We start from the raw sequence: 111,933 nt of genomic DNA, 5'->3' as shown, positions 1-111,933 counted from the left end.
GCGGCACTTCGAAAGCTGCTCGAAGGATGCCGTAGAACCCGGCGGCCGCTTCGATGCAGCCATAGGCGCCGCACCGGCACAATCCCGCCGATGGCGCATGCAGCATGTGCCCGAAGTTTGGCGCCGTCACGTCGATCTCGCCGAACCTGCCCTTGCGGGCAACACCGAGGCCGATGCTGTGGCCGAGCGAGATGGCGGCAAGCGATCGGAAACCGGCCTCTGGCGCGCGTTCCGCTTCCGCAGCCAGCGCCTGCGCCACCAGCAAGGTCTCATTGTTGAGCATCACCTTCGCCCGCCATTCCGGGGCAAGCAGTGCGGCAAAGTCGAGTTGTTCGCTGCCGAAGACCGGCGACCAGAGCAGACGCGCCGCGTCGTTGTCGACATCAACCAGACCCTTGCTGCTGATGGAGACGGCAAGCACACGGTCACGCGTCAGGCGCGAACGCTGCAGCAAGCGCTCCAGCGCATCGACGAAGATCTGCGCGAAGGCGGATGTGCCGCGCTGGTCGTGATTGCGGCTCTCTTCGAAACGGTCGAGCAGCGTGCCGCCGTAATCGGTCAGCGAATATTGCACCACATCGGAAGAGATGCGCACGACGATGACATAGCCGCAGTCACGGCGCGGCGTGAACAGCACACGTGGACGCCCACGCCCGCCCTGCACCTGCTGTTCCGCCTTGGCGATGACGCCTGCCCGCTCGAGCTCGGCCGTGATCGCCGAAACGGTCGCAGACGCAAGCCCGGTCGCAGCAGAAATCTCCGTATGGGAAAGATTGCGGGCACGCCTGAGCGCGGCAAGAACCAGGGCGCTGTTTTGCTGACGCACGAGCTCAGTGCTGGACTTGGTCAGCATCATACGTCCTTGCCGGTGGCGGGTCCTTCGAACACATGCCCTCCCAAAGCATCTGCCGTGCGGCGAAGCAAGGCGCTGACGGCCTTGTCGATAGCCTTGCCAATCTCTGCCACTGATTTTCTCGACTGTCGAGAAATAATCCACAGGCCATTTCGCGAGCCAGGCAATCGCAATCGCGCTGTTCGGCGTCGACAGGAGAGGTCTTGCCGCAAGTTGCATTGCACGGTCGCCGGGCAAAACCCACCGAGCCAACGGACAAGCCACCCGGAACCTTCCCGGAGATCGCCCCGGGCGTTGGTTGAAATGACACGACAATCCTTTTCCGACTGGCCGCGGGACCACACATTCCCTTGTGACGCTGCGGTTGTGCGCACTGCGCGTCGGTGCATCCAGGCGTCGAATGCAACCGGGTTGCCCGTGTTGACAGGTCCGGGATTCTCTGACATTCATTTTCTCGACTGTCGAGAAAATAAAGCCGAACGATGTTACGGTGGCATTTCGACAGCGTTGCAAGGCTGGTCGAGGATGGTGCGGGAGGTTCGCACGCTCAGCCGGCCGCCACTCGGGAGGATGAAATGAAAACCGTTTTGAAGCTGATGGCAGGGGCTGCCATCATCGCGTCGATGCATTCCGCCGCGATCGCCAAGGACCTGGTGGTCGGCGTTTCCTGGTCCAACTTCCAGGAAGAGCGTTGGAAAACCGACGAAGCCGCCATCAAGGCAGCGCTTGAGGCATCCGGCGACAAGTACATTTCCGCCGACGCACAGTCTTCCGCTGCCAAGCAGCTGACCGACGTCGAGTCGCTGATCGCCCAGGGCGCCAACGCTCTGATCGTGCTGGCGCAGGACAGCGACGCCATCGGGCCGGCCATTGAAAAGGCTGCCGCAGAAGGCATTCCGGTTGTCGGTTACGACCGCCTGATCGAAAACCCGGCCGCCTTCTACATCACCTTCGACAACAAGGAAGTGGGCCGCATGCAGGCTCGCGAAGTGTTCAAGGTCAAGCCGGAAGGCAACTATGTCTTCATCAAGGGCTCGTCTGCCGACCCGAACGCCGACTTCCTGTTCTCCGGACAGATGGAAGTGCTGAAGGAAGCCGTCGACGCCGGCAAGATCAAGAATGTCGGTGAAGCCTATACCGACGGCTGGAAGCCGGAAAATGCCCAGAAGAACATGGAGCAGTTCCTGACCGCCAACGACAACAAGGTCGATGCGGTCGTCGCTTCCAACGACGGCACCGCCGGCGGCGCGATCGCAGCCCTCGACGCACAGGGCCTCGCCGGTTCCGTTCCTGTCTCCGGCCAGGACGCCGACAAGGCCGCTCTCAACCGCGTAGCCCTCGGCACCCAGACCGTTTCGGTCTGGAAGGACAGCCGAGAACTCGGCAAGCGTGCAGCTGAGATCGCAGCCGAACTCGCAAGCGGCAAGAAGATGGAAGAAATCGCCGGTGTGACCGCCTTCAACGGCGGCCCGAAGGGCGTCGCCATGCAGTCGGTCTTCCTCGCACCGCTGCCGATCACCAAGGAGAACCTCAACGTCGTCATCGACGCCGGCTGGATCTCCAAGGACGAAGCCTGCCAGGGCGTCAAGGGCGACGTGGCTGCGTGCAAGTAAGCCGCCCGGACAGGGTTGAGCTCTGACCTCCTGACAAGCGCCGCAACGCACCCCGTTGCGGCGCTTGCGCAAGGTGCGGCCGGGGCGGACAATGCGGCAAGACCTTCGGGCGCGCATTGACGAACGAGAGAAGCGCTCGACAGCTGTCTTCATCATCAGACTTGTCGCGTCCCATCCGGCCGTTTCGTGCCGGCAGACGCGATGACATCAACGAAAGAGTGGGGGGAAGGCACGTCCATGGCCGACATCACACAGGGCAATCAGACACAAAGAACCCAGGCCAACCGGGCCCGCAATGCGGACGAAAACCCGGTGAAGCGCTTTTTCCGCGCCACCGAGATCGACACCCGCCTGCTCGGCATGGTCGGCGCGCTGGCCATCATCTGGCTCGGCTTCGAGATCATGACCGGCGGGCTATTTCTGACGCCGCGAAACCTTTGGAACCTGACGGTTCAGACCTCGTCCGTCGCCGTGATGGCGACCGGCATGGTGCTGATCATCGTCACCCGCAACATCGATCTGTCCGTCGGCTCCGTGCTCGGCTTCTGCGGCATGATCATGGCGGTCATGCAGGTGAAAGTCCTGCCGCAATATCTCGGGCTCGAGCATCCGGCCATCTGGATCATCACGCTCGCCTGTGGCATCGCCGTCGGTGCTGCGATCGGCGCGCTCCAGGGTTCGATCATCGCCTTCCTCAACGTGCCGGCCTTCATCGTCACGCTCGGCGGCCTTCTCGTCTGGCGCGGCGCCACATGGTTCGTCACCAGCGGCCAGACGGTCGCGCCGATGAACTCCACCTTCCGCCTGATGGGCGGCGGCACCGAGGGATCGATCGGCGCGACAGCCAGCTGGATCGTCGGCATCATCGCCTGTATCGCCATCGTCGGGGCAATCCTTAACTCACGCAAACAACGCAAGCGCTTCGGCTTTCCGCTGCGCCCGGTCTGGGCTGAATACTTCCTCGGCATCCTCGGCTGCATCCTGGTGATGGGTGCCGTGGCGATCGCCAACAACTATTACTGGCCGGTCAACATCGCCCGCAAATATGCTGACGCCAACGGCATCGCCTGGCCGGATGGCGGTCTCCTGATCTCGCATGGCATCGCCATCCCGGTTCTGGTTGCCATCGCGGTCGGCATCGTCATGACCTTCATCGCCACCCGCCTGCGCTTCGGCCGTTACGTCTTTGCACTCGGCGGAAACCCTGAGGCAGCCGAACTTGCCGGCATCAAGACCCGCTGGGTCACCGTCAAGATCTTCATGCTGATGGGCGTGCTTTGCGCCATCGCCGCCGCGATCTCGACCGCCCGCCTCAACGCCGCGACCAATGCGCAAGGCGAACTCGACGAGCTCTACACGATCGCAGCCGCTGTTATCGGCGGCACGTCGCTTGCCGGCGGTGTCGGCACGATCGCCGGCGCGATGATCGGCGCCCTCGTCATGCAATCGCTGCAGTCGGGCATGGTGCTGCTCGGGATCGACAGTCCGTTCCAGCGCATCGTCGTCGGCGTGGTTCTTGTCGTCGCCGTCTGGCTCGACACCATCTACCGCGCCCGTGCCAAGTAAGAAGGGGTCCGACCAATGAAAGACCAACGCACTCCGCTCGTGGAAATGAAGAACATTTCCATCTCCTTCGGCGGCATCCATGCGGTCGACAACGCCTCCGTCGACCTCTATCCCGGCGAGGTGGTGGCACTTCTCGGCCACAACGGCGCCGGCAAGTCGACGCTGATCAAGATCCTGTCAGGCGCCTACAAGCGCGATGGCGGCGAGATCCTGATCAATGGCGAAGCCGCCGACATCAGCAATCCGCGCGACGCCAAGAAATATGGCATCGAGACGATCTACCAGACGCTTGCCGTCGCCGACAACGTCGACGCGGCCGCCAACCTCTATCTCGGCCGCGAGCTCAGAACGCCCTGGGGCACGCTCGACGACGTTGCGATGGAGGCCAAGGCCCGCGAAGTCATGGGGCGCCTCAACCCCAACTTCCAGCGCTTCAAGGAGCCGGTGAAGGCGCTCTCGGGCGGCCAGCGGCAATCGGTGGCGATCGCCCGCGCCATCCTGTTCGACGCCCGCATCCTGATCATGGACGAGCCGACGGCAGCCCTCGGGCCCCAGGAAACCGCCCAGGTCGGCGAACTGATCAAGCAGCTGAAGCGCGAAGGCATCGGCATCTTCCTGATCAGCCACGACATCCACGACGTCTTCGACCTTGCCGACCGCGTGTCAGTGATGAAGAACGGCCAGGTCGTCGGCCAGGCCCGCACCGAGGATGTGACCAAGGACGAGGTGCTCGGCATGATCATCATGGGCAAGGTCCCGCCCAAGGCGATCCCCGGCCCCGGCGCCATGCAGACCGCCTGACAGAAGATACCGAATGGCCCGGCAATTGCCGGGCCATTCATTTTGAAGCCTAAGTGCTCCGCCTCGGAGTAGGGAAGTACCGCGTGAGGACGCGAAGGCAAGCCGTGGCAAGGCCCTGCCTGCCTCCCGGGCTAGCGACACGCCCCTCGCCCGCGCAGCACGTCGATACATGTCGCAAGGCGACGCTCGCCCCTCCTCTCGCCACCTGTCGAGACGTGTTCAACGGCCCGTTCGACCCGTTGCCCTGGCAGCAATTTGCAGTCCTTCGCAAATTCCCGTGCGAACTCCGTCATTTCACCATTGAAGCGGCGCGCAAGCTAAGCTATGAACCGCTCACAGCCCGCTTCGGCGGCCTCGCTGCAAACGGATGCACCCGTAGCTCAGCTGGATAGAGTGTTGGATTCCGATTCCAAAGGTCACAGGTTCGAATCCTGTCGGGTGCGCCATTTTACTCAAAAAATCAATACCTTAGGTCAAGGGCACAGTTGAGGGCGTTGGACTTTGCCAAGCTTCCCGCCCGTCCGTGCCGCTGGGCACGTCCGGGAACCCGACCACCTGCCCTGCACGACCGGCGAACCATGTGGGTCTATATCTTCGGCGCGATCTGCCCGAAAAAGAGCAATGGTTATGGTAGCGCCGTGCAGGAAATTGCCGTTCACGTCGATAGAGAGCACGCAGCAGAGGTGGGGCCCTCCGCGGCACCCCTCCCTACAAAGAGGATGGAAATCCGCCCCGCACGTAATTCTTATTTGATCGCAACACTGTTCGACCCGGCAACGACGAGGATACAGCCTTCGACTTGTGGAAAGACTTGGGCGGCCACCGTGAAAAGTTCGGGTGGGAAATAGACTGGCAATCCACACAATACCGATAATCGTGATTGCCGGATCGCCTTGCTTTTGTTCACGCAATGTTTGAAATATGCCGTATACAACCGTAGCAGAGCACAGTGGCGCGCGTTTCGCGTTGCCACCGTGATGAAGAAGCAAGACAAGGTCCAATCATTTTACCGGGGGAATATCGTGGGCGGCTTTTCGATATGGCATTGGCTGATCGTCTTGATCGTTTTTGTTGTGGCAATCTTCTTAATCGTCAAGTCACGTCCGCCCGGTCCTAATCGGTTCGGTGAGATGCCCTCGTCAATGAGTTTCGGCGAGGCCATTTTGAGCTTCTTCAAGAACTACGCAAGGTTTTCAGGAAGAGCGAGCCGTTCCGAATTCTGGTATTCAATGCTCTTCGTAGTCGCCGTACTGGTGACATTAAACATCGGAGACCCAAGCGAACTTTTGGGCGCTTTGTTCTTTTGTGCGGTTTTCCTTCCCACCATCGCAGTGAGCGCACGCCGCCTCCATGACACTAACCGAAGCGGGAGACTTCAGATTCTTTCGTTGCTCGGCCCAATCGGAACTATCGCGGTTATTGTCTGGTACTGCACGAAGGCAAGCGACCAGAGCCCCGTCTTTACTCATGCCGCGTCCACGCATCCGCCATCGTCGCAGTCAGTCTAAGTGTTGGAAAGGCTTGCAAAGCTAAGCGATAGCGGCGCGATTGTTGGCGAGGAATACGACGCGGAGAAACGCAAACTTCTGCGGACGTAAGTGGACCTTCAGCGCACGCAGCCTCCTTCTCCTACTCGAAGTCTCGGAGGAATTTGGTTTGCTGACCGTCGAGATTGGAAGGTATGAGCATTATCCGGGACGCAAATTGAGCGATCAGGTGCCGCCTACGGTCGATCTTGTGCTTCCTTAAAAAGAGCTGGACCGCGCGCAAATTTGCTATGCCGATTATCAGCTTTTGCGTTGGCGACCGCCGTGAATTATGAACAAATTCAATGGTGACAAGGGCTTATCGAAGTATTGTCGGGTGCGCCATCTTTCACAAGTCCTTATTGGACATTGGCTTGCAGTTAGTTTTCGAGACATAGGCAGCTTTTGGCCCGAACGGGTTTTCGAGCGGTTCTGGCATGCACGTCTCGTCATTCGAATATCCCAGATCATAGTGCATGAAGGTCACGAGCCAGATGCGTTCGTCTGCTTGTTTGTTTCCGACGACCTGTCCCGCAAAGCCCTTGGCCGAGCTTCACCTTCTGGCGCTTAAAGCACATGCGGCCGCACGTGATGACGGTGCCGTCGTTGTCGTGAAACGGGTCGTCGAAGCCGGGTAAACCTCAGCGGTTACCGTGCTTTGACCTGTCCTTGCCGACTGATAATGTGGCGTCAGGCAACCCAAGCGTTCGAGCGGACAATTGCACTCGCGACCGTATTTCGCCGCAGCGCATTGGAAATGACGCCCGCCTGGGAAATGGAGCTCCACCCTCCTCGAGTTACACACAGCTCGGCATTGCAAGGAGACACCATGAGAAACCTCGTAGCTGCGGCGGCCGCAACGTCCGCGCTCCTGATCACCAGCCCGACATTTGCCGCCGACACGGTTCCCGTCCCCACGCTCGCCTGGAACGCTTGCCCGGCAGCCAAGCAAGGTGCCGCGAGCACCGACAGCTTCCAGTGCGCCACGGCCGAAGTGCCGATGGACTACGCGGATCCGTCTTTGGGCCGCTTCAACCTAGCGCTGATCAAGGCTCCGGCGCGCGATGCGGGACAGCGGCTCGGCACGCTGTTCTGGAATCCTGGCGGCCCCAGCGACGCGGGAACAGAGTACCTCCCGGCAGCAATCCGTGGCTTTCCTGAGAAGGTGCGTGACCGCTTCGATATCATCAGCTGGGACCCGCGTGGCATGGGCGGACGCACGACACCGGTTGTCCAATGCTTTGACAGTGCCGATGACGAAGCGGCATTCTTCGCCCGGGCCACGCAAGACGGTTTCCCGGTGACGGCGAAGCAACTCGCCAAAGACGCAGCCTGGCGCACCGCGTTCAACGAGGCTTGCGTCAAACGCAACGGCGAACTCCTCGCCCACGTTTCCACGGCGGACAATGCCCGCGACCTCGATCTCTTGCGCCAAGCCGTCGGCGAGGAGACGATGAACTATTACGGCACGTCCTATGGCACCTTCCTCGGCGCAACGTACATTAACATGTACCCCGACCGGGTGCGCGCCGCCGTCCTTGACGGCGCTGTGGCAGTGCCGGCATGGGCCGGCAACGCCGGCGAAAACCTTGCGCTCAGCACCTTCATCCGGCTCGGCTCCGACTTCGGTGCAGCCTCAACCATCGAGGCATTCATGAGCCAGTGCGGGGCGGTCGATGCTTCGGGCTGCGCCTTCTCGGCCGGATCTCCCGTGGCGACAAGGAAGAAATGGTCGGATCTGCTCCAGCGCGCGCAGAAGGGCTTCGCACTCGAAGGCGACACGATCGACGCCCCAAGCATCCTCGCCTACGTCGGCAGCTCGATCTACGTCGTCGAGCCGCTACCGGGCTTTGGCCGCTTTCCCGGTTGGGCGGCGGTAGCGGAGTTCCTGCAGCAGGCGTGGGTGGCGAGCGAAGGCAGCGGGCAACAGGTCGCCGATGGCGGTTCGGGCGATGCCGGTTCGCCGGCTGCCGCTGCCACACCGGCGAAACCGGCAGCAGCCACGTATGTCACCAGCGCCGGACGCCAGCTTTCAGTGATCTGCGGCGAAAGCCCCAACCCCACGACCGAAGACGCCGCCGTTCAACAGGCACTGGCGAGTTATCAGCGTGCTGGCATCTCCGCATGGCCGTTTGTGGCGTACTGCGTCGGCTGGACTGCCAGGGCGAAGGCGACCTATCTCGGCCCATGGAACAAGGCGACCGCGCCGGTGCTCGTTATCGGCAACACCAGCGACCCCGCGACCGCCTTACCCAGTTCGGTTCGCATGGCACAGGCTCTCGGGAACGCGCGACTGCTGATCGTGAACGGTTTCGGGCACACCGTGCTCATCAATCCAAGCACCTGTGCGCAGGACCACATCGCGGCCTATTTTATCGACGGCGAGATGCCGCCGACGGGCGCAACATGCACCCAGGACAAGCCCCCGTTTCCTGGCGATTAAGCAGCACCAAAAAACACGACGCGCAAAAGTGTAAAGCGCGCAAGCGAATCTGAAAGATCGCGACGCGCTTTCGTTCTGCACCGCGTGACGCCCGACTACCCCTGTGCAGCCATACGCGCATACCGCCCCGGCGCCTCCCCCACATGGCGGCTGAAGGCCGTGCTGAACGCGCTCGCCGAGGCGTAACCAACCCGCTCGGCGACATCGGAGATTTCGGCGTTGTAGTTGCACAGCAGATCCTTGGCCATCGCCATGCGCCAGCCGAGCAGATATTCCATCGGCGCGACGCCGACATTGCGGGTGAAGCGCTCGAAGAACGCCGAGCGGGAGAGACTGGCCAGCTTCGCCAGCTCGGCCACCGTCCATGATCGCCCCGGAGCGCCGTGCATCGCCCTTATCGCTTCCGCCAGCCGTTGATCGGCAAGCCCGCGCAGCAATCCCGGCGAGGCGTCCGGCCGCTGGGTCAGGCGCAACGCCTCGACGAGCAGCACTTCGACAAGGCGGGCAAGCACCAGATCGCGCCCGGCGCGCTGCTCGCCCGCCTCCTCCGTCAACAGCCGGACCAGGAGCGAAAGCCGTTCGACGCCGCGCACATGCACCTGCGCCGGCAGCAGCGACACCAGCAACCCGGCATCCTCAGTCGCAAAGACAAAGTAGCCGCCGAGCAGCCGCACGCTTGGCGGAGCGTCGGGGTCGCCGTGGCGAACTTCGTCGCCCTGGTCCGGCGCTGCCTTCGGATCGATGTATGTCGGCGTCACGGGCTCGAAGCCCGACAGGGTGAAGCCGGGTGTCGTCGGCAAGAGGACGAAATCACCGGCCTCAAGCACCAGCGGGCCCTGGCCGTCGACGGCGAGACGGCAACCACCTTCGAGAACGGTACAGAAGCCGGGATGACCGAAGTCCGAATAGCGCACACCCCAGCGGCCGGCACCGCTGATGCCTTTCGTAAACACCGCGCGTGGCCTGAGCAGTGTGATGATTTCAGAAAGCGGGTCGATCATTTCTGGACTATTACAAATCAAATCAGGACTTTCAATTATATAACGTCCTGAAATCACCCGGTATGATCCAGCCATCAAAACCAACCAGGGAAACATCATGAAAACCGTATTGATCACCGGCTGCTCGTCCGGCTATGGCCTCGAAACCGCACGCCTCTACCACGCCAAGGGCTGGACCGTGATTGCCACCATGCGCTCGCCGCGCGAGGATATTCTGCCGTGCTCGGAGCGTTTGCGTGTCGTGCAACTGGACGTGACCGATCCCGACAGTATTGCGGCGGCACTCGAGGCGAGCGGCCCGATCGATGCGCTGGTCAACAATGCCGGCATCGGCGTGGTCGGCGCCTTCGAGGCGACGCCGATGGCGCATATACGCAAAATCTTCGAGACCAACACGTTTGGCGTCATGGCTATGACGCAGGCGGTGATCCCGCAGTTTCGCGCCAGGAAATCCGGCGTCGTGGTCAACGTCACGTCCAGCGTGACGCTTGCCGCCATGCCGCTGGCCGCTGCCTATACCGCCAGTAAGACGGCGATCGAGGGGTTTACCGGATCGCTGGCCCACGAGCTTGCCGCCTTCGGCGTGCGCGCCAAGCTGGTCGAGCCCGGCTATGCGCCGAGCACGCAGTTTTCGCACAATACCGGCGTCAACATCGCGGACCTGATCCCGGAGACCTATGCGGCGTTTGCGCAGCCGATCTTCGCCGCCTTTGCAAACCCGGCCCTTATTACCAAGGAAAGCGATGTGGCGGACGCGGTCTGGCGCGCGGCCAATGACGCGTCGCAACAGCTGCATTTCCCGGCAGGGGCCGACGCCGTGGCGTTAGCCCGCGCAAGCTGACAATCCCTGTCGGCCCCGCGTCGCCCGCAAGCAACCGTCAGCCGAGCGGCAGGCCCGCAGCGTGCACCCTGTCGATGAGCGCTTCCGTGATCGTCCGGTCGCGGAAGAACTCCTGGGTGCGGATATATCCGGCCGAAAGCTTCGGATCGAGCGCCTGGATCTGCGCCACCAGCTGGCGCGCCCGATCCGTATCGCCGCGCGCCATCCGCGCGGCGATACGATAAATCAGCGTCCGCCGCGTCTGGTAAGGCAGTGCCCGCGCCACGGCGAAAAGCTCGTCGTGGCGGCCCAGCATATAGAGCGAGGCGACCCGCTCCTCGACGATCCAGACCGGCAGGAACGGATCCAGCGCCTCGGCCCGGTCGAGCAGTTCCAGTGCTCGCTCGGCTTCGTTCGCGTAGGTGTAGAAAGCTGCGCATCGCCCGGCGATATAGGCATCATTGGGCGCAAGCTCGATCGCCCGCTCGTGATGGTGCCGTGAGGCGACGAAATCCCCCTCCATGCATTTGATCGCGCCCATGATGCGGTGGGAGTCCGGGTCGGTGGGGTCGAGATCAAGCGCGTGGGCGACCTGCCGCTCGCCGGCAAAAAGGTCGAAATCCGGCAGGTTGCTCCAGGCGCAGACATGCATGGCGACCGGCCGGCCGAAGGACGGATCCGCATCCATCGAGCGCTCGAACCAGCGCATGGCTTCGCCGATGTGGCTGTCGGCGACGCCGATCAAGCGATGATGGTCGAGACCAAGCAGATAGTATTCGTAGGCAGACATGTTCTCCGGCCGCTTCAGCCGCGCAGCCACCAGCTCCGCCTGCTCGATCCGCCCGGCCACCGTTGCGGCGATCCGGGCCGTCACCTCGTCGATGACGGCAAGCAGTTCCTCGAACGGCCGCTCGATCCGGTCCGACCAGACGAGATGGCCATGGGCGGTCTCCGACAGCGACACATTGAGGCGGACGAGGCCACCGAGCTTGCGCACCGAGCCCGAAACGACGTAGCGCACCCCGAGCGCCCTGCCGACTTCGACGGGATCGCGGGTGGACAGTGCCACCGAGGCCGAGCGCGAGCTGACGAACAGGCTCTTCAGCCGGCCGAGTTCCAGGGTGAGGTCGTCGGTCAGACCTTCCGTGAGGAAAGACTGATCGTCCTGGTTGGCCGCGAAGGCGACGAAGGGCGTAACGATGACCGAATTCGGCCGCATCGACGCAGGCGGTGCCTCGCGCGTCGGCGCCGAGAGAAACCGGTGCCGGTCGATGTTCGTGCCCACCCGGTAGACGCGGATAGGATCGGCGACACCCTTGAAGCGCCGCTCGCCGACCTCCTCGAAGCCGCAGGGCGAGGCCCGGCGCACCTGCTGATACAGCGCTTCGGACACCTCGATCTCGCCGGCGCCCGCACTCGATTGCAGCCGTGCGGCAAGATTGACACCATTGCCCCTCAGATCATCGCCGACTGCGAAAACATCGGCCAGATGCAATCCGAAACGCATGTGGTTCGGCGTCGCATCCGGGATCGCCGCAAGCGAGCTGCGCGCCTCCATGGCTGCGCGAAGTGCGTTGACCGGACTGCCAAACTCCGCAAGGACGGCATCGCCGGCGGTGTTGAACACCCGCCCGTCGTGACGCACCACCGTGTCGCCGACAGCCCGCAGACAGGCGGAGACGCGCTCCACGGTCTCTTCCTCATGGGATTCCATCGCCGCTGTCGACCCGACGAAATCCGCCACCATGATCGCTACCAGCTTGCGCTGCATCTCCATCGCCTCGCCGGCACAAAGGGCCGCCAGCGTGACAGGATAGCACAACATAACGGGTCAGACAGCAATCGCTATTTTAGCGATAACTTCAACAACAGCAGGACCACCGCGCTGCGCGTCGCCATCCGGGCAACGCATGAGGGCCGGCTTGCAGGCCGACCTCATCATTTCGGCTTTTTCGCCGATAACATCCCGGGTCAATGTTGCGAGAAGGCTGGCGGAGCTGCAGCCAAGTGGTTTATTCAACCGTTGTTTTCATATACAGCCTGCGACGTGTGGAGTGTGCAGATTTGACGGTCGAGATTCTAGCAACAGAAACGGCGCCGTTCCGCGTGGCTCTAATTCGCTGGCACAAGTTTATAGCTAACCATGGGGCAAGTTCGTATGGCTGAGAAATCTAAGGTCGCCCTCGTCACAGGCGTCACGGGACAGGATGGCGCCTACCTTGCACAACTCCTGCTGGACAAGGGTTACATCGTACACGGCATCAAGCGGCGGTCTTCTTCTTTCAATACCGCCAGGATCGACAATATCTACCAGGATCCTCACGAGAAGAATGCGCGCTTCTTCCTGCATTACGGCGACATGACGGATGCCACGAACCTCATTCGGATCATGCAGGAAACTCAGCCGGACGAAATCTACAACCTCGCCGCACAAAGCCACGTTCAGGTCTCGTTCGAAACGCCGGAATATACGGCCAATTCCGACGCTCTCGGCACGTTGCGGCTGCTGGAAGCCATTCGCATCCTGGGGCTGACAGACAAGGCACGGTTCTACCAGGCATCGACATCCGAACTCTATGGCCTGGTCCAGGAAGTCCCTCAGCGCGAAACCACACCGTTCTATCCGCGAAGCCCCTACGCCGCGGCAAAGCTCTACGCTTACTGGATCGTCGTAAACTATCGCGAAGCATATGGAATGCACGCTTCGAACGGGATTCTCTTCAACCACGAGAGCCCGCTGCGCGGCGAGACCTTCGTTACGAGGAAGATTACCCGCGCCGCCGCGGCCATCAAGCTCGGCAAACAGGACAAACTCTACCTCGGCAATCTCGACGCCAAGCGAGACTGGGGCCATGCGCGCGAATATGTTCGCGGAATGTGGCTTATGCTGCAGCAGGACAAGGCCGACGACTACGTGCTCGCCACCGGGAAAACCACCGAAGTGCGGACGTTCGTCGAATGGGCTTTCGCCGATGTGGGCATCACCCTGCGCTGGCAGGGCCACGGTGTGGAGGAAACGGGGATCGATGATGCGACCGGCCGGGTGCTCGTCGAGGTCGATCCACGCTATTTCCGGCCGACCGAGGTCGACCTGCTGATCGGCGATCCGACCAAGGCCCTGGAGAAACTGGGCTGGTCGCATGAGATCGGCGTCAGGGATCTCGTCAGGGAGATGGTCGAACACGACCTGCGCGAAATGGAAAGCCAGTAACCCTGCCGTGCCGGTGCACGAACAAAGCGAGGTACGAGAGTGACGAAAATCCTGCTAACAGGTGGAGGCGGTATGGTTGGGCGCAACCTCGTATCGCTGTGTCGCAATGTCGGTATCGACATTGTCGCCCCTGGCCGAAGCGAGCTTGACCTGCTGGACTTCAACCAAACGCAGAATGTCCTCAAGCAATTGAGCCCTGATCTGGTGATCCATGCCGCAGGCGTCGTCGGCGGCATTCAGGCCAACATCAAAAACCCGGTGCGGTTCCTCTCCGACAATTGGGCTATGGGAAACAACATCGTCCTTGCGGCCCGATCGGCCGGCGTGGCGCGGTTGCTCAACCTGGGCAGCTCCTGCATGTACCCTCGAAACAGCGAGGATCCGTTGCGAGAGGACCAGGTTCTGAGCGGGACGCTCGAGCCGACGAATGAAGGATATGCTCTGGCCAAATGCGCCGTTGCGCGCTTGTGCGAATACGTGACGAGAGAGACCCCGCAATTCGACTACAAGACGATCATACCGTGCAATTTGTACGGCCCGTTCGACAAATTCGACCCGGGCGTTTCGCATCTCATACCCGCGATCATTCACAAGCTGCATGTCGCCAAACTGCGCGGCGAGACATCAGTCGAGATTTGGGGGGATGGGTCGGCAAGGCGCGAATTCATGTTCGCCGGAGATCTCGCGGATGCGATCGTCTTCGCCATCGCCAACTTCGCCTCCATGCCGAGCCTGCTCAATATCGGCCTGGGCGACGATTTTACCGTGAACGAATACTACCAGGTTGCCGCTGATGTTATCGGCTATGACGGCAGCTTTGCGCATGACATTTCAAAGCCGGTCGGAATGAAGCGCAAGCTGCTGGACGTAACGAAACAGACGATGCTGGGGTGGGCGCCACGCACGACGCTTCGCGACGGTATCCGCGAAACCTACGAATACTATCTTTCACTGGAAGCCTGATATGCCTTATCCATTAGCCAATTCCACCTGGGATGAAGAAGAATACGAAGCCCTCCAGACGGTGATCAAGTCTGGCATGTTTACAATGGGCGAGAAGGTTTCGCAGTTCGAGCGCGCCTTTGCAGACCATGTCGGCAGCAAGTATTGCGTCATGGTCAATTCCGGTTCCTCCGCCAACCTCCTGATGATCGCCGCGCTGCGGTATCGCTCCGCGTCGCCTCTGCTGCCGGGAGCGGAAGTCATCGTTCCTGCAGTCTCATGGAGCACGACCTACTACCCGCTTCATCAGTATGGGCTGAAGCTCCGTTTTGTGGACATCGACGCACAGACACTGAACTTCGACCTCGAACAGCTGTCGCAGGCGATAACGCCGGATACAAAAGCGATCATGGCCGTGAACCTGCTCGGCAATCCCAATGATTTTGCCCGCATAAAGGCGATTATCGGCGATCGCGACATCGCTCTCATCGAGGACAATTGCGAGTCGATGGGCGCCTTGTATGAAGGTAAGCAGGCCGGCACGTTCGGATTGATGGGGTCTTTCAGTTCCTTCTTCAGCCATCACATATCCACCATGGAAGGTGGGCTTGTCGTGACCGACGACGAGGAATTGTTCCATGTCATGTTGTCCTTGCGCGCTCACGGCTGGACAAGGAACCTGCCGAAAGTAAACCGGGTGACGACCGACAAAAGCGATGACCCGTTTACGGAGTCGTTCCGCTTCGTGCTTCCCGGCTACAATCTGCGCCCCCTGGAAATGAGCGGCGCGCTGGGATTGACCCAACTTCGCAAGCTGCCCAAGATCGTCGAAGAGCGCCGGAAAAACGCCGAGAAATTCCTTGAGCTGATGCGCGACTATCCGTTCTTGCGGGTCCAGCGCGAAATTGGCCAAAGCAGCTGGTTTGGCTTCAGCCTGATTGTCGAACCTGACTCCGGCGTGACGCGTGAAAACATGCTTCACTTGCTCACCGAAGCACAGGTCGATGTCCGGCCGATCGTCGCGGGCAACTTTGCCAAGAACGAAGTTCTGAAATGGTTCGACTATTCCGTTGCCGGCGACCTGAGCAACGCTGATACGGCCGACAAACACGGCTTCTTCATCGGCAACCATCACTACCCGCTTGAACAGGAATTCGAACTGCTGCGCTCGGTGTTCGGCAAGACGAATTGGAAGTAATGTGACGGCGGCCCGTTGACGCGACGGGCCCGAATTCGAGTGGTGCCGGCAGCAAACTGCCTGCCGCGCGCCAACGCCTAGATGCAAGGGTTTCTTTCTTGATTAAAGCCGGGTTCGTTTCAAACATTCCGACATGGCACTGGATCAGGCAATTTCCTCAGCCTGCTCCCGTGTGGGGTGATGTACTGTTCCAATTCGACGGCGACCTCGAATCCTGTGATGTCGTATTCGTATTCGACGGGATCCCCGAAGAACTATCCGGCAGGCTGAACCCGCGACTGGCCGTGTTCGTGGCTTCCGAGCCAGCAAACGTAAAATCCTACCTGTCCGGCTTTCTGTCGCAATTCGGCAGTGTGCTGACGACAGACAGAGCCACCAGGCATCCACAGACGGCTTTCGGTCAGGTCGGCCTGCCTTGGCATGTCGGCGCATGGAGCAACAGCGGTGCGCTCCTGGACAAGCCACTTGGATTTGCCGATTTCGAGACCTTCAACCCTCCCAAGACGAAGCTGGTGTCCGTCGTCGCTTCGAACAAGGCCTTCACACCGGAACACCGGGAACGGCTGGATTTCGTAAGGAAGCTGAAGGATTATTTTGGCGCCGAGGTCGATGTCTTCGGTCGGAACATCAATGGGTTTGGCGACAAGACCGAAGTCTTGTCCGATTATCGCTATCACATTGCGCTGGAGAACTGCAGCTACGCCGATTATTGGACGGAAAAGCTGGCAGATCCGTTCCTAACGCTCACTTATCCAATCTATCACGGCTGCCCCAATATCGAGCAGTACTTCTCTCCCGGCGCCCTCACCCAGATCGATATCTACGATTTCGACAGCGCAATTCGCTCGATCAAGGCGGTAATCGAGTCCGATCTCGCAGAAACCGCGCAGCCGGCACTCGTGGCCGCCCGACGACGTGTCCTTTACGACCACAACCTCTTTGCCATCCTGGCAAAAATGGCTCGCCAGCTGAAAGACGAAGGCAAAAGCAGGCCACCGTCAGCTGCAGGGATACGCTGGGAAAAAGACTTCGATCCAAACCGCGGCCGACTGTCGAAGCGGATCCGCCAAAAAACGCGGAAGCTTGTCAGGTGGGTAACCGGAGGCTAGGCGCATCCGCTTTCGGCATCAGGGGCTGACATCTGGGCACCACAGCTGCCCGAGCCAATGTTGGCCCGGAAACAAATTGATTACATCTGCCGATGTGCATTCGCAGGGCGGGCAATCGTCTTGTTATCTCAAGCTCCAGTTTTCCCAGACGAACACATAGCACCAATCGCACTTGTGCGTGGTTTCCAGCATCTTGATTATTCTTGCCCTCAAAGGCTTCGCATCCTTGATGAAGGTGTGAAACTGAACTTGAATATTGCCTATGTTGCCAACAAACCCTTCCTCGATAATATGAGGAAGAAGATCGTATTCGCCGCCCTCGATATTGATCTTGATCAGGTCGATCTTCTTGACATCGAGTTCACGGACGACGTCGGAGAAACGGCGAACGCGCACGACTGTGCCCTGTCCGTTCGTGTTATCCGGTTTCACGGATGAGCCGTCAGCGTCATCGGAAAGAATGAACGAGCCGTCGACATCGCTCAACCCGAAGTTGAAGCAGCGAATTTTCTCGTTGCCTTGAAATCTGTTCACGCAGATCTCGTAGAAGTCCTTGCTGGGCTCAAAGATGTAGACGTAGCACCCATACAGGCCGGAAATTTTCTCCGCGAAATCGCCCTTGTAGCCGCCGACGTCGAAGACCACGGAATCGGGATTGAGATCGTACTGTAGGCGAAGCGTCTCATCGCCCTTGTCTTTGAACCATCGGCGCACTTCTCTTGGGAAGACGTCGCCCAGCACCCATACTCGATAGAGGGCCCCTATCTTGCGAGAGATTTTTGCGTACTTCCGAGCAAAGAAATTTTGCCGTTTCCCTGATTGGTCATTTGCAGTCGACATAGCGTAATTCGGAGCCTCTTACATATCGAGGAAGAACAACAGGCGTTCCCATCGGTTTTATTCTGCATGCTAAACAGGATTTTTCAGAGCTAATCTCCGAAAAAATCGGAGCCCGCGGCAGCTCTTAACAGATAGTTCTCCGCCCCGAACGATCTGGCTCCCTGTCAAGCGCCGCTCACGGCTTCTCGGATTGCGGCATCCACAGACGCTGCCACGTGGCAGGCAGGATATCGCTTGCATCGTGATCCTTCGAGCGAAACCACTGTGCTGGCGCAATCACGTGCTTTTCCACGTTCGGATTGAGCCACGCCCCCCACCAGCTGAATGTGCTGTTGGCGATAATGTGCGCGCGGCAAGCTGCCATCAGGTGCATGTCCTCGCCGTCCTGACCATCCGCCTGAGGCTCCACGAAGATCATCGACGGCCAGGACGGCAGGTTGGCGCGGGCCCAGGCCGGATCATCGGAGAACACAAAGAAAGACGGGTTGTCGAAGCGCGCAGCCATCTGGCGCATTGCCTCGGCATACCACTCCGGTTCGCATGTCCCGTGGATGGAGTTGGCCGAGGGATTGCTGACATAGTCACCGCGGCGAACATGGACGGAGACGGGCGCGTCGGCAGCGCGCACCTGCTGCAAGACCTTTTGTCTTGCAGCGCTGAAGGGGGCCCTGAGTCCGAACTCCTTGCGGATGACATCTGCCACAGAGGCAAAGTACTTCTCGGTCTGCCAGTAGCCCTGGAGGTGCACCGGGCCACGCAATTCGAGGATCGCTGCGTCAAACGTGTTGGCTCGCTCCTTGGCGATGAGACAGGGCGACGTCTTGGGCAGAAGCCGCGACTTCACCTTGTTGAAAAGCCCCCTGCCCGGCTTCGCCGGCACTTCGTCCGGGCGAGCGCTCTCCGCTTGAATTGCAAACTGCTCCAACCCGAAAGCCCAGGTCTTGTAGCGTTGCATTTCCGTCAGATCCAGCTTGAGCGTTTGTCCGCTAGCAGACGCGAGCGACCGGCCGGCCGCATACTGAAACATCTGGTTGCCGAGACCACCAAGGATACGCGTGATTATCAAGAGATTACCTTCGATTGTTGGGTTGCTTCAACAGGCTCTGACCCGTCACGCCTCGTCCGGCTCTTTCCATCGCCCCACATAAGGCAGATTGCTCAGGAAGCGACCGATATCGTCACGCGCGCGGTAGATCGCCCGCAGTCGCCGGAAGCGCCGCGACTTCTTTGCACGCTGGCCTCCCTGCCAGATCTCCGATTGCTCGGGCGTTTCCGCCGCGTGCGTGACAGGCAACGGCGAGATCCCATAGGAACCGACCCCGTGGGTCCAGAACCGATCCAGGTGGCAATCGACCGGCTCGAACCAAATCGCGGCCGTGGCCAAAAGCTTGGATGCGGCCTGTGGCGACACCGCATAGCACGACGTCCCGTGCGGTCCACGCTCGAAGCGGACAATGCGCATCGCGTCGTTCAGGCGCTCGCATGTCGCCCATTGGCGCCGCTTGTGCCCGGAAAACCGCAAGAGCCCGTAGCGCTCGATCTTGCGGGCGGCGAAGTGATAGGCTTCCGCAAAATTGTCGTTGAGAACGACATCATCTTCGAAGATGAGAAGCGGCTTGTTCTCTCGCACGCAGCGCTCCCAAAGAAGATAGTGGCTGGCGAAGCACCCAAGTTCACCTGCATTGAGAATGAACCCTCTGCGAACTTCAGCAAGATGCTCGTCAAAATGGTCAAATGACGAATGCCGCCCCTTGCGCCCGTCGACCGCATCGAAAAAGCTGTAGGGCAATCCGAGCGGTTCAAGCAGGCGCACCATGTCCTCACGTCGCTCGACGGAACGTTCCAGATTAACCACGACAATCTCGAGCGCAGTATCCTTCACTTTATCGATCACCCCTGTGTCACTTGATCATCACATTTCGCAAGGTTTCTGGGCCAACTGGAGCGAACTTGTCAATCCGCCACCGCTGCCCGGTATCGCCATATTGGTGTTGTCGGCGTCAAGACGCGTTGAATGCACGGCGCCCGTCCGATGATCCAGTCTCAGGTCGATACGAAGGCAGGTAGACCGTTGCGAAGAATTGCCGTGGCGGTCTTGCGTCGGAAAATATCGCATGGAAGTCTAAGGCTGCGCAATTGCGCAAGATCGTGGCTTGGTCTAAGCGAAGACCTTCATTGGCAGCGATACTGTGGCCGTTTGGCACGCCCTACCAGCGCCTTTTAACCTCCCGCGCACGCCGCCCGGGAGCGACCGCGCGAAAGGCAGGCAGCAAGCCGCCGCATCGATCAGGAAGTGCAATGCCTCAAATTGACCTTTGCATCGTTGCCACCCGGCGGCCCGAACTGCTTGCGCAAACCCTTGCGAGTTTTCGCGAGAAGGTGCTTTGCCAGCTTGATATGGGATCGACCTATCTCAATCTCGATCCGGCCTTCGGCACGCCAGACGACCATGCGGCCTGCATTCAGGTCATGCGTGGGCACTTTCCCGATGCGGTGATTTTCGAGCCGGAGCAGCCCGGCTTTTGCGCCGCCGTCGCAAGAACATGGGCGGCAAGCAAATCGGACTATGTCTTCCACCTGGAAGACGACTGGATTTCGCTTAGGGACATGGGCAAGGAACTCTTCGAGCCCTTTGACGATCCGTCCGTCATGCAGGTATCGTTTCACACCGCCGACCAGAACTGGGACATCGCACGCAAGGGCCACGTCCATCAGCGCAACGAGTATGCGCGGCTGCTCGGCATCAAGATCCCGCTGTTTCGCACCTTCCCGAAGTTCACCACCTCGCCGTCAATCCTGCGCGGCAACTTCGCGCGCCATTGCGCCAGCCTGATGGATCTCAGCCGCGATCCTGAAAAGCAGTTTTATTCCGGGGTCAACCCGGCCATGGAAGCCTACGTCGCAAGCTATCGCAACTACATCTTCTCGCCGGAGGCAAAGCCGGTCATTCGCGACATGGGACGGGAATGGCGCGATCAGCGCAACATTCGCAAGGTGATCACCAACTCCACCTCGACCTGGGAAAACGGCAGCTGAACCCGGAGCATCCCGCTTTCGACGGAAGTGCCGAAGGCAGACAAGATGCTCAGAACCGGATTTCCGGAGCGCCGGCGGTCGGCGTTGCCCGCGTTTCTTGCGACACAGGCGTATTGATCAGCCGTCACCCCACTTCGGCGCGACGGCTGATTTTTCAAAGTCAGGCAGCAACACCCTTGCGCTGAAAGCCCTTGCTCGCGACCATCAGATTGCGCGTATACTCTTCGCCGATGCGCCCTGCGACGAGATCAGCCGACGACAGCCGCTCGACCACACGGCCATTCTGCATCACCGCCAGGCGGTCGCACATGTGGGTGACGACCCCGAGGTCATGGCTGACCATGATGAAGGTGAGCTTGCGGTCTCGCCGCACCTGTTCGAGCAGGTTCAGCACCTCCGCCTGCACCGACGCGTCGAGCGCCGAGGTCGGCTCGTCGAGCAACAGGATTGATGGCTCGAGGATCAGCGCCCGGGCAATGGCGATACGCTGACGCTGGCCGCCGGAAAGCTGGTGCGGATAACGGAAACGGAAACCCGAGCCGAGGCCGACTTCGTCGAGCGCCTTCAGGATGCGGCGCTCGCCATCGGCGACGCCGTGAATGGCGAGAGGTTCGAGCAGTTGCCGATCGATCGTCTGGCGTGGATGCAACGAACCGTAAGGGTCCTGAAACACCATCTGCACATCGCGATAGAACGCCTTGTCGCGGCGGTTCCCGACGAGCACCCGATCATGCACCCGGATCTTGCCTGACGTCACCGGCGCAAGGCCGGCGATCGCGCGAAGCAGGGTCGACTTTCCGGAGCCGGACTCGCCGACGAGCCCGAAGGATTCGCCGGGCGCGACATCGATGCTGACATCATCCAGTGCCTTGAACTCGTCATAGGTCACGACGAGATTTTCGGCGGATACGGTGGCGGTCGTCATAGGGCCCACTCCGGTTTGCGATCGAGAACGGGCAGCGGGTGGCGATCGGAGCCGATCGCCGGCATGCAGTTCAACAGGCCCTGGGTATAGGGATGTTTGGCGTTTGCTAGATCGGACGCGGCAAGCTCCTCTACGATCTTGCCGGCATACATGACGATGACGCGGTCGCAGAACGACGACACCAGCCTGAGGTCGTGCGAGACGAAAATCAGGCCCATGCCGCGGTCGGACACCAGCTTGTCGAGGATACCAAGCACTTCGAGCTGGACGGTCACGTCGAGCGCGGAGGTCGGCTCGTCGGCAATCAGCAGCTCAGGGCCGGCCACCAGCATCATCGCGATCATCGCGCGCTGTCCCATGCCGCCTGAAACTTCGTGCGGATAGAGATCGAAGACGCGGCCGGGATCGCGGATTTGCACCGCCTCCAGCATGTCGAGCGCCCGCTCGCGCGCTTCCGCACGGCCGACCTTCTCGTGTCGCGTCAATGTCTCGACGATCTGCCGCCCGATGCTCATCACCGGGTTCAGCGAGTACTTCGGGTCCTGCAGGATCATGGCGATCCGCTTGCCTCTGAGATCCCGCCGCACCTTCGGCGCGGCCGAAAGCAGGTCGATGCCCTCAAAGGAAAGCGTCTTGGCCGTTACCCGCGCATGCGCGGGCGTCAGTCCCATGATCGCGCGGCCGGTCTGCGACTTGCCGGAGCCACTTTCGCCAACAATGCCGAGCCGCTCGCGCCCGAGCGTGAAGGAGACCCCACGCACGGCTTCGACCACCCCGGTGCGGGTCGGAAACGAGACCTTCAGGTCGTCGACAGTCAGGAGCGGGCTCATTGTCCGCTCTCCCGCGGGTCGAGGGCGTCGCGCAGGCCGTCGCCGAGCAGGTTGAAGCCGAGGCTGACGATCAGGATCGCAACGCCGGGCATGGTGGCAACCCACCACTGGTCGAGGATGAAGCGGCGACCGGATGCGATCATCGCGCCCCATTCCGGGAGTGGCGGCTGCGCGCCGAGGCCGAGGAAGCCTAGGCCCGCGGCGGTCAGGATGATGCCGGCCATATCGAGCGTGACGCGCACGATCAGGGACGACATGCACATCGGCATCACATGGCGGAAGACGATGCGCGTCGGCGACGCGCCCATCAGCTGCACGGCGGCGATATAGTCGGAGTTGCGAACCGTCAGCGTTTCGGCGCGCGCGATGCGCGCATAGGGCGGCCAGGAGGTAATCGCGATCGCGATGACGGCATTCTCGATGCCGGGGCCAAGTGCGGCCACGAAAGCGAGAGCCAGCACCAGCTTCGGAAAGGCGAGGAAGATATCGGTGATGCGCATCAGCACGGCATCGACCCAGCCGCCGGCATAGCCCGCGACCGCGCCGACGATCAGGCCGACCGGGGCGGCGATAATTGCGACGAGCAGCACGACGGCGAGCGTCAGACGCGAGCCGTGGATCAGCCGGGAGAGAATGTCACGACCGAGATCGTCCGTGCCGAGCAGGTAGCCGGGGGTCCCGGGCGGCAGCAGGCGGGCGTTGGCGAGATCGCCGATATAGGGCGAGTGCGGCGCCAGCACGTTGGCAAAGGCAGCGATGAACACCAGCGCCAGCAGGATCAAGAGGCCGAGAACGGCCAGCTTGTTGGCGGAAAAGCGCTGCCAGGTCATGTAGGCACGGCCGAGGCGCGCCTGGGTGCGCGATTGCGGCCGATCGGACAACAGCCATTCGCGGCGCGTCATCGGGCGGGTTTCTGTGACGGTGCTCATCGCTGGCGCGTCCTTGGGTCAAGCGTCCGATAGAGAAGATCGGACAGGAGATTGATGCCGATGAAGACCGAACCGATGACGATGGTGCCACCGAGAACGGCATTCATGTCGGCATTCTGCAGCGAATTGGTGATGTAGAGACCAAGGCCCGGCCAGGCGAAGACGGTTTCAGTCAGGACCGACCCCTCGAGCAGACCGGCATAGGAAAGCGCAATCACGGTCACGAGCGGCACGGCGGCATTGCGCAGCGCGTGGCCCCAGATGATCCGGGTTTCCGAAAGCCCCTTGGCGCGGGCGGCAACGATGTATTCCTGCTGCAGTTCGTTCAGCATGAAGCTGCGCGTCATGCGGCTGATATACGCAAGCGAGAAATAACCGAGCAGCGATGCCGGCAGGATGATGTGGCGGAAAACATCCCACAGCACGTCCCACTGCCGTTGCCAGAGCGCGTCGAACAGGTAGAAGCCGGTGATCGGCGTGAAGGTGTATTCGAAGACGATGTCGATGCGGCCGGGATAGGCGACCCACTTCAGCCGGGCGTAGAACACCAGCAGCGACAGGAGCGCCAGCCAGAAGATCGGCACGGAATAGCCGACAAGCCCGATGACGCGCACGATCTGGTCGGCAATGCTGCCGCGCTTGACGGCGGCGAGAACACCGAGCGGCACACCGAAGATGGCGCCGATCAGCGTGCCGAGCGTCGCAAGCTCCATGGTCGCCGGAAAAACGCGGCGGATGTCGGTCATCACGGGATTGGTCGTCAGCACCGAGATGCCGAAGTCACCGGTCAGCGCCTGGCGGACATAGATGAAGAACTGTTGATAGAGGGGCAGGTTCAGCCCCATCGCCTCGCGCGTCCTTTCGACGACATGCGTCGGCGCCCGGTCGCCGAGGACGGCGAGCACCGGGTCGATCGGGATCACCCGGCCGATGAAGAAGGTCACGGCCAGAAGGCCGAGATAGGTGGTGACGACGATCACCAGGAACCGCAAAACGGCGCCCACGATCTTCGCTGGACGGGCGCGTCGGCGCCCGCCCATCCGTTCTGTTCCGCTCATGCTCAAGGGAACTATCCTTTCGGGTTATTCCTTCGAGATGCCAGCAACGAAGTTGGTGTCGAAGCTCGGGCCGAGCTTCAGGCCCTTGACGTTGCCGCGGTAGCCGGCGACTTCGGTCTGCTGGAAGATGATCACGAACGGGCTTTCGCCGAGAACGGTCTTCTGCAGTTCCTTGTAGGTTTCCGCACGCTTGGCGCTGTCACGCTCGAGCAGGGCAGCCTTGGTCTTCTTCGTCAGTTCCGGAACGTCCCAGGCATTGCGCCAGGCAAGCGTCTTGTTCTTGCCTTCGTCGGAGTTGTCGGGGTTGGCGGTGAAGGTTTCGGCATTCGAGTTCGGGTCGAAATAGTCCATGCCCCACTGACCGATATACATGTCGTGGTTACGGGCACGGTACTTCGTCAGCGTCTGCTTGCCGTCGCCGGGGATGATTTCCAGCTTCACGCCGGCCTGGCCGAGCGTCTGCTGGAAGGATTCGGCAATGCCGGTGACCGGCTGGCCGTTGCGTACGTCCATGGTGACGGTGAAGCCGTCGGCAAGGCCGGCCTTGGCCAGCAGTTCCTTCGCCTTGGCGACGTCGAACTTGTAGGGGTTCTCGTCAAGCGCACCCAGAACGCCCTTCGGCAGGAAGCTCTGGTGGATTTCGCCGATGCCCTTGATGAGGGTCGAGCCGATTGCATCGTAGTCGACCAGGTACTTGAACGCTTCGCGCACCTCAGGCTTGGCAAGGTTGGCGTTCTTCTGGTTGAGGCTGATGTAGTAGACGGTGCCCTTCGGCGCATTGGTCGTGGCAAGGTCGCCATTCTTCGCAACGGCGTCGAAATCGCCCGGCTCCAGGTTGCGCGCGACGTCGATGTCGCCGGCTTCCAGCGCCAGGCGCTGGCCCGAGCTTTCCTTCATGTGGCGATAGATGACGCGGGCAAGCTTTGCCTGTTCGCCATAGTAGTTTTCGTTGCGCTCGAGAACGATGACTTCGTTGGCGCGCCATTCGCGCAGCTTGAACGGGCCCGAGCCGGCATAGCCGGTCTTCAGCCATTCATTGCCGAAGTCGTTGTCGTACTTGTACTCGTCGCTCGGCGTGACAGGCTTGACGTTTTCAAGCACCAGCTTCTTGTCGAGCACGGCGCCGACGGTTGCCGTCAGGCAGTTCAAGACGAAGCTCGGTGCGTAGGGTTGGTCGACGGTAAAGACGAAGGTCGTGTCGTCGGTGGCCTTGGCCTTTTCCGTCACGTTGTCGCCGGTGAGGCCGAACTGGGTGAGGATGAAGGCGGGGCTCTTGTCGAGCTTGACGGCGCGCTCGAACGACCAGGCGACATCGGCAGCCGTCACCGGATTGCCGGAGGCAAACTTCAGGCCGGGCTTCAGCTTGAACGTATAGGTCAGGCCATCGTCAGACACGGTCCAGCTGTCGGCCAGATCACCGACAACCTTGGTGGTGTCGTTGATGTCGAGGCGAACCAGCATGCTGTAGGTGTTGCCGGTGATTTCGGCCGCGGTCAGCTCGAAGGCTTCGCCCGGATCCATGGAGATGACGTCGTCGATTGCAAAGGCTTCGACCAGCGTGTCCTTTGGCGTTTCGGCAAAGGCCGGTGCGGTCGCGGCCATCACCATGGCGAGCGCCGCCGAAGCGGTCAGAAGACGAAGACGTCCATTGAGCTTGTGCATCATTTTTTGCAGTTCCCTCGTTTGCACCCCTTTCGGGGCTCTTCTTCATGGGTTCAGGCGGCCTCGTGCCAAGCCTGCCCCAGAACTCTCAGCCAGTTCTCCCGGCATATCTTTGCCAGTTCGGCGTCACCATATCCGGCGGTCTTGAGCGCCGCAACGAGCTTCTGGCCGCCCGCCGCATCGCCGATATCTTCCGGTATCGTCGCGCCGTCGAAGTCGGAACCGAGCCCGACGCAGTCGATCCCCATCCGCTCGACCATGTAGTCGATGTGGCGAACCATGTCGGAAAGCGGTGTCGCGGCGTTTTCCTGCGCGTCGGCGCGCAGCATCGTGGTTGCGTAGTTGAGACCGACGAGGCCCTTGCTTTCACTGACGGCATCGAGCTGCCTGTCGGTGAGGTTGCGCGCAACCGCCGTCAGCGCATGGGCATTCGAGTGGCTGACGACCAGCGGCTGGTCGCTCGCCTTGGCGACGTCCCAGAACCCTTTTTCGGTGATATGGGCGAGATCGATGAGGATGCCCAGGCGGTTGCACGCCTTCACCAGCTCAAAACCGGCCTCGGTCAGGCCCGGCGCGGTATCGGGCGACATCGGGAAAGCGAAGGGCACGCCGTGGGCAAAGGCGTTGTGGCGGCTCCAGACCGGTCCGAGCGAACGCAGGCCGGCGGCATAGAACGTTTCGAGCGACGACAGATCGGCACCGATCGCCTCGCAGCCTTCCATGTGCAGCACGGATGCAAAGGTGCCCTGCCCGGCCGCATCGCGGATTTCGGCGGTCGAACGGCAAAGCTTCCAGGCGCCGGCCCGATCGAGACGGACAGCGATATCGGCCATCTCGATGGCGACGCCCAGCGACGGCAGATGCTCGAGCGGCGCGGAGAGCGGTGTGGCATAGTGGCCATTCGCGTCCGGACCCGCCAGCACCAGATCGCCCGAGGGAACGTAGATCGCGCACAGACCGCCGATCAGGCCGCCTGTTTTCGCACGCGGCGCATCGATATGTCCCTTGTCGGTACCGCCGACGAACTCGCCAACCGGGTCGCTTCCCTTGCGCGCGTTCTGCCATAGCCGCAGAAGCACGTCATTATGGCCATCGAAAACCGCCTGCATTCCGGATTTCCTTATGTTTTCAGGGAGATCGGATGAGGCATACAATGCCGCACCGAAGGAGGAAAGATCGGATGCTATTGAAACGCCGATCCCTTTTCAATTGATATTGAGGGGTTTTACCCAACGCCCGCTGTCGCGAAATGTTGCATGTTTGCCGCACGTGCACCATCAGAGAGGGCGCGAACAGGCCGAAAAGCTATGCCGAGGGCAGAAATTCTGCCATTTCTAGGGCATGAGACTGGCCGGATCCGGGGTTATGGATCGGCGCGCCGCATGATGCGGTATTGGGGGTTTTGTTGCTGCGTTTGTTTTCTTGGGCTGGCCGACCGGGCCAAGTGGGCCGCGTCGCCACCGTTCTGCTCCTGGCGTCCGTTCTGGCAGCCTGTGCCAGCCGACCGGTCGGCGTGCTCGTTCCATCGGGAACGGCCGGCGGCGCCTCGGAAGTCGATCTGCTGGTCGCCACCACCCGCGCGCCCTCGACCGAGCCCGGCGTGCTTTTCAGCGGCGAGCGCTCAGATGAACTGTCGCTTACCGAAATTGTCGTCTCGATCCCGCCCGAAAAGAGCCGCACGGTTGGTCAGGTTCAGTGGCCGAAGAAACTGCCGGCCAATCCCGAACGCGAGTTTTCGACCGTCAGTGTGACGCCGCTGAAGGGTAAGGACGACGCGCAGTCCTGGCTGAAGGGCAATCTGCCGAAAAGCCGGCGCGTGCTGATCTTCGTCCACGGCTTCAACAACCGTTATGAGGACGCGGTCTATCGCTACGCCCAGATCGTCCACGATTCGGGAACGGATGTCGCGCCGGTGATCTTCACCTGGCCGTCGCGCGCAAGCGTCTTCGACTACAACTACGACAAGGAAAGCACCAACTATTCGCGCGACGCGCTCGAAGACCTGCTGCACCGCGCGGCGCGCGACCCGAAGGTCGGCGAAATCACCGTCATGGCCCACTCGATGGGATCGTGGGTCACGGTCGAGGCGCTCCGACAAATGGCGATCCGTGATGGCCGCATCGCGCCGAAGATCACCGACGTCATCCTCGCCTCGCCGGATCTCGACGTCGACGTGTTCGGCAAGCAGATCCAGGCGATGGGCAAGGCACGGCCGAAGTTCACGCTGTTCGTGTCGCGCGACGACCGTGCGCTCAACCTCTCCCGCCGGATTTCCGGCAATATCGACCGTCTCGGACAAATCGACCCGACGGTCGAGCCCTATCGCACCCAGCTGGAAACCGCTGGCATCACCGTTCTCGACCTGACGGCGCTGAAAGGCGGCGACAAGTTGAACCACGGCAAATTCGCCGAAAGCCCTGAAGTCGTGCAACTGCTCGGCAACCGATTGATCGCCGGCCAGACGGTCACCGATTCCGATGTCGGCCTCGGGGAGCGCATCGGCGCCGTGACGCTCGGCACCGCCCAGACCGTCGGCAGCGCCGCCAGCGTCGCTGTGTCGACGCCGATCATGATCTTCGACCCACGCACCCGCGCCAACTACGGCAATCAGGTCCGCCGCCTTGGCCAATCGGTGGAAAACACCGTCGGCTCGACTGTTGCCCCCTGAGATCGCTCCTTGTTGCGTGGTCAAGGCCCGGTAGGCTATGCTTTATCGGGCAACGGGAAAATGAAATGAATCTCAAGGAGTTCGCAGGCCAGCTGGGGCTGTCGCAAACGACGGTCAGCCGTGCGCTCAGCGGTTATCCGGAAGTCAAGAAGACGACGCGCGAACGGGTGCTGAAGGCGGCAGCCGAACTCGGCTATCGGCCGAACACCAGCGCGCTCGGGCTTGCGACCGGACGCGTCGGCACCATCGGCATCGTCTTTCGCGGCGGCGGCGATTTCGGCCCGCACACCAGCGAGTTCATGGGCGGACTCGGCAGCCGGCTGCAGCAGGCTGATGTCGATATCCTGCTTTCCACCGTCGACACGCGGGAAGCGGAGCTTGCAACCTACCGCCGGCTTGCCGCCAGCAAGCGCGTCGATGCGGTCATCCTGCATTCGCCTGCGGTCGACGATCCGCGCATCGCCCTTCTGACCGAGCTGCGGCTGCCTTTCGTCCTGCATGGGCGAACCGGGACCGCAGGCAATTTCGCCTTTCTCGACATCGACAATTTCGGCGCGATCCGCCAGGCGACCGAGCTTTTGACCGCTCTCGGCCACCGCCGCATCGCGCTGGTCAACGGCCATCGCGGCTATACCTTCACCGAACATCGACAGGACGGTTATGCGGCAGCCCTCGGCGCGCGCGGCATCGATATCGATCCCAACCTGCTCGGCAATGGCGACTTCACCGACGAGATGGGTTTTCGCCTGATGCAGGGGTTCTTGGCACAGGAAAACCGGCCGACGGCCGTCTTGGCCGGCTCGATGATGTCGGCGCTCGGCGCGATGCGGGCCATCCGCAGCGCCGGAATGACCGTCGGCGAACACATCTCCCTGATCGCCCACGACGACGTCTTTCCGTATCTGAGCCCCGAGAACCTGATCCCGACGCTCACCACCACGCGCTCATCGATCCGCGCTGCGGGAACGCGGATCGCCGAGATGGCTCTGGACCTTCTTCAGGGCACGCCAGCGGCCGATCTGTGCCAGGTCTGGCCGGTGGAGCTGGTCATGCGCAGTTCCACCGCACCGCCTCCGAACTGAAGCGCTGTCAAACCGAGAGTTCGCGCCTTTCGGCTTCGGTCTCCAGCGCCAGGTCCAGCACCTTCTGCAGGTTCGCGGCATGGCGGAAGCCCGGCTCAACCGTCTTGGCGTCCTTAACCGCGGCGGCAAACCGCTCGTAGTTGGTCGGCACCGTGCCGGCATCGACATCGCGCCAGGTCGCCGTTTCGACATCCGTGCCGAGGCAGGCACGAAGCGTCGAGCCATCCGGCGTATGCACCACTTCAAGCGCACCCTTGTCGCCGTGCAGCCGAAGCCGCAACTCGTTGAGGTGGCCGGTCGCCCAGCGGCTGGCATGGATCACGCCCATGGCACCGTTGCCGAACTCGGCGGTCATGACAAAGCTGTCATTGGCGTCGAGATCATACTCGCCGATGCGGTTTTCCGGCGCCTTGTCGAAGGTCTTCAGCCGCGCAAAAATCCGCTCGGCGTCGGTGCCGGCGCCATAACCGGCAAAATCGAGGATATGGATGCCGACATCGCCCAGAACACCGTTCGAACCGTGTTTGGTCGACAGTCGCCAGAGCCACTGCGATTCCGTCGCCCAGTCGCCCCAGGCCTTGGAGACGAGCCAGCTCTGCAGATAGGAAGCTTCGAGGTGGCGCAGCCTGCCAACATCGCCGGCCAGCACCATCGCCCTCGCCTTCTGCAGCGGCGCGACATTGCGATAGGTTAGGTTGACCATGGTGACGAGGCCAGATCGCTCCGCCGCATCGGCCATTTCCGCGGCCTTGGCGTAATTTTCCGCGAGCGGCTTTTCGCACAGCACATGCTTGCCGGCAGCAAGCAATGCCAACGTCGTCGGGTGGTGCGCCTTGTCCGGCGTCACGTTCGTCGCCGCATCGAACTTGCCCCAGGCGATCGCCTCGTCGAGCGAGGTGAAGGTGTTCGCGATGCCGTGTCTCTCGGCAAAGTCCTTGGCGCGCTTGGGGTCGACGTCGACCGCCCCCACCATGTCTACGCCTTCGATCCCGGCGAAGGCTTCGGCATGGCTGTTGGCCATGCCGCCGGTTCCAACAACAAGAAGACGCATAGCGATCACCTGTAGCCGGCTTCGCCGGCCTCATGCAGCTTGGGCCCACGCTCGACGATCGGCTCCAGCGCATTTTCCACCGGCACGTTCGGCGCGTCGTGGATCGCGGTGTAGCGGTTGTCGGCGTTGTAGGCCCACTTGACCGCGTTGCGCAGCACCTTCTGGACATTGGCGTCATGATAAGTCGGATAGGTCTCATGGCCCGGACGGAAATAGAAGATGTTGCCGGCACCGCGGCGCCAGGTGAGACCGGAACGAAACACTTCGCCGCCGGCAAACCACGAGATGAACACCGTCTCCAGCGGCTCCGGCACGGAAAACTGCTCGCCATACATCTCTTCGTTTTCGAGGACAAAATTCTCGCCGATGCCCTCGGCAATCGGGTGGCGCGGATTGATCGCCCAGACGCGTTCACGCTCGCCGGCCTCGCGCCATTTGAGCGCGCAAGGCGTGCCCATCAGCCGCTTGAAGATTTTCGAGAAATGACCGGAATGCAGAACGATCAGGCCCATGCCTTCCCAGACGCGCTTGGCGACGCGCTCGACCACCTCGTCGCTGACCGCACCATGATCCTTGTGCCCCCACCACAGAAGCACATCGGTCGCAGCGAGTCGCGCCTCGGTCAGGCCATGTTCCGGCTCCTGCAGCGTCGCTGTCGTCGCCTCGATCGAAACGTCGGTGTTCAGCGCCGCCGCGATCGTGTTGTGCATCCCGTTGGGATAGATGCTTCTCACGACCTCATTGGTCTGCTCATGGATGTTTTCGCCCCACACGACTGTCCGGATTGGCATCGGCAAACTCCCGTTTATGCGCAGCTGTTAAAATTGAAAGCGGTTTCAATTCGTAGAACTAGTCATGCGCCAACGCCTTTGCAAGCGCTTTTTGCCCTGCCTGATGTCAGCGACCGGATGTCGGCAGAGAGATTTTCAGTGGAACGTGGACTTGGAGAAGACGTTGAGCACGATGACGCCGCAGATGATGAGCCCGAGCCCGATCACGGCGGCAAGATCCAGCTTCTGGCCAAAAGCAAAGTATCCGACGAGTGAAATCAAGACGATGCCGAGACCACTCCACACCGCATAGGCGATGCCAACAGGGATATAGCGCAGCGTGTAGGACAGGAAGAAGAAGGCGATGGCGTAACAGACGACCATCGTCACCGTCGGCACCAGCCGGGTAAAATGCTGTGCGGCCTGCATCGCCGAGGTCCCGAGCACCTCAAAGACGATCGCAACGACCAGGACGGCATAGAGCATGGCGGGGTTCATTTTGGTCTCCCTCCGACCTATCGCGTTGAAAGCGCTTTGAGATTGTCGGCCAGCGCGAGGCGTGCCGCGGCATCAAGGTCATGGCTCTGCATCAGGTCGGCGAGCCAGAGGCCATCTGCCGCAAACCGGGCGAGCACGCAGTGTGGCGAGGCGTCGGTTTCCGCGAACTCCTGAGAGCGGCGATTGACCCATTCGCGCCAGCGGACCTTCAGGTTCGGCTCGGCAATCATCGCGATCGTCAGCATCCGCCAGCCGGGCACGTCCGCATCGGGGTCGAGCGTCGAGCAGACATCGACATAGGCGCGGGTAAAACGCCCCTGCGCCACCGGATCCGCGGCCATCGCCTTTTCGATCGCCGCATCGAACCGCACGACGAGATCGTCGAACAATCCATCGAGCAGCGCCGACTTGTTGGGAAAATGGTGCAGCAGCCCACCCTTGCTGACGCCGGCCGCATGCGACACCGCATCCAGCGTGATGCCTGCCACCCCCTGCTCATGCGACAGGCGCGCGGCGACCTCCAGCAATTGCTGGCGGACCTGTTCGGGTTGCTTCTTGCGGCGATGGGCGTCTGTCATGGCATTATAAAGATACCGTCTGGACGGTTTGTCAAGATCACCGCGACAATCCCGCGCCGAAACGCCGCAAAAACAAGAGGCGGAAAGCCGTTGTCCGTCAGGTCCTGGCGGGCTAGGACAAAGGCACGAAGGAAGCGGCGATGGCAGATCAGGAAACGACGACCCTCTATGACGCGATCGGCGGCGACCCAACGGTGCGTGCGCTGACCCATCGTTTCTACGAACTGATGGACACGCTTCCGGAAGCCGCACGTTGTCGCGCGGTTCATCCGCCTGACCTGTCGGGTAGCGAGGAAAAATTCTACGAGTATCTGACCGGCTGGCTCGGCGGGCCGCCGATCTATGTGGAAAAACGTGGCCATCCGATGCTGCGGCGCCGGCATTTCGTGGCCGAGATCGGGCCGCAGGAGCGGGACGAATGGCTGCTCTGCTTCACCCGCGCGCTGGAAGAAACGGTGACCCATCCGAAGTTGCGGCAGATTATCCTCGATCCCATCACCCGCCTCGCCTTGCACATGCAGAACAAGGAATGACGATGCCTTCAAGTGGATTGCGCGCAACGACGCTCTTTGTCGCCGGATTGATGGGGCTTGCCGGGGTGGTCAGCGCCGCCGCCGCATCGCATGGCCCCGACCCCAGGCTGCTTGCCGGGATCTCCGCCATGTGCCTGGCGCATGCCCCGGCGCTCGTCGCACTTTACGCGGCCTGGCCGAGCTTCCGCACCGCTCCGGTCGCAGCCTTGCTGATCGCATTTGGAACGGCGCTGTTTTCAGCCGACCTCGCCATGCGCCACATGGCGGGACAGGGCCTGTTTCCGATGTCGGCGCCGCTCGGCGGCACGACGATCATGGCCGGCTGGCTTGCCGTTTCGCTCGGCGCCTTCCTTCCAAAGAAGGCGCCGTGACGCTTAAAGACCGTTCGCAGCGCGGGGGATCAGGCGCCTTCGACGACGGAAAAACCTTCGAACTTCGGGGGCCCTAGATACATCGCCCGGTTGTCGCCTGCGTTCTTGTGGGCGGCCCGGAAATTCTCCGACTTCGTCCAGGCCGAGAAGGCATCCTTGTCCTTCCAGGTCGAATTCGACACGAAGAGCGTATACCCCTCCTCCGGCACGCTTTCGCCCCTCAGAAGATGAAACGAGAGGAAGCCCGGCATTTCGGCAAGGCTTGAATCGCGGCCCTTCCAGATGGCTTCGAAAGCCTCTTCCTGGCCGATGGCGATACGAAAACGGTTCATTGCGTAGAACATAGCCTGCCTCTTATGCGCTGTCTTTCTTGCGAGCCGGCTCGTTGGCCGCTCTCGGGAAGGCAACAATAGTGGCCTCCTGCGCCTCCGCAAGCCCAAAGGGATCCCGGCCCGGCCGGCGCGTTTCCCAGGACGGGAACTCGGTGACATTCGGGTTTTCTTCGAGCATGCGGGAGCGCCGCGTCAGCAATTCATAGAGTTCGGGCACGAGCCCATCGCCATTTTGCGCTGCCAACTTGTGCAGGCCGATCATCATGCACTTGTCCTGTCGGTCTTCAATCATGTCGAAATCTCCAGGCGCGCGGGCAGCCACTCGCCATCGCCGCGCGTCATGTTTTTGGGTGGTTCTAGTCGTTGCGGCTGTTGGTGAGGTCCTGCAGCGCCCGCTCGAGGCTCGACTTCGAACCGTTGCGCAGCGGCACGAAGGCCTTGCCCCACTTCTTGCAGCCGGTCTTCACGCGAAGACACGCATCGTGGCTGATGCAATCGATCGGGCAGAAGACACAGTCGACAGAAGGAAGGACGCGGTCGATGCGCGATACCGCCTCGCGCAGGCCGCCATCGTGATGCAGCAACTCCGCACCGAAGGAACTGGCGATTTCGCGCAGATGGGCGACCTGGCAGTCGCGCCCGCCGACATAGAGAAAACTGCGGCCTTCGAGTGTCGTCTTGGCGACCTCTTCGCGGACCTCGACCCGTTCGGAACCGGAACGACCCTTGCCGCTCTTGGCCGCATTGTGGTGACGCTTGCCGCGCATGCAATCTTCTCCGCCTCATTGCTGCGTCAGCTGCCCTCATGGCAACCGATCGCATCGGGATCGACACACACCGTTCGGTTGCGTCACGGCGGCAACTTATTAAACTTGATATTCAGAGTAAAGTATAAACATGAGTTTTGTAATCATATTTATTTCGAGAGGCCGCCGGGACATTTCGGCTGACCTCGCCCGGCGTCAATCGCTGGCTTCAGCCCGGATTGTAGGCGATCGGCAAACTGAAGGTCCAGCTGCTGCGACCGGCATCGGCCGGGATCGGTGGGAACGGTGCCGCACGGCGCACCGTATCGAGGGCCGCCTGGTCGAGAATCGGCGAGCCGGAACTTCCTGCCAGGCGAAGGCCGGACAGCCCGCCGTCCGCCGACACGACAAAGCTTACGGTTGCAGTGCCGGCTATGCCCTGGCGCCTGGCTTGGGAGGGATAGCGATGCTTCCTGTTGACCTTGGTGCGCACCTTGCCCTTGTAGTTGTCAAAGGAGGCATTGCCCTCGGCCGACGAAACCTTGCCTTGCCCGGATGCCGTGGCGGACTTGGCATTCTCCAGACCGTCGGCTTTGCCTTTGACCTGGCTCTGTGCCTGCTCGCCCTTGTCGCCCGACTTTTTGCGGGTGACCTTCTTCTTTTTGACCGGATCCTTCTTCGGTTCGGGTTTTTCAACCTTCTCCTTCTTCGGCTCCACGATCTCTGGCTTTTCCTCCGGCACGACGGTCTCGACCGGCGCTACGCTGGCCGTGACCACAGCTTCGGCGACCTGCAAGGTGGGAACCTGTTCCGCCGGAAGAATGACGTCGGCTTCCGTTGCCACCAGGTCATGCGGCTGCTCGGCCACGATCTCCGGCGTCGTCGACGTCAACTCTTCGACCGGCTGGATTTCCTCGGGCTTCAGCTCGTCGGGCGTGTCTTCGGTCGGCTCGACGATTTCGGATGGATCGCCGGCCTGCAGCGTTTCATCAAAGGCATCGCCGAGAAGGGCGACTTCGGTCGCCACGCCGCCCATCACGAAGGCCGGCTCGTCTTGCGGCGCCGACGAGGCGAGATACATCGCACCGCTGGCATGCGCTACGAGCGAGAAGGCGATCGCGCCGATCCATTTGATGGTATGCTTCATCTTAGCCTAACCTCCGCCGCGAACCGCGACGCAAACGCAGTACTCAATGTAAAAACCGGACATCAGCCCTTGAGTTCGACCGGCGACTTCGAGCCGGTCTTGAGTGCCTTCATGCAAGCGTCGCCCTGAACGCCCTCGCCGACGCAGGCAGGTGCGTCATTGATCAGCAGGCTCTTGACCGCCTCGCAATTGGTGCCGGGCAGATCGAACTGGCGAACCTTGGTCTTGCCGGCAGGCAGGTCGCGGAAATCGAGCACCGCCATGCGCTCGACCAGACCCTTCTGATCGAAAATCACGAATTCGAAGGAAACCTTGCTCAGGCTCTGGGCGAAGGCGTTGCCGGCAACGAAAGTGAGCTTGCAGCCTTTCTGCGACGGCGCAACCTCGTTCAGCTCGATATTGAGCGCGCCGGCGAGTGCCGCCTCCTGTGCTGCAGCGCCACCTGCTGCAAGCGCAAATGCGAGGGCCACGGGAGCAATCATACGGGAAAAGTGCATCATTCTAATACCACTCGCGAACGGCGCTCCGGGCCACGGAGCGTTGAAGTCGTCGCCATCTGTCCACAAGCGTGAAGCATCTAACTTGAGTGTGGCGATCCGGTATTGCGTCCATAAAGAAATATGAGTAATGAAGTCAAGATAGTAAACGAATTGCGCGGCAGGAAATGCGGGAAAAACGCCGCGGCCCGCCATCTAGAGACGACCGAACCGTGACAGCTGATGACACTGATTATGCGCGACTTTCGCAACCTGCGGCATCCGCGCAGCGTGTCCAGCGGGTCGTCGAAAGCCGCGACCTGTTTCGCGGCGAAAACGAGATCCTCATTTCCCACGACGGCGCGATCTACCGCATGAAGATCACCCGCCAAGGCAAACTGATCCTGAACAAATAGGCGAATGACAATGACCGAGAGCCTCCGTCCCACCCCGTCCGAAATCCGCGCCTACCGCGCCGAGAACCCGAAAATGCGCGAGCGCGACATCGCGGCTCAGCTCGGCGTTTCGGAAGCAGCGCTCGTGGCCGCCGAATGTGGTTTGACCGCGGTGCGCATCGACGCGGATGCCAACCGTTTCCTTCTGCGCGCCGAGGAGCTCGGCGAGGTCATGGCGCTAACCCGCAACGAGAGCGCCGTTCACGAAAAGATCGGCGTCTTTGAAAAAATCACGACGGGCGAGATGGCGAGCATCGTTCTTGGCGAGCAGATCGACCTGCGCGTCTTCCCGAGCGCCTGGGCGCATGCCTTCGCCGTGACCAAGACCGACGACAGCGGCGAAGCGCGCAAGAGCCTGCAGTTCTTCGACAAGTGGGGCAATGCCGTGCACAAGCTGCACCTGCGCCCGGCGTCGAACGTCGCCGCCTACGACAAGATCGTCGAAGACTTCCGCCTCGACGACCAGGCGCAGACCTTTGTTGCCGACACCAGCACGCCGGCTGGCGACGACAAGCCGGAAAACGTCGTCGACGTTACCGAACTGCGTGACCGCTGGGCCAAGATGACCGACACGCATCAGTTCCACGGCCTGCTGCGCAAGCTGAAGATCGGCCGCCGCCAGGCCCTGCAGCACATCGGCGACGACTTCGCCTGGCGCCTCGACCCGTCGAGTGTCGAAACGATGATGCGCGCCAGCGCCGAGATCGAGTTGCCGATCATGTGCTTCGTCGGCAACCGCGGCATGATCCAGATCCATTCCGGCCCGATCGCCAAGATTGCCCCGATGGGCCCTTGGCTCAACGTCATGGATCCGACCTTCCACCTTCACCTACGCACCGACCACATTGCCGAGCTTTGGGCCGTGCGCAAGCCGACTGCCGATGGTCACGTCACCTCGATCGAGGCGCTGGACGCCAAGGGCGAGATGATCATCCAGTTCTTCGGCAAGCGTAAGGAAGGTTTTGCCGAGCGCCCCGAGTGGCGCGATATCGCCGAGGGCCTGGCGCGCCTCGACACCACCGTCGCAGCTTAAGGACAGCGTGATGATCAAGGGTCTCGACTTCCGCCGCCTTCGCCGCTGGGAGCTGGCTTTGGCCGCCTTCGCGGTTTCCGCTCCTTTCCTGCTGCCCGCCGTGGCGCCGGGGGCGCCGTCGTTCATCCGACCGGCGATGGCGGAAAGCATCGAGAAGCCGGACGTCTCGCGCGTCGTTTCGGTCGGTGGCGCGATCACCGAGATCATCTACGCACTTGGCGAGGAGGGTCGCCTCGTCGGCCGGGACTCGACCAGCACCTATCCGGAAGCGGCAAACAAGCTGCCCGACGTCGGCTACATGCGTCAGCTCGCCCCTGAAGGCATCATCGCGGTTAACCCGACCGCGATCGTCGCCGTCGAAGGCAGCGGCCCGCCGGAAGCGCTTGCCATCCTGAAGGAGGCCAATATCGCCTTTACCAGCGTGCCGGAAACCTTCGACAAGGACAGCATCCCCACAAAGATCCGCTCGGTCGGCACCTTCCTCAATGTGCCCGACAAGGCCGAAGCGCTCGCAAAGTCGGTGGAAACCGACCTTGCTGCGGCGATTGCCGATGGTGCCAAGCGCCCGGAAGGAGAGCGCAAGCGCGTTCTTTTCGTGCTCAGCACCCAGGGTGGCAAGATCATGGCTTCGGGCACCGGCACGGCTGCCAACGGCATCATCGAGCTCTCGGGCGCGATCAATGCTGCCGGCCAGTTTCCGGGCTACAAGGCTCTGACCGACGAGGCGATCATCGAGGCCAAGCCCGACGTCATCCTGATGATGGATCGCGGCGGCGAGCACAGCGCCAAGGCGGCCGAACTTTTCGCCTTGCCGTCGCTGAGCCTGACGCCCGCCGCCAAGACACAGGCGCTGATCCGCATGGACGGCCTGCATCTGCTCGGCTTCGGCCCGCGCACGGCAAGCGCCATCCGCGACCTCAATGCCGCAATCTACGGGAAGAAGGCCAATGCCTCGCAGTGAGGCATTGGACCGCGGCATGCGCCTGACCGCCTTTGCTGCCGATATCCGGGCCGAATGGCGGTCCGGCAATCGTGCACGACTGGCCGGCGTCGTCATTGTGCTGCTCGTCGTCTTTGCAGCGGCAACCTTCGTCAGCTCGATCATGACCGGCGCTGCCGACGCGTCGCTATCCAATGTCGTGCGCTGGCTCCTGGGTACAAGCGAGGCGGATCAGGTCCTGAGCGTTCGCGATCGCATCATCATTCTCGACATCCGGCTGCCGCGCGCCGTGCTCGGCATGCTCGTCGGTGCGTCGCTCGCCGTCTCCGGCGTGGTCATGCAAGGGCTGTTTCGCAACCCGCTGGCCGATCCCGGCCTCGTCGGCGTTTCCTCCGGCGCGAGCCTCGGCGCAGTCCTCCTGATCGTGCTCGGTTCGGCGGTGTTCGGCCCGCTATTTGCGCTCTTTGGTTTTTACGCCCTGCCGATCGCTGCCTTCGTCGGCGGCCTCGTGACCACGCTCCTGCTCTACCGGATTGCCACGCGCGGCGGGCAGACATCGGTTGCGACGCTGCTTCTCGCCGGAATCGCGCTCGGCGCGCTCACCGGCGCCTTCACCGGCGTGCTGATCTTCATGGCCGACGACAAGCAACTGCGCGATGTCACCTTCTGGGGTCTAGGCTCGCTTGCCGGCGCCAATTGGACGAAGATCGGCGCGGCTGCCCCCATCATTCTCCTGTCGCTCGCCGTCACGCCCTTCCTGGCACGCGGCCTCAACGCGATTACGCTCGGCGAAGCCGCCGCCTTCCATATGGGCATCCCAGTGCAGCGCATGAAGAACATCGCCATCGTCAGCGTTGCCGCGGCAACGGGCGCGTCGGTCGCCGTCAGCGGCGGCATCGGCTTTGTCGGCATCGTCGTGCCGCATCTCCTGCGGCTGGTCATCGGCCCGGATCACCGCTATCTCATCCCGGCATCGGCGCTGCTCGGCGGAACCTTGCTGATCCTGGCCGACATGATCGCCCGCACCATCGCGTCACCCGCCGAGCTGCCGATCGGCATCGTCACCGCCTTCATCGGTGCACCGTTCTTCCTGTGGATCCTGCTGCGCGGTCGCACGACCATGGGGCTGTGAGACAAGACCATGATCACCGTATCGAACCTTTCTGTCCGTTTGGGCGGCCGCCAAGTCATCCACGGCATTTCGCTCGAGGCAGCACCGGGGGCGTTGACCGCAATCGTCGGGCCGAACGGCTGCGGCAAGACGACGACGTTGAAGGCGATCTCCGGCGAATTGGCGCCGGAAAGCGGTTCGGTCAGCATCAACGGCCGCAATCTCAAGGGCCTGAAACCCTGGGAACTTGCGCTGAAACGCGGCGTGCTGCCGCAATCGACCGTGATTTCGTTTCCCTTCACGGTCCGCGAAGTGGTGCGTTTGGGCCTGACCGCGGGTGCGAACGCCGATACCAAGGCCAATGACCGCATTGCAGCCGACGCGCTCGAATCTGTCGATCTCGGCGGCTTTGCTGGCCGCTTCTATCAGGAGCTTTCCGGCGGCGAGCAGCAGCGGGTGCAGCTGGCGCGCGTCCTTTGTCAGATTTCCAACCCGGTCGCCGATGGTGAGCCCCGTTACCTGCTGCTCGACGAGCCGGTTTCGAGCCTCGACATCCGCCATCAGCTGACCATCATGCAGCTGGCGCGCCGGTTTTGTGAACAGGGCGGCGGCGTCATCGCCGTCATGCATGACCTCAACCTGACGGCGATGTTCGCCGACCGGATGATCATGATGAAGTCCGGCGTGATCCGGGCAAGCGGTGCGCCAGGCGATGTGCTGACGGACGAGACGATGGAGGCGGTGTTCGGTTGCCGCATGCAGGTCAGCGCCATGCCGGCCGCCGGAGTGCCCTTCGTGTTGCCGCAGACGGCGACGCTCTGACCGCCCCGCTGCAAATCGCGCCAACTTCAAGATTTATCGAAACAATTTGCGCACTCGTGCGTTGTTCTCCGTGAAAGGCCGGCCGCGATGATGAGCGCGCATGCCGGTTCGAGCAGATCACGCCGGTCGACCTTGGCCGGCGTTGCAGCGAAAAGGAGACCAATCATGGCTTCAGGCCTCTTCTCAGGTTCCAGTTCACGGTCGAGCAAGCGCAACGGTGCGCTCACGGACATTTCCATCGAAGATCAGCTCAGCGAACTGCGAAGCGATATGGCAGCGCTGGCGGCACTGCTTGCCGATCGCGGCGCCGATGCGTCGAAACAGGCGCGCAACAAGGCGCACGATGCGCGCGAACAGGCCGAAGCCGGCCTTCAGGATCTGCTTGCAACCGGCGAGGAATTGCTGGGCGACCTGCGTAGCCGTTACGCCGGCACGGAAAAACAGCTGCGCAATGCGGTCCGCGAGCACCCCTTCGCAACGCTCGGCACAGCAGCGCTGATCGGCCTGGTCGCAGCCGCCCTCCTGCGGCGCTAGACGAGCGTGAGGCCACCACGCAACAGGGTGGGAACGCCGCAAGCGTCCCACCCGTTTTGACGTCTTTCAGGAGTAGAAGCGCATGGGTCCACTTGGGGCTGCCCTGTCCGCCTTGCTGGCCGCCGACATCGGCGCCAGCGCATCCCGTTTCAAGCGCAACGCCGCGCTCTGCGCCGTCGTCGCCGTGCTGCTTGTCACCGCCTACGTCTTCGCACTGATCGCGGTCGCGCTCTATCTCAGCGCCACCTATTCACCTGTCATCGCCGCCGCGTCGATTGCAGCAGCCCTCATTCTCACGGCTCTTATCGTGATCATCGTCATGATTGCCCTGGAGGGCCGGGATAGGCGCCTGGCAGAAGAACGCCGCCGGCGTTCGATGGTGAAGACCAATTTGACGATCCTGGCTGCGACAAGCATTCTGCGCAAGAATCCGCTCGTTGCTGTCGGCACCGCACTGGCCATCGGCGCCCTGCTCGGCACCGGCAAGAAACGCAGGGATTCCTAGAGCGGCACGCGGATCAAGGCGGTCACGCCGGCCGCCATGTATTCCACCTTCACCGAACTGCCGAGAACCTTGTCGAGGCTGCGCTCTATCAGGATGGAGCCGAAGCCTCGACGTTTCGGTTCGCGCACCGGCGGTCCGCCGACCTCAGTCCACGTCAGGTGCAGCACCGCCTCGCCTTCCTCCACGACATTGCGCGCCGTCAGCACCACCTTGCCATTCGGCACCGACAGCGAGCCGTACTTCACCGCGTTGGTCGCCAATTCGTGCAGCACAAGCCCGAGGCCGACCGCCTGATCCGGCCCAAGCAGCACCTCATCCTTGTGCAGTTCGATCTGATCCGCATAGACGCTGACATGCGGCATCAATTGCTTGGAGATCAGGTCCGCAAGCCGGATCGTGCCCCACTCGTGATCCGATAACAGCCCGTGCGCCTCGGAGATCGCCTGAAGCCGACCGGCAAAGGCGGTCATGAATTCAGCCGGGTCGCTGGTCTGGCGCAGCGTCTGGCGGGCGAGAGACTGCAGCATCGCCAGGGTATTCTTGACCCGGTGATTGAGTTCCTTGAGCAAAAGCCGCGTCCGCTGGACCGACGCCTGCTGGTCGGTGACATCGATGGTGACGCCGATGAAGGTCAGCGGGTTTCCCTTGGCGTCCCGATCATGCACCCGCCCGCGGCCGAGCAGCCACCGGCCGGTGTCGCCGATCCGGAACATGCCGTCATATTCCTCATCCGCCTTCATCGCCTGACGAAGCTTGGCGAAGGTGGCTCCGCGGTCGTCAGGATGGATGGCACCGAACACTTCTCTTGCGCCGAACGAACGATCGGTCGGCAATCCGAACATGCGCATCAAGGCGCTGTTGCCGGCGATCACGCCGGAGCGGACATCCCAGAGCCAGCTGCCAATGTTGGCCGCCTCCAGCGCCATGGCGTGACGCTGTTCCTCGCGCGAAAGTGCTGCTTCCTTGATGGCACGACGACGCGCTTCGTCCTTGAGCTTGAGCAGGGCAGCGGCAAGGCCGGCAAGCCGGCGCAACTGTTCCATCAGATGCGGCGCAACCTCGCCGCGCACGGCAACGTCGAGCACGCAGACCGTGCCGACCGGCTGGCCATCGAGGACGATCGGCGCACCGGCGTAAAAGCGCAGGAATGGCGCACCGGCGACAAGCGGTCGGCTGCGGAACCGCAGATCGGCTGAAGCGTCGAGAACGACGAGGCCGGCGCCTCCGGAATCCGCGGCCGCGTGTACGCAGAACGAATCTTCCGATGACGCCCGCGGCTCCGACGTGCCGACAGCGGATTTGAACCATTGCCACTCGCGGTCAAGCAGGCTGACGAGCGCGATCGGCGCATCGAAGAGGCGGGCGGCGATTTCGGTAATGCCGTCGAAATCCGTATCGGGGACGGCCATATCCGGCACTGTCGCGTGCAGCACACGCAGACGTTCGGGCGCGTCGAGCAGCGATGTCTCCGGTGAGGCGGTGTTTTCTTCTCGTTTTTCGCGCATCCGGCCTCAACTCCAAACTGCCGCCTCGGCCACCGGCGCCAATTGCCATCGACGCACGGCGCTCCTATGCGGAGGCATTCAGGCCGCCAGTGAAAGCAGGGCTGCTCTCGATTTGCAACGCTCTGGCGGCCAAAAAAGCTTTCGAATCAGGAAACGAATGCCCGAGAGGTGATGGGAGCGGACGTTTCGTCCGGACCGTAGTCGTTTTCGCCCTGAACCTGGAGGATATCCTGAAGGCGCTGGCGTGCGCGATTGACCCGGCTCTTGATGGTGCCGAGCGCGCAACCGCAGATCGTCGCCGCCTCCTCGTAGGAGAAACCCGACGCTCCGACGAGAATGATCGCCTCGCGCTGATCCGGGGGCAGTGTTTCCAGTGCCCGACGGAAATCCTGCAGGTCCAGCGAACCATACTGTTCCGGATGGTGGGCGAGCGACTCGGTGAAATGGCCGTCGCTGTCCTGGACTTCTCGTCCGCGCTTGCGCATCTGGCTATAGAGTTCGTTGCGCAGGATGGTGAACAGCCAGGCCTTCATGTTCGTGCCCATCTGGAAATGGTCCTGCTTGGCCCAGGCCTTCATGATCGTGTCCTGGACAAGATCATCCGCCCGGTCATGGCGACCGATGAGGGACATGGCAAAAGCGCGAAGGCTCGGCAGGGCGGCGAGCATCTCTCGCTTGAAATCATTCTTTTCCGACGACATTCCGGCGCTCACTCCCTACCCTGCAGAACCGACTGCTGCTCGGCCGCATCGAGTTTCTCCAGAAGATCTAGAAAACGCGAGGGTATCGCTTCTTCCTGAACGGACTGATAGAGCGCCTTCAGCTTGGCTGCGATCTGTGCGTTTGGGTCTTCGGTCCATGAGGTCGTACCGGAAGTGCGCCCCGCCCCTGTTTTATACTTCATTGTCAATCTGTCGCCTTGTGGTGTTCATTACCGCCTTAACGCGTCTGAAAAATGAAATGTTCCCTCTCGGAACTTTTTTTTGCGTGGAACGTTTTCGGACGTCACCGCAATTAATATCTCGAGGGAGTTCCCCATGACATTGTCCACACGGATCGCGCCGCTGCTGCCTTATCTGCGCCGCTACTCGCGCGCATTGACCGGCTCGCAGACATCCGGCGACGCCTATGTGGCCGCCGTGCTCGAAGCCCTGATTGCCGACACCTCCATTTTCCCGGAGGCCAGCAACGACCGGGTCTCGCTGTTCCGTCTCTATACGTCGCTCTTCGGGTCCTCGTCAGTGCTGGTTCCCGAACCGATTTCGCCCTTTGCGTGGGAGCAACGCGCATCGGTCAACCTGGCGAACGTGTCGCCGCTTGCTCGCCAGGCGTTCCTTCTCGTATCGGTCGAAGGTTTCCGCCCCGAAGAAGCCAGCGAAATCCTTGACGTCAGCGACGACAAGATCGGCGCGCTTCTCGACCGCGCCTCGCAGGAAATCTCGCGTCAGGTCGCGACCGATATCATGATCATCGAGGACGAGCCGCTGATCGCCATCGATATCGAGAACATGGTCGAGAGCCTCGGCCACCGCGTCACCGGCATTGCCCGCACCCGCGACGAGGCGATCGCGCTTTACAAGAAGACCCGGCCGAGCATGGTGCTTGCCGATATCCAGCTTGCCGACGGCAGCTCGGGCATCGACGCGGTCAACGACATCCTCAAGACCAGCGCGATTCCGGTGATCTTCATCACCGCCTTCCCCGAGCGCCTGTTGACCGGCGAACGCCCGGAACCGACCTTCCTGGTCACCAAGCCGTTCAACCCCGATATGGTGAAGGCTCTGATCAGCCAGGCGCTGTTCTTCAACGAGTCGACCAAGGCCGCAGCCTAACCATCGACGCAACGCTTTATCGCCGGCGGCTTCGGTCGCCGGCTTTTGTATGTCTGCTGCTGCCTGTTCAAGCGGCCCACCCGGCGATCCACTGGGCGATCCGAGGGCTGAAAACAAAACAGCCAGTGCCGAGGGAAGGCACTGGCTGACATTGTTCAACTCACACGGGGAGTGTGAGTTGTAAACCGGCGGATTACCTCCGGCGCCACATTGGGGGCGATGCGCGCCACCGTCCGGTCTGCAGATAAAATGCGTGACGCAAGCAAAGGTTCCCGGCGTTTCGCGTATGCCGATCATTTTTATTGAAGCGCGTCGAGTTCGTCCCGATGGCGGTAGAGCGCAAGGAAGCGGCGGTAGTCGCGATCGTAGATGTCGCGCATCTGAGCGTTCGGCAATCGCTCCTGCCCGCCCGATGCCATGGCAACGCCGGATGCCGCGAGATCGGCGTGAACCTCACCGGCGACGGCTGCCGCCATCGCCGTGCCGAGAAGCACGGCGTCAGGTGCATCCGGTGCCACGACCCGGCACCCCGTGACATCGCAGTAAAGCTCCATCAGAAGGGCGTTGCGAACATGGCCGCCCGTGACGTGAAGCGTATCGAGCTCATAGCCGACCTCACGCATCGTTTCTAGGATATGGCGGATGCCGAGCGCGATCGCGACACAGGTGCGCCAGTAAAGCCGGCAAAGCGCATCGAACGACGAATCGAACGGCAGGCCGCTGATGACACCGAGGCCGTGCGGATCGGCAAGCGGCGAGCGGTTGCCGTGAAAGTCCGGCAGGACGTGCAGCCGCTCGGCAAATTGTGCTCCGTGCAGGGCGCGCAGTTCCTGGACGCGCGCAATGATGCGGCCATGGGTCTCGGTCGTCGGCTCCAGTCCGCCGCCATGGATGCGCACGATGTGATCGAGCAGCGCGCCGGTTGCCGATTGCCCACCCTCGATCAGCCAGGCTCCGGGCAGCACGGCCTCGAAATAGGGTCCCCACATGCCGAAGCCGGGCTTCATATCCTTGGAGAAGGCGACGATGCAGCTCGATGTTCCGGCGATCAGCGCCAGCTGCCGCTCGAGTTTTTCCGGCTCTCCGACAAAACCGCCGAGAACGCCGAGCGCGCCGGCATAGGCATCGATCAATCCCGGCGCTACCTGGCAGCCGGTATCCAGGCCAAGGTCTGCTGCAGCTTCCGCCGACAGGCCACCGACCGAGCTTCCGACCGGCAGCGTTTCCTCCGGCAATCCGCCTCGCGTCAGCAGGTCCTCAAGGCCGATGCGTTCGAGATAGTCCGCCTGCCAGCCGCGTTTCTCATGGGCGAGATAGTTCCATTTCGCCGTCAATGTGCAGCGTGAGCGTGCCGCACTGCCCGTCGCCCGCCAGGAGAGATAATCGGCAAGATCGAAGAAGTAACCCGCCTTCTCCCATTGGGCCGGCAAGTTTCGCTTGAGCCACATCAGCTTCGGCATTTCCATCTCCGGCGACATGACGCGGCCGGAGAAATCGAGAACCGGATGTCCGGTTGCGGTGCAGAAATCGGCTTCCTCAAGCGCCCGATGATCGAGCCAGACGATCGTGTCCCAGCGGCCCTCGCCTTTCCGGTTGACGGAAAGCGGCGCCCCGTCCCGGTCGCGAACGACGAGCGAGCACGTCGCGTCGAAACCGATGGCAGCGATATCCTCTGCCGCGATGCCGGCCTTGTCTCGGGCAGCCCTCACCGAGCCGCAGACGGCTCTCCAGATATCGTCCGAATCATGTTCGGCATGATTTTCCTCCGGCCGGTTCATGGCGATCGGCAGGTCGGCACGTGCCAGCAGCCTGCCGGCCCGGTCGAAGATACCCGCGCGGGCACTGCCGGTACCGACATCGACCGCAACGACGAATTCACGCATCAATGGAGGTCCCCGTCCCTGTTACTGGCGGACAAACTGTAGCAATTCGCCCATGTCGTCAAACAGCACGTCCGGGCTGAGCTCGGCCAGCGTCTGCCTATGCCGGTCGTTGCGCGCATGCCCGCCACCGGCGAAAGCGAAAGCCCGCATGCCGGCGGCATGCGCCGCCTCGATACCGGCCGGACTGTCCTCGACGACGATACAGTCCTCGGGCGCATAGCCCATCTCCCGGCTCGCCAGCAGAAACAGGTCGGGCGCAGGCTTGCCATGTTTGACCATCGTCGCAGAGAAGATGTTCGGCTCGAAAAGATCGATCAGACCGGTGACGGTCAGCGATAGCCGGATGCGTTCCGGCTGGCTGGACGAGGCGACGCAACAGGCAACGCCAAGCTCTTCGACCGCACGGCGGATGCCGGCGATCGGCTGCAGCTCCGAGCGGAACCGCTGGTAGAGCCGCGTGCGCATGTCATCGAGAAAGGCGTCGTCGGTCGCCAGGCCGTACTCGTCGTGGAGGATGGCGGACATGCTCTTGAGGCTGCGGCCGAGAAACCGTTCGGTCGCCTCCTCCGTCGTCATCGATACGCCAGCGGACGAGAGCACATCGACCAGGACTTCGAGCGAGATCGGTTCGCTGTCGACCAGCACGCCATCGCAATCGAAGATCACCAGCCTGGACGCGCCGTCCGCCATGATACCCTACTCCCCAAGCTTGCCGTCCAGATAAAGCTGGAGCGTAGCGCGCGTACCCTTTTCCCAAAGGGTTTTCAATGCTTGGTGGAAGCGCTTGCGGAAAAGATCGGCTCGCGCGACTTCGCCGAAGATGTCCGACAATGCCAGGAAAGCCATCGGATCCTCTTTGGCGGCCGCCGCCGCCGCCTGAAGCCGATCGGCGTTCTGGTCGTTGAAGACGATCGCCTTGCCGCTGTCGGTGGTGCCGGCGAAGTAGCGGCACCAGAGTGCCGAGACCAACGCCAGACCGACGACATCCTCGCCCCGCGCCAACCGGTCGGATGTCGACGGCAGGATGAATTTCGGTTGCCGGTTGGAGCCATCCTGCGCCAGCCGCGGGATCGTGTCGCCGATCTTCGGATTGGAAAAGCGGGTCTCGATCAACTTGTAGTAATCGCCGAGATCGGTGTTCGGAACCGGCGGAATGACGGGAATGATCTCGTCGCGCTCAAGTTTGGCGAGGAAGGCACGGATCAGCGGCTCCTCCATCGCCTCGTGCACAAAATGAATGTCGAGCAAGGCGGCCGGGTAAGCGATCGCCGCGTGGCCGCCATTGAGGATGCGGATCTTCATGTGCTCGTAAGGCGCGACATCAGGCACGAATTGTACCCCGACCTTTTCGAGTGCCGGACGCCCCTGCGGAAAATGATCTTCCAGCACCCATTGCTTGAACTCTTCGCAGAACACCGGCCAGGCGTCCTCGATCTCGTACTCGGTCGCCACGATGCCGATTTCGCGTGCGCCGGTGGCCGGCGTGATGCGATCCACCATGCCGTTCGGAAAGGCAACATTGGCATCGATCCAGTCTGCGAAATCAGGGTCGAAGAGCCGCGCGAGGCCCGAGACCGCCGCATGCGTTACTTCGCCATTGCCCGGAATGTTGTCGCAGGACATGACGGTGAACGGCGGGATATGCCTGTCCCGGCGGGCCTTCAGGCCTGCGACGACAAGGCCGAAGACCGTCTTCGGAGAAGCCGGTTTCTGCGCATCTTCGACAATATCAGGATGGGTCGGGTTAAAGACGCCGGAGGCTGGGTCGATGAAGTAGCCGCCTTCGGTGATCGTCAGCGAAACGATGCGGATCGCCGGATCGGCAAGCGTGGCGACGATGCCCGCGATATCCCCGGGCTTCAGGTAATCGATCATCGCGCCGGTCACATGGGCACCGGTGCGGTTGTTGTCCTGCTCGACCACCGTTGTCAGGAAATCCTGCGCCGCAAGCTTTGCCCGCATCTGTTCGTCGGACGGCAAGACACCGGCCCCGACGATCGCCCAGTCATGGTCGTGTCCGGCATTGAAGAGATCGTCGAGATAGACGGCCTGATGGGCGCGGTGAAAGTTGCCGACACCGAAATGCACGATGCCGGCTTTGAGATCGGCACGATCGTAGCTCGGCACACCGGCCTTGGCCTTGACCGCATCGAGCGCGGCAAGAGAAAGTTTGGTCGTCATGATCCCGTTCCTTTTGAAGGCATCGTCTGAGAGACGGACCTCAGCTCATCCAGTTGCCGCCATCGACGTTGTAGGTCTGCGACACCACGTAGTCGCTCTCGGCTGACGCGAGAAAAATCGCCATGCCCGTGAGATCCTCGGCCGTTCCCATGCGCCCGTAGGGCACTTCGGCACCCACGAGCCGCTTCTTCTCGCCGCGTGGGCGGTTCTCGTATTTGGCAAACAGCGCGTCGACGCCGTCCCAGTGTTCGCCGTCGACCACGCCCGGAGCGATGGCGTTGACGTTGATGCGATGCTTGATCAGGTCGAGCCCGGCCGACTGGGTCAGGCTGATGACCGCCGCCTTGGTCGCGCAATAGACCGCGACCAGTGCCTCGCCGCGACGCCCTGCCTGGCTTGCCATATTGATGATCTTGCCGCCCCTGCACTGGGCGATCATCTGTTTGGCGGCCGCCTGCATCGTGAACAGCGTTCCCGACACATTGATCGAAAACAGCCGGTCATAACTTTCGCGGGTGATTTCGACGATCGGCGCGAGATCGAAGAGCGCGGCATTGTTGACGAGGATGTCGAGACCACCGGCCTCGGTAACGACCGATGCTATCGCCGCGTCGATCGAGCCCTGCTGCGTGACGTCCATTTCGACGGCATAGGCGCTCGGTCCGATCTCCGCGGCTGTCTCACGCGCCCGCGCCATGTTGATGTCGGCAATCGCCACCCGGGCGCCTTCGCGCACATAGGCTTCGGCAAAAGCGCGACCGATACCCCGCGCAGACCCGGTGATCAGCGCGCTTTTCCCGTGAAGACGTTTCATCGAACTGCCAACCCCTTGTCGTCGAACCTGTGGACGCGCTGGGCGTCAGGCGTCAGGAACACGCGATCACCGTGAGTGACAGCGAAATCACCGCCGACGCGCGCCGTCATCGTTCCGATATTGTCGACGTTGACATGCAGGAAGGTGTCCGAGCCCAGGTGCTCGGCAACCCCGACCGTGCCGCCCCAGGTGCCGCTTTCCTTGGACAGCACCAGATGCTCCGGCCGGATGCCCATTGTGTGTGCCTGGTAGGCGGCGGCCGGCGCACCGGACACGAAGTTCATGCGCGGCGAACCGATGAAACCGGCGACGAAGAGATTGTCGGGCTTGTGATAAAGATCGAGCGGCGAGCCGACCTGTTCGATGCGGCCGCGATTGAGCACCACGATCTTGTCGGCCATGGTCATGGCCTCCACCTGATCGTGGGTGACGTAGACCATCGTCGTCTTCAGGTCCTGGTGCAGTTGGCTGATTTCCAGCCGCATGTTGACGCGCAAGGCAGCGTCGAGGTTCGAAAGCGGCTCGTCGAACAGGAACGCCTTCGGCTGACGCACGATCGCCCGGCCGATGGCGACGCGCTGGCGCTGACCGCCCGAGAGCTGCCGCGGTTTGCGGTCGAGGTAGTCGGTGAGATTGAGAACGCGCGCAGCATCGGCCACTTTCTTGTCGATGACGGCCTTGTCCTCGTTCGCCATTTTCAACGGAAACCCGATATTCGAGCGCACGCTCATATGCGGATAGAGCGCGTATGACTGGAACACCATCGACAGGCCGCGTTGTGCGGGTGGTAGCTCGGTGGCGTTCTTGCCGTCGATGACGATCTCGCCATCGCTCACATCTTCAAGCCCGGCGATCAGCCGCAGGAGCGTGGACTTCCCGCAGCCCGACGGGCCGACGAAGACGACGAACTCGCCGTCGTTGATGTTGAGGTCGATCGACGGGATGACGGCATGGGCGCCGAAGACCTTCGAGACGTTTCTGAGCGTTATGTTTCCCATTGTCGTATCCCTTATTTGACCGCGCCGAAGGTGAGGCCGCGCACGAGCTGTTTCTGCGAGAACCAGCCGAGTATGAGGATGGGGGCGATCGCCATGGTCGAGGCCGCCGAAAGCTTGGCGTAGAACAGGCCCTCGGGGCTTGAGTATGAGGCGATGAAAGCCGTCAGCGGCGCCGCCTTCGCGGCACTGAGGTTGAGCGTCCAGAACGCCTCGTTCCAGGCAAGGATGATGTTGAGCAGCAGTGTCGAGGCGATGCCGGGGATCGCCATCGGCGTCAGCACATAGATGATCTCCTTCGACAGAGAAGCACCGTCCATGCGTGCCGCTTCCAGGATCTCGCCGGGGATTTCCTTGAAATAGGTGTAGAGCATCCAGATGATGATCGGCAGGTTGATCAGCGTCAGCACGATGACGAGGCCGGTGCGGGTATCGAGCAGGCCGGTGTTGCGGAACAACAGATACATCGGCACCAATACGCCGACCGACGGCATCATCTTGGTGGAGAGCATCCACATCAACACGTCCTTGGTGCGCTTGGTCGGCGAGAACGCCATCGCCCAGGCAGACGGAATGGCGATGATCAGGCCGATCAGCGTCGAGCCGAAGGAGACGACGACGGAGTTCATGAAGTGCAGGAAGTAATTCGATCGGCTCTGCACCTCATGGTAGTTCTCCGTCGTCCAGTCGAAGAAGAACAGTGACGGCGGCGAGGCGATCGCCTCTGCCTCGGTCTTGAAGCTCGTCAGGAACGTCCAGAGGATCGGGAAGAAGATCAGGATGCCGATCGTCCAGGCGACGACGGTAACGACGATCTTTCTTCGGGTGGAGACATTGCGTGCCATGGGTCTCAAGCCTCCAGCGTCTTGCCGATCATGCGCATCAGGAAGAATGCGACGATGTTGGCGAGGATGACGGCGATGATGCCGCCGGCGGATGCGCCGCCCACGTCGAACTGCAGCAAGGCCTGCGCATAGACGAGGAAGGTCAGGTTGGTGCTCTGCGTGCCCGGGCCGCCATTGGTCGTCACCAGGATTTCCGCAAAGACCGAGAGCAGGAAGATCGTCTGGATCAGGATGACCACGGTGATGGCGCGGGAGAGATGCGGCAGCACGAGATAGATGAAGCGGCTCCAGGCGCTGGCGCCGTCCATTTGGGCTGCTTCCTTCTGCTCTTCGTCGAGCGATTGCAGCGCCGTCAAAAGGATCAGTGTCGCAAAGGGCAGCCACTGCCAGGCGACGATGAGGATCACCGACATCAACGGTGCATTGGCGAGAAAATCGAAGGGTTGCAGCCCGAAGAGCTTGGCCACCCAGGCGAACAGCCCGTTGACCGGGTTCATGAACATGTTCTTCCACACCAGTGCCGCGACGGTCGGCATGATCAGGAACGGCGCGATCACCAGGATGCGCACGATCCCCTGCCCGAACATCGGCTGGTCCAGCAGCAGCGCCAGCGCGATGCCGCCGACGACGGTGATGAACAGCACGCCGAGCACGATGGCGAGTGTGTTGAAGATCGCGTGGAAGAAGGCCGGATCGGTGAGGAAGTACTTGTAGTTCGAGAAGCCCGCGAACTCTTCCATTCCCGGCATCAGGAGATTGTAGCGCAGGAACGAGAAATAGATCGTCATGGCCAGCGGAACGATCATCCAGGCCAGAAGCAGAAGCACCGAGGGCGCGATCATCAGGCGCGCGGCGGAGCGGGTGTGCAAGGTCGCCATGGCGTCCCCCCAAATGACGGAATTCAACGCTGTTTCGAGATCGGGTCGGGCCGGCGCGTGATCCCGCGCAGGCCCGACTTGAGGGAAATTACCGGGGCGCCAGCCATTTGCGGCCGGCACCCCGGGCCCTTGGGAGCGCTATTTGATGTAACCGGCCTTGGTCATTTCGCGTTCGGTCAGTGTCTGGGCGCTGGCAAGCGCGTCGTCGACGCTCATCTGACCGGCAAGGGCCGCCGAGAACTGCTGGCCGACCGCCGTGCCGAGCCCCTGGAATTCGGGGATCGCCACGAACTGCACGCCGACATAGGGCACCGGCTTGACGGCCGGGTTCTTCGGATCGGCGGCATTGATCGAGTCGAGCGTCATCTTCGCAAACGGCGCTGCCTTCTGGTACTCAGGGTTTGCGTAGAGCGAGGTGCGCGTGCCCGGGGGAACGTTGGCCCAGCCTTCCTTGTCGGCAACCAGCTTCAGATAGTCCTTGCCCGTTGCCCAGGCGATGAACTTTTCGGCCGCTGCCACCTTCTGCGAACCGGCGGGAATGGCGAGGTTCCAGGCCCAGAGCCAGTTGCCGCGTTTGCCAAGACCGGTGTCAGGCGCAAGCGCAAAGCCCACCTTGTCAGCCACCGTCGATTCCTTCGGGTTGGTCACGAACGAGGCTGCAACCGTCGCATCGATCCACATGCCGCACTTGCCGGTCTGGAATAGCGACAGGTTTTCATTGAAGCCGTTCGAGGATGCTCCGGGCGGTCCGGCGTCGTTCATCAGCTTGACGTAGAAGTCGAGCGCGTTCTTCCATTCCGGCTGGTCGAATTGCGGCTTCCAGTTCTCGTCGAACCAGCGCGCGCCGAACGCGTTCGCGGTTGCCGTCAGGAACGCCATGTTCTCGCCCCAGCCCGCCTTGCCGCGCAGGCAGATGCCGTAGACTTCGTTGTTCTTGTCGGTGATCTTGCGGGCTGCCTCAGCGATAAAGTCCCAGGTCGGCGCGTCGGGCATGGTCAGCCCAGCCTTCTCGAACAGGTCCTTGCGGTACATCACCATCGAGCTTTCGCCGTAAAACGGTGCGGCATAGAGCTTGCCGTCGATGGTCAGGCCCGAGCGGATCGCCGGCAACAGATCGTCGACATCATAGTCGGCGCCGAGATTGTCGAGCGGCAGCAGCCAGCCCTGCTTGGCCCAGATCGGCACTTCGTAGGTGCCGATGGTCATGATGTCGTACTGGCCGCCCTTGGTGGCGATATCCGTCGTCACGCGCTGGCGCAGCACGTTTTCCTCGAGCGTTACCCACTCGAGCGTAATGTCCGGATTCTTGGACGTGAAATCATCCGTCAGCTTCTGCATCCGGATCATGTCGCCGTTGTTCACGGTCGCAATGGTCAGCGTTTCTGCTTGGGCCAGACCTGACAGTGCGACTGCCGAGCATGTGCCCAGCAGGAAAGTTCTCAAATTCATCGACTTCCTCCCAGAAGAAATTGAGCATTTGCCTCGCTCATGGGCAATTACTCACTTATCGCAAAAGAATGTCAATCCGCTTTCGTTGCTGCGCTGCAAACAGAGACGGTACGGGGCTGTTTTGATTGCGGATTTTTTATCAGCAGGCGATCATATGAACGCGCAAAGGCCGGCGCATGGCCGGCCCTTCCCAAGCAGAGACAGTGCGATCAGGCGTTGAGCAGATAGGCGGCAGTCGCCTCATCGGTGATGATGCCGTTGATGATCCGGCCCCTGAGCGCGGCCCTGAGCGCCTCGTATTTGCGCCGTCCCTTGGCGAGACCGATCACCGAGGCATTGTCACGGGATGGGAGCGGAACCGAGGCGACGCGATCGTTGAAGCTGCCGGCCATCAACGCGCCGTCTTGGTCGAACATCCAGCCGCAGATCTCCCCGGCTGCACCCGATTTCGTCAACTGCCCCATTTCGTCCTGGGACAGAAACCCGTCCTGGCAAAGCGGTGCGTCGGGGCCGAGCTCGCCGACGCCGACAAAGGCGACATTGGCTTGCGCACCGAGCTTCAGCGCCACTTGGACGAGGCTCTGGCTGTGCAACACCGCACGCTCCTCCGCCGACGAGGCGAGCACCGGCAACGGCATCGGAAAATGCCGCGCCTTGACCGCATCAGCCATGCTGAAGATGACGTTGTAATAGGCGGCCGAGCCGTCGAGCCCGATGTTGCCGGTCAGCGACACGATGCGATGCTGCGGACATTCCATCGCCGGCAGCTGGTCGATCGCCGCCTTCAGGGTGCGGCCGGTGCCGATCGCCAGAACCTGGGGCTCGGGCAATTTGAGCCAGCGCTCGATCTCGGCAGCTCCGGCTTCAGCGATGCCGACCGTTGTCGAACTCGAGCCAGGATCACTGGGCACCACGTCCACATGTCTGAGATCGTATCTTTCGCGAAGCCGTTCGGCGGCCTCAAGGCATGCGGCAATCGGATGATCGAGCCGGACCTTGATCAGGCGCTCGGCCATGGCGAGCGACACCAGCCGCTGCGCCGATTGGCGCGAGATGCCCATCACCGTGGCGATCTCGTCTTGTGTGCGGCCGGCGACATAGTAGAGCCAGCCCGCGCGGGCAGCATCGTCAAGCCTGTTGTTCGCCTCAGCCCTGCGCGCCATGCCAATTCTCCGTTCCCCCGCGATCGCGACGTCTTGGGGTCGGATTCACCCAAAAACATCGTGATCGCTTCCCTGAGCTAGATCCGGATGCGGGCGGAAACCCGCACACACTTTTCCTCATCCCGCTCTGATTTGCTGCCACTATTTGCCCTGCCCTGTCAAACAGCGCTCAAGAACAAGCACTTGGCACGTCTACGGCAAAGTCCCGGAGCACAAGGCTTTCAGGTCATTTCAACGGCAAACTTTTACCGTTTGATAAAAAAATAAAGCGTGTTACCGTTCCATCATCCTGAGAAAACATTGGGAGCCAAAAATGGGAACGACGCAATCTGGGATCCTCGGCGGCCGCCTGCCGCTCGCGGACTACGAAACCAATTTCTCCGACCTCCATCCAGCCCTCGACAGGCACGAGGCATTGGTCGCATCCGACCGCTGTTATTTCTGTCATGACGCGCCATGCATGACGGCCTGTCCCACCTCCATCGATATCCCGCTGTTTATTCGGCAGATATCGACGGGCAACCCCATCGGCTCGGCCAAGACCATCTTCGACCAGAATATTCTGGGCGGAATGTGCGCCCGCGTCTGTCCCACCGAAACGCTCTGCGAGCAGGCCTGCGTGCGCAACACGGCCGAGGAGCGCCCGGTCGAGATCGGCCGCCTGCAGCGCTATGCGACCGACATCGCGATGAAAGAGAACAAACAGTTCTACGCCCGCGCCGCCTCCTCCGGTCAAAGGGTTGCCGTAGTCGGCGCCGGCCCGGCAGGGCTTGCCTGCGCCCACCGCCTTGCGATCAAGGGCCACGAGGTCGTCATCTATGACGCCCGGGAGAAATCCGGCGGCCTCAATGAATATGGCATCGCCGCCTACAAGTCGGTCGACGATTTTGCCCAGAGCGAAGTCGACTACGTCCTGTCGATCGGCGGCATCGAAGTTCGTCACGGCCAGGCGCTCGGCCGCGATTTCTCGCTTGCAGACCTGAGCGAGCAGTATGACGCCGTCTTCCTCGGACTCGGCCTTGCTGGCGTCAACGCGTTGCGCATCGAAGGCGAAAATGCGGAAGGCGTCGATGATGCCGTCGACTTCATCGCCGCCCTTCGCCAGTCGAAGACCAAGGCCGACATTGCCGTCGGTCGCCGCATTGTCGTTCTCGGCGGCGGCATGACCGCCATCGACGCAGCCGTCCAGGCAAAGCTGCTCGGCGCCGAGGAGGTGACGATCTGTTACCGCCGCGGCAAGGAGCACATGAACGCGTCGGAATTCGAGCAGGACCTGGCAGCGTCCAAGGGCGTCACCATCCGTCACTGGCTCCAGCCCAAGCGCATCGCGCTGAAGGACGACAAGGTCGCCGGCATCGAGCTCGAATACACCACGCTCGTTGATGGAAAGCTGACCGCGACCGGCGAAACGGGTATCATAGCCGCAGACCAGATCTTCAAGGCGATCGGTCAGACCTTCGAGGCATCGGGCCTCGGCTCGCTTGCGTTCGAGGGTGGCCGCATCGTTGTCGATGCGGAAGGCAAGACATCGCTTGCCAATGTCTGGGCCGGTGGCGACTGCGTTGTGGGTGGCGAAGACCTGACAGTGTCGGCCGTCGCCAATGGGCGCGATGCAGCCGAAGCGATCAACCGGGCTTTCGCCGCGGCCATGCCGCAGGCGAGCGCCGTTGCATAACGGATCGGGAGGACGGAACAATGGCTGATCTACGCAACAATTTTGTCGGCATCAAATCCCCGAACCCGTTCTGGCTGGCCTCCGCGCCGCCGACGGACAAGGCCTATAACGTCGAGCGCGCCTTCAAGGCGGGCTGGGGCGGCGTCGTCTGGAAGACGCTCGGCGAGGAAGGACCGCCCGTCGTCAACGTCAACGGCCCGCGCTACGGCGCGATCTGGGGCGCCGACCGCCGGCTGCTCGGCCTCAACAACATCGAGCTCATCACCGACCGCGACCTCTATGTGAACCTGCGGGAAATGAAGCAGGTCAAGATGAATTGGCCGGACCGGGCTCTGATCGCATCGATCATGGTGCCCTGCGAGGAAGAGGCCTGGAAGGCAATCCTGCCGCTGGTGGAAGAAACCGGCGCCGATGGCATCGAGCTTAACTTCGGCTGTCCGCACGGCATGTCCGAGCGCGGCATGGGTGCCGCGGTCGGCCAGGTGCCGGAATATATCGAGATGGTCGTGCGTTGGTGCAAGCAGTACACGCGCATGCCCGTCATCACCAAGCTGACGCCGAATATTACCGACGTGCGCAAGCCGGCGCGGGCGGCCAAGGCCGGCGGCACCGATGCCGTGTCGTTGATCAACACGATCAACTCGATCGTCTCCGTCGATCTCGACAACTTCGCACCGAACCCGACGGTCGGCGGCAAGGGCACCCATGGCGGTTATTGCGGCCCGGCCGTCAAGCCGATCGCCCTCAACATGGTCGCCGAGATCGCCCGCGATCCCGAGACCTACGGCCTGCCGATCTCGGGCATCGGCGGGATCACCACCTGGCGCGACGCGGCCGAGTTCCTGGTGCTTGGCGCCGGCAACGTGCAGGTCTGCACCGCGGCGATGACCTACGGCTTCAAGATCGTCCAGGAAATGATCTCCGGCCTCTCCGACTGGATGGATGCCAAGGGGCACCGCAACCTCGACGACATCACCGGCCGCGCCGTGCAGAATGTCACCGACTGGCAGTACCTCAACCTCAACTACATCGCCAAGGCCAAGATCGATCAGGATTCCTGCATCAAGTGCGGCCGCTGTCACATCGCCTGCGAGGACACGTCGCACCAGGCGATTACCCAGTTCGTCAATGGCGTACGCCATTTCGAGGTGATGGAAGACGAGTGCGTCGGTTGCAATCTCTGCGTCAACGTCTGTCCCGTCGAGAACTGCATTACCATGGAAGAGCTGCCGGCAGGCAGCATGGATCAGCGCACCGGCAAGCCGGTCGATCCGAACTATGCCAACTGGACAACGCATCCGAACAATCCGATGGCCCGCCAGGCCGCGGAATAGGCAGGCGAAAGCGGTTCCAGGAAACCGCAGCGGGTTCCTGGAACCGCTTTAGCCCACGAAAAACGCCGCCGGAGCAACAATCCGGCGGCGTTGTTGTCAAAGGCGCCTCACACCTCGACAACCACCTTGCCGAAGGCACCGCGATCAAGATGTGCCAGCGCGTCGCCGAAATCCTCGAACCGGTAGCGCGCATCGACCACGGGCTTCAGGCCGGTCTGGTCGACAGCAGCCACCAGATCCTCCAGCGCCCGGCGATGGCCGACGCCGATGCCTTGAATGACCGGAGATTTCAGCAGCACCGGCGGCACCGGCGCCGAGATCTCCGCGCCCTCCAGTACACCGATAAGCGAGATCCTCCCCTGCACAGCCACCGCCTCCAGCGAACGGCCGAGATTGGCGCCACCGGCGAGCTCCAGGATATGATCGGCACCGTGATCGCCGGTGATCTCAAGCACACGCTCGACCCAATCTTCGTTCAAGCGATCGATGCCGTGGTCGGCGCCGAGAGCAAGCGCACGCTCAAGCTTGTCACGGCTTGCCGACGTGACGATGACTTCAGCGCCATGCGCCTTGGCGATCTGCAACCCGAACAGCGAAACGCCGCCCGTCCCCTGCACGACGACGCGGTCGCCGGCCTTCGGCCGTCCCTTTTCGACCAGAGCATACCATGCCGTCACACCGGCGCAGGGCAAGGTGCTGGCCTCACCGTCATCGATGCTCTCAGGCGCGTGCACGAACCAGTCCTCAGGGAAGGCGACATATTCCGACGCGACCCCGGGATTGAGACCACCGAGCGCAAACGAGGTCGGGTGACGCGCAGTCCCTGGCTTTTGCCCGTCGATCCAGGTGGGATCGAAGACGGAAATGACGCGATCGCCGGCTCGAAAGCGCGTCACGTCGCTGCCCACCGCTTCGACCACGCCGGCCATGTCGGAGCCCGGTACGAAGGGGAAGGCAAGCGGCATGCCCATGCCGTTTTCGAGCACCAGCTTGTCGCGAAAGTTGAGCGATATGGCGGTGGTTCGAACGAGCACTTCGCCCGGGCCCGCCTCCGGAACGGGACGTTCGACGAGCTTGAGGTTCTGAGCGCCCAGCGCATCGATCGTCCACTGCTTCATCAGTCTTGCCATGGTCTTTCCTTTCATTGGATTGATCTGATGGAAAAAGCATAGCGTTGAAATTATCTCTCCAGTTGCGATATGATTTCGTCATATTGGTTCCCTGAGGGATACAAAAATGAGCTATCTCAATGGCGTTTCGGTGTTTGTGGAAGCAGCAGACGCCGGTGGTTTTTCGGCAGCCGCCGAAAGGCTCAATCTCTCGCGCTCGGCCGTCGGCAAGACGGTCGCCAAGCTGGAACAGAGGCTCGGCGTTCGCCTGTTTCATCGCACCACCCGCACGCAAAGCCTGACCGACGAGGGTCAGCTGTTCTACGAGAACTGCTTGAGGGCGCTCAGTGAAATCAGGGCTGGCGAGGCGCTGCTGGAATCCGGCAAGCAGCAGATACAGGGGCGCCTGCGCCTGTCGATGCCGGTGCATTTCGGCCGCCAATGCGTCATGCCGCTTCTGTCCGAACTGCTGCGGCTGCATCCCCGCCTGGAATTCGACCTCAACTTCAGCGACCGCAACGTCGACCTCATCGAGGATGGCTTCGATCTGGCCATCCGCTCCGGCCCGCTGCGGAGCGATCCCGAACTGATGTCGCGCAAGATCGCCGACCAGCGCATGATCGTCTGCGCCTCTCCGGCCTATATCGAAGCGAACGGCGCCCCGAAGACGATTGAAGACCTGATGGCGCATCAGGCCATCCTTTACCGGCGCAGCGGTCAACCCCTCGCCTGGTCCTTTCCGGCCAAGGCCGGCCAGACGCAGGCCGTCACCCCGCCGGCGCGATTGCGGCTCGACGACCTGACGTCGATCGCCGATGCGGCGGCTGACGGTTTCGGTATCGCCTGGCTGCCATGCTGGCTTGTGGGCAGCCGCATCGCCTCCGGTTCGCTCGTGCGGATACTTGCCGATGCGCCCGCCCTCTCCTACGGCGCCTACGTCGTCTGGCCGAAAACCCAATACATGCCGCCTAAGCTGCGCCTGCTCATCGATACGCTTGCCGCGCGCCTGCCGCCCATGATGGAATGACGGCAACGGCAGCCGCCGCGGACTCAGGTCAGGGAGGCAATCGACATGCAGAAAGTGGCAGGAATCGGCGGGCTTTTCTTCCGCAGCGACGATCCGGACCGGCTCGCGGCCTGGTACCAGGCCCACCTCGGCATAGAGACCGTGCCTTCGAGCTACGACGACAGTTGCTGGCAGCAGCGCGCCGGCAGCACCGTCTTTGCGCCGTTCAAGCGCGATACCGATTACTTCGGCCGTGGAGAACAAATGTGGATGGTCAACTTTCGCGTCGACGATCTCGACGCGATGGTCGAGCAACTGCGCACTGCGGGCATCGAGGTGACGACCGATCCGCAAACCTATCCGAACGGCCGCTTCGCCAGGCTCCACGACCCCGAGGGCAACCCGATCGAACTCTGGCAGCCGAACCCCGCCGAATAGCGCCGGCGACCGATGACGCGCAAGACACGATAACGAAACAGATTGTGTAGAAAAGGTAAGTTGTCGGCGTATGCGATCTGGATAATAAAGGGGGAAAGAACCGAAGCCGGCGTCTCGCCGGCAGAGCTGGGCTCGCTATTTGACGATCATTTCCGCCAATAGACGCAAGCGCATTCACCTCGTCTCCGGGGCAGTGCTTGGTACGTTTATCCTTGCCCATTTTCTCAACCACTCGCTCGGCCTGATCTCCGTCGAGGCCATGGAAGCCGGCCGCAAGGTCTTCAACGTCGTCTGGCATAGTGTGCCCGGCACGATCTTGCTCTATGGCGCGCTGCTCGCGCATTTCATCATGGCGCTCGACAGCCTCTACCGGCGCCAGACGCTACGCATGCCGATGCGCGAGGCGCTGAAGATCGTCTTCGGCCTCAGCCTGCCGTTCCTGCTCATCGGCCACGTCACCGCGACGCGGGTCGAGCCGCTTTTGACCGGCGTGGAAGCCGACTATCCCGGCATGCTGCGCGCGCTCTGGTCGAGCTGGACCAATACCACCCGACAGTCGCTGGCCCTGCTGCTCGCCTGGAGCCACGGCTGTCTCGGCGCCTGGTTCTGGATGCGCGGGCGCACCTGGTTTCCGCGCTATGAAATCCTGCTCTATACGGTCGCCATCCTCGTACCGATCTTCGCGCTGCTCGGCTTCTTCAGCGGCGCCCGCTCGCTCGAACGTGTCTACGAAGAGCATGGCGGCTACGGCGACAGGGCCGAAATCAGACCGGCCTACGACGTCAACCTGCTCGAAGACATCCGGTTCGGCCTCTACCTCGGCTTTGCCGGTCTGATCGGCGGAACCTTCATCCTGCGCATCCTGCCCAAGGGTGGGCGCATTCGCGTCCGCTATCCCGATGGCCGCGTCGCCACCGTCAATCTCGGCTTCAGTGTGCTGGAGGCGAGCCGCGCCGCGGGCATTCCGCATGTCTCGGTCTGCGGCGGCCGCGGCCGCTGCTCCACCTGCCGCGTGCGGGTGATCCAGGGCCTTGAAGGAAACCCGGGGCCGGAGGATGCCGAGTTGACGACGCTGACGCGGATCGGCGCACCGGACAATGTGCGGCTTGCCTGCCAGTTCCGCCCCGTCCACAACGTCACCGTCGTTCCCATCCTCGATACCGACAGCATCGGCATCAAGAAGCAGCTGGTGCGACAGGACGGCGAAGGCCGCGAGCGGCGCATCGCCGTGCTCTTCTGCGACCTGCGCGGCTTTACCAGCATCGCCGAGCACAAGCTGCCCTTCGATACCGTCTTCCTCTTGAACCGCTACTTCGAGATGGTCGGCGAGGCGGTGGAGGATTCCGGCGGCGTCATCGACAAGTTCATCGGCGACGGGGCGCTCGCGATCTTCGGGCTGAAGAGTTCCTTCACCGAAGCTTGCCAGCAATCGCTGGCAGCCGCCGTCCGCATCTCCAAGGGTATCGACGCGCTCAACCAGACCTTCGAGGGCGAACTCGACGAGCCGCTCAGAATCGCGATCGGCATGCATGCCGGCCCGGCCATCATCGGCGAGATCGGCTACGGCCAGGCAACGTCGCTGACCGCCGTCGGTGACACCATCAACACCGCCAGCCGCCTCGAGGGCCTTGCCAAGGAGCACGACGCCCAGCTCGCCGTCTCGGCCGAACTCGTCAACCGTGCCGGCGTGGTGATGGATGCGCACAAGCGGCTCGACATCAGCCTTCGCGGACGCCAGGCGACGCTCGAAACCTGGATCGTTGAGGACGCCGGCGATATCGCCAAGGCCTTGCAACCGTCACCGGCTCCGGCTTAGAGCATTTCCAGGAAAAGTGCGAAGCGGTTTTCCGTCAGGAAATGCGTAGAAACAAAGCGATAGGGCGTTACTATGACTCCGTTTACACCGGAAATGCTCTATAGGTGCGTGGGCACGCGCATCCCTCGCCATCTCCAGTTCCGGAAGCCAGCATGAAACAGGACGTCTCGCCGAAAACGGCGCACCAGAGCCACGCCAAGGGCGTCGAAAAGCTCAAGGCGCATCTGGCGATGCTGACCTTTTCGGCGCTGATTGCCGGCTCCTTCTCCTTCGGCGGCCTGGCGGCACAGCACATGGGTGCGGGTCCGCTGACGCTCTGGCGCTACCTCTTGACCGTTGTCGTGCTTGGCGCCCTCACCTTCGGCTATGCCCGAGTGCCGTTTCAGATTCCCAAACAGCTGTGGCGCTTCCTCATCCTCGGCGGGCTGATCGCCGTCTACATGCTGACGATGTTCAAGGCGCTGGAGTTTACCGATCCGGTGTCGACAGGCGCCGTGTTCACGCTGATGCCGCTCTTGAGCGCGGGCTTCGCGTTCCTGCTGCTCGGCCAGCACACGCGGCCCGGCGTGCTCGCTGGCCTGATCATCGCCGCACTTGGCGCCGTCTGGGTGATCTTTCGCGCAAACATCCAGGCGATCCTCGCCTTCGACATCGGCCAGGGTGAACTGATCTTCTTCGTCGGCGTCATCTGTCACGCGATCTACGTGCCGCTGATCCGCAAGTTCGACCGCAAGGAAAACCCTTTTGCCTTCGGTTTCTGGGTCGCCGCCTGCACCGTGCCGTGGCTGCTTGTGCCCGGCGCTGCCGGCCTTGCCACAACCGATTTCGCCAGCCTGCCGGCCATCGTCTGGATTGCCGTCGTCTATCTCGCGGTCGTCACCACAGCGATCACCTTCCTGTTGCTGCAATACGCATCCCTGCGGCTGCCTTCGTCGAAGGTCCTTGGCTACGGCTATCTGACGCCGAGCTTCATCATTCTGCTTGAAGGCATTCTCGGCCATGGCTGGGTAAGCCTGCCGGTTCTCGCAGGCGCTTTGACGACGGCCTGCGGGCTGGCGCTGATGGCGCTGCTACCGGATTGATCCCGGAACGCTTTAAAGCGCGTCGTGATCTTTCAGATTCGCTTGGCGCGCTTTAAGTTATTGTTTTTGCGCATGTCGTCATCGCAAAACCGCGGCACACTTTTGCGCGACATGCTCTAAAGCATTTCGAGGAAAAGTGCGGAGCGGTTTTCCGTCGGGAAATGCGTAAAAACAGAGACATAGAGCGTTTCTGTGTTTCCGTCTAAATCGGAAACGCTCTAGGAAGCGGGCTGCTCGCTGACCTGCAGCCCGTCGACGAACAGGCGCTCGAGAAAACGCGCCGCATCCTCGAACCGTCCTTCGCCGGAATTGCCCTGCCCGAGCACGGCGCGAACCTGCACGTCGAAGTCGGCATAGTGTTGCGTCGTCGACCAGATCGCGAAGATCAGGTGGTAGGGGTCGCATTTGGCAATCTTGCCTGCCTTGGCCCAGGAACGGATAACCTCCGCCTTCTCGTCGACGAGTTCCTTCAGCGGCCCTTTCAGTTCGTCCTCGATATGCGGGGCGCCCTGCAGCACTTCGTTGGCGAAGAGCCGGCTTTCGCGCGGGAAATCGCGCGCCATCTCCAGCTTGCGCCTGATGTAGCTGCGGATTTCGGTGACCGGGTTTCCCTCCGCGTCAAAGGCGCGCAACGGGTCGAGCCAGGTGTCGAGCACGCGATCGATCAGCGCCCGGTGCATCGCGTCCTTGGTGCGGAAATAATAGAGCAGGTTCGGCTTTGACATGCCGGCGACATCGGCGATCTGGTCGACGGTTGCGCCGCGAAAGCCGTGGGCGGAAAACACCTCCAGCGCCGCCTCCAGAATGCGCTCTTCCTTCTCCTCCTGGATGCGTGTACGCCTCTGGGTCCTGGCCGCTCTCGGAAGTACCATCTCGCCCCCTGCCGGTGCCTGCGCGCTGATCCGCACAGGTCGTCTCTGCCCAAATTTCGGCGCCGCCATCTTTTTGGGCAACAACTTCGTTTTTTTGTTTTTCCGGCTTGAGTGCCGCAACGGAAGTTGTAATGTTTACCAACCGGTCAAATTATCAGCCAGTTCGCCAGCAAAGGCAACGACTGATCGAAGGGCACCAGAAAAAACCAAGCCTGGATTTGACCAAGGGAACATAAGCGGCATGCGCCACCCAAGGTGCGGCCCGAAAGAATGAGGAGACCGCCGTGGCAGCACCTGGCGAGAACATGCGCGTCAATGCCGACCGCCTGTGGGATACGTTGATGGACATGGCCAAGATCGGCCCGGGCATCGCGGGCGGCAACAACCGCCAGACGCTGACCGACGAGGACGGTGAAGGCCGCAAGCTTTTCCAGTCCTGGTGCGATCAGGCGGGGCTCACCATGGGCGTCGACACCATGGGCAACATGTTCTTCACCCGCCCCGGCACCGACCCCGATGCCCTTCCCGTCTATGTCGGCTCCCATCTCGACACGCAGCCGACCGGCGGCAAATTCGACGGCGTGCTCGGCGTGCTCTCGGGCCTTGAGGTCGTTCGCTCCATGAACGATCTCGGCATCAAGACCAAACACCCCATTGTCGTCACCAACTGGACCAACGAGGAAGGCGCACGTTTCGCACCCGCCATGCTCGCCTCCGGCGTCTTTGCCGGCGTGCACAGCCAGGACTTTGCCTATGGCCGCAAGGACCCGGAAGGCAAGACCTTCGGCGACGAACTGAAACGCATCGGCTGGGTTGGCGGCGAAGAGGTCGGCGCCCGCAAGATGCACGCCTATTTCGAATACCACATCGAGCAGGGCCCGATTCTCGAAGCCGAAAACAAGGATATCGGCGTCGTCACACACTGTCAGGGCCTGTGGTGGCTGGAGTTCACGCTGACCGGGCGCGAGGCCCATACCGGCTCGACCCCGATGAACATGCGCGTCAATGCCGGACTTGCGATGTCGCGCATCATCGAAATGGTCCAGGCCGTGGCCATGGAAAACCAGCCGGGCGCCGTCGGCGGCGTCGGCCAGGTGGTCTTTTCGCCCAACTCGCGCAACGTGCTGCCCGGCAAGGTGGTCTTCACCGTCGACATCCGCTCGCCCGACAAGGCCAAGCTTGACCGCATGCGCGCCAAGATCGAGGCCGAAGCGCCTGAGATCGCCGATGCACTCGGCGTCGGCTGCTCCGTCGAGGCCATCGGCCATTTCGAGCCGGTGACCTTCGATCCGAAGCTCGTCACCGCCGTGCGCAACGCCGCCGAAAGGCTCGGCTACAGCCACATGAACCTCATCTCCGGCGCCGGGCACGATGCCTGCTGGGCCGCCAAGGTCGCACCGGCGACCATGGTCATGTGCCCCTGCGTCGGTGGCCTCAGCCACAACGAGGCGGAGGACATCTCCAGGGAATGGGCAGGCGCCGGAGCCGACGTTCTCTTCCACGCCGTCGTCGAAACGGCCGAAATCGTCGAATGAGTTTGTGGGCGGGACGAAAGTTCCGCCCTTTTTCGTGGCGGCCGAAAGGCCACCGGAAGCACAATCGCGAGGATGAAAATCAATGAGCACTGTCATCAAGGGTGGAACCATCGTCACCGCCGACCTGACCTACAAGGCGGACGTCAAGATCGAGGGCGGGAGGATCGTCGAGATCGGCCCGAACCTTCAGGGCGACGAAACGCTCGACGCCAGCGGCTGTTTCGTCATGCCGGGCGGCATCGACCCGCACACACACCTCGAAATGCCGTTCATGGGCACGTATTCCTCGGATGATTTCGAAAGCGGCACAAGGGCGGCGCTTGCCGGCGGCACGACCATGGTCGTGGACTTCGCCCTGCCCTCGCCCAACCAGTCGCTGCTCGAAGCGCTCACCATGTGGGACAACAAGTCCACCCGTGCCAACTGCGACTATTCCTTCCACATGGCGATCACATGGTGGGGCGAGCAGGTCTTCAACGAGATGGAGACCATCGTCAAGGACAAGGGCATCAACACCTTCAAGCATTTCATGGCCTATAAGGGCGCATTAATGGTCGACGACGACGAGATGTTCTCGTCCTTCCAGCGCTGCGCGGCACTCGGCGCCCTGCCGCTCGTGCACGCGGAAAACGGCGACGTCGTCGCGCAACTGCAGGCAAAGCTGCTTTCGGAAGGCAACAACGGTCCGGAAGCGCACGCCTATTCGCGGCCGGCCGAAGTCGAGGGCGAGGCCACCAACCGCGCGATCATGATCGCCGACATGGCCGGAAGCCCTGTCTATATCGTCCACACCTCCTGCGAACAGGCGCATGAAGCGATCCGCCGCGCCCGCGCCAAGGGCATGCGCGTCTTCGGCGAGCCACTGATCCAGCACCTGACGCTCGACGAGTCAGAATATTTCAACAAGGATTGGGACCACGCCGCCCGTCGCGTGATGTCGCCGCCGTTCCGCAACAAGCTGCATCAGGACAGTCTCTGGGCCGGCCTTGCTTCCGGTTCGCTGCAGGTGGTGGCAACCGATCACTGCGCCTTTACATCCGAGCAGAAACGCTCTGGCGTCGGCGATTTCACCAAGATCCCCAACGGCACCGGCGGACTTGAAGACCGCATGCCGATGCTTTGGACCCACGGCGTCAACACCGGCCGTATCACCATGAACGAGTTCGTGGCCGTAACCTCGACCAACATCGCCAAGATCCTCAACGTCTACCCGAAGAAGGGCGCGGTGCTCGTCGGCGCTGATGCCGACCTCGTCGTCTGGGACCCGAAGCGTTCGAAGACGATCTCGGCCAAGAGCCAGCAGTCGGCGATCGACTACAACGTCTTCGAGGGCAAGGAGGTCAAGGGCCTGCCGCGTTACACGCTGACCCGCGGCGTCGTCGCCATCGAGGAAGGCACGATCAAGACGCGCGAAGGCCACGGCGAATTCGTCCGCCGCGATCCGTTCCCAGCCGTCAGCACCGCGCTCACCACGTGGAAGGAAGTTACCGCCCCCCGCGCCGTCCAGCGCAGCGGCATCCCGGCGACCGGGGTGTAATTTTGGTGTTTCGCGGCCTGCACGTCTTCACACCACTCTGTCCCACCGAACATGTCCCGCCACACCGGAGGGACGCTTCGGCTCGGTTTCCCATCGCCTCAGCCAGGCACGAGGGCGTCGAGCTCCGGCAGCAGAACGACGCTTTCCTGCTCCTTGGGGTCGGTGCGGGCGATGACGGCCGAACAGGGTGCGTCGGAGAGATTTGCCGGCAGGTGCGGCACGCCGGCCGGAATGTAGAACATTTCGCCGGCGCGAACGACCACATGCTCCTCGAGCCGCTGGCCGAACCAGGTGTGCGCCTCGCCCGACAGCACATAAATCGCCGTCTCGTGGCTCTCGTGCAGATGCGCCTTGGCACGCGCGCCGGGCGGGATCGTCAACAGGTGCATGCAGATGCCGGTCGCGCCGACGGTCTCCGCCGCAATGCCCTCGAAATAGCTGAGCCCCTGCTTTCCGGCATATCCGCTGCCGGGGCGAACCACGCGACAGCCAGGATTGGATGATCGAGACATGACTGTTCTCCAGAATTCCCTGAAAAACCAGCAGCAAACGGCTCCGCTTGCAAATCCGCGATTGCATGTTGCCGGTCCGGATAGCAGTCTGACACAGCCAAGCCAGAATGAGTATTCGCCGATGACGTCCAATACCGCATCCGTGGTTTCGGCCCGGGACCTCTGCCTGACCTTCGAGACTGCCGACGGCCCGGTCAACGCCCTGACCGGCGTCAACCTGGATGTGGCCAAGGGCGATTTCGTGTCGTTCATCGGCCCGTCCGGCTGCGGCAAGACGACGTTCCTGCGCGTCATCGCCGATCTCGAAAAGGCGACCTCCGGTACCATCACCGTCAACGGCATGACGCCCGAGGAAGCCCGGAAGCAACGTGCTTATGGCTATGTGTTTCAGGCGGCCGCACTCTATCCCTGGCGCACCATCGAGAACAACATCGCCCTGCCGTTGGAAATCATGGGCTATTCCAAGGCGGAGAGACAAGCGCGCATCGACCGCACGCTCGATCTCGTCAACCTGACAGGTTTCGGCAAGAAATATCCCTGGCAGCTTTCCGGCGGCATGCAGCAGCGCGCCTCGATCGCGCGCGCATTGGCCTTCGACGCCGATCTCCTGTTGATGGACGAGCCCTTCGGCGCGCTCGACGAGATCGTTCGCGACCATCTGAACGAGCAGCTTCTGAAGCTCTGGGCGCGGACGAACAAGACGATCTGTTTCGTCACCCATTCTATTCCCGAAGCCGTCTATCTCTCCACCAAGATCGTGGTTATGAGCCCCCGCCCCGGCCGCGTCACCGACATCATCGAATCGCCCCTGCCGCGCGAGCGCCCGCTCGGCATCCGCGAAACGCCCGAGTTTCTCGAAGTCGCCCACCGCGTGCGCGAGGGCCTGAGAGCGGGACACAGCTATGAGGAGTAGCGCGGCGTCTTTGACCGTCTGCCGTCCGGCGACACACGGCGACATGAGCGCCTGCGCCGACATTCTCAACCGCTGGATCGATGCGACGCCCTGGATGCCTCGCATCCACGACCATGCCGACGTCGCGCGATATTACAGCGAGACGGTTTTTCCCGAACGCACCGTGATCGTTGCAGAGCGGGACGAGCGGATCGCAGGTTTCATGGCGCTCTCCAGCGATCACTATGTGACAGCGCTTTACATCGACACACCTGATCGCGGCATGGGCGTCGGCAGAGACCTGCTCGGCACTGCCAAGACGCTATCGCCACAGGAATTGAACCTCTGGACTTTCGTCGCAAACGACAAGGCTCAGCGCTTCTATGAAAGACAGGGTTTTTCGGCAGTTCGCCGGACCGATGGCGAAAACGAGGAAAGCCTGCCCGACATCCTCTATCATTGGCGTGGGGCGGAGGGACAGCCATGACCCTTGCCTATGTGCTCTGGCTGCTGCTTGCCACCACCATCTTTCTCGGCGGCGCGACGGCTTCGCGCGCCTATGTGTCCAACAGCCATATCGGCGTGCTGGTTCTGGCACTAGGGCTCTACATGGTCGGCAACATCATCATGGTCAAACTGATGCGCGATGGCGGCCTTGGGCTTGCGATCTCGCTGTCGGCCATCGTGCAACTGGTCCTCGTCAACATCATCGCCTTTGCCGTCTTCGGCGAAAGGCTGAGCCTCACCCAGGCGGCCGGCGTCATGCTCGGCATCGCCGCCATGGGCCTGATGTTGCTGCCGACAAGCGGAAAGGCGTGACGATGCGCGAGGAAAGCTTTGTTCGAGACAAACTCCTGCCCGTCGGCACGGTCGTCGCAGTGCTGATCATCATCTGGTATGTCGCGGTCGTATACCTCAACGCGCCGTTCGAGCGCGACACGGCTGCCCGCGCCGGCACCGAAATCAGTTTCTCGCAGATCGTCCACAACACCATGGCGCAGGAGCGCCCCGTGCTGCCAGCGCCGCACCAGGTGATCGCCGAAATCTGGGACACGACCGTCAACAAGCCGATCACCTCGAAGCGCAGCCTCGTCTATCACGCCTGGATCACGCTTTCGGCCACCCTGCTCGGCTTCGGTATCGGCGGTGTACTCGGCATTCTGCTCGCCATCGGCATCGTGCACAACCGCGCAATGGACCGGTCGCTGATGCCGTGGGTAATCGCCAGCCAGACGATCCCGATCCTTGCCGTCGCGCCGATGATCATCGTCGTCCTCAACGCGATCGGCATCTCCGGGCTTTTGCCGAAGGCGCTGATCTCGACCTACCTCTCGTTCTTCCCGGTCGTCGTCGGCATGGTGAAGGGTCTGCGCAGCCCCGAGGCCATCCAACTCGATCTGATGCACACCTACAACGCCTCGCAGGCACAGACCTTCTGGAAACTGCGCTGGCCGTCGTCGATGCCCTATCTCTTCACGTCGCTGAAGGTTGCGGTGGCGATCTCGCTCGTCGGCGCGATCGTCGGCGAGTTGCCGACAGGGGCCGTCGCCGGCCTCGGCGCCCGCCTGCTCGCCGGCTCCTATTATGGCCAGACGGTGCAGATCTGGTCGGCCCTGTTCATGGCGGCAGCGCTCGCCGCGGTCCTCGTCATGATTGTCGGCTTTGCGCATACCGCCGTCCTCAAGCGCATGGGGGCCAAACCATGAACGTGCCGATCCTCGTTGCTGCTATCGTCTTCTGGCTTGCCGCCTGGGCTTTCAACGAATGGCTGGTGCGCCAGCGTTTTGAAAGCGAAATTGCCAATCGGGCGGCGCACTTCGCCGTGCCGGTCCTTTTCGGCATCACGCTCCTGGTGCTCTGGGAAGGCATCGTGCGCGGTTTTTCCGTGCCCTCGGTGTTGCTGCCGGCACCGTCGATGATCTGGCAGCGCCTGATCAACTCGGTGCCGACACTGATGGCCGACTTCCGCCAGACGTTCCTGAAGGCGGTACTGACGGGTTATGCGCTCGGCTGCGGCCTCGGCTTCATCGTTGCCATCCTTATCGATCGCTCGCCGTTCCTGCAAAAGGGGCTGCTGCCGCTCGGCAACTTCGTCTCGGCGCTGCCGGTCATCGGCGTCGCGCCGATCATGGTCATGTGGTTCGGCTTCGACTGGCAATCCAAGGTCGCCGTCGTCGTCATCATGACGTTCTTCCCGATGTTGGTGAACACCATCGCCGGCCTGGCGGCGTCCAGCCACATGGAGCGTGACCTGATGCGCACCTATGCCGCCTCCTGGTGGCAGACACTGATCAAGCTGCGGCTACCGGCCGCCTGGCCGTTCATCTTCAACGCGCTCAAGATCAATTCCACCCTGGCGCTGATCGGTGCCATCGTCGCCGAATTCTTCGGGACACCCATTGTCGGCATGGGGTTCCGGATCTCCACGGAAGTGGGCCGCATGAACGTCGACATGGTCTGGGCCGAAATCGCCGTCGCGGCGGTGGCAGGTTCGGCTTTCTACGGGGTGGTGGCGCTCATCGAGCGCGCCGTCACCTTCTGGCATCCTTCCATTCGCGGAGGGCGCGCCTGAGAACACGCAGTGATCCAAAGAAAATGAAGCAAAAACAAGAGGGAACTGACATGAACAAGAGACTTGCATCGCTTCTCGCCGCAGGCGTCTTTTCGCTTACAGCGTTCCACGCCCAAGCCGCCGACAAGGTGACACTGCAGCTGAAATGGGTCACGCAGGCCCAGTTCGCCGGTTATTACGTCGCCAAAGACAAAGGCTTCTACGAAGAAGAAGGCCTCGACGTCGACATCAAGCCCGGCGGCCCGGATATCGCGCCTGCCCAGGTGATTGCCGGCGGCGGCGCCGACGTCGTCGTCGACTGGATGCCGTCAGCGCTTGCCACCCGCGAAAAGGGCGTGCCCCTCGTCAACATCGCCCAGCCCTTCAAGAAGTCGGGCATGATGCTGACCTGCCTCAAGGAAAGCGGAGTCACCAGCCCGGACAAGTTCAAGGGCCATACGCTCGGCGTCTGGTTCTTCGGCAACGAGTATCCGTTCCTGTCCTGGATGTCGCACCTGAAGATTCCGACGGATGGCGGACCGAACGGCGTGACCGTGCTCAAGCAGGGCTTCAACGTCGATCCCCTGATCCAGAAGCAAGCGGCCTGCATCTCGACCATGACCTACAACGAGTATTGGCAGGTGATCGACGCCGGCATCAAGCCGGATGACCTCGTCACCTTCCAGTACGAAGACCAAGGCGTGGCGACGCTCGAAGACGGCCTTTATGTGCTCGAAGACAAGCTCAAGGATGCGGCCTTCAAGGAGAAGATGGTCAAGTTCGTGCGCGCCTCGATGAAGGGCTGGAAATACGCCGAGGAAAACCCGGATGAAGCAGCCGGTATCGTTCTCGAAAACGACTCGACCGGTGCCCAGACTGAAAAACACCAGAAGCGCATGATGGGTGAAGTTGCCAAGCTGACCGCCGGCTCGAACGGCGCGCTCGATGAAGCCGACTACAAGCGGACCGTGCAGTCTCTGCTTTCGGGCGGTTCAGATCCCGTTATCTCCAAGGAGCCGCAAGGCGCCTGGACGCACGAGATCACCGACGCGGCCCTGAAATAAGAAGAAACGAACCGAACAGCAGAAGAGGGTCGCGCGATATCAATCGCGCGGCCCTCTTCCGTTTCTGTACGGGCCGTTCATGTCCCGCCAGGGTTGCCTCGAACGTCCGGGCGTGGGGGTGGCAATTCGAGGCCAACGGGCGGTTGATGCGCCTCAATTGTCAAGATCGTGTCGAGATTGCAACCAAGACTGCAGAACGGGAGAAATATTGAGGAACCATCACTTCACCGCACTTGTAAGCACATGATGTCAAGATTACATAGGCGCGGATGTTTGTTGGAGGCAAGCAACACGGAGGAGTTCATTTTCCGAATGTTTTGCCTGCGGGATTAGGTCCCAGTTCTGCCTGCTCTCACGGTCTGATACCGTGTGAGCGGCGCATGAATACAATGGCCGTGCGCCTATGCCTTGTTTCGCTGGTCGGCGAAAACAGGTGTCGGCGAAACTGATAATCGCTTGATTGTGCAGGGATCCAGCCTTGAAAGGCGCAGATCCTCTTTATGTCGTTTCCGTTGCCGGGATTGTAAAGCCGATGGCTCACAAAGTAATACCTGCTCTCAGCGTTTGCGCTGCGATGATCATTGCCCCATTTTCAAGTGCATTTGCCGAGGACGCAGCCAAGGCTCCGCCGGCGCACAGCCTGCCATCAATCGTCGTGACAGAAGCCGTCGATCAGTCGATCAGCGATCGGGTGGTTGCAACCGGGACGATACAGGCGGTGGAGCAGGTTTATGTCGCGCCGCTGGTCGAGGGATTGTCGATCCGCTCACTGAATGTCGACATCGGTGACAAGGTCGAAGAAGGCAGCGTGCTGGTCGTTCTCAACGATGACGCGCTGCGGCTTGAAAAGAGCCAGCTCGAAGCCTCACTCGCCAAGGCGGAAGCCGGGCTTGCGCAACTCAACGCTCAGCTCAGTGAAGCCAAGGCAAATTCCGAGGAAGCGACACGCGTCAGCGATCGCAACGCGGAACTTGCCAAGAACGGCACCGTCTCGACAGCAGAGGCCGATCGTGTCCGCGCTCTTGCCGCAGCCACCCGCGCCCGGGTCCGCTCCGCCGAACAGGCCGTTGCCGTCTCCAACGCCGATATCAAGGTGGCGCAGGCCCAGATCGACGACATCGATCTCCGCCTCACCCGCACAGAGGTCAAGGCACCGGTCGCCGGCGTCATCTCCGCCAAGAACGCCAAGATCGGCGCGATCGCCAATGGCAGCGGCGAACCGCTGTTTGCGTTGATCCGCGATGGCGCTATCGAAATGAAGGCCGATGTCGCCGAAGCCGATATCATCAAGCTTGCCGTCGGCCAGCCAGCGACGATCACGCTTGCCGGCGGAAACACCAAGGTCGAGGGCGCCATTCGCCTGATCGCGCCGACGGTCGATCCCGTTTCGCGCCTCGGCACCGTCTTCATCAGCCTCAAGGACACTTCCAAGGCACGTTCCGGCATGTATGCCAACGCCATCATCACCGCTGAAGAGAAGACCGCTGTCGTTCTGCCGCAAACAGCGGTTACCAACGAGGACGGCAAGACCATCGTGCGCAAGGTCGAGAACGGCGTGGTGAACATCATTCCGGTGAAGACCGGCATCTCCGACGGCAAGTTCGTCGAGGTGGTCGAAGGGTTGAAGGCCGGCGAACAGGTCGTGGCCAGGGCCGGCGCCTATGTGCGCGACGGCGACCACATCAACCCCGTCAAATCAGCGCAACCAGCGACCAACTGACAGGAACCGTGACCATGAACTTCTCAGCCTGGTCCATCCGCAATCCGATCGCTCCGATCCTCGCCTTTTTCGTGCTGCTCGTGCTCGGCTATCAGTCGTTCAACAGCCTGCCGATCACCCGCTTCCCCAACATCGACGTGCCGATCGTATCGATCAGCGTGGCGCAGAGCGGCGCCTCGCCGGCCGAACTCGAGACCCAGGTTACGAAGGAAATCGAGGACGCGGTCGCCAGCGTCACCGGCGTCGACCATATCCAGTCGACGATCAATGACGGCACATCGACCACAGCCGTGATCTTCCGCATGGAAGTGCCGACGACGCAAGCCGTCCAGGACGTCAAGGACGCCATCGACCGTGTGCGCGGAGACCTTCCCACCTCGATCGAGGAACCGATCGTCTCCAAGGTCGACGTCGAGGGACAGGCGATCCAGACCTTCTCGGTCTCGGCACCCGGCATGTCGCTCGAAGAGCTCTCCTGGTTCGTCGACGACGTCATCAAGCGCGAAATTCAGGGCAAGAGCGGCATCGGCCGCGTCGACCGCTATGGCGGCGCCGACCGCGAGGTTCGCGTCGAGCTCAACGAGGACAAGCTGAACTCACTCGGCATAACCGCTGCCGACGTCAACGCCCAGCTTCGTCGCATGAACATGGACCTGGGCTCCGGCCGCGGCCAGGTGGGCGGCAGCGAGCAGGCAATCCGCACGCTCGGCGATGCCCGCAATGTCGATCAGCTCGCCAACACGATGATCTCGGTTCCGAGCGGGCGTTTCGTACGCCTTTCCGAACTCGGCACGGTGACCGACACCTATGAGGAGCCCCGCTCCTTCTCGCGCTTCAACGGCAATCCCGGCGTGACCTTCGCCGTCTTCCGCGCCAAGGGCGCCAGCGAAGTCAGCGTTGCCGAGACCGTCGCCAAGTCGCTGGAGAAGATCAAGGCAGCAAACCCTGACGTCACCATCGAGATGGTCGACGATTCCGTCTACTTCACCTACGGCAACTATGAGGCCGCGCTGCACACGCTGATGGAAGGCGCTTTGCTCGCCGTCATCGTCGTCATGCTGTTCCTGCGCAACTGGCGCGCCACGCTGATTTGCGCCGTCGCCCTGCCGCTCTCGGCAATCCCGACCTTCTGGGTCATGGAACTGCTCGGCTTTTCGCTCAACCTCGTCAGCTTCCTGGCCTTGACGCTCGCAACCGGCATTCTCGTCGACGACGCGATCGTCGAGATCGAGAACATCGAGCGCCATATCCATATGGGCAAATCGCCCTATCGGGCGGCAATCGAGGCGGCGGACGAAATCGGCCTTGCGGTTATCGCCACCACCTTCACGATCATCGCGGTTTTCATACCGGTGTCGTTCATGCCGGGCATCGTCGGTCAGTATTTCATCCAGTTCGGCCTGACCGTGGCCGTCTCGGTGTTCTTCTCGCTGCTGGTTGCGCGGCTGATCACGCCCGTCATGGCCGCCTACATGATGCGTCCGTCCAAACTGGAAGCACATCAGCTCGAAGACGGCTACCTGATGCGCAAGTATACGCGTCTGGTGCATGCGACGACGAAGCGCTGGTACATGCGCTATCTGACAGTGCTCGTCGCAATCGGCGTGACCGTGGCATCCGTGGTCGCACTGTTCATGTTCGTGCCGGGCGGGTTCCTGCCTCCGGACGACACGTCGCGCGTCAGCCTCTCCGTCGAACTGGCGCCGGACGCCATGCTCGAAGACACGGACCGCACGACTGCGCAAATCTACGAAAGGGTCAAGGACCTCGATGGCGTCGAAAGCGTCTTCGTGCTCGGCGGCGCCTCGCCCAAGGGCGACCTGGAACTGCGCCGGGCCACGGTGACGGTGCTTTTGGAAAAGCGCGATCACTCGCTTCTCAACAAGGTCGTCAACGACGTACTTGGCCGCTTGCCGGTCATCGGCCAATACCTGCCGAAACTTGAGCCGGAAGGCCGCATCATTCCTCAGGCGCAGATCGAAAAGGAAATCTTTGCCCGCGTCCGCGATCTGCCTGATGTCCGGGTGATCAAGCTCAACGACCGCGGCGAGCGAGAGCTGTCCTTCAACCTGCTTTCCAACAACGAGAAGGATCTGGACCAGGCAGTTGCCATGCTCGAAGCCAAGCTGCGCAGTGATCCGCTGCTGGCCAATGTCAGCCCTGACGGCGCCCTGCCCCGTCCGGAGTTGCAGATCCGTCCGCGGGACGAGCAGATGTCGCGCCTTGGCATCACCACCGCGCAGATCTCGGAAGTGATCCGCGTTGCCACCATCGGCGACATCGACGCGGCCCTGACGAAGATTGCCCTCGACGGCCGGCTCATCCCGATCCGCGTGCAGATCAATCGCGACTTCCGCACGGATATCGCCGCGATCCGCAATCTGAAGATCCAGACCGCTTCAGGCGCGACAGTGCCGCTGTCGAGTGTTGCCGACATCAACTATTCGGAAGGTCCGAGCTCGATCAAACGTTACGATCGCAACCGCGTCGTTGCGCTCGGCGCGGACCTGCCGATCGGCGTGGCGCTCAATACCGCCTCGGCTCGCTTCGAGCAGATCGCGGCCGAAGCCGAGATGCCAAGCACCGTGCAACTCCTCAAGAGCGGTGACGCCGAGGTTGAGGAGGAGATGCAGGTCAGCTTCGTCAACGCCATGCTGCTCGGCCTGATGCTGGTGCTGGTGGTGCTGATCCTGCTGTTCAAGGATGTGATCCAGCCTTTCACCATCCTGTTCTCGCTACCGCTCGCCATGGGCGGCGTCGCAGGTGGCCTGATCCTGACACAGAACTCGCTGTCGATGCCGGTTCTGATCGGCATCCTGATGTTGATGGGCATCGTCACCAAGAACGCGATCCTGCTGGTCGATTTCGGCATCGAGATGATGCACCACGGCATGGAACGCACGCAGGCAATGATCGAAGCAGGCCGCAAGCGCGCCCGCCCGATCATCATGACCTCGATCGCCATGTCGGCAGGCATGTTGCCCTCGGCGCTCGGCGTCGGCGAAGGCGGTTCGTTCCGCGCGCCGATGGCGATCGCGGTGATCGGCGGCATCATCGTCTCGACGGTGCTCAGCCTCGTCGTGGTCCCGTCCTTCTTCCTGATCATGGACGATCTGTCGCGCCTGCTCGCCTGGATCTTCGGCCGCTTCGTCGGCAAGAAGGACGAAGAAAACCTGCCGCTTGATCGCGAGGCGCTGACCGAACTCGTCAACGACCAGGGCAAGACGATCGAGGGGCTGGAAGAGCGCCTGAAGACGATCGAGGACGGCCAGCCAAAGGGCAAGTCCACGGGCAAGGTGATCAACCATCCGGCGCTTGCCGCCGAATAGCCGGCACAAATCGCCTGACAATCGGGCCCGCACCCACCGGTGCGGGCTTTTTTGTGAAAATTGTTTGATCGAGGTCAAATCACGTTTCAAAAGCCCGGCTACCCTGATGTGACTTTTGTTTAGGGCCGGTGCGATGAAGACCTTGCGATTGAACTCGAATGACAAAGCGGTGCTGCTCGGCTCCCGCTTCTTCGAGACGCTGTCAGCGGCAGCGTCCGATGCCATTCTCGAAGGCGCCGTGGTAACCAACCACGAGGAACACGACATCCTGTTTCAGCAGGACGAACCCGTCGACAGCGTCTTCTGTGTCCTGTCCGGTCTCGTTCGGGTCTATCGGCTCGGCAAGGACGGACGCGAGGCCGACATCGCCGTTTTCCCCAAGGGTGAACTTTTCGGCGAAAACGCCATGTTCCTCGGCAACCGCGCCACCGCCAACGCGCAGGCGATCGGGTCCTCGACCATTGCCCGCCTCGACAGCCGCAATCTGCGCAAGCTCGCCGAACAATATCCGGATATCGCCCAGGCCCTGATGGAGCTGCTCTGCCGGCACGGCCAGATGGCCGAGGATTGCCTTGCGGAAGATCGCCTGCTGACGGCACCTCAGCGTGTCGCCAGCTACATACTCGGGCACTGCCCGGATGGCTCGACCACCTTCTCGTTCCGGCTGCCGTTCCAGAAGAATGTGCTGGCCGGCAAGCTGGGCCTGGCACCGGAGGCGCTCTCGCGTGCCTTTTCGGCGCTTCGTCGTTCTGGCGTCACCGTCAAGGGGCGCATGATCGAGATCCATGACCGCCAGGCGCTGGAGCGCTTCTAGCGATAACAGACAATCTCGGCATCAGAGCTGCGTCTGATCCTCCGTGATAGCGACGACGCGATTGCTTTGTCGCGGGTCGCTTCGCCGCCACCTTGCTCGGGCCTTAAAGCCCACCGTGCAACGTCAGGAAATCGACGATCCGGTTGACTCCGTCGCCACGTTTCATGTCGGTGAAGACAAAAGGCTTGTCCGCCCGCATCCGGGTTGCGTCGCGATCCATGACGTCGAGGTCGGCGCCGACATAGGGCGCGAGATCTAGCTTGTTGATGACAAGCAGGTCAGACTTGGTGATCCCGGGCCCACCCTTGCGCGGGATTTCCTCGCCCTGGCAGACGGAGATGACATAGATCGTCAGGTCGGCGAGATCAGGGGAGAAAGTGGCAGCCAGATTGTCGCCGCCAGATTCGATGAAGACGACATCAAGATCGGGAAAACGCCGGTTGAGATCGGCGATCGCTTGCAGGTTGATCGTCGCATCCTCGCGGATCGCCGTGTGCGGGCAGCCGCCGGTCTCCACGCCGACGATGCGGTCGGACGGCAGCGCCTGCATGCGCACCAGCGCCTCGGCATCTTCCTTTGTATAGATGTCATTGGTAACGACGGCGACGGAGTATTTCTCCCGCATCGCCTTGCAGAGCTTGTCGGTCAGTGCCGTCTTGCCGGAGCCGACAGGCCCGCCAATGCCGACGCGCAGAGGACCATTCTTCGATGCCATGTGACATTCCTTTTCAAGGCCGAGCTCACGCTTCAGGAGCGGAAAAGCCGCGAATGCAGGGTTTCGTGTCTGAGGGATGAAATATCGGCCGTGATCGTGGCCGAGCCAAGATCGTCCAGCGATGCGGCGCTAGCCTTTCGCGCGACCTCGGCAATCGTCGGCTCCAGTGCCGCGATCAGGCCGACGCCGTCACGCTGGCCGGTGACGCCACAGCGGATGGCCACCGATACGGCGTTCGAAACCGACGCGTGCAGATAGGCGGCAATCGCCGGCTCGAGGCCCGTCGCATGGGCGCTGGCAACGGCACCGACGGCGACCGGATAGGCAACGCCCTCACCCAGCCGCTCAAAGACGGGATGCGGCCAATGCCGCGCGGCAGCAAGAAAGGCCTCGCCCTGCAGCAGGGTTTCCATGTGCCGCTCGCGGCTCGTCGCTATCGCTTCGGCCAGTGCGATGACGGATGCAAGTCGCAGCGGATCATCGAAGGCGCGATAGGCCTCGCCGAGCAACACCGCGTCATTCCAGCCGGATCCGTGGCAAAGCAGCGCCTCCAGCCACCGCCGCAGGCTTTCGGCATCGCCGACATGACCATCGTGAACCGCTTGCTCCAATCCGTTCGAATAGGAGAAGGCGCCGACCGGAAAGGCCGGCGACAGCCAGGCCACGAGGCGAAGAAGCGCCTGCGTGTCGATCCGTTCAGCCATGGTGATGGTGATGGCCGTGATCGTGGCCGCCGGCTGCATGGTAAGCGCCACGCAGCGGATGGAAAGGCTCGGAGATTTCCTCAACCGTGGCTCCCAGCCCCTCGAGCATCGTCCGAATGACCGGATCGCGAGAAATCAGAATACGCCCGGTCTCGATCTGCGCCGGCAGATGGCGGTTGCCCAGATGCCAGGCCAGCTCGACGAGATGCAGCGGGTCGCGCGGGCGGATTTCGTAAAGCGCCTCGGGTGCGGCAAGAATGCGGATATGGCCGCCCCCTTCGAGCACAAGAAAGTCGCCGTCGGCCAGCATCACCGCTTCCTTGAGGTCAAGCATGACGACATCGTCGTTTTCGAGATGCAGCAGCTTGCGGCGCAGATGGCGTGCATCATGCGCCAGGGTGATGCTGTGCAGCGGTGTCTTGTCCTTTGGCCCGGGCGAGAGCACCTCGGTCGAACGATAGGGCATGTCAGAGCACCTCGACCTTTTCCGGATGCACGAGTTCGATGCGCGCTTCGATCAGCAGATCCGCCATTGCGGCCTGAAAAGCCTTCAGATGCGGTTCGGCGAAATGCGCGTCGACGGCCGCCTTGTCCTTCCAGGTTTCGACGAACACCAGCGTGTCGGGGTCGGCAGGCTTTTGATAGAGCTCGTAGCTGATGCAGCCCGCCTCGCGACGTGTGGCCTCGATCAGCGGTACGGCCAGCGGCAGGACTTCCGCGCCCTTGCCCGGGTGTGCCGTCAGATAAGCGATAATGTAAACCATTGAACCCTCGACATCTTTTTCACATCGCAGTGTAGCAATAAAAAACCCCGGCGCTAGCACCGGGGTTTCAAAAATCGGCCCATTCGCCAGCCTGATCAGGCTGCGAGCTTCTGCGACTTCAGCGTTTCGAGAATGTTCTGCGGCGAGGAAACGCCATAGGGGTCGCTGTCGCAGTTGTCGGAATAGCCTTCTTCCTCGAACCACTGCACGACAACGCCGTTGTCGACGACGGCAGCGTAGCGCCAGGAGCGCATGCCGAAGCCGAGATTGTCCTTGGCGACCAGCATGCCCATCTTGCGAGTGAACTCGCCCGAACCATCCGGGATCAGCTTGACGTTTTCGAGGTTCTGCGACTTGCCCCAGGCGTTCATCACAAAGGCGTCGTTGACCGAGATGCAGTAGATTTCGTCAACGCCTTCAGCGTTGAATTCGGCCGTCAGCTTTTCGAAGTCGGGCAGCTGGAAGGTCGAGCAGGTGGGCGTGAAGGCGCCCGGCAGCGAAAACAGAACGACGCGCTTGCCGGCGAAGTAATCGTCGGAGGAAACGTCCTGCCAACGGAACGGGTTGGAGCCGCCGACGGCTTCATCGCGGACGCGGGTGCGGAACGTTACGGACGGTACTTTTCTGCCGAGCATGGTCATCTCCTTCAGTGCGGGCACTCGATCGCGAGCGGCCTTGGGAGAACATTCGCAGTCGAGGAAAATATCAGCCCGCTTCCTACCGGAAATTCCGCTGCAGTGCAGCACGAAAGGCAGCGAATCCCGCCGGTGCATGGCAGGCATGCGGAGAGCGCATGCCTGGAGAGAGCGTATCAAACCCGGCCATGTCTCAGTTGTGAAGCCGCAAAGACAGGCCGAGGGTGGAAGGCAAGGGATTCCACAAACCCGTCTGCAATCCCGCTTCTCTCAGCGCCCGCGCCGTCCAGGTGTTGCAACCGAACAGGGCATTGAATGTGCCTTCCGCCTCGAAGAAGCGATCGGCATAGCCATAGGAAAAGCCTTCGACCGGAATGACGGCGCTGCCGTTCCTGGCAAAGCTGCCGGCGATGAACGTCATCAGATTTTCGAATTCGCCACGCTCCAAGCCTACGCTTGCGACCGACGGCTGAGGCTCGACGATCGGACCGGCGATATCCACGTGCATCACCGAGCGATCAAGCGTCAGCGCCCTGAAGACCGGCATCGGCTTCAGCTCCGACCATGTCGGCGTTTCCAGATAGAAGGAACGGCCGCCCCAACCGAAGATCAGCCATCGGCCTTCCGGGTGATCCAATGGCACGCCCGCCTCGCCGGCGAAGCCGAACCGCGCGCGGGTCTCCTCATTGAGCGGAATGGCGATATCGGTGTGGATCGGACCGGAGAGGATCAGGATGCGTTCGCCGATGGTCGTCGATGCTGCCGCCGTCGCCGTCGTCGGCAGCAGGGGCCGGGGCACGATGGTTCCAAGGACGACAGCGAGCACAAGTGCCGACACGCCATATGCGGTCCATCTGAGGACCCGCCAAAAACCGCCTTTTCGAGACAATGCCGTTTGCCGCTCAGAACAGGAAATAGCGCTGGGCCATCGGCAGCACGGTCGCCGGCTCGCAGGTGAGAAGCTCGCCGTCGGCACGCACCTCATAGGTCTCCGGATCGACCTCGACATGCGGGGTCAGGTTGTTGTGGATCATCGATGCCTTGCCGATGCCGCCGCGCGTGTTCCTGACCGCAACCAGCTGCTTGGCGACGCCGAGCCTGGCCGTAAGCCCGGCATCGAGCGACGCCTGCGATACGAAGGTAACGGAGGAATTCGTGCGGCTCTTGCCATAGGCGCCGAACATCGGCCGGTAGTGCACCGGCTGCGGTGTCGGGATCGAGGCGTTGGGATCGCCCATGGGTGCTGCCGCGATCGTTCCGCCGATCACCACCAGATCGGGTTTTACGCCGAAGAAGGCCGGGTTCCAGAGGACGAGGTCGGCGCGTTTGCCGACTTCGAGTGAACCGAGCTCATGGCTGAGACCATGGGCGATCGCCGGGTTGATGGTGTATTTTGCGATGTAGCGTTTGACCCGGAAATTGTCGTTGTCGCCGGTTTCCTGCGGCAGTGCGCCACGCTGGCGCTTCATCTTGTCGGCGGTCTGCCAAGTGCGGATCGCCACCTCGCCGACACGACCCATCGCCTGGCTGTCGGACGAGATGATCGAGAAGGCGCCGATATCATGCAGGATGTCTTCGGCAGCAATCGTCTCCTTGCGGATGCGGCTTTCGGCAAAGGCGATATCTTCCGGGATCGACGGCGACAGGTGATGGCAGACCATCAGCATATCCAGGTGTTCGGCAAGCGTGTTCCTGGTGTAGGGCCGGGTCGGGTTGGTCGACGAGGGAATGACGTTCGGTTGGCCGCAGATCTTGATGATGTCGGGCGCGTGGCCACCGCCGGCGCCTTCCGTGTGGAAGGCATGAATGGTGCGGCCCCCGATCGCCGCGATCGTGTCCTCGACGAAGCCGCTCTCGTTCAGCGTATCCGTGTGGATCATCACCTGCACGTCGTACTCGTCGGCAACACTGAGGCAGCAATCGACGGCAGCCGGCGTCGAGCCCCAGTCCTCATGCAGCTTCAGCGATGTGGCACCCGCCAGCACCATCTCCACCAGTGCGCCGGGAAGCGAGGCATTGCCCTTGCCGGCAAAGGCAAGGTTCATCGGAAAGGCATCCGCCGCCTCGATCATGCGGGCGAGATGCCAGGGGCCGGGCGTGCAGGTGGTTGCAAGCGTCCCATGCGCGGGGCCCGTGCCGCCGCCGAGCATGCAGGTGAGCCCGCTCATCAGCGCTTCCTCGATCTGCTGAGGGCAGATGAAGTGGATGTGGCTGTCCATCCCGCCGGCGGTGACGATCTTGCCCTCACCCGCGATCACCTCGGTGCCGGGGCCGACGATGATCGTCACCCCGGACTGCATGTCCGGATTGCCGGCCTTGCCGATTGCCGCGATGCGCCCGTCCTTCAAGCCGATATCGGCCTTGACGATACCCCAGTGGTCGACGATCAGCGCGTTGGTGATGACAGTGTCGACGGCACCCGACGCCCGCGTCACCTGGCTTTGGCCCATGCCGTCGCGGATGACCTTGCCGCCGCCGAATTTCACTTCCTCGCCATAGGTGGTGAAGTCCTTCTCCACCTCGATGAAAAGCTCCGTATCGGCGAGCCGAACCTTGTCGCCGACCGTCGGGCCGAACATGTTGGCATAGGCCGCGCGCGACATCTTGTAGGGCATGGGTTCAGGCTCCTAGGGACAAGTCTGACGAAGAAGAGGAGAGACGGCGAAGACGGCCTTCGGCCACAAGCGCGTCGACATAGCGACGCTCGGCGCCGAAGGGGTGCAGCGCCCAGCCGGCATGGCCGAACCCGGCAAGGACGATATCATCGTCGGCCGATGCGAAACCGGAGAGCACGTCGGCGATCACAACCATACCACTCGACGGAACGACGTAAGGGGTGGGCGCAAACTGCGCCAAATCCCCGTCCAGTTGCTCATGCGCGCCGACGGAAATGATCCGATGCGCCCGACCGGTCGACACCGCAAAACTCTCGAAACCGGCGGTATAGTCATCGCAGAAATCATCGAGGTCCGGATGCGTTTCAGCCAATGCCGCGCGCATGCCGGCAAACTTCTCAGCCGACCGCACGCACCAGATCTCGCGGGATTGGCGCACTGCGGCGCTGTTCTTCCAGCGGCCACCTCCGAGCATGGCAAGGGCCGGCCTCCCGGTATTGCAGACAGCGACGATATCGGTCTTCGTTCCACCGGCGCCAACCGACCGGCAGTCGTTGAAGCGAATAACGACGTCGGCCGCATCGATGGTGGCGGCAGCCCCCTCCGGCACCTCTCCGTTCCCGACGATCATGATGGTGCGGCGAGCCATGTGAGCTAGTTTTCCGTGGGCTCGAGCAAAGCTTTGAGTTCTTCGGTGCGCGCCGTGGTCAGTTGGGCCAGGCAGCCGGACACCAGCATCGGCTCCATCGATCCGCCCCTCGCCTCGAAGCCTGCAAGCTCGCACTGGCCGTCCCGATAGCCAATCCAGGCGCGTTGCGCCTTTTTCAACGCCTCCTCCGCACCGACATAGTCGGCGCTGATGTCGCCAAGCTCCGCGTCCTTGGCGCGCATGGCCGCGACGGTCTGCTTGTAGACGGTATTGAGTTCGGTATCGGCCGCCTCATACTCCTCGTTGGCGCAGATGTTCATATCAGCCTGCGTCGTCGCATTGCCGCAATCGACATCCTCCTGCGCCAGGGCAGGCATGGCGCCCAGCAGCAAGGCGCCGGCAACAAGCATCGTTCGCATCTTCATCTCTATAGCTTTCCCATGACCTGCTGGCGGAATCCGAAAACCTCGCGCTTGCCCGAAAGCGGAATGAGCGTGACCTGCCGTTTCTGCCCTGGCTCGAAACGCACAGCGGTGCCGGCGGGAATGTCGAGCCGCTTGCCACGGGCAGCGCTGCGGTCGAAATCGAGCCCGGCATTGGTTTCGGCAAAATGGTAGTGGCTGCCGACCTGCACCGGCCGGTCGCCGGTGTTGGAAACCTCGATGGTGACCGTCTCCAGCCCGTGGTTGAGTTCGATTTCGCCGCTTGCGGCAATGATTTCCCCTGGGATCATGTCTTGCTCACTCCCCTCTCAAGCCGCGTCGGCGTCGGCGCAGCCTTGCGGCTTCAGCACCCGCTCGGTCGATGCCGGATATTTCACAAGCAGCGCGGCGGGTCGCACCGGGCGACGGGTAAACTCGCCGCCGCAGTTCGGGCAGGATCCGCCGAGCTTGCCTTCGACGCAATCGGCGCAGAAGGTGCACTCGAAGGTGCAGATCATCGCTTCGCGGCTGTCGGGCGGCAGATCCTTGTCACAGCATTCGCAATTCGGGCGCAGTGCCAGCATCTTCCAGCCTCCTCAGCGGATCGGTTCGTGCACGGTGACGAGCTTGGTGCCGTCAGGGAAGGTCGCCTCCACCTGGATGTCGTGGATCATTTCGGCAATGCCTTCCATCACCTGCGCCCGGGTAATCACATGGGCGCCCGCCTCCATCAATTCCGCGACCGATCGGCCGTCACGCGCGCCTTCGACGACGAAGTCGGTGATCAGTGCGATCGCTTCTGGATGGTTGAGCTTGACGCCGCGCTCCAGGCGACGACGGGCAACCATCGCGGCCATGGAAATCAACAGCTTGTCCTTTTCGCGCGGGGTAAGATTCATGCGTCGCCACCGGTTTGATTGCGGATTAGAGGACCCAGACTTTCGGCACTGTCTTCTGCTTGCGCAAGTGCGAAATGACCGGAATGAGGGTTTTTCTGAGCGAGAAGCCGTCGGCTGCCGCAAAGCGCCCGACCAGCTTGTCGCGGCCGGCGATCTGGATGTGGCTGACACCTCCACCCGCCTCAGTGTCGATGAGCGTGCGCAGCTGCGGAAGCAGCATCTCGCAATCGGGTCCGGTGTAAAACAGCGTCGCAAACGCCACGCGACCACGAAGGATGGCAGTCCGGGCGACAAGGGCGGCGATATCGTCGGCAAAGGTCAGGTTTTCCGCGTGCAGCAACCTGTCATCGACGCGAATGCGCCAGCGGTCGCGAAAGAGGCCTGCCTGCATCACCTCACCCATGGCCTTGCGGCCGAGAAGCACGGCCTCGACGGCCAGCAATGTCGCGTCGCCGTCAAGCTCGACGTCGAGCGAGCGCGTCAGCGACGCCCGATCGAACAGGATCGTTTCCTGCGGCAGCCAGTCGACCCGCGCTCCGGCCGCCACCTTGATGCGTGTCGCGACCTCGACCGTGCCGGCACTTGCCTTATAGATCTTCTCGCAGGCCTGCGTGGTGACGGTCAGCTCGGTCGCGGGACCGGCTTCGATCTCCCAGTCCATGCGGTCGCCGCCGGTGAGCCCACCCGACGAATTGATCAGTACGGCTTCCATGGAACTGTCGAAGGTTTTCGGCAGCCGGATCTTGGCGCAGCCCTCCTGGTAAAGCTCGGCAATACGCGTGCGCCCGACGGCCGCTTTCGCGACCAGCCGTCCCTTTCCGAATGCCCGCTGCGGGGCGATGGTTGCCGCATTGCTCATATTCATCGTCCGACATCGTCGGCATCCTGAGGCGCCAAGTCAAGCTGTTGTTTTGCAAAGAAAATCAGCAGCGTGGTCGCTTTATGAGCAGCGGGTGCTCATCAAACAGCCACCCTCTCAGGCGACCCTGTCCGGCGGCTCGCGCCCGTCGAAGAAGGCAGTGATGTTGTCGACCACCTTCATGCCCATGGCAACGCGCGTTTCCTCGGTCGCACTGCCCAGATGCGGCAGCAGGACGACGTTCTCGAGCGCCCTTAACCCTGCCGGTACATGTGGTTCGGCCTCGAAGACGTCGAGGCCGGCACCCCTGATCACGCCGTTCGTCAACGCCTCGATCAGTGCCGGCTCATCAACCACGTCGCCGCGCGCGGTGTTGACGAGATAGGCTGCCTTTTTCATCTTCGCCAGACGCTCTGCATTGATGAGATGCCGGTTCTCGCCGCCACCCGGGCAATGCAGCGAAACGAAGTCGGCGACCTCAAGCACCTCGTCGACGGTATCGAGCTGGCGCGCGCCGTAGCGCGCGGCTTCCGCCGCATCGACGCGCGAGCGGTTGTAGAACACCACCTCCATGTCAAAGCCAAAATGACAGCGTTTCGCCATCGCCTTGCCGATGCGGCCGAAACCGATGATGCCGAGCGTCTTGCCGGTCACTTTGGCTCCGATCATGTGCGTCGGCCGCCAGCCGGCCCATTCGGCCGCCCTGATCTGGCGCTCGCCCTCGCCCGCGCGTCGTGCAACGGTCAGCAGCAGCGTCATGGCGATGTCGGCGGTGCAATCGGTCAGAACGCCGGGCGTGTTGGTCACAACGACGTTGGCGGCCTTGGCGGCGGCGACGTCGATGTGGTTGTAACCGACGCCATAGTTGCCGAGAATCCTTGCCCTTATGCCGCCACCGTCAAACAGGCTTGCCGGCAGGCGGTCGGAAACCGTCGGCAGCACGGCATCAAAATCGCGTAGCGCCTGCGCCAGCTGATCCGCCGACATCGGTGCATCGTTCTCGTTCAGCAGGACATCGAACCGCTCGGCCAACGCGCGCTCGACCGCTTGCGGCCATCGGCGGGTGACGAGAATGCGCGGCTTGGAACTCATGGAGCAACCTCTGAAAACAGAATCGTTCGGCGATAGTGCACGAAATGGCAGCGAGGGACAGCCTTGCGCTGGCGCATGTCGCGCAAAAGTGTGCCGCGGTTTTGCGATAACGACATGCGCAAAAACAAGAACTTAAAGCGCGCCAAGCGAATCTGAAAGATCGCGGCGCGCTTTTGCGGAGCGAAAGCCGCGTTGCGCGAGCCCCTGCTCGCGTAGAGCACGTTGTCGAAGCGTCACCACATCCGCCGAGACACTCGTCCAGACGCGAAAAGCCCGGCGATCGCTCGCCGGGCTTTCGAAGTTCTGACGTGGTTCAACTAACCTCGAAGCGAGATTTACTCGTTTTCGAAGTAGCTGTACTTGCCGTCTTCACCCTTCTTCCAGGTGTACATGACGTAGTCCGGACGGGTGATGTCGCCCTTTTCGTCATAGCCGAGTTCGCCGATGGCGGTCTTGAACGGGCCCTTGGCCTTGATCGCTTCGGCAACGGCCTGCGGATCGGTGGTGCCACCAGCCTTGGCAGCTTCAGCCACAACCTGCAGAGCAGCGTAGGCGTAGAGCGTGTAGGCTTCCGGCTCAAAGCCGGCAGCGCGGAACTTTTCGACGAGTTCCTTGGCAGCCGGGTTCTTGCGCGGATCCGGAGCAAACGTCATCAGCGTGCCGTCAACGGCGTCGCCGGCGATGGAAGCCAGTTCGTTCGAAACGATACCGTCGCCCGACATCAGGGTAGCCTTGAGGCCCTGGTCCTTCATCTGGCGCATGATCAGGCCGGCTTCGGTGTGCAGACCGCCGTAGTAGACGATCGAGACGCCGGCTTCCTTCATCTTGGCGATAAGGGCCGAGAAGTCCTTGTCGCCGGTGTTGATGCCTTCATAGAGGGCTTCATTGAGGCCGGCTTCGTTCATCGACTTCTTGGTTTCATCGGCAAGGCCCTGACCATAAGGGGTCTTGTCGTGAATGACGGCGATCTTGGCGTCCTTGTGGTTGGCAGCAAGGAATGCGCCGGCAACGGCACCCTGCTGGTCGTCACGACCGCAGGTGCGGAAGGTGTTCCAGAGGCCGCGTTCGGTGAACTGCGGGTTGGTGGAAGCCGGCGTTACCTGCAGGATGCCGTTTTCGGCATAGACTTCGGAAGCCGGGATGGACACGCCCGAGTTGAAGTGGCCGACAACGAACTTCACGCCGTCAGCAACGAACTTGTTGGCGACCGATACGCCCTGCTTGGCGTCGGAAACGTCGTCGCCGAGCACAACCTTGATCTGTTCCCCATTGATGCCACCGGCAGCATTGATGTCTGCAGCAGCCTGTTCGGCACCTTTCTGCAGCTGTGCGCCGAAGGCAGCATTCGGGCCCGTCAGCGGGCCAGCAACGCCAACGAGAATATCAGCCCATGCGGTGCCGCTGAAAGCGACCATCGCCGACAGGGCAACGGCCGACAGAAGAGACTTTTTCATTTTGTTACTCCCAATTATCCGAGCGGGTCTCGTTACCAACCTGCGCAATGCCCACCTTAATTCGCGCCGGTATTTCTTTCGCACCGGCCGCGGCGGCCGGCGCGCGCTGTTCCCTTTATTTGGCTTTCCAGGAGAAAGGCGAAGCCTTCTCATAGAGCCAATAGTAGTTATTGGTCATTTGCTTGGTCCGGTAGTACCGGAAACCTACGGTAGCAAACAACAAAAGTACGACCGTGTCTACGATATAGTAATGCAGACTGAACATCGTGCCTTCGAAGAGGGCGTGGTGCACAAACCGAATACCAAGCCCCAAAAGCGCCACGTAGACAAAGAGGCGCGGAAGCTCCTCCCAGCCCTCGGCGACACTCTTTCCCGTCCTCCACGCGGTCCAGCCGCCCAGAACACAGGTGATGAAAAGAAACTGCCAGATCGACACTTCTTCGTAGAGAATACCCTGCATGTCACAAACTCCAGATGCGGCGCATCAGTGGCGGCCGCCTTCAAGATAGGCCGCGCGGACTTCCGGATTGGCGAGCAGTTCCTTGCCCGAGCCGCTCATCGTCACGCGGCCGTTGACCATCACGTAACCGCGGTCGGAAAGCTTCAAGGCGCCGAACGCATTCTGCTCGACGAGGAACACGGTGAGCCCCTCTTCCTTGTTCAGCTTCTTGATGGCTTCGAAGATGCCCTTGACGATCAGCGGTGCCAGGCCGAGCGAGGGTTCGTCCAGCAACAGGAGTTTCGGACGCGCCATCAGCGCGCGGGCGATCGACAACATTTGCTGCTCGCCGCCGGACAGCGTGCCGCCACGTTGAGCCTGACGCTCCTTCAGCCGCGGGAACAGCGTGAACACTTTCTCGACGTCCTGGCTGAAGTGCTTGAGATTGTCGAGGCTTGCGCCCATCTGCAGGTTTTCGAACACGGTCATCCGCGGGAAGATACGACGACCTTCCGGCGACTGCGCGATGCGCAGACGGGCGATCTCGTGCGTCGGCATACGGGTAATGTCCTCGCCTTCGAAGATCACCGCGCCGGTGCGGGCCTGCGGGCTGCCGCAGATCGTCATCATCAGGGTCGATTTGCCGGCGCCATTGGCGCCGATCAGGCAGACGATTTCACCGCGGTGCACTTCGACATCGACGCCGCTCAGCGCCCGGATATTGCCGTAGTAGGTTTCGACGGCCTTTACTTGCAGGAGAGGCGCACTCATTTCTTGGAGCCTCCCTGTCCGCCTTCGATTTCCTCGATTTGTTCGATCACCTCTTCAACCTCTTCATCCTCGACACCCAGATAGGCCGCAATGACCCGCGGATCGTTCTTCACGAAATCCGGGTTGCCGTCGGAAATCTTCTGGCCGTATTCCAAAACGACCACGTGGTCGGAAATCTCCATGACCACCGACATGTCGTGCTCGATCAGCAGGATCGACGTGCCGGTTTCGGCGCGAATGCCCCGCAGTAGCTCATTGAGCGCCAAGGATTCACGCGGGTTGAGGCCGGCGGCCGGCTCGTCGAGGCACAGAAGCTCAGGCCCGGTGCACATGGCACGGGCGATTTCGAGCCGTCGTTGAGCGCCATAGGGCAGATCGCCGGCCGGATCATCGGCGCGATCGACCAGCGACGCCTTTTCCAGCCAATGGCGCGCAAGCTCGATCGATTCCTTCGAGGCCTGCTTGTAGGCGGGAAAGCCGAGCAGCCCGAGGACGGTATAACCGGATGCCTGCATCAGCTTGTTGTGCTGCGCAACCAGCAGGTTTTCGAGCACCGTCAGACCGGAGAACATCCGGATGTTCTGGAACGTGCGTGCGACCTTGGCATGCTTGGTGATCTCGAAATCCGGCAGGCGCTCCAGCAGATATTCCTTACCGGACTTCTGCTTCATGGTGATCATGCCCATCGTCGGCTTGTAGAAGCCGGTGATGCAGTTGAACACCGTGGTCTTGCCGGCTCCGTTCGGGCCGATCAGCGCGGTGATGTCACCGCGATAGGCTTCGAAGGAGAAGTCGTTGATGGCCATGAGACCGCCGAAGCGCATCGACAGGTGCTCAACCGAGAGAATGGGGTCTTTTTTCATTGTCGTTGTCTCGAGGGCCATCAGCCATGCCCTTCCTTGGTAAAGCTGCCGGAGATCGCCTTGCGTTCGCGCAGGAACGCCGTCGGTTCACGCGAGCCGACGAAGCCCCGCGGTTTCCAGACCATGACGACGACCATCGCCAGACCGAAGATCAGCATGCGGTAGAGTTCAGGCGTGAAGTCCGGCCCGAAGACCGCCTTCAGGAAGGAAAGTTCGCGCAGGATTTCCGTGCCGCCGATCATCGCCACTGCGGCAATGGCGATGCCGGTCAGCGAACCCATGCCGCCGAGAACCACGATCGCCAGGATAACGGCGGATTCGAGGAAGACGAAGGATTCCGGCGAAACGAAGCCCTGGCGCACGGCGAAGAACGAGCCGGCAATGCCGCCGAACATGGCGCCCGTGGCAAAAGCCGTCAGCTTGGTTGTGACCGTGTTGATACCGAGCGAGCGGCAGGCAATCTCGTCTTCGCGCAGCGCTTCCCAGGCGCGACCGATCGGCATGCGGCGAAGGCGGATGGTGACGTAGGCAGTCAGAAGGGCGAGCGCCAGGATCAGGTAGAACAGGAAGATCTTGTAATAGGCCGACGACATGGGAAGCCCCATCAACGCAGCGAAACCGTCCTTGGATGCGTCGAACTTGATGCCGAACAGCGTTGCCTTGGCGATACCGGAGACGCCGAACGTCCCCTTGGTCACCTCGGTCCAGTTTATGAGCACAAGCCGGATGATTTCCCCGAAGGCGAGCGTGACGATCGCGAGATAATCACCCCTCAGCCTCAAGACCGGGAAGCCGAGGATCATGCCCCAGAAGGCGGCAAGGATACCGGCGACCGGCAGCAGGATCCAGAACGAAAGCCCGAAATAGGTGGACAGCAGCGCGTAGGAATAGGCGCCGACCGCGTAGAAAGCGACATAGCCAAGGTCGAGCAGGCCAGCGAGACCGACGACGATGTTGAGGCCCCAGGCGAGCATCACGTAGATCAGGATCTGAACACCGAAGTTATCGACCCATTTCAGCGAACCCTGAACACCGACAAGTGCAACGATGACCGGCGGATAGAGAATGAGCGCTGCAATGGCGATCTTCGAGAAGTTCCGCTTGAAGAAGGTCTCTTCCTTGACGACGTCCTCAGCCTCTGCCTTGGCCGCCTTACGGCGCGCCATGGCGGGCTGGATATAGGCAACCATCAGAAACCGGCCGACGGCCGCGACGATCACGAAGATCGCAAGCAGACCCCAGCGCTGGTTGAGCACCAGTTCGTTGCGAATGTTCTGGTCGGTTTTCAGACCGACGAACAGCACGAAGAGGCCGAGAGAGATCAGGCCCGCGAAGACAGCCTCGCGCAGGGCCCGCGCCGTCAGGTCACTGCCGGCGCTTGCAGATGTAGAAGCAATGTTTGCCATTGAATTATACCTTCTCGACTTCCGGTCGTCCGAGTATGCCAGACGGCTTGAAGATCAGGACGATTGCGAGAATGGAGAACGTCGCAACATCCTTGTAGTCGATGGTGAAATAAGCGGACCAGAGGGACTCGATGAGGCCGATCAGCAGCCCGCCGAGAACAGCGCCCGGCAAGGAGCCGATGCCGCCAAGAACTGCCGCAGTAAAGGCCTTGACCCCTGGAACAAATCCGTCGGTAAAGACGACCACACCATAATACATCAAGTACATGGTGCCGGCGACGGCAGCGAGTGCCGCGCCCATGATGAAGGTCACCGAGATGGTACGATCGACGTCGACACCGAGCAATGCCGCCATCTTGCGGTCCTGTTCGGTCGCGCGCTGGGCCCGCCCGAGTGGCGTCTTGTTGACGATGTACCAGAACACGGACAAGAGGATCGCCGTGATGATGATGATGATGATCTGCTTCAGCGAAACCGTGATGCCCATCACCTCGTAAACCGAGGAAACCATCGGTGGGATCGGCTTGTTGCGCGGTCCCTGCGTGACCTGGATGAAGTTCGACAATGCGATCGACATGCCGATTGCCGTGATCAGCGGGGCGAGCCGGAACGATCCGCGCAGCGGCCGGTAGGCCACCTTCTCGATCGTCCAGTTCCAGAGCGCTGCCGTCAGCATGCCGACGACCATCATCAGCAGCAGGGCAAGTACAACCGGTATGCCGGCCATGAATGTTGTGAGAAGCAGAAAGACAATCAAAGCGGCAAAACCGCCGAGCATGAAGATATCGCCGTGGGCGAAGTTGATCATGCCAATGATGCCGTAGACCATGGTATAACCAATTGCGATCATACCATAAATAGACCCAAGAGTCAGCCCGTTGACGAGCTGCTGGACGAAATACTCCATCAATCTTCCCCTGGACCAGATCCATAAGGTCCGGTCTCTTGTTTTTTGAGCTCATTGTTGAGCGTTCTGTTTGATCGATTCCATACCTCTTTCAAACGAAAAGAAAAGCTAAAAAACGTGGGACCGGCAAAATCTTCGCCGATAAAATCGATTTGACGCTTTTGAAGTCAAAAAAAACAAAAAAAATGCACGTCTCGCCTGCGCAATAGTCAACTTTAGTCTAAAACCGCGTGCAATCCCGTCTGTGGATGAATCGGCAAGCAACAAGACCATCTTGCCGATCCGACCTCCTCAAGCACGCATGCGTTGACCATTTGCGTCGAACAATGGGTAGGGTTGCAGCCGCGCCGGCAGGATCTCGCCGAGCAGTTCAATCGCCCAGCCCCCCTGCTCATCGGCGATCTCCTTGGGCACATAGCCGAGCGCCACCGACACGCCGCTGGCATGGGCATAGCCGCCCGACGTCACCCAGCCACGCACGGCGCCGTCGAAGTAGATCGGTTCGTCGCCGATGACATCGGCATCGCGTGTCTCAATCAGGAAGGTGCGCAAACGAAGCCGCCCGCCTTCGGCCTTCTCGGCGATTGCCGCCGCTTTTCCAATGAAATCCGTGGGTTTGCCGAGCGCCACGAACCGATCGAGCCCGGCCTCCAGCGGACCGTAGAGCGGCCGATACTCGCGCGACCAGCTGCCGAACGATTTTTCGACCCGCAGCGCGTTCAGGGCACGAAGGCCAAACAGCCGGATGCCGGATGCAGCCCCCTTTTCCAGAATCAGATCGAACAGGTAGCGCTGATATTCCGGCTTCATCCAGATCTCGTAGCCGAGATCGCCGGTATAGCTGACGCGGCCGACGACAACGGGCGCCATGCCGAGATCCATCCGGCGAATGTCCATGAAGGCAAAGGCCGAATCACCGACGTCGAGATGGGTCAGCGCCGCCAGCACGTCCCGCGCCTTCGGCCCGGCGATCGACAGACCGACCAGTTCAAGCTTCAGCGGGCGGATCGAGACCGAGCCATCGTCCGGCAGATGCGCCTCGAACCAGCGCATATGGTAATCCTCGGCGATGCCGGAGCCGATAAGAAGGAAATCCTGCTCGCCAAGCCTGGCAAGCGTGAAGTCGCCGATCAGCTTGCCGTCATCCTTCAGCATCGGCGCCAGCGACATCCGGCCTTTCGCCGGGATACGGCAGGCGAGCATCCGGTCGAGCCAGGCTTGCGCCCCACCTCCCTTGATCTCGTATTTGGCAAAACCCGAGGTTTCCATCAGCCCGACCGAGGTTCGCACCGCACGGGCTTCATCGCCGACCGTGTCGAAATCGGTCGAGCGGCGCCAGGAGAAGTGATCCTCGACACCGGCGGGCGCAAACCAGAGCGGCGTCTCCAGGCCATAGGACGCGCCGAACACAGCACCGGCCGCCTTCAGCCTGTCGTAGATCGGCGTCGTCAACAGCGGCCGGCCTGCCGGCAGTTCCTCGTTGGGATAGCGGATCGAGAAGCGGCGCGAATAGTTCTCGCGAACCTTGGCGTTGGTATAGGCAAGCGTGGCGAAATCGCCGTAGCGCGCCACGTCCATGGCGAAGACATCGAAGCCCGGATCGCCTTCGATGATCCAGTTGGCAAGCGCCAGTCCGACGCCGCCGCCCTGGCTGAAGCCAGCCATGACGGCGCAGGCCGACCAGAAATTGCGCAAGCCCCTAACCGGCCCGACCAGTGGGTTTCCGTCCGGCGAAAAGGTGAAGGGGCCGTTGATGACCTTCTTGATGCCGGCCTTGTTGAAAGCCGGGAAATGCCGGAAACCGACTTCGAGTTCCGGCGAAATGCGGTCGATATCTTCGGCGAGAAGTTCATGGCCGAAATCCCAGGGCGTGGTCACCGGCGACCACGGGCGGCAGGCTTTCTCATAGGTACCCATCAGCATGCCCTGACGTTCCTGACGCAGGTAGATCTCGCCGTCGAAATCGACGCAGTGCATCAGCTCCTTGCCGCGCGTCTGGTTGAACTCGATGACTTCAGGCATGTCCTCGGTGATGAGGTACATGTGTTCCATCGCCAGCACCGGCAGCTCCAGCCCGACCATGCGCCCGACCTCGCGCGCCCAGAGACCGGCGGCATTGACCACATGCTCGGCGATGATCTCGCCCTGATTGGTGATGACGCGCCAGGAGCCGTCCTCGCGTTGCACCAGATCCTCGACCTTGGTGTGCAGGTAGATCTCGGCGCCATTCTTCTTGGCCGACTTGGCATAGGCATGGGTGGTGCCATAGGGATCGAGATGGCCCTCGACCGGGTCGAACACCGCGCCGACGAACTGATCGGGGTCGAGCAGCGGCATCAGGTCATGCGCTTCCTTCGGCGTCAGCAGCTCGGCCTCGAGCCCCATGTAACGGCCCTTGGCGAGGATCGACTTCATCCAGTCGAAACGCTCCTTGGTCGCAGCCAGCATCATGCCCGAGGTCATGTGCAGGCCGATATCCTGGCCGGAATAGTCCTGGATCTCCTTGTAGAGCTCGACGGTATATTTCTGCAGCTTGGCGACGTTGGGGTCGCCGTTGATCGTGTGCATGCCGCCGGCCGCGTGCCAGGTCGAACCGGAGGTCAGCTCCGACCGCTCCAGGAGCACCACATCGGTCCAGCCGAACTTCGTCAGGTGATAGAGGATCGAGCAACCGACAACGCCGCCACCGATGACGACGACTCTGGCATGGCTTTTCATGCGCGCACTCCGCTTTCCCGCGCATCCGGGTGGTACGCGGCTCAGTTTTCAAGGGAAAAGGATCAGGCACGACTGCCGTCCGCCGAGGTCCGCTCCTGTACTGGAACGGCAAGTGGCGAACACGCAGAAGCCTAGTCAGAAAGACGGCTGCGATAAAGACGTGGCTGCGAAGGACGCTTGTCCGTTTCCGCCATCCGCTGGCGGATCGGCGACCCAAATGCGGCATACGATGCCGCATTTGTTTTTAGAGCGCCGCACGTCCGTCCGGACGTGCAAAGGTCGCTCGCAGATCTAAAACGCGGTGCCCAGGACCGAAAACCGAATCGAACTTCGGTCCTGGGCGCTATTCGGAGAAAGCAGCCGAAAGATCGAACGGACGACCCATCGTCATCAGGTCCTCGAACAACGATTCGGCAAAGCTGCGCGAAACGATCAGCTCGAAGACATCCTCACCGGTGCGCGCCAGGTTGATGGCAATATGGCCACACAGCACGTTGGTGCTGCCGCAGAGCACGAAGGCCGCAGGGTGAAGATCAACGCCAATGCCCTTGGCAAGGATCTGCCGCGCCGACGGCCCGGAAAGGCGCATGAGAACGCGGCCGTCGCTGTGGTCGACCACATGCGCCTGCGTGCCGCACAGCATGTCGAGACGGCGCATGAGCCCGACAGGCGTGTCGACGCCGGACACCACCAGCCACTCGCCCGGCCCGCAATAACGCAGCGACAGGTCAGGCGTCGACGAAAGCGCCCGCTCCACCGCCGCGTCCAGCCCGACATGGGCGAGCACCGTAGCAATCGCCTGCCAATGGCCGACTTCGAGGTGATCCGCATGCGCGGGCTTCGGTGCACCGCGCAGCTTCTGGTCGAGCGCGTGGCGGTTGTTGTAATCGCGAACCATCAGCGCCTCCTCAGGCTTTCAGCTTCTTGTTTTCGGGATCGACGAACACCGGATCGCAGACCTCGGCGACGACCTCGTGATCGCGCAATTTGTCCCAGACGACGATCTTTTCGCCGTAGCGCTCGCGCCCGGACTTGAGGAAGGCAAGCGCGATGTGCTGCCCCAGCACCGGCGAGTAGCCGGCGGAGCTGACCCAGCCCTGATCGTTGAGCGTCGACGGCTTCATGCCTTCCTTGAGAAGATGAGCGCCGGCACGCATGTCCTTGTCTTTATCGACAGGCTTCAGACCGACAAGCTGCATGCGGTCTGCTGCTGTCAGGCCGTAGCGCGCCGACAGGTGCTTGCCGATGAAATCGTGTTTCTGCGCGGAAAACATGCGCCCGAGCCCGGCATCGTCGGGCGTCACCCGGCCGTCGAATTCCGCATGGGTCAGAAGTCCTTTTTCGAGCCGAAGAACGTTCAGCGCCTCGACGCCGTAGGCGCAGATATCATGCGCCCGCCCCGCCTCCATGATCTGCTCGGCCACCGCCTCGCCATAACCGGCGGGAACGGCCAGCTCGAAGGCGAGTTCGCCGGAAAACGAGATGCGGAACAACCGGGCATTGATGCCGCCGCGAAGCACCATTGAACGCGCCGCCAAGAACGGGAAAACCGCTTCCGAGATGTCCTCGTCGATCAGTTGCTGCAGCACGTCACGCGCCTTCGGTCCGGCAATCGCCATCTGCGCCCATTGATCGCTCACCGAGCAGAACCGGACCTTGAGATCGGGCCACAGCACCTGCGCGCAATAGTCCATATGGGACATGACGGCGCCGGCCATGGCGGTGGTCGTCGTCACGAAGAAATGGTCTTCCGCAAATCGGCTCACGGTGCCGTCGTCGAAGACGAAGCCGTCCTCGCGCAGCATAAGTCCGTAGCGGGCCTTGCCAACCGGCAGCTTGAGCATGGGATTGCAGTAGAGCCGGTTGAGAAACTCCGCCGCATCCGCCCCGAAAACTTCGATCTTGCCGAGCGTCGACACATCGCAGAGCCCGACATTGGCGCGCACATTGAGCACCTCCCGGTCGACGCTTTCCCGCCAGGTCTTTTCGCCGGCGCGCGGGAACCAGGCCGAGCGGAACCACAGGCCGGAATCGACGAAGGTCGCGCCATTCTTCCTCGCCCATTCATGCAGGGGCGATTTGCGGGTTGGTGTCGCATGGCCGTCACGGGATGTGCCCGCAAGAGCGCCGAAGGAGACCGGCGTATAGAACGGCCGGAACGTCGTCGTGCCGACCTCGGCCGGGCTCACACCGCGCATACCGGCGAGAATGCCGACAGCATTGATGTTGGAAAGCTTGCCCTGGTCGGTCGCCATGCCGCTGGTTGTGTAGCGCTTGGCATGCTCCACATGGCCAAAACCTTCGCGCAGCGCGAGGCCGAGATCCCTGGCATGCACATCGTTCTGGAAATCGACGAAGGCTTTCGACCTGGCGCCCGGCACATACCAGAGGGCTGCGAAGGAAGGCTCTCCCTCGGTCTCGGTCTCCGTCTCCGTCACCGGCACAGGTGCTGCTGCGGCGTTGAAGCCCAGCTCGGTGGCAATCGCCGTCGCCTTCTCGACGCCGTCGCGCAGGCAGCCGGAAAGCGTATAGACACCATTGGCGGATCCGACGATACGAAGGCCGTTGCCGACATTCGGCGCTGAGAATGCCTTCAGCTCCTCCGACCACACCGGCCGGGCACCGCGCTGACAAGCGAGATGAATGACCGGGCTCCAGCCACCGGACATGCCGAGCGCATCGCAGCCAATCAGTTCCTCGAAACCGGAGCGCTCGACGACAATGCCGGACAACCGCTGCCGGCCCTTGGTGTCGACGACCGCGCCGGAACGGATCACCCGCACGCCATCGGGCGCCGCGTCGCTCGCATCCGCACGGCTGTCGACGATCGCCGAGATCGTCACCCCTTTAGCCGACAGGCCACGCGCTGTGCGATAACCGCTGCTGCCGCTGGTGAAGATCGCCACCGATTTGCCGGCGGAAACGCCATAGCGCTCAGCGTAAGTCGAAACGGCGCCGGCCATCATGACGCCGGGACGGTCGTTGCCTCCGAACACCAGCGGTCGCTCTTCGGCGCCGGTCGCCAGCAAGGCGCGTTTGGCCGCAATGCGCCAGACGCGTTCGGTGGGCAGCTTGGCCGAGGGGTCGGCGACATGTTTCTGCACCCGCTCGACGGCACCGAAGACATTGTCGTCATACCAGCCGAAGACAGTGGTTCGCGACAGAAGCGTGACGTTGTCGAGAGACTGCAATTCGGCGACGACCCGCTCGGCAAAGGCCGATGCGGGCGAACCGTCAACCGTTTCCGTTTCCGACAGAAGCGATCCGCCCAGACGAAAATCCTCGTCGGCAAGGATGACGCGAAGACCGGCGCGGCCGGCGATCAGGGCAGCCATCAACCCCGCGGGGCCGCCGCCGACGATGAGCAGATCGCAAAAGGCCCAGGACTTTTCGTAGCTCTCCGGGTCGCGTTCGAGCACGGCCCGCCCGAGACCGGCTGCCCGCCGGATCACCGGCTCATAAAGCTTTTCCCAAAGCTGCTTCGGCCACATGAAGGTCTTGTAGTAGAAGCCGGCGCCAAGAAACGGCGAAAGCAGGCCGTTGACCGCGCCGACATCGAAACCGAGCGAGGGCCAGCGGTTCTGGCTCTTCGCCGTCAGACCGGCATAAAGCTCGGCGACCGTCGCCTTGGTGTTCGGATCGCTGCGGGCGCCCGAACCGAGGGTTACGAGCGCATTCGGTTCCGACGGCCCGGCGCTGACGATGCCGCGCGGCCGGTGGTACTTGAAGCTGCGGCCGACCAGCAGCTGGTCGTTGGCAAGGAGTGCGGAGGCAAGCGTATCGCCGGCAAATCCGCGCAGCGGCCGTCCGTCGAAGGTGAAGCTCAAGACCTTGCTGCGATCGACAAGGCCGCCGGAGGACAGGCGATAGGCGGTCATCGCTGTGCCTCCCTCGCCGCGGCAGCACCATCGACAACCGAATAGACCTCGTGAGTGACGGTATCGCGCTCGACAACAAGGAAACGGCGACAGCCGGCAACGTGATGCCAATGCTCGACCGTCCGGCCCCGGGGATTGGCGCGGACATAGACATAGTCATGCCAGGCTTCATCCGATGCCGAGGGCGCCGGTCGAACGAGCGACGCGTCGCCGCGGATTGCGAACTCTTCCTTCGGGCGGACCCCGCAATGGGGACAGGTGATCAGGCTTGCCATTGTCTTCCGTATCCTGGAGCCTCAACGCGGCTCGCTCATATTCCCGGACTGCCGGATGGTCGCCACCCGACAGACGCCGCTCTAGTGAAGGTTCGGCTGAGGGCCGGCACCGGCCTCGTCGACCGCGTAGCCGCGCGCGAAACGATCGAGCCGCAGGGCGCGCGCCACCGGATGGGTGTCGTTCCTGGCAATCAGATGCGCGAAACAATAGCCGGACGCCGGCGTCGCCTTGAAGCCGCCATAGCACCAGCCGCAATTGAGGTAGAGGTTGTCGATCGAGGTGCGGTCGATGATCGGCGAGCCATCCATGCTCATGTCCATGACGCCGCCCCAGGCGCGCAGCACCCGGACACGCGACAGGCCAGGGATCATCGATACCCCCTCCTCCATCACATGTTCGGCAGTCGCCAGGTTGCCGCGCTGGGCATAGGACGAGTAGCCGTCGATCTCCGCGCCGAAGACCAGCCCGCCCTTGTCCGACTGCGAGATGTAGAAATGCCCGCCGCCATAGACGATGACGTGATCGATGCAGGGCTTCAGCCCCTCGGTCACGAAGGCCTGCAGCACGTGGCTTTCAAGCGGCAGCTTCAGGTCCGCCATCTCGCCGACCCGCGAAGAATTGCCGGCAGCCGCCAGCGCCAGCTTGCCGCAGCCGATGAAACCCTTCGACGTTTCGACGCCGGTAACGACGCCGTTTTCGCGGCGAATGCCGGTGACTTCGCAATGTTCGATGATATCGACGCCGTGCTGGTCGGCGCCGCGGGCATAACCCCAAGCGACGGCATCATGGCGGGCCGTGCCGGCGCGGCGCTGCAGAAGGCCGCCGAGGATCGGGTAGCGCGCATGGTCGTAATTGAGGAAGGGGATCATCTTCTTCAGCTGTTCGCGCTCGATCAGCTCGGCGGACACGCCTTCCATCCACATCGCATTGCCGCGCCTGACATAGGCGTCGCGCTGGCCGTCGCTGTGGTAGAGCATGATCACGCCGCGCTGTGAGAGCATGACGTTGTAGTTCAGGTCCTGCTCCAGCCCTTCCCAGAGCTTCATCGAAAACTCGTAGAACGGCTCGTTGCCGGGCAGCATGTAGTTGGAGCGCACGATCGTGGTGTTGCGGCCGACATTGCCCGATCCGAGATAACCCTTCTCAAGCACCGCGACGTTCTTCACGCCGAATTCCTTGGCGAGATAGTAGGCGGTCGCAAGGCCATGGCCGCCGCCGCCGACAATGATCACGTCATAATGGGATTTCGGCTGCGGCTGCCGCCATTGCGGCTTCCAGTTCAGGTTTCCGGAAAGGGCGTTCCTGACGATCGAGAATGCGGAATAACGCATGAAGGCATCCAGTTCAGTTGCGTCGGCACATTTGCACAGCCGGCGCGAGGAGCAAAGATGCAAGCTTCTCGCGGTCGCAAAAATCAAGCCGGCCTTTTGCCGCAACCGCCGAAAACTTTTCGCACACGCGCCTGGGAGAGGACATTTCGCGCGAACCGTCGAAAACTATGGGCAACTTCAGCCGCGGAGTGTGCTATGGCGCGAGAAAGTCCTGAAAGACGACAAGCAATGCTCGACATTCTCAAAAAATCCGCGATTGCCGCCGGGCGCGCCATTCTCGACATCTACCACTCCGGCCCGGAGGTGCTTTACAAGCCCGACTGTTCGCCGGTGACGGATGCCGACGAATGTGCGGAGCGCATCATCCTGGCCGATCTCGCGGCCGCCTTTCCTGATATTCCTGTCGTCGCCGAGGAATCGGTGGCTGCCGGTTCGATCCCCGAAATCGCGGGCAAGTCGTTCTTCCTGGTCGATCCACTCGACGGCACCAAGGAATTCATCGGTCGCCACAACGACTTCACCGTCAACATCGCGCTGATCGAAAACGGCGCGCCGGTTGCTGGCGTCGTCTACGCGCCAGCGCTCGGCATCCTCTACGCCGCGAGCGGTGGCAAAGCGCTGAAATCGGTGGTCTCCGAGACATTTCTGGTCGAGCCGGAAACCGTGATCGGCTGTCGAATCCGCGGCGACCGGCTGGTGGCGCTGGCGAGCCGCTCGCACAACAGCACCGAGACCGTCGCCTATCTCGCCGAACATGGGATCACCGACTACGAGGCCGTCGGCTCGTCGCTCAAGTTCTGCCTGCTGGCCGAAGGGGTTGCCGACGTCTACCCGCGCTTCAGCCGCACGATGGAATGGGACACGGCCGCCGGCGATGCCATCCTGCGCGCGGCAGGCGGCGAAACGCTGACGATGGAAGGCACGCCCCTCACCTACGGCAAGCGCAACCAGAAGAACGACAGCGATTTCGCCAACCCCTGGTTCGTCTCGCGCGGCAAGGTCTGAGATCAACGCCGGTGGGCATCATGGCGGGGTCGGAACGCTAGACCGGCACCGCCTCGCCATCGCTTCGCGTCGTCTCTCCATCTGCACCGCCATCTTCTGCCGGTGGCTTGATACGGAACCAGGCGAGATAAAGCGCCGGCAGGAACAGGAGCGTCAGCACCGTTCCGACAATGATGCCGCCCATCATCGCATAGGCCATCGGCCCCCAGAAGATTTCCCGCGCGATCGGGATCAGCCCGAGGCTTGCGGCTGCGGCCGTCAGCATGATCGGCCGCATGCGATGCTCGGTCGCCTCGCGCACCGCATCCCAGGCGGCCACCCCCTCCTTGCGCAGATCCTCGATCTGCACGACGAGGATGACCGAGTTGCGGATGAGAATGCCGATCAGCGCCAGCACGCCAAGGATCGCGACAAAGCCGAGCGGTGCGCCGCTTGGAAGCAGCGCCGCGACGACGCCGATCAGCGCCAGTGGCGCCACGGCAAAGACCAGGAACAGTCGCGAGAAGCTCTGCAGCTGGATCATCAGGATCGTCGCCATCACAAACAGCATCAGGGGCACGACGGCGACGATCGGTGCCTGGCTCTTGGCGCTTTCCTCAATGGTGCCGCCGATCTCGATCCTGTAACCGTCCGGAAGCCCGGCGCCAAACGCCGCCACGTCCTTTTCCAGCTGCGCCGAAACCGTCGAGGGCTGTGCCGTACCGTTGATCGCCGCCTTGACCGTGATCGTCGGCAGGCGCGAACGGCGCCAGACGACCGGCTGCTCCATTTCGTAGCGGAAGTTGGCAACAGCCGCCAAGGGCACGGAATTGCCGTTGGCGCCGGGAAGCTGGAGATCGCGCAGCGTTTCGATCGATTGCCGCTCGGAGTCGCGCGCCCGGCCGATCACGTCGATCAGGTAGATGTCGTCGCGCACCTGTGTGACTGTCGTTCCCCCGACAATGCCGTTGAGGGCATTCGCGATATCCTGCGAGGTCACGCCGAGCTGGCGCGCCTTGTCCTGCAGCACGTCGACCTTGATCATGCGCGCCGGCTCGTTCCAGTCGAAAACGATCTCGCCCAGTTGCGGGTTGCGGCCGAGCACGGCGCTGAGATCGAGCGCATGCTTACGCACCTGTTCGATATCGGGCCCGCTGACGCGATACTGGATCGGCCGACCGACCGGCGGGCCGATGTCGAGCAACTTCACGTAAGCGTCCGTTCCCGGGAATGTCTGCTTGAGATAGGCTTGCAAGTCGGCGCGCACCTTGTCGCGGACGTCGAGCCCCTTGGTGACGATGATCATCTGGCCGAAGGAGGGGTGCGGCGGCTGAACGTCGAAGGATAGGACGAAGCGCACAGCCCCCTCGCCGACATAGCTCGACCAGCGCAACACATCCGGGTTGCCGGCAAGCTTCTCTTTCTCGAACTTCGCCATCTGTGCGTTGGTTTCCTCGATCGAGGAATTCTGCGGCAGCGACCAATCGACGATGATCTCAGGCCGGTCGGATGAGGGAAAGAACTGCTGTTGGACGAAACCCATGCCGAAGACCGAAAGGCAGAAGACGGCGACGGTGGCGATGATCGTGGTCCAGCGCCAGTGCATGCAGAGATCGAGAAGCCTGGAAAACAGCCGCCCGATCCGGCCTTTTTCTCCGGCATGCTGCTTCATCGTCTTCGGCAGGATGGTGACGCCCAGAAGCGGCGCGAAGATCACCGCAACGATCCACGAGACGAGCAGAGAAATGGCGATGACGACGAACAAGGTGAAGGTGAATTCGCCGGCCGCGCTGTTGTTGAGGCCGATCGGGATGAAACCGGCAACGGTAACGAGCGTGCCCGTCAACATCGGAAAGGCTGTCGAAGTGTAGACGTAGGTCGCCGCCTTGCGCAGCGAATCGCCGACCTCCAGCCGCGCTACCATCATTTCCACCGCAATCATCGCATCGTCGACCAGCAGGCCGAGGGCGATGATCAGCGCACCGAGCGAAACGCGCTGCAGCGAGATGCCCCAATAGGACATGAAAACGAAGGTGATCGCCAGCGTCAGCGGAATGGAAAGCGCCACGACCAGGCCGGCGCGCATGCCAAGGCTGACGAAGCTGACGGCAAGAACGATGATCACCGCTTCGAACAGCGCCTGCGTGAAGCCGGAGACCGCCTCTTCGACCACGAGCGGCTGGTCGGACACGAGGTGAACGTCGACGCCGACAGGCAACCTCTGCTCCAGGCGCTCGATCTTCCGCTCCACCGCCTTGCCGAAATCGAGCAGATTGGAACCCTGCTTCATGCCGATCGCCAGCCCGATCGCGGGCTTGCCCTCGAAGCGGAAAAGGGCGGAGGGCGGATCGACGTAGCCGCGGGTGATCGTGGCAATGTCGCTGAGACGGAAAAATCGGTCATTGACCTGCAGGTTGACCGAACGGATGCTTTCTTCCGATGAAAACTGGCCGCCGACACGAATGCTGACGCGCTCACCTTCGGTCTGGATGACGCCAGAGGGTGAGACCGCATTCTGTGCCTGCAGCGTCTCGATCACCTGCTGTTGGTTGATGCCGAGGGCTGCGAGCTGGCGCGGCGAAAACTCGAGGTAGATCACCTCGTCCTGCGCGCCGATCAGATCGACCTTGCCAATATTCGGTACCGTCAGGATATCGCGGCGCGCATCCTCGACATAGTCGCGCAGCTGCCGCGGCGTCAGCCCGTCGCCGGTGAAGGCATAGATGTTGCCGAAAACGTCGCCGAAGCGGTCGTTGAAGGCAGGCCCGATGACACCCGAAGGAAAGTCCCCGCGAATGTCGTTGATCATGTTGCGAACCGTGACCCAGGTCGCCGCCACATTGCGCGCCTTCGTCTCCGGTTTCAGGTTGACGAAGACCAGCGTCTGGCCCGGCGTCGTCATGCTCTTGGTGTAGTCGAGCGATTCCAGTTCCTCGAGCTTGCGCTCGATGCGCTCGGTAACCTGAAGCGTGGTTTCCTCGACCGACGCACCCGGCCAGGCGGCCGAGATCGTCATCGTCTTGATGGTAAAGGACGGGTCCTCCTCGCGGCCGAGCTCGACATAGGACGTAATGCCGAGCACGACGAAGACGATCATGAAGTACCAGACCATCGAGCTGTGATCGAGCGCCCAGTCCGAAAGGTTGAACTTCTTCATGAACGCGCTCCGTCGGAAATCTTTATCTTCTGGCCTTCCTCAAGGCTGTGCACGCCCGCGGTGGCAATGCGCTCTCCCGGCTTGAGCCCTGAGGTCACCGGCCTCAGGCCGCCGGCATCGGCGCCGATTTCAACTTCCCGTGCCGTGACATCACCGCCCTGTTCATTGACGATCCAGACAAAACTCTTCCCTTCCCGCTCGAACACCGCAGTCGACGGAATGAGCATGAGTTCATGCTCGGCGCCCTGTCGCGTTGCGGTAATAGTCGTTCCCAGCCTGAACCCGACAGGCGGATTGTCGAGCGCGATCTTCACGCGCCGGGTTCGGGTGACCGGGTCGGCGGCCGGCGCGATCTCGCGCACCGTGCCATTGACCTTGAGATCCGGATTGATCTGCAGCGCGACCGAGAACGGCGTGCCGATCGGAAACAGCGCGATGCCGTCGGGCACGTCGACGACCGCGTCGCGCTCGCCGGGCCTTGCAACGGTCACGACCATCTCGCCGGCCGACACCACCTGGCCGACCTCAGCTCCGGTCGCCGTAACGATGCCGTCGAAATCGGACTTCAGCTTGGTATAGGAGAGCTGTTCCTCGGACTTCGCCAGCCCCGCCGTTGCCCTTATCAGCGATGCCTGCGCCGCCTCGTGCGCTTGCTGGGCACTGTCGACTGTGGCCTGGGATTCAGTATCAGTCTTCAAGAGAGCGGTGAGCCGCTCCTCGGCGGCAGCCGCATTGGCAAGGGTTGCCTCGGCACTTGCCTGGTCGGCCTTTGCCGACCGCAGGGCCAGTTCGAAGGCAGTCGGATCGAGGGCCGCAAGCTCGGCGCCCGCGATCACCGCATCGCCGACGGTCACATCACGGGCGACGAGCCGGCCGATAACCCGGAAGCCAAGCTCCGTCTGGACCTTCGGTTGCACCGTTCCGGCAAAGCTCGCAGCCGCGTCGACGCGCTGGCTGACGACCATCGATAGCACCGGACGAGCGACCTCGGTTACCTGTTCCTCTTCCTTCTGGCATCCGACCAGCAGCAGCAATGCGGCAATCGGTATGACCAGGTGCGGGGTTCTCGACCAGCTCATTTCGCCTGCTCCTCAGCCACCGCATGCACCACCAAGCCCGGGCGCAGGAATTTGCCGCCCTCCGCCACGACCTTCTCGCCGACCGAAAGCCCGGAAGCGACGAGCACCCGGCCGCTTTCATAGGACTTGACCTCGATCGGCTTGAGGCTGACCGTGCTGTCGCTGGGATCGACGATCCAGACCGCTGGCTTGCCGTCGACGGCAGTGAGCGCCGTCCACGGCAGCGCGATGACCTTGGCCGGCTCGAAACGGGCGACACCGGTCACCGATGAACCGAGCGTCATGCGCTCCGGCGTCTCCTGCATCGCCAGCTTCACCCGCACCGTGCCGGCCTTGGCGTCTATCGTCGGGGAGATCTCGCTCACGCGAGCGATCGCCGTGACCGAGGGGTCGCTGACCAGCGCCAGTGTCACATCCTCGCTCGCCGGCCTCATGAACAACAACCCCTCGTGAACATTGAAGATGGCGTCCCGCGGACCGTCCTTGGCAACGGAGAACATGGTTTGCGCCGCCTGCACGACCTGTCCCACCTCGGCATGTCGGACGGTAACGATCCCCGCGGCACTCGAGCGCAATTCGGTGTAGGAAAGAGCGGTGCGCGCACTCTCGAGTTCCGCATTGGCGGCGTCCAAAGCACTTGCCGCCGTGCGCGCGGCAGTCTCGGCCTGGTCGAGATCACGGCGCGTCGTAAAGCCCTGCGTCATCAGGGTGTTCTGCCGGGTCAATGTCGCCTGGGCCTGCCGCAATTGCGCTTCTGCGGCCTTTACCGCCGCTTCGGACGCTTGAACATCGGCCTCCTGCTCGCGCGGATCGATCTTCGCCAGAAGCTCGCCGTCCTCGACATGGGCGCCGACATCCGCGAACCACTCTGTCACCTGGCCGCTAACGCGAAAGGCAAGGTTCGCCTGCACATGCGCCACGACTTCACCGGTCAGGGTGACGGTCTGCTGGTAATCGGTGAGCGCCGCTTCAACGATCCGAACGGTTGTTTCCGGCCTTGCGGCTTCCGCCTCCTGCTTCTCGCACGAGGCCAGCAAGATCGTCGAGGCGAGCACGATTGCCCAACCACAGTGCCGCACGCTGCATGTGAATTGCGCCATACGCTCCACCCGGCTCCAGCATTGATCGAGGCATTTTCGAATGCCCGCCAACAGACAAGATGCGCCTCGCCTTCGTCGCGAGGATGCCAACAAAGTCGCATACTTGGCCGGTGTCTGGAAGTCCTCAGTCTGCAAACAGCGCTGCGACCGATGGTGGCGGCGCTGCTCGACACACGCGGTGAAGAAACACAGGGCGCGGCGGCTAAACGCCCTCGCGCCTGGTGGCCGTGGCGATCAGATTACCGATCGAGCTCTCGTTGAACGGTTTGTCGATCCTGGGGACGCCGCGCAGATGCGCCGGAAAGATCTCCGCATCGCCGTAGCCGCTGGTAAAGCCGAAGCATATGCCGCGGGCAATGATCGCGTCGGCAACCGCAAAGCTCGTCTCATTCTCGAGATTGACATCGAGCATGATGAAATCGAACGTCTGTGCCGAAATGAGCTGCATCGCCTGCTCAGCGTTGGTCGCGATCTGCACGTTGGAGATCCCGATGGATGTCAGGATTTCCTCCGCATCCATCGCGATGATGAAATTGTCTTCCAGAACGAGCACAGTTCTGATCGACGGTGGAATCTCGATCGTTGGCATTCGGTCCACCTTTCGCGAGAACCATGCGGCGGCCGCAGGAGCAGCCGCCGCAATCAACCTTGATCTATACCCCCCGCGAAACCACCCGGCATTTAAAAAAGACATGTTGGAAACGGTCAGCGATTTTGCCGCATCCTCACTCTGGCAAACGAAGGAACAAGGTGCTCGGCGGGGCGTTCAATAGCACGCGGCGCATCGACGGCCGAAAGCCGCAATCGCGGCCGCGTCTCGACACCCAGGATGAATTTCCGAAACCGATTGGAGAAAGATCATGGCACAGGCAGCCTCCGTGCTGAAACCGAAGGTCAAGGACGAGGAATTCGACATCGGGCTGAAGAAAGCCTATCGCCAGCAGATGGCGGCCGCCCTCTCCGACATTCTCGCCGACACCTACAAGCTCGTCATCAAGAGCCACATCTACCACTGGAACGTCGTCGGCCCGCTGTTCAAGCCGCTGCATGAGCTGACCGAAGAGCATTACAATACCCTGTTCAAGGCGACCGACATCATTGCAGAACGCATCCGTGCGCTTGGCCATCTCGCTCCGGCAAAGCTCGGCGAGGCCAACCAGTTCGCTCCGGCGAGCGCGTCGGTCAACCACACGACGGCGGCCGATATGGTCGCAGACCTCATTGCCGACCACGAGGCAGCCGTGCGGCGCATGCGCGAAGCGGGCGTGAAAGCCGATGAGAATGACGACCTTGTGACGACGGACATGCTGACCGATCGCCTCACCTTCCACGAAAAGGCACTGTGGATGCTGCGAGCGATCGTCGCCGCCTGACATCGTCAACCATGACGCGTCAAGTGGAGCCCCGCCATCCGGCGGGGCTCCTTGCGTCTTGCGTCTACCCGGCAAAGTGTCAGATCAACGGCCGCTTGGTCTCACTAAAACCTTCCCAGCCGGCGATTGCCAGCAGGCCGTCGATGTCGCGAACGTTGCAGCCCTTGTCGGCCCAACGGATCATGCCGCGCTCGGCCAGCTTCTTCAGCGTCTTGTTGGTGTGGACGATCGAAAGGCCGAGCGTATCGGCCACGTGCTGCTGGGTGATCGGGATTGCCACGCGGCTGCCGTTGAAGAGGTCGAGCGCCTTGGCGCGCTGGTAAAGGAAGGCGATGAGATAGGCGGCGCGCTCCAGCGCAGACCGCCGCCCGATGCTCAAGAGGTTCTCGTCGAGGATGCGCTCTTCGCGCGCAGCAATCCACGTCAGATCGTAGGCGAGGTCGGGATAGCTGCTGTAGAGCCGATTAAGCTTGCCGCGTTCGAACACACAGAGCGTGACGGGGGAGAGCGCCTCGATCGAGTGCTGCATTTCCCCCATCAGGCTGCCCTGCAACCCGACGAGATCGCCGGGCATGATGTAGTTGAGGATCTGCCTGCGGCCATCATCGAGCATCTTGTAGCGAAAGCCCCAGCCGGTCAGCACCGTAAAAAGATGGGCGCTGTGCGAGCCTTCCACCAGGATCGTCGCCCCGCTGTCGACCGCGAGTTCGCCGGTCTTGAATTCCGAAATGAAAGCCAGCTCGTCCGCGGTAAATGCCCTGAAGTGATCGAGCTTGCGCAAGGGACAGCTTTCACAGGGGATACGTTTGTCGTTGCGGGTTGCCGTTCCGGCCATCAATCCATCCGATACATGTTGCGGCAGGCCACTTCGGCTACCAAGGTCCTGATCGGAACTAGCGTGCACCGACGGGGCGGCAAGGTTTGCCCTGCCAAAAACGGATAGATTTCAGGTGCTTCATTGTTTCAGGCATGTCCTGTGACGATGGACAGCCATCAGGTCGTGCCCTATCTCTTGCGTCAGATCCTGCCCGCTGGAGCCGCCGCCATGTCTCATCCCGCCTTTGCCGCCGATCACCTTGCCGTCGTCACCGGTGCCGCCTCCGGCATCGGCCTTGCCAGCGCCCGCCGCTTCGCACGGCTCGGGATGCGCGTCGTGCTAGCCGATCTCGAGGGTGAACGCCTGGCGCAAGCCGCAGCCGAGGTCTCCGAGCTTTCGCCGCATGGCACGACGTACGTTGTCGCCATTCCCACCGATGTCTCCCGCCTTGAGAATATCGAAGCGCTGCTGCACGCCGTGCGCGAGCGCTTCGGGTCCGTCCACGTGTTGATGAACAATGCCGGCATTCAGCCGGGCAGCGCCATGTTCGGTCCGCAGGCAAACTGGGAGGCGGTGCTCGCCGTCAATCTCTGGGGCGTCATCAATGGTTCGCGCGTCTTCGCGCCGCACATGACTGCCCATGGGCAACCGGCCGTGATCATCAACACCGGCTCGAAGCAGGGCATCACCACGCCTCCCGGCGATCCCGCCTACAATGTTTCGAAGGCCGGCGTGAAGGCGTTCACCGAGGCGCTCGAACATGACCTGCGCAACATCGCCGGCGGACAGGTCCACGCCCATCTGCTCATTCCCGGTTTCGTCTATACGTCGCTCACCGCCAATGGCCGCACGGAAAAGCCCGAGAGTGCCTGGACGCCGGATCAGACCGTCGACTTCATGATGGAAAGCCTGGAGCGCGGCGATTTCTATATTCTCTGCCCTGACAACGAAGTCGTGAGGTCCACCGACGAGAAGCGCATCCTGTGGGCGGCCGGCGACATCGTCGAGAACCGACCGCCGCTGTCGCGCTGGCATCCGGATTTTGCCGATGCCTTCAAGGCCTTCCTCTCCAAGGACCGGAACTGATTTTCCGCCCGCGTTGAACACAGCGTTCTCCGCCGGGGTTCTGGCGCGGATGACCTGCATGTGGTTTGTGAGCGCATCATATCGGGAGACGACA

At 62.0% G+C, this 111,933-nt stretch carries 109 protein-coding genes and 1 tRNA gene (1 of these 110 only partly in view); 44 read left to right on the top strand and 66 right to left on the bottom strand.

Going from position 1 to position 111,933, the window contains the following annotated elements; genetic code table 11:
* Positions 1-853: the 5' portion of an ROK family transcriptional regulator gene (locus tag LPJGGPFB_RS32155; protein WP_173423967.1), read on the bottom strand. 359 nt of this gene lie to the left of the window's left edge; only the first 853 of its 1,212 coding nucleotides appear in the window; it begins with the start codon at positions 851-853; its stop codon lies beyond the left edge, outside the window.
* A 575-nt stretch (positions 854-1,428) separates the two neighbouring features.
* Between LPJGGPFB_RS32155 and xylF the strand changes: the two genes are divergently transcribed.
* The 6 genes from xylF (at position 1,429) to LPJGGPFB_RS32125 (ending at position 8,802) form a co-directional block, all read left to right on the top strand.
* Positions 1,429-2,466 (top strand): D-xylose ABC transporter substrate-binding protein, encoded by a 1,038-nt coding sequence (gene xylF / locus LPJGGPFB_RS32150; protein ID WP_173423966.1) that lies wholly within the window; start codon positions 1,429-1,431, stop codon positions 2,464-2,466.
* Between the two features lie 237 nt (positions 2,467-2,703).
* Complete coding sequence (locus LPJGGPFB_RS32145) at positions 2,704-4,032, top strand: sugar ABC transporter permease (protein WP_173423965.1); 1,329 nt, start codon at positions 2,704-2,706, stop codon at positions 4,030-4,032.
* 15 nt (positions 4,033-4,047) lie between these two features.
* Positions 4,048-4,833, top strand: coding sequence for an ATP-binding cassette domain-containing protein (locus LPJGGPFB_RS32140; RefSeq protein ID WP_025428054.1), 786 nt, complete (start codon positions 4,048-4,050; stop codon positions 4,831-4,833).
* A 369-nt stretch (positions 4,834-5,202) separates the two neighbouring features.
* Positions 5,203-5,279: transfer RNA gene (locus LPJGGPFB_RS32135), tRNA-Arg, on the top strand.
* Between the two features lie 531 nt (positions 5,280-5,810).
* Positions 5,811-6,341, top strand: coding sequence for a DUF805 domain-containing protein (locus tag LPJGGPFB_RS32130; protein ID WP_173423964.1), 531 nt, complete (start codon positions 5,811-5,813; stop codon positions 6,339-6,341).
* 700 nt (positions 6,342-7,041) lie between these two features.
* A complete protein-coding gene (locus tag LPJGGPFB_RS32125) occupies positions 7,042-8,802 on the top strand; it encodes an alpha/beta hydrolase (protein ID WP_173423963.1) in 1,761 nt (586 codons plus the stop codon).
* A gap of 95 nt (positions 8,803-8,897) precedes the next feature.
* Here the strand turns inward: LPJGGPFB_RS32125 and LPJGGPFB_RS32120 are convergent, their stop codons facing one another.
* Complete coding sequence (locus tag LPJGGPFB_RS32120; RefSeq protein WP_173423962.1) at positions 8,898-9,803, bottom strand: AraC family transcriptional regulator; 906 nt, start codon at positions 9,801-9,803, stop codon at positions 8,898-8,900.
* Positions 9,804-9,900: 97 nt separating this feature from the next.
* Between LPJGGPFB_RS32120 and LPJGGPFB_RS32115 the strand changes: the two genes are divergently transcribed.
* A complete protein-coding gene (locus LPJGGPFB_RS32115; protein WP_173423961.1) occupies positions 9,901-10,644 on the top strand; it encodes an SDR family oxidoreductase in 744 nt (247 codons plus the stop codon).
* A 37-nt stretch (positions 10,645-10,681) separates the two neighbouring features.
* On the opposite strand, the gene LPJGGPFB_RS32110 is transcribed toward LPJGGPFB_RS32115, so the two are convergent.
* Positions 10,682-12,394 carry an adenylate/guanylate cyclase domain-containing protein gene (locus tag LPJGGPFB_RS32110; protein ID WP_173423960.1) on the bottom strand — a complete coding sequence of 571 codons (1,713 nt, stop codon included), beginning with the start codon at positions 12,392-12,394 and terminating at the stop codon, positions 10,682-10,684.
* Positions 12,395-12,781: 387 nt separating this feature from the next.
* Here LPJGGPFB_RS32110 and gmd point away from each other — a divergent pair, with 387 nt between their 5' ends.
* The 4 genes from gmd (at position 12,782) to LPJGGPFB_RS32090 (ending at position 17,083) form a co-directional block, all read left to right on the top strand.
* Positions 12,782-13,834: a GDP-mannose 4,6-dehydratase gene (gene gmd, locus LPJGGPFB_RS32105; protein WP_173423959.1), complete on the top strand. Its 1,053-nt coding sequence runs from the start codon at positions 12,782-12,784 to the stop codon at positions 13,832-13,834.
* A 39-nt stretch (positions 13,835-13,873) separates the two neighbouring features.
* Complete coding sequence (locus LPJGGPFB_RS32100; protein ID WP_173423958.1) at positions 13,874-14,797, top strand: NAD-dependent epimerase/dehydratase family protein; 924 nt, start codon at positions 13,874-13,876, stop codon at positions 14,795-14,797.
* A 1-nt stretch (position 14,798) separates the two neighbouring features.
* Positions 14,799-15,974, top strand: coding sequence for a DegT/DnrJ/EryC1/StrS family aminotransferase (locus tag LPJGGPFB_RS32095; protein WP_173423957.1), 1,176 nt, complete (start codon positions 14,799-14,801; stop codon positions 15,972-15,974).
* A 98-nt stretch (positions 15,975-16,072) separates the two neighbouring features.
* The gene (locus LPJGGPFB_RS32090) at positions 16,073-17,083 is read left to right on the top strand and encodes a glycosyltransferase family 10 domain-containing protein (protein ID WP_173423956.1); all 1,011 of its coding nucleotides are present in this window, start codon (positions 16,073-16,075) and stop codon (positions 17,081-17,083) included.
* Positions 17,084-17,206: 123 nt separating this feature from the next.
* Here LPJGGPFB_RS32090 and LPJGGPFB_RS32085 read toward each other — a convergent pair whose 3' ends face one another.
* The 3 genes from LPJGGPFB_RS32085 to LPJGGPFB_RS32075 all read right to left on the bottom strand — a co-directional run bounded on the left by LPJGGPFB_RS32085 (position 17,207) and on the right by LPJGGPFB_RS32075 (position 19,805).
* Positions 17,207-17,923 (bottom strand): FkbM family methyltransferase, encoded by a 717-nt coding sequence (locus tag LPJGGPFB_RS32085; RefSeq protein WP_173423955.1) that lies wholly within the window; start codon positions 17,921-17,923, stop codon positions 17,207-17,209.
* A 175-nt stretch (positions 17,924-18,098) separates the two neighbouring features.
* The gene (locus tag LPJGGPFB_RS32080; RefSeq protein WP_173423954.1) at positions 18,099-18,989 is read right to left on the bottom strand and encodes an alpha-1,2-fucosyltransferase; all 891 of its coding nucleotides are present in this window, start codon (positions 18,987-18,989) and stop codon (positions 18,099-18,101) included.
* A 45-nt stretch (positions 18,990-19,034) separates the two neighbouring features.
* Entirely contained in the window at positions 19,035-19,805 is a 771-nt protein-coding gene (locus LPJGGPFB_RS32075; RefSeq protein WP_173423953.1) for a glycosyltransferase family 25 protein, read from the bottom strand.
* Positions 19,806-20,221: 416 nt separating this feature from the next.
* On the opposite strand from LPJGGPFB_RS32075, the gene LPJGGPFB_RS32070 reads away from it, so the two are divergent.
* The gene (locus LPJGGPFB_RS32070; RefSeq protein WP_234903170.1) at positions 20,222-20,959 is read left to right on the top strand and encodes a glycosyltransferase family 2 protein; all 738 of its coding nucleotides are present in this window, start codon (positions 20,222-20,224) and stop codon (positions 20,957-20,959) included.
* A 160-nt stretch (positions 20,960-21,119) separates the two neighbouring features.
* On the opposite strand, the gene LPJGGPFB_RS32065 is transcribed toward LPJGGPFB_RS32070, so the two are convergent.
* From LPJGGPFB_RS32065 to LPJGGPFB_RS32040, 6 genes are read right to left on the bottom strand one after another with little or no spacing between them, the layout of a single operon-like run.
* Entirely contained in the window at positions 21,120-21,884 is a 765-nt protein-coding gene (locus LPJGGPFB_RS32065) for an ABC transporter ATP-binding protein (RefSeq protein ID WP_173423952.1), read from the bottom strand.
* Complete coding sequence (locus LPJGGPFB_RS32060; RefSeq protein WP_173423951.1) at positions 21,881-22,714, bottom strand: ABC transporter ATP-binding protein; 834 nt, start codon at positions 22,712-22,714, stop codon at positions 21,881-21,883. The genes LPJGGPFB_RS32065 and LPJGGPFB_RS32060 overlap by 4 nt, the downstream gene beginning before the upstream one ends.
* A complete protein-coding gene (gene nikC, locus LPJGGPFB_RS32055; protein WP_112810654.1) occupies positions 22,711-23,643 on the bottom strand; it encodes a nickel transporter permease in 933 nt (310 codons plus the stop codon). The genes LPJGGPFB_RS32060 and nikC overlap by 4 nt, the downstream gene beginning before the upstream one ends.
* Positions 23,640-24,683, bottom strand: a complete 1,044-nt coding sequence (locus LPJGGPFB_RS32050; RefSeq protein ID WP_173423983.1) for an ABC transporter permease — start codon at positions 24,681-24,683, stop codon at positions 23,640-23,642. Before LPJGGPFB_RS32050 ends, nikC begins: the two co-directional genes overlap by 4 nt.
* A 42-nt stretch (positions 24,684-24,725) precedes the next feature.
* Positions 24,726-26,366, bottom strand: coding sequence for an ABC transporter substrate-binding protein (locus tag LPJGGPFB_RS32045; protein ID WP_173423950.1), 1,641 nt, complete (start codon positions 26,364-26,366; stop codon positions 24,726-24,728).
* A gap of 50 nt (positions 26,367-26,416) precedes the next feature.
* Entirely contained in the window at positions 26,417-27,472 is a 1,056-nt protein-coding gene (locus tag LPJGGPFB_RS32040; RefSeq protein WP_173423949.1) for a dipeptidase, read from the bottom strand.
* Between the two features lie 335 nt (positions 27,473-27,807).
* Between LPJGGPFB_RS32040 and LPJGGPFB_RS32035 the strand changes: the two genes are divergently transcribed.
* Positions 27,808-29,031: an alpha/beta hydrolase gene (locus tag LPJGGPFB_RS32035; RefSeq protein ID WP_173423948.1), complete on the top strand. Its 1,224-nt coding sequence runs from the start codon at positions 27,808-27,810 to the stop codon at positions 29,029-29,031.
* Between the two features lie 65 nt (positions 29,032-29,096).
* Complete coding sequence (locus LPJGGPFB_RS32030; RefSeq protein ID WP_173423947.1) at positions 29,097-30,113, top strand: LacI family DNA-binding transcriptional regulator; 1,017 nt, start codon at positions 29,097-29,099, stop codon at positions 30,111-30,113.
* Positions 30,114-30,120: 7 nt separating this feature from the next.
* On the opposite strand, the gene LPJGGPFB_RS32025 is transcribed toward LPJGGPFB_RS32030, so the two are convergent.
* From LPJGGPFB_RS32025 to LPJGGPFB_RS32010, 4 genes are all read right to left on the bottom strand, one after another.
* Entirely contained in the window at positions 30,121-31,164 is a 1,044-nt protein-coding gene (locus LPJGGPFB_RS32025; RefSeq protein WP_173423946.1) for a Gfo/Idh/MocA family protein, read from the bottom strand.
* A 5-nt stretch (positions 31,165-31,169) separates the two neighbouring features.
* A complete protein-coding gene (locus LPJGGPFB_RS32020; protein WP_173423945.1) occupies positions 31,170-31,955 on the bottom strand; it encodes a ThuA domain-containing protein in 786 nt (261 codons plus the stop codon).
* Positions 31,956-32,090: 135 nt separating this feature from the next.
* Complete coding sequence (locus LPJGGPFB_RS32015) at positions 32,091-32,432, bottom strand: DMT family transporter (RefSeq protein WP_173423944.1); 342 nt, start codon at positions 32,430-32,432, stop codon at positions 32,091-32,093.
* A 17-nt stretch (positions 32,433-32,449) separates the two neighbouring features.
* A complete protein-coding gene (locus tag LPJGGPFB_RS32010; RefSeq protein WP_173423943.1) occupies positions 32,450-33,010 on the bottom strand; it encodes a TetR/AcrR family transcriptional regulator in 561 nt (186 codons plus the stop codon).
* Between the two features lie 140 nt (positions 33,011-33,150).
* Between LPJGGPFB_RS32010 and LPJGGPFB_RS32005 the strand changes: the two genes are divergently transcribed.
* Complete coding sequence (locus LPJGGPFB_RS32005; RefSeq protein ID WP_173423942.1) at positions 33,151-33,543, top strand: globin domain-containing protein; 393 nt, start codon at positions 33,151-33,153, stop codon at positions 33,541-33,543.
* A gap of 2 nt (positions 33,544-33,545) precedes the next feature.
* A complete protein-coding gene (locus LPJGGPFB_RS32000; protein ID WP_173423941.1) occupies positions 33,546-33,914 on the top strand; it encodes a DUF423 domain-containing protein in 369 nt (122 codons plus the stop codon).
* 29 nt (positions 33,915-33,943) lie between these two features.
* Here LPJGGPFB_RS32000 and hmuQ read toward each other — a convergent pair whose 3' ends face one another.
* The 5 genes from hmuQ to LPJGGPFB_RS31975 all read right to left on the bottom strand — a co-directional run bounded on the left by hmuQ (position 33,944) and on the right by LPJGGPFB_RS31975 (position 36,639).
* Positions 33,944-34,258 carry a heme-degrading protein HmuQ gene (gene hmuQ, locus LPJGGPFB_RS31995; RefSeq protein ID WP_173423940.1) on the bottom strand — a complete coding sequence of 105 codons (315 nt, stop codon included), beginning with the start codon at positions 34,256-34,258 and terminating at the stop codon, positions 33,944-33,946.
* A gap of 10 nt (positions 34,259-34,268) precedes the next feature.
* Positions 34,269-34,538, bottom strand: coding sequence for a hypothetical protein (locus LPJGGPFB_RS31990; RefSeq protein WP_173423939.1), 270 nt, complete (start codon positions 34,536-34,538; stop codon positions 34,269-34,271).
* A gap of 64 nt (positions 34,539-34,602) precedes the next feature.
* On the bottom strand, positions 34,603-35,013 hold the full coding sequence (locus LPJGGPFB_RS31985; protein ID WP_173423938.1) for a DUF2325 domain-containing protein: 411 nt from the start codon (positions 35,011-35,013) through the stop codon (positions 34,603-34,605).
* 208 nt (positions 35,014-35,221) lie between these two features.
* Positions 35,222-36,139 carry an energy transducer TonB family protein gene (locus LPJGGPFB_RS31980; RefSeq protein ID WP_173423937.1) on the bottom strand — a complete coding sequence of 306 codons (918 nt, stop codon included), beginning with the start codon at positions 36,137-36,139 and terminating at the stop codon, positions 35,222-35,224.
* Between the two features lie 62 nt (positions 36,140-36,201).
* The gene (locus tag LPJGGPFB_RS31975; RefSeq protein ID WP_173423982.1) at positions 36,202-36,639 is read right to left on the bottom strand and encodes a hypothetical protein; all 438 of its coding nucleotides are present in this window, start codon (positions 36,637-36,639) and stop codon (positions 36,202-36,204) included.
* 164 nt (positions 36,640-36,803) lie between these two features.
* Between LPJGGPFB_RS31975 and hemP the strand changes: the two genes are divergently transcribed.
* The 7 genes from hemP to LPJGGPFB_RS31940 all read left to right on the top strand — a co-directional run bounded on the left by hemP (position 36,804) and on the right by LPJGGPFB_RS31940 (position 42,015).
* On the top strand, positions 36,804-37,031 hold the full coding sequence (gene hemP, locus LPJGGPFB_RS33555; RefSeq protein WP_210264675.1) for a hemin uptake protein HemP: 228 nt from the start codon (positions 36,804-36,806) through the stop codon (positions 37,029-37,031).
* Positions 37,032-37,041: 10 nt separating this feature from the next.
* Positions 37,042-38,103 (top strand): hemin-degrading factor, encoded by a 1,062-nt coding sequence (locus LPJGGPFB_RS31965; protein ID WP_173423935.1) that lies wholly within the window; start codon positions 37,042-37,044, stop codon positions 38,101-38,103.
* 10 nt (positions 38,104-38,113) lie between these two features.
* Positions 38,114-39,064: a heme/hemin ABC transporter substrate-binding protein gene (locus tag LPJGGPFB_RS31960; RefSeq protein ID WP_173423934.1), complete on the top strand. Its 951-nt coding sequence runs from the start codon at positions 38,114-38,116 to the stop codon at positions 39,062-39,064.
* A complete protein-coding gene (locus tag LPJGGPFB_RS31955; protein WP_173423933.1) occupies positions 39,051-40,175 on the top strand; it encodes a FecCD family ABC transporter permease in 1,125 nt (374 codons plus the stop codon). The genes LPJGGPFB_RS31960 and LPJGGPFB_RS31955 overlap by 14 nt, the downstream gene beginning before the upstream one ends.
* Before the next feature lie 9 nt (positions 40,176-40,184).
* Positions 40,185-40,976: a heme ABC transporter ATP-binding protein gene (locus LPJGGPFB_RS31950; protein WP_173423932.1), complete on the top strand. Its 792-nt coding sequence runs from the start codon at positions 40,185-40,187 to the stop codon at positions 40,974-40,976.
* A 165-nt stretch (positions 40,977-41,141) separates the two neighbouring features.
* Entirely contained in the window at positions 41,142-41,510 is a 369-nt protein-coding gene (locus LPJGGPFB_RS31945; RefSeq protein ID WP_173423931.1) for an ElaB/YgaM/YqjD family protein, read from the top strand.
* 82 nt (positions 41,511-41,592) lie between these two features.
* A complete protein-coding gene (locus LPJGGPFB_RS31940; RefSeq protein WP_173423930.1) occupies positions 41,593-42,015 on the top strand; it encodes a hypothetical protein in 423 nt (140 codons plus the stop codon).
* On the opposite strand, the gene LPJGGPFB_RS31935 is transcribed toward LPJGGPFB_RS31940, so the two are convergent.
* The 3 genes from LPJGGPFB_RS31935 to LPJGGPFB_RS31925 form a co-directional block, all read right to left on the bottom strand.
* Entirely contained in the window at positions 42,012-43,520 is a 1,509-nt protein-coding gene (locus LPJGGPFB_RS31935) for a sensor histidine kinase (RefSeq protein WP_173423929.1), read from the bottom strand. The two genes, LPJGGPFB_RS31940 and LPJGGPFB_RS31935, sit on opposite strands and share 4 nt — an antisense overlap.
* 146 nt (positions 43,521-43,666) lie before the next feature.
* Positions 43,667-44,221, bottom strand: a complete 555-nt coding sequence (locus LPJGGPFB_RS31930; RefSeq protein ID WP_077503295.1) for an RNA polymerase sigma factor — start codon at positions 44,219-44,221, stop codon at positions 43,667-43,669.
* Positions 44,222-44,229: 8 nt separating this feature from the next.
* Positions 44,230-44,424 carry a NepR family anti-sigma factor gene (locus LPJGGPFB_RS31925; protein ID WP_077503294.1) on the bottom strand — a complete coding sequence of 65 codons (195 nt, stop codon included), beginning with the start codon at positions 44,422-44,424 and terminating at the stop codon, positions 44,230-44,232.
* Positions 44,425-44,557: 133 nt separating this feature from the next.
* Here LPJGGPFB_RS31925 and LPJGGPFB_RS31920 point away from each other — a divergent pair, with 133 nt between their 5' ends.
* Positions 44,558-45,352, top strand: a complete 795-nt coding sequence (locus LPJGGPFB_RS31920; RefSeq protein ID WP_173423928.1) for a response regulator — start codon at positions 44,558-44,560, stop codon at positions 45,350-45,352.
* A gap of 299 nt (positions 45,353-45,651) precedes the next feature.
* Here the strand turns inward: LPJGGPFB_RS31920 and LPJGGPFB_RS31915 are convergent, their stop codons facing one another.
* The 9 genes from LPJGGPFB_RS31915 to LPJGGPFB_RS31875 all read right to left on the bottom strand — a co-directional run bounded on the left by LPJGGPFB_RS31915 (position 45,652) and on the right by LPJGGPFB_RS31875 (position 55,560).
* A complete protein-coding gene (locus tag LPJGGPFB_RS31915; protein WP_173423927.1) occupies positions 45,652-47,235 on the bottom strand; it encodes an FGGY-family carbohydrate kinase in 1,584 nt (527 codons plus the stop codon).
* A 21-nt stretch (positions 47,236-47,256) separates the two neighbouring features.
* The gene (locus LPJGGPFB_RS31910) at positions 47,257-47,925 is read right to left on the bottom strand and encodes an HAD family hydrolase (protein ID WP_173423926.1); all 669 of its coding nucleotides are present in this window, start codon (positions 47,923-47,925) and stop codon (positions 47,257-47,259) included.
* Positions 47,926-47,931: 6 nt separating this feature from the next.
* Positions 47,932-49,416 (bottom strand): mannitol dehydrogenase family protein, encoded by a 1,485-nt coding sequence (locus LPJGGPFB_RS31905; RefSeq protein WP_173423925.1) that lies wholly within the window; start codon positions 49,414-49,416, stop codon positions 47,932-47,934.
* Between the two features lie 40 nt (positions 49,417-49,456).
* Positions 49,457-50,230, bottom strand: a complete 774-nt coding sequence (locus tag LPJGGPFB_RS31900; RefSeq protein ID WP_173423924.1) for an L-iditol 2-dehydrogenase — start codon at positions 50,228-50,230, stop codon at positions 49,457-49,459.
* Positions 50,227-51,228, bottom strand: a complete 1,002-nt coding sequence (locus LPJGGPFB_RS31895) for an ABC transporter ATP-binding protein (RefSeq protein ID WP_173423923.1) — start codon at positions 51,226-51,228, stop codon at positions 50,227-50,229. The genes LPJGGPFB_RS31900 and LPJGGPFB_RS31895 overlap by 4 nt, the downstream gene beginning before the upstream one ends.
* Before the next feature lie 11 nt (positions 51,229-51,239).
* Positions 51,240-52,070: a carbohydrate ABC transporter permease gene (locus LPJGGPFB_RS31890; protein ID WP_112810627.1), complete on the bottom strand. Its 831-nt coding sequence runs from the start codon at positions 52,068-52,070 to the stop codon at positions 51,240-51,242.
* A 5-nt stretch (positions 52,071-52,075) separates the two neighbouring features.
* A complete protein-coding gene (locus LPJGGPFB_RS31885) occupies positions 52,076-52,948 on the bottom strand; it encodes a carbohydrate ABC transporter permease (RefSeq protein WP_173423922.1) in 873 nt (290 codons plus the stop codon).
* Between the two features lie 138 nt (positions 52,949-53,086).
* Entirely contained in the window at positions 53,087-54,397 is a 1,311-nt protein-coding gene (locus LPJGGPFB_RS31880; protein ID WP_173423921.1) for an ABC transporter substrate-binding protein, read from the bottom strand.
* Between the two features lie 209 nt (positions 54,398-54,606).
* On the bottom strand, positions 54,607-55,560 hold the full coding sequence (locus LPJGGPFB_RS31875; protein ID WP_173423920.1) for a sugar-binding transcriptional regulator: 954 nt from the start codon (positions 55,558-55,560) through the stop codon (positions 54,607-54,609).
* A 313-nt stretch (positions 55,561-55,873) separates the two neighbouring features.
* On the opposite strand from LPJGGPFB_RS31875, the gene LPJGGPFB_RS31870 reads away from it, so the two are divergent.
* A complete protein-coding gene (locus tag LPJGGPFB_RS31870; protein WP_173423919.1) occupies positions 55,874-57,235 on the top strand; it encodes an NAD(P)-dependent oxidoreductase in 1,362 nt (453 codons plus the stop codon).
* 20 nt (positions 57,236-57,255) lie between these two features.
* Positions 57,256-58,569, top strand: coding sequence for an NAD-dependent dihydropyrimidine dehydrogenase subunit PreA (preA, locus tag LPJGGPFB_RS31865; protein WP_173423918.1), 1,314 nt, complete (start codon positions 57,256-57,258; stop codon positions 58,567-58,569).
* A 107-nt stretch (positions 58,570-58,676) separates the two neighbouring features.
* Here preA and LPJGGPFB_RS31860 read toward each other — a convergent pair whose 3' ends face one another.
* A complete protein-coding gene (locus LPJGGPFB_RS31860) occupies positions 58,677-59,699 on the bottom strand; it encodes a zinc-dependent alcohol dehydrogenase family protein (RefSeq protein ID WP_173423917.1) in 1,023 nt (340 codons plus the stop codon).
* A gap of 106 nt (positions 59,700-59,805) precedes the next feature.
* Here LPJGGPFB_RS31860 and LPJGGPFB_RS31855 point away from each other — a divergent pair, with 106 nt between their 5' ends.
* From LPJGGPFB_RS31855 to LPJGGPFB_RS31840, 4 genes are all read left to right on the top strand, one after another.
* A complete protein-coding gene (locus LPJGGPFB_RS31855) occupies positions 59,806-60,705 on the top strand; it encodes a LysR family transcriptional regulator (protein ID WP_173423916.1) in 900 nt (299 codons plus the stop codon).
* A gap of 45 nt (positions 60,706-60,750) precedes the next feature.
* Positions 60,751-61,122 carry a VOC family protein gene (locus tag LPJGGPFB_RS31850; RefSeq protein ID WP_173423915.1) on the top strand — a complete coding sequence of 124 codons (372 nt, stop codon included), beginning with the start codon at positions 60,751-60,753 and terminating at the stop codon, positions 61,120-61,122.
* Positions 61,123-61,261: 139 nt separating this feature from the next.
* On the top strand, positions 61,262-62,938 hold the full coding sequence (locus LPJGGPFB_RS31845) for an adenylate/guanylate cyclase domain-containing protein (RefSeq protein WP_173423914.1): 1,677 nt from the start codon (positions 61,262-61,264) through the stop codon (positions 62,936-62,938).
* 152 nt (positions 62,939-63,090) lie between these two features.
* Positions 63,091-64,020 carry a DMT family transporter gene (locus LPJGGPFB_RS31840; protein ID WP_234903169.1) on the top strand — a complete coding sequence of 310 codons (930 nt, stop codon included), beginning with the start codon at positions 63,091-63,093 and terminating at the stop codon, positions 64,018-64,020.
* A 218-nt stretch (positions 64,021-64,238) separates the two neighbouring features.
* On the opposite strand, the gene LPJGGPFB_RS31835 is transcribed toward LPJGGPFB_RS31840, so the two are convergent.
* On the bottom strand, positions 64,239-64,892 hold the full coding sequence (locus LPJGGPFB_RS31835; protein ID WP_173423913.1) for a TetR family transcriptional regulator C-terminal domain-containing protein: 654 nt from the start codon (positions 64,890-64,892) through the stop codon (positions 64,239-64,241).
* A 284-nt stretch (positions 64,893-65,176) separates the two neighbouring features.
* On the opposite strand from LPJGGPFB_RS31835, the gene LPJGGPFB_RS31830 reads away from it, so the two are divergent.
* Together LPJGGPFB_RS31830 and hydA are read left to right on the top strand one after the other, a co-directional pair.
* Complete coding sequence (locus LPJGGPFB_RS31830) at positions 65,177-66,427, top strand: Zn-dependent hydrolase (protein WP_345791100.1); 1,251 nt, start codon at positions 65,177-65,179, stop codon at positions 66,425-66,427.
* A gap of 82 nt (positions 66,428-66,509) precedes the next feature.
* Entirely contained in the window at positions 66,510-67,964 is a 1,455-nt protein-coding gene (gene hydA, locus LPJGGPFB_RS31825; protein WP_173423912.1) for a dihydropyrimidinase, read from the top strand.
* 98 nt (positions 67,965-68,062) lie between these two features.
* On the opposite strand, the gene LPJGGPFB_RS31820 is transcribed toward hydA, so the two are convergent.
* Positions 68,063-68,476, bottom strand: a complete 414-nt coding sequence (locus tag LPJGGPFB_RS31820; protein WP_173423911.1) for a cupin domain-containing protein — start codon at positions 68,474-68,476, stop codon at positions 68,063-68,065.
* Between the two features lie 121 nt (positions 68,477-68,597).
* Between LPJGGPFB_RS31820 and LPJGGPFB_RS31815 the strand changes: the two genes are divergently transcribed.
* The 9 genes from LPJGGPFB_RS31815 (at position 68,598) to LPJGGPFB_RS31775 (ending at position 78,846) form a co-directional block, all read left to right on the top strand.
* Positions 68,598-69,389: an ABC transporter ATP-binding protein gene (locus LPJGGPFB_RS31815; RefSeq protein ID WP_173423910.1), complete on the top strand. Its 792-nt coding sequence runs from the start codon at positions 68,598-68,600 to the stop codon at positions 69,387-69,389.
* Complete coding sequence (locus LPJGGPFB_RS31810; protein ID WP_173423909.1) at positions 69,379-69,855, top strand: GNAT family N-acetyltransferase; 477 nt, start codon at positions 69,379-69,381, stop codon at positions 69,853-69,855. The genes LPJGGPFB_RS31815 and LPJGGPFB_RS31810 overlap by 11 nt, the downstream gene beginning before the upstream one ends.
* Positions 69,852-70,187 (top strand): hypothetical protein, encoded by a 336-nt coding sequence (locus LPJGGPFB_RS31805; RefSeq protein ID WP_173423908.1) that lies wholly within the window; start codon positions 69,852-69,854, stop codon positions 70,185-70,187. Before LPJGGPFB_RS31810 ends, LPJGGPFB_RS31805 begins: the two co-directional genes overlap by 4 nt.
* A 2-nt stretch (positions 70,188-70,189) precedes the next feature.
* On the top strand, positions 70,190-71,074 hold the full coding sequence (locus LPJGGPFB_RS31800; protein WP_173423907.1) for an ABC transporter permease: 885 nt from the start codon (positions 70,190-70,192) through the stop codon (positions 71,072-71,074).
* Positions 71,071-71,940, top strand: coding sequence for an ABC transporter permease (locus LPJGGPFB_RS31795; RefSeq protein ID WP_173423906.1), 870 nt, complete (start codon positions 71,071-71,073; stop codon positions 71,938-71,940). The genes LPJGGPFB_RS31800 and LPJGGPFB_RS31795 overlap by 4 nt, the downstream gene beginning before the upstream one ends.
* A 50-nt stretch (positions 71,941-71,990) precedes the next feature.
* A complete protein-coding gene (locus LPJGGPFB_RS31790) occupies positions 71,991-72,983 on the top strand; it encodes an ABC transporter substrate-binding protein (RefSeq protein WP_173423905.1) in 993 nt (330 codons plus the stop codon).
* A 532-nt stretch (positions 72,984-73,515) separates the two neighbouring features.
* Entirely contained in the window at positions 73,516-74,703 is a 1,188-nt protein-coding gene (locus tag LPJGGPFB_RS31785; protein WP_173423904.1) for an efflux RND transporter periplasmic adaptor subunit, read from the top strand.
* A 14-nt stretch (positions 74,704-74,717) separates the two neighbouring features.
* Positions 74,718-78,032, top strand: coding sequence for an efflux RND transporter permease subunit (locus LPJGGPFB_RS31780; protein WP_173423903.1), 3,315 nt, complete (start codon positions 74,718-74,720; stop codon positions 78,030-78,032).
* A gap of 133 nt (positions 78,033-78,165) precedes the next feature.
* Positions 78,166-78,846 (top strand): Crp/Fnr family transcriptional regulator, encoded by a 681-nt coding sequence (locus tag LPJGGPFB_RS31775; protein ID WP_173423902.1) that lies wholly within the window; start codon positions 78,166-78,168, stop codon positions 78,844-78,846.
* A gap of 103 nt (positions 78,847-78,949) precedes the next feature.
* On the opposite strand, the gene ureG is transcribed toward LPJGGPFB_RS31775, so the two are convergent.
* The 25 genes from ureG to LPJGGPFB_RS31650 form a co-directional block, all read right to left on the bottom strand.
* Positions 78,950-79,561 (bottom strand): urease accessory protein UreG, encoded by a 612-nt coding sequence (gene ureG, locus LPJGGPFB_RS31770; protein WP_173423901.1) that lies wholly within the window; start codon positions 79,559-79,561, stop codon positions 78,950-78,952.
* Between the two features lie 32 nt (positions 79,562-79,593).
* Positions 79,594-80,265 carry an urease accessory protein UreF gene (locus LPJGGPFB_RS31765; protein ID WP_173423979.1) on the bottom strand — a complete coding sequence of 224 codons (672 nt, stop codon included), beginning with the start codon at positions 80,263-80,265 and terminating at the stop codon, positions 79,594-79,596.
* Entirely contained in the window at positions 80,258-80,731 is a 474-nt protein-coding gene (gene ureE, locus LPJGGPFB_RS31760) for an urease accessory protein UreE (RefSeq protein WP_173423900.1), read from the bottom strand. Before ureE ends, LPJGGPFB_RS31765 begins: the two co-directional genes overlap by 8 nt.
* A gap of 1 nt (position 80,732) precedes the next feature.
* Positions 80,733-81,029 (bottom strand): putative quinol monooxygenase, encoded by a 297-nt coding sequence (locus tag LPJGGPFB_RS31755; protein ID WP_173423899.1) that lies wholly within the window; start codon positions 81,027-81,029, stop codon positions 80,733-80,735.
* 95 nt (positions 81,030-81,124) lie between these two features.
* Positions 81,125-81,664 carry a peroxiredoxin gene (locus LPJGGPFB_RS31750; protein WP_173423898.1) on the bottom strand — a complete coding sequence of 180 codons (540 nt, stop codon included), beginning with the start codon at positions 81,662-81,664 and terminating at the stop codon, positions 81,125-81,127.
* Positions 81,665-81,857: 193 nt separating this feature from the next.
* On the bottom strand, positions 81,858-82,553 hold the full coding sequence (locus tag LPJGGPFB_RS31745) for a TIGR02117 family protein (RefSeq protein WP_234903168.1): 696 nt from the start codon (positions 82,551-82,553) through the stop codon (positions 81,858-81,860).
* A gap of 13 nt (positions 82,554-82,566) precedes the next feature.
* On the bottom strand, positions 82,567-84,279 hold the full coding sequence (gene ureC / locus LPJGGPFB_RS31740) for an urease subunit alpha (protein WP_173423896.1): 1,713 nt from the start codon (positions 84,277-84,279) through the stop codon (positions 82,567-82,569).
* Positions 84,280-84,283: 4 nt separating this feature from the next.
* On the bottom strand, positions 84,284-84,928 hold the full coding sequence (locus LPJGGPFB_RS31735) for a Urease operon accessory protein (RefSeq protein WP_173423895.1): 645 nt from the start codon (positions 84,926-84,928) through the stop codon (positions 84,284-84,286).
* Between the two features lie 5 nt (positions 84,929-84,933).
* A complete protein-coding gene (locus tag LPJGGPFB_RS31730) occupies positions 84,934-85,347 on the bottom strand; it encodes a lysozyme inhibitor LprI family protein (RefSeq protein WP_173423894.1) in 414 nt (137 codons plus the stop codon).
* 8 nt (positions 85,348-85,355) lie between these two features.
* Positions 85,356-85,661: an urease subunit beta gene (locus LPJGGPFB_RS31725; protein WP_173423893.1), complete on the bottom strand. Its 306-nt coding sequence runs from the start codon at positions 85,659-85,661 to the stop codon at positions 85,356-85,358.
* A gap of 18 nt (positions 85,662-85,679) precedes the next feature.
* Positions 85,680-85,934, bottom strand: a complete 255-nt coding sequence (locus LPJGGPFB_RS31720; protein ID WP_173423892.1) for a DUF1272 domain-containing protein — start codon at positions 85,932-85,934, stop codon at positions 85,680-85,682.
* 12 nt (positions 85,935-85,946) lie between these two features.
* A complete protein-coding gene (locus LPJGGPFB_RS31715; protein ID WP_025428139.1) occupies positions 85,947-86,249 on the bottom strand; it encodes an urease subunit gamma in 303 nt (100 codons plus the stop codon).
* Positions 86,250-86,274: 25 nt separating this feature from the next.
* The gene (locus LPJGGPFB_RS31710; protein ID WP_173423891.1) at positions 86,275-87,108 is read right to left on the bottom strand and encodes an urease accessory protein UreD; all 834 of its coding nucleotides are present in this window, start codon (positions 87,106-87,108) and stop codon (positions 86,275-86,277) included.
* Between the two features lie 117 nt (positions 87,109-87,225).
* Positions 87,226-88,200 (bottom strand): 2-hydroxyacid dehydrogenase, encoded by a 975-nt coding sequence (locus tag LPJGGPFB_RS31705; protein WP_173423890.1) that lies wholly within the window; start codon positions 88,198-88,200, stop codon positions 87,226-87,228.
* A 335-nt stretch (positions 88,201-88,535) separates the two neighbouring features.
* Positions 88,536-89,654, bottom strand: a complete 1,119-nt coding sequence (locus LPJGGPFB_RS31700) for a branched-chain amino acid ABC transporter substrate-binding protein (protein ID WP_025428142.1) — start codon at positions 89,652-89,654, stop codon at positions 88,536-88,538.
* A gap of 115 nt (positions 89,655-89,769) precedes the next feature.
* Positions 89,770-90,114: a DUF6867 family protein gene (locus LPJGGPFB_RS31695; protein WP_173423889.1), complete on the bottom strand. Its 345-nt coding sequence runs from the start codon at positions 90,112-90,114 to the stop codon at positions 89,770-89,772.
* Between the two features lie 24 nt (positions 90,115-90,138).
* Positions 90,139-90,864: an ABC transporter ATP-binding protein gene (locus LPJGGPFB_RS31690; protein ID WP_173423888.1), complete on the bottom strand. Its 726-nt coding sequence runs from the start codon at positions 90,862-90,864 to the stop codon at positions 90,139-90,141.
* The gene (locus LPJGGPFB_RS31685; RefSeq protein WP_173423887.1) at positions 90,861-91,748 is read right to left on the bottom strand and encodes an ABC transporter ATP-binding protein; all 888 of its coding nucleotides are present in this window, start codon (positions 91,746-91,748) and stop codon (positions 90,861-90,863) included. The genes LPJGGPFB_RS31690 and LPJGGPFB_RS31685 overlap by 4 nt, the downstream gene beginning before the upstream one ends.
* Positions 91,748-93,133 (bottom strand): high-affinity branched-chain amino acid ABC transporter permease LivM, encoded by a 1,386-nt coding sequence (livM, locus tag LPJGGPFB_RS31680; protein WP_173423886.1) that lies wholly within the window; start codon positions 93,131-93,133, stop codon positions 91,748-91,750. Before livM ends, LPJGGPFB_RS31685 begins: the two co-directional genes overlap by 1 nt.
* Before the next feature lie 4 nt (positions 93,134-93,137).
* A complete protein-coding gene (locus LPJGGPFB_RS31675; RefSeq protein WP_173423885.1) occupies positions 93,138-94,040 on the bottom strand; it encodes a branched-chain amino acid ABC transporter permease in 903 nt (300 codons plus the stop codon).
* A gap of 291 nt (positions 94,041-94,331) precedes the next feature.
* A complete protein-coding gene (locus tag LPJGGPFB_RS31670; RefSeq protein WP_173423884.1) occupies positions 94,332-96,758 on the bottom strand; it encodes a GcvT family protein in 2,427 nt (808 codons plus the stop codon).
* A gap of 343 nt (positions 96,759-97,101) precedes the next feature.
* A complete protein-coding gene (locus LPJGGPFB_RS31665) occupies positions 97,102-97,656 on the bottom strand; it encodes a sarcosine oxidase subunit gamma (protein WP_173423883.1) in 555 nt (184 codons plus the stop codon).
* 10 nt (positions 97,657-97,666) lie between these two features.
* On the bottom strand, positions 97,667-100,636 hold the full coding sequence (locus tag LPJGGPFB_RS31660; protein WP_173423882.1) for a sarcosine oxidase subunit alpha family protein: 2,970 nt from the start codon (positions 100,634-100,636) through the stop codon (positions 97,667-97,669).
* Positions 100,633-100,911 carry a sarcosine oxidase subunit delta gene (locus tag LPJGGPFB_RS31655; RefSeq protein ID WP_173423881.1) on the bottom strand — a complete coding sequence of 93 codons (279 nt, stop codon included), beginning with the start codon at positions 100,909-100,911 and terminating at the stop codon, positions 100,633-100,635. Before LPJGGPFB_RS31655 ends, LPJGGPFB_RS31660 begins: the two co-directional genes overlap by 4 nt.
* An 81-nt stretch (positions 100,912-100,992) precedes the next feature.
* On the bottom strand, positions 100,993-102,243 hold the full coding sequence (locus LPJGGPFB_RS31650; protein WP_173423880.1) for a sarcosine oxidase subunit beta family protein: 1,251 nt from the start codon (positions 102,241-102,243) through the stop codon (positions 100,993-100,995).
* A gap of 228 nt (positions 102,244-102,471) precedes the next feature.
* Here LPJGGPFB_RS31650 and cysQ point away from each other — a divergent pair, with 228 nt between their 5' ends.
* Positions 102,472-103,248 carry a 3'(2'),5'-bisphosphate nucleotidase CysQ gene (cysQ, locus tag LPJGGPFB_RS31645; protein WP_173423879.1) on the top strand — a complete coding sequence of 259 codons (777 nt, stop codon included), beginning with the start codon at positions 102,472-102,474 and terminating at the stop codon, positions 103,246-103,248.
* A 37-nt stretch (positions 103,249-103,285) separates the two neighbouring features.
* Here the strand turns inward: cysQ and LPJGGPFB_RS31640 are convergent, their stop codons facing one another.
* From LPJGGPFB_RS31640 to LPJGGPFB_RS31625, 4 genes are all read right to left on the bottom strand, one after another.
* Positions 103,286-106,384 carry an efflux RND transporter permease subunit gene (locus tag LPJGGPFB_RS31640; protein WP_173423878.1) on the bottom strand — a complete coding sequence of 1,033 codons (3,099 nt, stop codon included), beginning with the start codon at positions 106,382-106,384 and terminating at the stop codon, positions 103,286-103,288.
* Positions 106,381-107,463, bottom strand: a complete 1,083-nt coding sequence (locus tag LPJGGPFB_RS31635) for an efflux RND transporter periplasmic adaptor subunit (RefSeq protein ID WP_173423877.1) — start codon at positions 107,461-107,463, stop codon at positions 106,381-106,383. Before LPJGGPFB_RS31635 ends, LPJGGPFB_RS31640 begins: the two co-directional genes overlap by 4 nt.
* Complete coding sequence (locus tag LPJGGPFB_RS31630; protein ID WP_173423876.1) at positions 107,460-108,563, bottom strand: efflux RND transporter periplasmic adaptor subunit; 1,104 nt, start codon at positions 108,561-108,563, stop codon at positions 107,460-107,462. Before LPJGGPFB_RS31630 ends, LPJGGPFB_RS31635 begins: the two co-directional genes overlap by 4 nt.
* A gap of 202 nt (positions 108,564-108,765) precedes the next feature.
* Positions 108,766-109,152 (bottom strand): response regulator, encoded by a 387-nt coding sequence (locus tag LPJGGPFB_RS31625; RefSeq protein WP_173423875.1) that lies wholly within the window; start codon positions 109,150-109,152, stop codon positions 108,766-108,768.
* A 271-nt stretch (positions 109,153-109,423) separates the two neighbouring features.
* Between LPJGGPFB_RS31625 and LPJGGPFB_RS31620 the strand changes: the two genes are divergently transcribed.
* A complete protein-coding gene (locus tag LPJGGPFB_RS31620; RefSeq protein WP_173423874.1) occupies positions 109,424-109,936 on the top strand; it encodes a Dps family protein in 513 nt (170 codons plus the stop codon).
* Between the two features lie 79 nt (positions 109,937-110,015).
* On the opposite strand, the gene LPJGGPFB_RS31615 is transcribed toward LPJGGPFB_RS31620, so the two are convergent.
* Complete coding sequence (locus tag LPJGGPFB_RS31615) at positions 110,016-110,771, bottom strand: Crp/Fnr family transcriptional regulator (protein WP_173423873.1); 756 nt, start codon at positions 110,769-110,771, stop codon at positions 110,016-110,018.
* Positions 110,772-110,981: 210 nt separating this feature from the next.
* On the opposite strand from LPJGGPFB_RS31615, the gene LPJGGPFB_RS31610 reads away from it, so the two are divergent.
* Positions 110,982-111,839, top strand: a complete 858-nt coding sequence (locus LPJGGPFB_RS31610; protein WP_173423978.1) for an SDR family NAD(P)-dependent oxidoreductase — start codon at positions 110,982-110,984, stop codon at positions 111,837-111,839.
* Positions 111,840-111,933 lie beyond the last annotated feature (94 nt).

It is taken from the genome of Ensifer adhaerens (assembly GCF_013283195.1).
Classification (GTDB): Bacteria; Pseudomonadota; Alphaproteobacteria; order Rhizobiales; family Rhizobiaceae; genus Ensifer; species Ensifer adhaerens_G.
This window is presented reverse-complemented; position numbering and strand designations above follow the sequence as displayed.

What these genes read in the sequence shown, in the direction of transcription:
- LPJGGPFB_RS31685 (WP_173423887.1), bottom strand. Translation starts at nt 91,748, where the DNA reads ATGGCCCTCGAGACAACGACAATGAAAAAAGACCCCATTCTCTCGGTT.
- LPJGGPFB_RS32030 (WP_173423947.1), top strand. Translation starts at nt 29,097, where the DNA reads ATGAATCTCAAGGAGTTCGCAGGCCAGCTGGGGCTGTCGCAAACGACG.
- LPJGGPFB_RS32140 (WP_025428054.1), top strand. Translation starts at nt 4,048, where the DNA reads ATGAAAGACCAACGCACTCCGCTCGTGGAAATGAAGAACATTTCCATC.
- LPJGGPFB_RS31660 (WP_173423882.1), bottom strand. Translation starts at nt 100,636, where the DNA reads ATGACCGCCTATCGCCTGTCCTCCGGCGGCCTTGTCGATCGCAGCAAG.
- LPJGGPFB_RS31725 (WP_173423893.1), bottom strand. Translation starts at nt 85,661, where the DNA reads ATGATCCCAGGGGAAATCATTGCCGCAAGCGGCGAAATCGAACTCAAC.
- LPJGGPFB_RS31875 (WP_173423920.1), bottom strand. Translation starts at nt 55,560, where the DNA reads ATGGCGCGCAGGGCTGAGGCGAACAACAGGCTTGACGATGCTGCCCGC.
- LPJGGPFB_RS31775 (WP_173423902.1), top strand. Translation starts at nt 78,166, where the DNA reads ATGAAGACCTTGCGATTGAACTCGAATGACAAAGCGGTGCTGCTCGGC.
- LPJGGPFB_RS31985 (WP_173423938.1), bottom strand. Translation starts at nt 35,013, where the DNA reads ATGCGCGGCAAGCGTCACCACAATGCGGCCAAGAGCGGCAAGGGTCGT.
- LPJGGPFB_RS31930 (WP_077503295.1), bottom strand. Translation starts at nt 44,221, where the DNA reads ATGTCGTCGGAAAAGAATGATTTCAAGCGAGAGATGCTCGCCGCCCTG.
- LPJGGPFB_RS31705 (WP_173423890.1), bottom strand. Translation starts at nt 88,200, where the DNA reads ATGAGTTCCAAGCCGCGCATTCTCGTCACCCGCCGATGGCCGCAAGCG.
- LPJGGPFB_RS31655 (WP_173423881.1), bottom strand. Translation starts at nt 100,911, where the DNA reads ATGGCAAGCCTGATCACCTGTCCCCATTGCGGGGTCCGCCCGAAGGAA.
- LPJGGPFB_RS32005 (WP_173423942.1), top strand. Translation starts at nt 33,151, where the DNA reads ATGGCAGATCAGGAAACGACGACCCTCTATGACGCGATCGGCGGCGAC.
- LPJGGPFB_RS31920 (WP_173423928.1), top strand. Translation starts at nt 44,558, where the DNA reads ATGACATTGTCCACACGGATCGCGCCGCTGCTGCCTTATCTGCGCCGC.
- LPJGGPFB_RS31950 (WP_173423932.1), top strand. Translation starts at nt 40,185, where the DNA reads ATGATCACCGTATCGAACCTTTCTGTCCGTTTGGGCGGCCGCCAAGTC.
- LPJGGPFB_RS31925 (WP_077503294.1), bottom strand. Translation starts at nt 44,424, where the DNA reads ATGAAGTATAAAACAGGGGCGGGGCGCACTTCCGGTACGACCTCATGG.
- LPJGGPFB_RS31835 (WP_173423913.1), bottom strand. Translation starts at nt 64,892, where the DNA reads ATGGTACTTCCGAGAGCGGCCAGGACCCAGAGGCGTACACGCATCCAG.
- LPJGGPFB_RS31610 (WP_173423978.1), top strand. Translation starts at nt 110,982, where the DNA reads ATGTCTCATCCCGCCTTTGCCGCCGATCACCTTGCCGTCGTCACCGGT.
- LPJGGPFB_RS31690 (WP_173423888.1), bottom strand. Translation starts at nt 90,864, where the DNA reads ATGAGTGCGCCTCTCCTGCAAGTAAAGGCCGTCGAAACCTACTACGGC.
- ureG (WP_173423901.1), bottom strand. Translation starts at nt 79,561, where the DNA reads ATGGCATCGAAGAATGGTCCTCTGCGCGTCGGCATTGGCGGGCCTGTC.
- LPJGGPFB_RS32000 (WP_173423941.1), top strand. Translation starts at nt 33,546, where the DNA reads ATGCCTTCAAGTGGATTGCGCGCAACGACGCTCTTTGTCGCCGGATTG.
- LPJGGPFB_RS31860 (WP_173423917.1), bottom strand. Translation starts at nt 59,699, where the DNA reads ATGGCAAGACTGATGAAGCAGTGGACGATCGATGCGCTGGGCGCTCAG.
- LPJGGPFB_RS31870 (WP_173423919.1), top strand. Translation starts at nt 55,874, where the DNA reads ATGGGAACGACGCAATCTGGGATCCTCGGCGGCCGCCTGCCGCTCGCG.
- LPJGGPFB_RS31715 (WP_025428139.1), bottom strand. Translation starts at nt 86,249, where the DNA reads ATGAATCTTACCCCGCGCGAAAAGGACAAGCTGTTGATTTCCATGGCC.
- LPJGGPFB_RS31965 (WP_173423935.1), top strand. Translation starts at nt 37,042, where the DNA reads ATGACCGAGAGCCTCCGTCCCACCCCGTCCGAAATCCGCGCCTACCGC.
- hemP (WP_210264675.1), top strand. Translation starts at nt 36,804, where the DNA reads ATGCGGGAAAAACGCCGCGGCCCGCCATCTAGAGACGACCGAACCGTG.
- LPJGGPFB_RS31675 (WP_173423885.1), bottom strand. Translation starts at nt 94,040, where the DNA reads ATGGAGTATTTCGTCCAGCAGCTCGTCAACGGGCTGACTCTTGGGTCT.
- livM (WP_173423886.1), bottom strand. Translation starts at nt 93,133, where the DNA reads ATGGCAAACATTGCTTCTACATCTGCAAGCGCCGGCAGTGACCTGACG.
- LPJGGPFB_RS32095 (WP_173423957.1), top strand. Translation starts at nt 14,799, where the DNA reads ATGCCTTATCCATTAGCCAATTCCACCTGGGATGAAGAAGAATACGAA.
- LPJGGPFB_RS31785 (WP_173423904.1), top strand. Translation starts at nt 73,516, where the DNA reads ATGGCTCACAAAGTAATACCTGCTCTCAGCGTTTGCGCTGCGATGATC.
- LPJGGPFB_RS31665 (WP_173423883.1), bottom strand. Translation starts at nt 97,656, where the DNA reads ATGGTTCGCGATTACAACAACCGCCACGCGCTCGACCAGAAGCTGCGC.
- cysQ (WP_173423879.1), top strand. Translation starts at nt 102,472, where the DNA reads ATGCTCGACATTCTCAAAAAATCCGCGATTGCCGCCGGGCGCGCCATT.
- LPJGGPFB_RS31730 (WP_173423894.1), bottom strand. Translation starts at nt 85,347, where the DNA reads ATGCGAACGATGCTTGTTGCCGGCGCCTTGCTGCTGGGCGCCATGCCT.
- LPJGGPFB_RS32125 (WP_173423963.1), top strand. Translation starts at nt 7,042, where the DNA reads ATGTGGCGTCAGGCAACCCAAGCGTTCGAGCGGACAATTGCACTCGCG.
- LPJGGPFB_RS32070 (WP_234903170.1), top strand. Translation starts at nt 20,222, where the DNA reads ATGCCTCAAATTGACCTTTGCATCGTTGCCACCCGGCGGCCCGAACTG.
- LPJGGPFB_RS31695 (WP_173423889.1), bottom strand. Translation starts at nt 90,114, where the DNA reads ATGCAGGGTATTCTCTACGAAGAAGTGTCGATCTGGCAGTTTCTTTTC.
- LPJGGPFB_RS31815 (WP_173423910.1), top strand. Translation starts at nt 68,598, where the DNA reads ATGACGTCCAATACCGCATCCGTGGTTTCGGCCCGGGACCTCTGCCTG.
- LPJGGPFB_RS31670 (WP_173423884.1), bottom strand. Translation starts at nt 96,758, where the DNA reads ATGAAAAGCCATGCCAGAGTCGTCGTCATCGGTGGCGGCGTTGTCGGT.
- LPJGGPFB_RS31980 (WP_173423937.1), bottom strand. Translation starts at nt 36,139, where the DNA reads ATGAAGCATACCATCAAATGGATCGGCGCGATCGCCTTCTCGCTCGTA.
- LPJGGPFB_RS32145 (WP_173423965.1), top strand. Translation starts at nt 2,704, where the DNA reads ATGGCCGACATCACACAGGGCAATCAGACACAAAGAACCCAGGCCAAC.
- LPJGGPFB_RS31720 (WP_173423892.1), bottom strand. Translation starts at nt 85,934, where the DNA reads ATGCTGGCACTGCGCCCGAATTGCGAATGCTGTGACAAGGATCTGCCG.
- LPJGGPFB_RS31810 (WP_173423909.1), top strand. Translation starts at nt 69,379, where the DNA reads ATGAGGAGTAGCGCGGCGTCTTTGACCGTCTGCCGTCCGGCGACACAC.
- LPJGGPFB_RS31735 (WP_173423895.1), bottom strand. Translation starts at nt 84,928, where the DNA reads ATGGCTCGCCGCACCATCATGATCGTCGGGAACGGAGAGGTGCCGGAG.
- gmd (WP_173423959.1), top strand. Translation starts at nt 12,782, where the DNA reads ATGGCTGAGAAATCTAAGGTCGCCCTCGTCACAGGCGTCACGGGACAG.
- LPJGGPFB_RS32050 (WP_173423983.1), bottom strand. Translation starts at nt 24,683, where the DNA reads ATGGGCGGGCGCCGACGCGCCCGTCCAGCGAAGATCGTGGGCGCCGTT.
- LPJGGPFB_RS31955 (WP_173423933.1), top strand. Translation starts at nt 39,051, where the DNA reads ATGCCTCGCAGTGAGGCATTGGACCGCGGCATGCGCCTGACCGCCTTT.
- LPJGGPFB_RS31840 (WP_234903169.1), top strand. Translation starts at nt 63,091, where the DNA reads ATGAAACAGGACGTCTCGCCGAAAACGGCGCACCAGAGCCACGCCAAG.
- LPJGGPFB_RS31710 (WP_173423891.1), bottom strand. Translation starts at nt 87,108, where the DNA reads ATGAGCAATGCGGCAACCATCGCCCCGCAGCGGGCATTCGGAAAGGGA.
- LPJGGPFB_RS31900 (WP_173423924.1), bottom strand. Translation starts at nt 50,230, where the DNA reads ATGAAACGTCTTCACGGGAAAAGCGCGCTGATCACCGGGTCTGCGCGG.
- xylF (WP_173423966.1), top strand. Translation starts at nt 1,429, where the DNA reads ATGAAAACCGTTTTGAAGCTGATGGCAGGGGCTGCCATCATCGCGTCG.
- LPJGGPFB_RS32130 (WP_173423964.1), top strand. Translation starts at nt 5,811, where the DNA reads ATGAAGAAGCAAGACAAGGTCCAATCATTTTACCGGGGGAATATCGTG.
- LPJGGPFB_RS31765 (WP_173423979.1), bottom strand. Translation starts at nt 80,265, where the DNA reads ATGGCTGAACGGATCGACACGCAGGCGCTTCTTCGCCTCGTGGCCTGG.
- LPJGGPFB_RS32010 (WP_173423943.1), bottom strand. Translation starts at nt 33,010, where the DNA reads ATGACAGACGCCCATCGCCGCAAGAAGCAACCCGAACAGGTCCGCCAG.
- LPJGGPFB_RS31880 (WP_173423921.1), bottom strand. Translation starts at nt 54,397, where the DNA reads ATGAATTTGAGAACTTTCCTGCTGGGCACATGCTCGGCAGTCGCACTG.
- LPJGGPFB_RS32085 (WP_173423955.1), bottom strand. Translation starts at nt 17,923, where the DNA reads ATGTCGACTGCAAATGACCAATCAGGGAAACGGCAAAATTTCTTTGCT.
- LPJGGPFB_RS31890 (WP_112810627.1), bottom strand. Translation starts at nt 52,070, where the DNA reads ATGGCACGCAATGTCTCCACCCGAAGAAAGATCGTCGTTACCGTCGTC.
- LPJGGPFB_RS31700 (WP_025428142.1), bottom strand. Translation starts at nt 89,654, where the DNA reads ATGAAAAAGTCTCTTCTGTCGGCCGTTGCCCTGTCGGCGATGGTCGCT.
- LPJGGPFB_RS31640 (WP_173423878.1), bottom strand. Translation starts at nt 106,384, where the DNA reads ATGAAGAAGTTCAACCTTTCGGACTGGGCGCTCGATCACAGCTCGATG.
- LPJGGPFB_RS31960 (WP_173423934.1), top strand. Translation starts at nt 38,114, where the DNA reads ATGATCAAGGGTCTCGACTTCCGCCGCCTTCGCCGCTGGGAGCTGGCT.
- LPJGGPFB_RS31945 (WP_173423931.1), top strand. Translation starts at nt 41,142, where the DNA reads ATGGCTTCAGGCCTCTTCTCAGGTTCCAGTTCACGGTCGAGCAAGCGC.
- LPJGGPFB_RS31630 (WP_173423876.1), bottom strand. Translation starts at nt 108,563, where the DNA reads ATGGCGCAATTCACATGCAGCGTGCGGCACTGTGGTTGGGCAATCGTG.
- LPJGGPFB_RS31795 (WP_173423906.1), top strand. Translation starts at nt 71,071, where the DNA reads ATGAACGTGCCGATCCTCGTTGCTGCTATCGTCTTCTGGCTTGCCGCC.
- LPJGGPFB_RS31805 (WP_173423908.1), top strand. Translation starts at nt 69,852, where the DNA reads ATGACCCTTGCCTATGTGCTCTGGCTGCTGCTTGCCACCACCATCTTT.
- LPJGGPFB_RS31855 (WP_173423916.1), top strand. Translation starts at nt 59,806, where the DNA reads ATGAGCTATCTCAATGGCGTTTCGGTGTTTGTGGAAGCAGCAGACGCC.
- LPJGGPFB_RS31620 (WP_173423874.1), top strand. Translation starts at nt 109,424, where the DNA reads ATGGCACAGGCAGCCTCCGTGCTGAAACCGAAGGTCAAGGACGAGGAA.
- LPJGGPFB_RS31650 (WP_173423880.1), bottom strand. Translation starts at nt 102,243, where the DNA reads ATGCGTTATTCCGCATTCTCGATCGTCAGGAACGCCCTTTCCGGAAAC.
- hmuQ (WP_173423940.1), bottom strand. Translation starts at nt 34,258, where the DNA reads ATGTTCTACGCAATGAACCGTTTTCGTATCGCCATCGGCCAGGAAGAG.
- LPJGGPFB_RS31895 (WP_173423923.1), bottom strand. Translation starts at nt 51,228, where the DNA reads ATGGGAAACATAACGCTCAGAAACGTCTCGAAGGTCTTCGGCGCCCAT.
- nikC (WP_112810654.1), bottom strand. Translation starts at nt 23,643, where the DNA reads ATGAGCACCGTCACAGAAACCCGCCCGATGACGCGCCGCGAATGGCTG.
- LPJGGPFB_RS32110 (WP_173423960.1), bottom strand. Translation starts at nt 12,394, where the DNA reads ATGCAGCGCAAGCTGGTAGCGATCATGGTGGCGGATTTCGTCGGGTCG.
- LPJGGPFB_RS31625 (WP_173423875.1), bottom strand. Translation starts at nt 109,152, where the DNA reads ATGCCAACGATCGAGATTCCACCGTCGATCAGAACTGTGCTCGTTCTG.
- LPJGGPFB_RS32025 (WP_173423946.1), bottom strand. Translation starts at nt 31,164, where the DNA reads ATGCGTCTTCTTGTTGTTGGAACCGGCGGCATGGCCAACAGCCATGCC.
- hydA (WP_173423912.1), top strand. Translation starts at nt 66,510, where the DNA reads ATGAGCACTGTCATCAAGGGTGGAACCATCGTCACCGCCGACCTGACC.
- LPJGGPFB_RS32120 (WP_173423962.1), bottom strand. Translation starts at nt 9,803, where the DNA reads ATGATCGACCCGCTTTCTGAAATCATCACACTGCTCAGGCCACGCGCG.
- LPJGGPFB_RS31780 (WP_173423903.1), top strand. Translation starts at nt 74,718, where the DNA reads ATGAACTTCTCAGCCTGGTCCATCCGCAATCCGATCGCTCCGATCCTC.
- LPJGGPFB_RS32115 (WP_173423961.1), top strand. Translation starts at nt 9,901, where the DNA reads ATGAAAACCGTATTGATCACCGGCTGCTCGTCCGGCTATGGCCTCGAA.
- LPJGGPFB_RS31905 (WP_173423925.1), bottom strand. Translation starts at nt 49,416, where the DNA reads ATGACGACCAAACTTTCTCTTGCCGCGCTCGATGCGGTCAAGGCCAAG.
- LPJGGPFB_RS32045 (WP_173423950.1), bottom strand. Translation starts at nt 26,366, where the DNA reads ATGATGCACAAGCTCAATGGACGTCTTCGTCTTCTGACCGCTTCGGCG.
- LPJGGPFB_RS31935 (WP_173423929.1), bottom strand. Translation starts at nt 43,520, where the DNA reads ATGCGCGAAAAACGAGAAGAAAACACCGCCTCACCGGAGACATCGCTG.
- LPJGGPFB_RS31820 (WP_173423911.1), bottom strand. Translation starts at nt 68,476, where the DNA reads ATGTCTCGATCATCCAATCCTGGCTGTCGCGTGGTTCGCCCCGGCAGC.
- preA (WP_173423918.1), top strand. Translation starts at nt 57,256, where the DNA reads ATGGCTGATCTACGCAACAATTTTGTCGGCATCAAATCCCCGAACCCG.
- LPJGGPFB_RS31635 (WP_173423877.1), bottom strand. Translation starts at nt 107,463, where the DNA reads ATGAGCTGGTCGAGAACCCCGCACCTGGTCATACCGATTGCCGCATTG.
- LPJGGPFB_RS31800 (WP_173423907.1), top strand. Translation starts at nt 70,190, where the DNA reads ATGCGCGAGGAAAGCTTTGTTCGAGACAAACTCCTGCCCGTCGGCACG.
- ureE (WP_173423900.1), bottom strand. Translation starts at nt 80,731, where the DNA reads ATGCCCTATCGTTCGACCGAGGTGCTCTCGCCCGGGCCAAAGGACAAG.
- LPJGGPFB_RS31910 (WP_173423926.1), bottom strand. Translation starts at nt 47,925, where the DNA reads ATGGCGGACGGCGCGTCCAGGCTGGTGATCTTCGATTGCGATGGCGTG.
- LPJGGPFB_RS31885 (WP_173423922.1), bottom strand. Translation starts at nt 52,948, where the DNA reads ATGGCGACCTTGCACACCCGCTCCGCCGCGCGCCTGATGATCGCGCCC.
- LPJGGPFB_RS31975 (WP_173423982.1), bottom strand. Translation starts at nt 36,639, where the DNA reads ATGATGCACTTTTCCCGTATGATTGCTCCCGTGGCCCTCGCATTTGCG.
- LPJGGPFB_RS32065 (WP_173423952.1), bottom strand. Translation starts at nt 21,884, where the DNA reads ATGACGACCGCCACCGTATCCGCCGAAAATCTCGTCGTGACCTATGAC.
- LPJGGPFB_RS31750 (WP_173423898.1), bottom strand. Translation starts at nt 81,664, where the DNA reads ATGCTCGGCAGAAAAGTACCGTCCGTAACGTTCCGCACCCGCGTCCGC.
- ureC (WP_173423896.1), bottom strand. Translation starts at nt 84,279, where the DNA reads ATGCCCTACAAGATGTCGCGCGCGGCCTATGCCAACATGTTCGGCCCG.
- LPJGGPFB_RS32060 (WP_173423951.1), bottom strand. Translation starts at nt 22,714, where the DNA reads ATGAGCCCGCTCCTGACTGTCGACGACCTGAAGGTCTCGTTTCCGACC.
- LPJGGPFB_RS32015 (WP_173423944.1), bottom strand. Translation starts at nt 32,432, where the DNA reads ATGAACCCCGCCATGCTCTATGCCGTCCTGGTCGTTGCGATCGTCTTT.
- LPJGGPFB_RS31615 (WP_173423873.1), bottom strand. Translation starts at nt 110,771, where the DNA reads ATGGCCGGAACGGCAACCCGCAACGACAAACGTATCCCCTGTGAAAGC.
- LPJGGPFB_RS31790 (WP_173423905.1), top strand. Translation starts at nt 71,991, where the DNA reads ATGAACAAGAGACTTGCATCGCTTCTCGCCGCAGGCGTCTTTTCGCTT.
- LPJGGPFB_RS31755 (WP_173423899.1), bottom strand. Translation starts at nt 81,029, where the DNA reads ATGGTTTACATTATCGCTTATCTGACGGCACACCCGGGCAAGGGCGCG.
- LPJGGPFB_RS32020 (WP_173423945.1), bottom strand. Translation starts at nt 31,955, where the DNA reads ATGCCAATCCGGACAGTCGTGTGGGGCGAAAACATCCATGAGCAGACC.
- LPJGGPFB_RS31850 (WP_173423915.1), top strand. Translation starts at nt 60,751, where the DNA reads ATGCAGAAAGTGGCAGGAATCGGCGGGCTTTTCTTCCGCAGCGACGAT.
- LPJGGPFB_RS31915 (WP_173423927.1), bottom strand. Translation starts at nt 47,235, where the DNA reads ATGCGTGAATTCGTCGTTGCGGTCGATGTCGGTACCGGCAGTGCCCGC.
- LPJGGPFB_RS32040 (WP_173423949.1), bottom strand. Translation starts at nt 27,472, where the DNA reads ATGCAGGCGGTTTTCGATGGCCATAATGACGTGCTTCTGCGGCTATGG.
- LPJGGPFB_RS31990 (WP_173423939.1), bottom strand. Translation starts at nt 34,538, where the DNA reads ATGATTGAAGACCGACAGGACAAGTGCATGATGATCGGCCTGCACAAG.
- LPJGGPFB_RS31940 (WP_173423930.1), top strand. Translation starts at nt 41,593, where the DNA reads ATGGGTCCACTTGGGGCTGCCCTGTCCGCCTTGCTGGCCGCCGACATC.